The sequence below is a fragment of the Edaphobacter dinghuensis genome (assembly GCF_014640335.1).
Lineage (GTDB): Bacteria > Acidobacteriota > Terriglobia > Terriglobales > Acidobacteriaceae > Edaphobacter > Edaphobacter dinghuensis.
On sequence record NZ_BMGT01000002.1, the window covers coordinates 346030 to 461372 of the forward strand.

The following is a 115343-nucleotide window of genomic DNA, read 5'->3' on the forward strand; positions in this document are numbered from 1 at the left end:
TGTGCGCGAGGCCGAATGGTCTGCCAGTGATATTGCTTTGTACCTTGATTGACCGCTTCAACAGCATGCCCATCCGGCGAAAGCTCGAGCAGGTCCAGCCTGCCGTTTCCATCCAAATCAGCCGCACCAAAGACCAGCCCTGCTGCGGATGGCTTACTCATCATCTGAAATTTTCCATCCGATCCTTGCAGCCAGATCAACGGACTATGCGCGGATGCAATCGGCGAGAGCAAAAGATCGAAGGCGCCATTGTTATCGAGATCGGCGACGCGCAGCCGAACATCTCCCGCAAGATAATCGGCCGCGTTTGGAACAGTCGTAACCTCCGACACTGCCCAACCATGACCATCGTTCGATCTTGCAAGGCTGGCGATCATGCCATTCTGGCGGACTGCAAGCAGCCCTAACGCGCCTTCGCGATTCACATCGGCAGCGGCTATCGCGCTTACGGCTGAAAACTCTGCCGGCACAGATTCCTCGCGAAACTTGCCCAAACGCTCATTGAGGAAGACATGCAGTTGTCCCGCACCGTCGATCAGCGTGGCATCGGGATTGCCGTCGCCATTGAGGTCAGCCCATACAAACTGGCGAATGCCTGAGATGCCGATAAAGGGATGAATTGCAAGAAACGTTCCATCCCCGTTGTTGCGAAGGACGAGCGGCAATCCTGACGGCGCGCCCACAACAATATCCAGATCTCCATCGGCTTCAATATCTACGGCCCATGCGCCGGTGTAACTTCCCTCTGTTATCGCGCGAGGCAGCTTCGTCTGCGCGGTAACATCTGCAAAGGTCTGGGGATTATCCTGCCGCATGAAGCGAAGCCCGCCAGCGCCGGCCAGGACAAGATCGGTTTTGAAATCGTAGTTGAAGTCAACCGGAAGAACTCCCACCGGGCTGGGCTTCACCTCAGACTTTCCTCCGGGAAAAGCAAATGCAGCACCCGTCGACAGACGGACCTGGTGAGCGTTGGCTACCGCAACCGCAGGTGTGCCTGTGCCATTCAGAGAGACCGCTCCAATCCAACTCCAAACATCCTGCGGTATCTTCGTCAATGGTTGGGGGACGAACGTCATCCCCTCATCCGCAGCAGCAGGCTTAAACGTTGGCGAAGGCAGTCTCAGAAAATGTGCGAAAGGCTCGGCCTCTTCGCCCGGCTGCGGCTTGATTGCGGACAGGCTCTGGCGAAACTCCGGAACCTGCATCAGCACATTTCTCAAAAAAATTGAGCGTGTCGCTGCGGTCTTTGGATCAGGTCCGGACGCCGCCGCCTGCAAGGCAGCCAGTTGCTGCCTTACGTCAGCCGGCCATGAAGCGGATTGCGCAGCGATCTTATCGATCGCCGTGTGCAGCGTGGCAGAGTCGCCGCGTTTAGCGGATATGCGGCTAAGGTCTACGAGCGCAGCAAGATTGTTGGGATCGGCAACGAGTATCTGCTTGATCAGATCTTCAAAGTCACTTTCGCTTGTCGCAGCACCCTGGCGCTCCACCTCGGAAGCAAGTTGATAGGTTGCGCGCAGATTCGCCGGATTCAGCTTGATGGCCGTGTGCAGGTCTGCAATCGCCTTGGTCGAATCGCCGCGGTTGCTATCCAGCAGGCCGAGCAGATAATAGATGCGATCGTCTTTAGGAGCGAGCGTGCGTGCCCGGTCGAGCCTTGCTGCTGCGGCATCGAAGCTTCTCTGACGCAGCGCCAGTATTCCCCAGTTGGCCCATGCAGCAGGCTCACCGGGAACAAGTTTTGTAGCTTGCCCGAGACTACTGTCAGCGCGGACATCGTCTCCAACCTGTAAAGCAGCCAGCCCGACATAAAAGCTCGAAACAAAGTCGGCGTACGTCTGCGAGGACTCGCTGGGCAACCTTCCGCCGGAGTGGCACCCGGCGACAAAAAACACACCGGCGGCCAGAATGGCGGCCACAAATCTACGGCATCGATACATTGGTACATGCCGGTCATTCATCACGGCATCGTCAGGTACAAGGGTTCGCATGGGGTCTTCAATTTTGGAGGCTGTACTGAACATATAGCATTCAAGCCCAAAGTTTATCCATAACCGGACTCAAGTTTAAAACTGTACTTCTTTCACCTGACGATAGAGAACTCTTCTCTGCGTCAGCCAGCCTTAAGGTTGGCCACAATCTCAACCTTAAGGTGGATAAAGAAGAAGGCCTCCAAGGCTAATATTTAGAGGTCACTCCGACAGACTGTATAAAGTTATTGACCGTTCAGGCGGTTTTCCATCGCAGAGTGACTCCTGATGGATGCCCTGCTTGCCAGGCGGAGCTAAGGATTCAAACCACCATGGGAGGTTTCGAGATGTGCACATGCAACAGCGTCGAAGCCTGCAAAGGTTATAGCCTGTGAACCTGCGCGTTCGGCTTCGTCCGATTCTTTTTATCGCCGTTCTGCTTGCGGCATGGCAGATTGCGATCAGCCGAAGCTCCGTCCATCTGCTGCCGGGGCCCTGGGGCGTTGTCGGCGGCATTGCAGATCTGGTGCGGCATGGGGTGCTCTTCAAATACATCGTCGCATCGCTGTTTCGCGTGACCTGGGGTTTCGTGCTGGCAGTCGTCATAGCTGTTCCGCTTGGCCTCGCCATCGGCTGGTATCGCCGCGCCGAGATGGCGTTCAACCCCATCATCCAGCTTCTACGCCCCATATCGCCGCTTGCCTGGATTCCCATCGCGATTCTCTGGTTCGGCGTCGGCGATCTCGCAGCTATATTTCTTATCTTCCTTGGCTGCTTTCTTCCCCTGTTGCTGACGGCCATCAATGCCGTGCGAAGCGTTCCGACCGTTTATATCAATGCGGGGCGCAACTTTGGTCTCAGTTCCTTCGAGCTTATCCGCCGCGTCTTGTACCCCGCCGTCACGCCGCAGTTGATCGTGGGCTTGCGGATCACACTGGGCATCGCGTGGCTGGTTGTCGTGGCAGCGGAGATGATCGCCGTAAACTCCGGTCTGGGCTTTCTCATCGTCGATGCCCGCAACGCCGGTAACCGCTACGATCTCGTTGTCGCCGGAATGGTCTTGATTGGCATCATCGGCCTCCTGCTCGACATGGGAATACGTTCGCTTGAAAACATTAAGTCGTCTCGCTGGAGCTATTCGGAGGATTAGATTAATAGTGGCATCCATGGAAACAGTTGCGATCAATCCAGCCTTGCAGACCAAGACGAAGCTGCGCGCCGAGCACATCAATATGGTCTTCCATCGCGATGGCAAGACCACGCGGGTTCTTGAAGACATCAACCTCGACGTAGGCGATGGAGAATTTGTATGCCTGCTCGGTCCTTCAGGCTGCGGCAAATCCACCTTGCTGAATACCATGGCCGGCTTTCTCTCGCCGACCAGCGGAGCAGTCACCGTCGATGGCGAAGTAGTCAAAGGCCCTGATCCGCGCCGCATCTTCGTGTTTCAGGAGCGCGGCGTCTTTCCGTGGCTCACGGTAGAAGGCAATATAGGCTTTGGCTTGTTCAAGCTGTCGCGGCAGGAACGCGAGCAGCGAATCGCGCACTACATCAAGATGGTCGGATTGGAAGGCTTCGAAAAGACCTACCCTCCTGAGCTTTCGGGCGGCATGAAACAGCGCCTTGAAGTTGCTCGTGCCCTGGCGGTAAATCCCGACATGCTCTTTCTGGACGAGCCCTTTGGCGCTCTGGACTCGATCACGCGCCTGATCATGCGCGGTGAGCTGCTCCGCATATGGGAGGCGGAGCGCAAGACCATTGTCTTCGTCACTCACGATATCGACGAGGCCGTCCAGCTTGCAGATCGCGTCGTCGTCATGAGCGCTCGTCCTGCCACGATTCAGCAGATCGTCACCATCGACATTCCCCACCCCCGCGACATCAGCTCGCCTCGTTATCTCGAGCTCCGCGACGGCATCTTCAAGCAGATCGGACTGGCGCACAAGGTATGAGTACACTTGCCGAGCCGAAAAGGTGGGAGAAGTTTTTCTGGCCGCTGCTTGTAAGTGCGCTGCTACTCGCAGCGTGGCATTACTGCATCGTCTGGACAGCGACGCGCATCTTCCCATCTCCCCTCGAAGTAGAACGCGGTATGGCCGAGCTGCTGCGAGAGCATGTTCTCTGGGGCGACATCTCTGACTCTCTACGCCGCGTAGCCATCGGCTTCGGTGCGGCCACTGCACTCGGAATCCCACTCGGTCTCGTGCTTGGCTGGTATCCGGCAGCCGACTATGTGGTCAATCCCGTCATGCAGATTCTTCGCCCCATCAGTCCCATTGCATGGATTCCCGTGGCCATCATCTTCTTCGGTGTTGGCGATGACGCTGCCATCTTCCTCATCTTCCTCGGTGCCTTCTTCCCCATCGTCGTTGCCTGTATCGACGGCGTATCCAACGTGCCCTCGGTATACCGGCGCGCCGGACGCAACTTTGGCCTCTCTCCGCAGCAACTACTCAGGCAGGTGGTCTTCCCTGCCGCTCTTCCGCAGATCATCGTCGGCCTTCGTATCGCTCTCGGCATTGCGTGGCTGGTAGTGGTTGCTGCCGAGATGATCGCCGTCGACTCCGGCCTCGGCTATCTCGTCATCGACTCTCGCAACTCCGGCAAGCGCTACGACCTGGTCGTCGCGGCCATGCTTCTGATCGGTGTCATTGGACTGGCCTTGGATTTAGGCTTCCGTCGGCTCGAAAAGATAAAATCCGTTCGCTGGGGATTCCGCAATGAAGCTTAAAACCAAAATCCTCCTATGCGCCATCGGATGGCTCGTTCTCATCTCCGCACTCCACGGCTATCTCAACGTAAATTGGGCCGCCGTCCTCAACGACTACCGCCCAGCGTCACAACGGAAGATCACCGTCGCTTATCTCCCTGTCACCTGCCAGCTCACCTGCCCCGTAACCGACTACATCTCAAAGTACTCGGAGAACGGAGAGATCTTCCTGCCGCGTATGTTTCAGGGCTTCCCTGAGATTAAAGAAGCGTTGATCTCGAACAAGGTACAGGCAGCATTTATCGTCGCGCCCATGGCGATCGCGCTCGTCGCCCAGGGCGTACCCATCAAGGTGGTTTACCTCGGACACCGCTATGGCAGCGCTGTGGTCGTCAAGAAGAATGGCCCCATCCACAGCGTTGCCGATCTAAAAGGAAAGACCGTTGCGATTCCCAGCCGCTTCTCCGACGAGCGCCTTATCCTCTTCCGCGCGATGAAGGTCAACGGCATGAAGCCCGGCGATATCAAGATGGTCGAGATGGCTCCTCCCGATGTCTCTGGTGCGCTTGCCGCTGGCGCGATCGACGCATTTTCGATGGGCGAGCCCTTCCCCTCGCAAGCCGAGATGGCGGGCTATGGCCGTGTCCTCTTTCAGGCGCGCGATTATTGGCCCGACTACATGTCCTGCATTCTCGTCGTGAGGCAAGACTTGATCGACACTCGCCCGGATGCTGTTCAAACCCTCGTCGATGGCATTGCGAGATCGGGACTTTGGCTCGACAAAGGCAAGCCGGAGCGCGACGATGCCGCCGACTTTGTTGGACGCTTCTACTACAACCAGAAGCCCGCGCTGCTGCGTTGGGCGCTCACCAAGCCGATGGACCGAGTCACCTACAGTCCGCTCGCGCCGCGCAAGGCCGACTTCGATATGGTTCGCGATCTCATGATGGAGACCGGAATCCTGAAAAAGAAACTCGACTTCAATCAATACACAGACACACGCTTCTCTGACCACGCAAGCATTGAGACAGCATGGAAGTACCAGGCAGGCAGCGGAGTGGCACGCTAGACGCAAACCAGGAGAATGCAAAATGATCCGTCGAAAATTTATCCAGCTCATCACGCTCGGCACAGGCAGTCTCGCAACGATTGCAGCAATTGAAACGGGAGAGAAAGAGACCGTCACCTATCACGTCAGCGGATACACCTGCATCACCTGCGCCGTCGGTCTGGAGACGCTACTAAAGCAGGAAAAAGGAGTGGCATGGGTCAAGGCTAGCTATCCCGATGAAAATGTAGTCATCAAGTACGACCCCAAAGAAGTCTCTGAAGACTCGCTCAAGAGCTACATCGCCAGCATGGGATTCAAAGCAAAGCCGGCACCCAAAGCCTAACCACAAATGCACGTCATCTCGACCGAGCATTATCTCTCCCCCCGACGTACGTCATCTCGACCGAAGCGAAGCGGAGTGGAGAGACCCCTGTATTTGTCTTTCCTTACCCGCACCATCAAAATCCCATTCGCCCAACAAGGAAGATCATGGAAACCACCTACGCAAACCTAGCCGCAACCCTCTCCGAATCCTTAAATCTTCGCCAACCGCCGGTAGCGATCAGCTTCACAGACACCGTTCCGAACGGTCTCAGCGGCCACGCTGGACGGGTCTCCGCCGGCTGCCGCTTCTGGGAAGACGCCGCTACTGCATCGTTTGCAACCTCCGCTGCCGATCATGAGATGTGCTCCATCGGTGTGTACACGCACAATCTGCAACCGTCGCAACGGCAGCAGATCGACCTCGGAGACACACTCAAAGTTCTGGGCGAGCTTGGCTATGTACGTAAAGAAGATCTTGCATTGATCCCTGTCCTTCAGTCGCGATCAAAATTTATCGTTTACACTCCGCTCACCGAAACCCCGCTGCCACCCGATGTTGTGCTGCTCTTCGTCGACGCCAACCAGTCGCTTGTTCTGACCGAGGCAACACAGCAGGTGGAGAACCAGATCGCACCGGCCATGGGACGCCCTGCCTGCGCCGTTGTGCCGCAGGTGATCAACACAGGCCGCGCTGCACTCAGCCTCGGATGCTGCGGAGCTCGCGCCTATCTCGATGTTCTTACCAGCGATGTCGCCCTCTTCGCCATTCCCGGCGCAAAACTGGAGCAATACACCGAGCGCATCGAAGCACTCGCGAAAGCCAACACCGTGCTCTCAAAGTTTCACCAGATCCGCCGTTACGATGTTGAAGCCGGACGGACTCCCACCATTAAAGAGTCCCTCATAGCCCTGGGAGCATAAAACGAGCATTGCACTTCGCACGCGCAGAAGAGGCAGCGTTCAAGCTCTGCTTCTTCTCTAGCCATCTCCTCTCAGATGTGGCTTCCCTTTGTTTGTCATTCTCGAAGGAAACCTGCCTCTTGCTCGAACCGCCAAAACTACATCCGGAGGAGAACCGCTTCAATCCAGTTCCAACACAATCGCCGGGTACGCAAGCCGCAGCGATACATCCTCCTGCTCCAACACTTGCAGCCACGCACAAATCTCTTCGCGAAGCGCGCCAACCCCGACTCCCCCAAAAGAAGTCCCATACGGTTCCAACCGTCGCAACGCCGCACGCAATAGCGATGCTGCACCCTTCCTGTTCCCACGCTGTAGATGATGAAACGCAGCCGTCGTCTGAATCAGCGCTTGCAGAAAGGTCTTTTCGGGTTCGGTTGCCTTGAGCCACACGCCCTCCCAGTGCTCATGCGCGAGAAAGAACTCCTCCGCGCGATAGCATCGCAATCCCTCGGCCAACGCCCCGTCACTCCAATCTAATTTCGCCATCGAGCCATTATCTCTATTCCTGTGCAGACAGCGCCGTTCCCACTCATAGCCCTCGCTCTGCTAGCATCGAAGTTTAGCCCTTATCATGACTACGACCAGCACAGAAGCCCCTATCCGCGTCCGCATCGCTCCTAGCCCCACCGGCGACCCCCACGTCGGCACCGCCTACATCGGCCTGCTGAACTTCATCTACGCCCGCCAGCGCGGCGGCAAGTTCGTCCTCCGCATCGAAGACACCGACCGCACCCGCTTCGTGCCCACCTCCGAGCAGATGATCTTCGACACCCTCCGCTGGCTCGGCCTCGGCTGGGACGAAGGCCCCGACGTCGGCGGCCCCTATGGCCCCTATCGCCAGTCCGAACGCACCGAAATCTATCGCCAGCACGCCGACCTCCTGCTCGCCAACGGCACCGCCTACCGCTGCTTCTGCACCGCAGAAGAACTAGACGCTGTACGCAAGCAGCAGATCGCCGCGAAGCTCCCGCCCCGCTACCCCGGCACCTGCCGCCATCTGCCCAAAGAGCAAATCGAAGCAAACCTAGCCGCCAACAAGCCATTCGTCATTCGCATGGCCGTCCCCACCGAAGGCGCGACTACCTTCCGCGACGAACTGCGCGGCGACATTACCTTCGATCACTCCACCATCGACGACCAGGTGCTGATGAAGTCCGACGGCTTCCCCACCTACCACCTCGCCAACGTCGTCGACGATCACCTCATGCAGATCACCGACGTCATCCGCGCCGAAGAGTGGATCTCTTCCACACCCAAGCACGTCCTGCTCTACAAGGCCTTCGGCTGGCAGCTACCGCGCTTCTGGCACATGCCGCTCTTGCGCAACATCGACAAGTCGAAAATCTCCAAGCGCAAAAATCCCGTCTCGCTCATCTACTACCGTCAAGCCGGATTCCTCCCCGAAGCCATGATCAACTTCCTCGGCCTCATGGGCGGCGGCATGCCTTCTCCTTCCCCCATCGAGATCGTCAACGGAGCCAAAGAAAACGAAATCTTTTCGCTCGACGATATGATTGCGCGCTTCGAGGTCCCTAACATCCGCCTGGGCGGCCCCGTCTTCGATCTCACCAAGCTCCGGTGGCTCAACAGCGAGTATCTCCGCGCCCTCACGCCGGAGAGCTTCTTCGCTGCCCTCCGCCAAACTGTTCTCTCCGATCAATATCTCCGCGACATCTCCGCCCTCGTCCAGACCCGCATCGAGACCCTCGGGCAGTTCGGCGACCTCACCAGCTTCTTCTTCCGCGACGACATCCTGCCCACGCAAGAGGTCTTCCTGCCCAAGAAGCGCACCCTCGAAGAGACCGTTGCCTTCGCCGCCGAACAACTCACCGTCCTCGAAGCGACCGACTGGACGCACGAAGCCATGGAGCCGGCGCTCAAAAAACTAGGCGAAGAAAAAGGCTGGTCCGTCAAAGAGAACTTCATGCTGCTGCGCGCCATCATCACTGGCAGCACTATGTCTCCTCCGCTGCTCGAAAGCATGATCGTCTTCGGCAAAGCTCGCTCGCTCGACCGCGTGCGCCGCTTCCTCGAAGCCCAGAAGAAGCTTGCCAATATCAAAAAATAGTCTTTGCACCTAAAGCTGGCCGCGCTCAGATAAGTGCGGTCAGCGCACCGCCGACCAGGTGGGTCAAAACAACCCCGTGTTATGGGGCAGACATATTTTTTCTCATCTGCAACCTGACCGTGCTACGATTCCGCGAACTCCAAAGTGCCTCGGCTCATGTATTTAGACATTGGGCCGCGTCGCTCAAATTAAAGCGAGGTATCGGAACATGCCACTCTCGAAACGCGCAGCAGCAGAGTTCTTCGGTACATTCTGGCTGGTCTTCGGAGGCTGCGGCAGCGCAGTCGTCGCGGCAGCCTATCCCCAGCTCGGCATCGGCTTCGTCGGCGTCGCGCTGGCCTTCGGCCTTACCCTGCTGACCATGGCCTTCGCCATCGGCCATATCTCAGGCTGCCATCTCAACCCTGCGGTCTCCGTAGGTCTGGTGGTGGGCAAGCGCTTTGCTATTGGCGATCTGTGGGCCTACGTCGTTGCTCAGGTATTGGGCGGAATTGCGGCTTCAGGAGTGCTCTACCTCATCGCCAGCGGCAAAGAGGGCTTCAGCCTCTCCGGCGGCTTTGCCTCAAACGGATACGCTGCTCACTCGCCTGACCACTACTCACTGGCCGCCTGCTTCATTGCAGAGGTCGTGCTCACGGCGTTCTTCCTTCTGGTCATCCTCGGCTCGACCGACGAGCGCGCACCCAAGGGCTTCGCTCCCATTGCGATTGGCCTGTGTCTGACGCTGATCCACCTGATCAGCATCCCCATCACCAACACCTCGGTCAACCCTGCTCGCAGCACCGGCCCCGCGCTCTTTGTCGGCGGATGGGCGACGAGCCAGCTTTGGCTGTTCTGGGTAGCACCGATTCTTGGGGCCGCAATTGGCGGGCTCATCTCGAACTTCTTCTTCGCCGCTCCACAGGAACCGATCCGCGAGGAGATGTCGCGAGGCTAAAAGGTCAGCCGCTGAATGAGCAAACCCATTCAGCGGCTTAAACCTCATAACGATGCGCAATAACAGTGTGTAACCGCTAAAACTACACCTAAACGGTTACATCAATAAGAGCGTAACCGGTAAAATACTACTTTAGTGGTTACATGACAGTTTAAAGCGTTCCCATCATCCACTGACTTTACAAACCCACCTCGACGACCGGCGTCGTACTCAGTGCGTTGCGCCGAGCAACGAGCATGACGATTACACCCACAACCATCGATCCAATCGCGGCTACCTGAGCGTTGCTCATGCCCCAGTAAAGCTTTGGATTGATGCGGACAAACTCGACCAGAAAACGGCCCAGCCCACTCAAAATGAGATACAAACCTGTCAGCCAGCCGATCGGCCGCAGCTTCTTCCCAAGCTGCCATAGCAGCCATGCCAACGCCAGACCGAATAAAAGCTCATAGATCGGCGTCGGCTGCACCAGCGCATTCGGCGGAGTGGGAGGCACCAGCGCATTCTTCGCCATGTGAACTCCCCACGGCAGCGTCGTATTGATTCCGTAGTCGCCATCGCCCGAGGTGAGGCAGCCGATACGGCCTACGCCGTAGCCGATTGCCGCCGCAGGGGTCGCCAAATCGAGCATTCGCACTGCGGCAAACCACTTCTTTGCACCGCCCGGCTTTGCCTCCCAGCCCTGCCACATCAACATGGCGATTCCGGCGACGAGGCCGCCGAACCATGCAAATCCAGCTTGAAACCAGTGCAGAAAATCGACCAGAATCTCCATCGGGTGACCCCAGCCGGGAGCCACAACCTGCGCCATGGCTGCGCGAAGCTCGGAGACATTTTCCAGCTCATGCCAGCTTTTAGCACCGATAATACCTGCGATCACAACAAAGGCCACGACCGTCAAGGCATCGGCATCGACTCGATTTCGAACGAAGTTCTTGTGCAACACCACTGTTGCTACAACCGCAGCCAGCCACAACAGCAGTCCAAACGTTCCCAGATGCACTGGGCCAATATCGATATAGGGATACATACGCCTCGCTGTTTCAAGTATATCGACCCTTTTCCTAATGCCCTATTCGCGCTAACCTGACGAGTATGGCCAACAGCTCTCCTGCGTTTCCCCATGCTTCCAAAATGGAAGTTCTCTTCTCCAAATCCCGGATTGCCGAGCGCGTTCGCGAGATCGGCGCGCAGATCTCCGCCGACTATGCGGGCACGTCCATCGTCCTGATCGGCGTCTTGAAGGGCGCGGCCATCTTCCTGTCCGACCTGGCGCGAGCTATCGAGGTGGACAATACCTTTGATTTCGTTGCTGTCTCGAGCTACGGACGGGCTAAAGTTTCCAGCGGAGCGGTCAAACTTATCAAGGACATCGACAACTCTATTGAAGGAAAGCATGTGATTCTTGTAGAAGATATTCTTGATACAGGACTTACGCTGAGTTACCTGCGCGGCATGATGTTGCAGCACAAACCGGCCTCGCTGAAGATTGCGACCTGCCTGGACAAGCCGGAACGGCGATTAGTGCCGATTGAGGCGGACTATGTGGGGTTCCAAATTCCGAACCGCTTTGTGGTGGGGTATGGGATGGATTACGCCGAGCATTATCGCAACGTGGAAGATATTCGGCTGTTTCCGGAAGAGGCTGTCGGACATTAGTTGTTGTGGGGATGTTTAGAAGTTTTAACGACTAAGAACAACGACAAAGACGAAATACAGGGGTCTCTTCACTGCGCTCCGCTCCGGTCGAGATGACGTGAGTTTCTGGTTATAGGGAAACTGCGCTTACTTCAGACTCAAATGTTTGATTGTTTGAAGCCTTGAGGTCGAATACTTCTGCCAAGAGTTCGTAGCTTCGTAGGCGGGTGGCATGGTCCCAGATGATTGTGTTCACCACGATCTCGTTGATGCCGAGCGCGGCTGCCATCTGTTCGAGATTAGCCTTCACCTTTTCCGGAGTGCCTACAAAGTAGCGCGGCCATTCGCCGGACTCGGTTGAAGGGTTTCCCAGAAGACTTAACTCGCGCTGGGCCGCTTCGGGAGAGGCGACGGGGCTGCGGTCGCCCTGACGGATGCGCCATTGCAGCAGGCGGACGCTGGAGGCGAGGTAGTCGGCCTCTTCCTGCGTGGGGGCGCAGATGGCTCCGACGGCAACCATCGCCTCTGGTTCGGAGCGGTAGCGGCTCGGAGTGAAGCGGTGCTGATAAGTCTCGATGGCAGCGCGGGACGACTCCCCGCTAAAAAAGTGCGCGAAGGCGTAGGGCAAGCCAAAGTCGGCAGCGGCAGAGGCGCTCCAGAGGCTCGAGCCGAGCATCCAGACATCGGGACCGCCGGGCATGTTTGGCGAGACGCGGATGCGGGCGAAGGGGTGCTGCTGAGGAAAGTTGTTGTTGAGGAAGGCGAGCAGCTCGCTGACCTGATCGGGAAAGTCGTCGAGCATCTTTGTACTGCGATCGCGTTTGAGGGCGAGGGCTTCCATTGGGCCACCGCCGGGAGCGCGGCCGATGCCGAGGTCGATGCGGCCGGGATAGAGAGCATGCAAGGTGCGGAAGACTTCAGCCACCTTGAGCGGTGTGTAGTGCGGCAGCATAATGCCGCCGGAGCCGATGCGGATCTGCTTCGTCTCTGCACCGATGCGGGCGAGTAATATCTCGGGCGCTGTGCAGGCAAGGGTATCCATGGCGTGATGCTCCGACATCCAAAAGCGACGATAGCCGAGCTGATCGACTTTGCGGGCCAGTTCGATGGAGTTCTGGAGAGCCTGTGCCGTGGTGCTTCCGGCAGGGACCGGAGATTGATCCAGTACAGAAAGCTGGAGAGCATGTGCCATACAAATTGGATGATTCAGGCAAGGAAACGACCCACCGAGGACAGACCTTGACCGATAGGAACCTAAGAAAAGAGCAGCTTACTGAAGAAGGCCGTTCGTGCGGATGCACAGCCAGCCAGCCCTTAGCCCGGTATGATAGAAAGTAGCCGGCGGGGGGAGATTCCCCCCTCTGCCGAAGGAGCATGCTTGAGCACTTTGTCTATTGCTGAACCCCTCCCCACCGGGCCTGAGCAGTTTGACGCGGCAGCGTTTGCCGCCCACACCCTCTCCTCTCCGCAGAACCTTGCCGCAGTGCTCGACCATACGCTGTTGAAGCCGGACGCGACCCGCAGCCAGGTGCTGCAGCTCTGCAATGAGGCTGCCGAGTATCGCTTCGCCTGCGCCATGGTCAACCCGACCTGGGTTTCGCTGGCGTCGGCGGCTTTGAGCGGAACGGGAATCCCGGTTGGCGTTGTGGTTGGGTTTCCCCTTGGTGCCAGCCTGTCCAGCTCCAAGCGCGATGAGACGGCGCTTGTGATCAAGCAGGGAGCACATGACGTAGATATGGTGCTCAATATCGGATTGCTGAAGTCCGGGCAGTCTGCCGACTACGAGGCCGTGAAGCAGGACATCCGCGGCGTCGTTGAACTGGCCCATGCTGCTGGAGCGATTGTGAAGGTGATCCTCGAGACGTGCCTGTTGAGCTTTGAGGAGAAGCTGCGCGCTGCCGAGCTGGCGTTGAGCGCGGGAGCCGATTTCTTGAAGACCAGCACCGGATTTTCAACCGGCGGCGCGACGGTAGACGATATCAACTTACTGCGCGGGCAGGCCGGGCGACGTGCCGGCGTGAAGGCCTCAGGCGGCATCCGGTCTCTGGCCGATGCGACCGCTATGCTGAAGGCAGGAGCTTCGCGGATTGGCGCCAGCGCCAGCGTGAAGATCGTGGCTGAACTCGCCAATAGTGCCGCATAGCGGGATAACAATAAGGTCTGATGTTGATTCGTGTCACTAAGCCTATGGCAGGAAGATCGGAATCGACGACGCGCATCAAAGTTGTGACTCTACTCCCCTACACTCACCGTAGTATCATCGCCTCTTCGCATGCCTACCGCTGACAAGCCGCGCCGAACCACTCCCCCCGCTGCGCCAGCACCGGCCGAGGCCCCGCAGCACCAGTTTGAAGGGGACTACCGCCCGCCTGCCCAGGAGGGCGCTTCGGTTGCCAAGCCTACGAACATCCGGGTAGAGCCGCTGCAGGTGGACTTTCTCCACAATATTGCAGATGCGCTGAACTCTACGCTAGATCTGAACACCCTGATGCATCGGGTGGCCGACCTTGTGCGCGCTGTGATTGACTATCGCATCTTCGCCATTTTGCTGGTCAACGACCGCACGAACGAGCTTTGGATGCGCTTCCAGACCGGCCATGCTCCAGAGGTGGAGCGCATGCGCATCAAGATTGGACGCGGCATCATCGGACAGGCAGCGCTGCAACGAAAGTCGCTTCTGGTCGACGATGTATCCAAGTACGAGCACTACATCAGCGCGAACCCGAACGTAAAGTCGGAGCTGGCGGTGCCCCTTCTGGTGAAGAACAAGGTCATCGGCGTGCTCGATATCGAATCGGAGACGCTGGGCTACTTTACGCCGGAGCACCAGCGGCTGCTGGAGCTGGTAGCCTCGCGCATGTCGATTGCGATTGAAAATGCGCGGCTTTATACGCGGGTCTCGCGGCAGGCACAGACGCTGACCGTGCTGAACGAAATCTCGCGGGAGATTACGAGCATTCTCGACCTCGACGATCTGCTGGAGCGGATTGGACAGCTGCTGAAGCGCGTCATCGACTTCCAGATGTTCAGCATCCTGCTGTGGAACGAGCGCACGCAGCAGTTCGAGCATCGCTTCTCTTCGCGCTACGGGGAACGGATCACACGCGAGCGCGCCATCGTGCTAGGGCAAGGGATCATCGGGATTGCCGCGCAGCAGAGGGAGCCGGTGCTCTCGCCCGATACACGAAAGGATCCGCGCTATGTCGCCGAAAACCCCGAGACGCGTTCGGAACTGGCCGTCCCGCTGCTGAACAAGGGGCAGGTCATCGGCGTGCTCGACCTCGAACATACACGGGTCAATTACTACAACGAAGACCATCAGCGGACGCTCTCGACGCTGGCTGCACAGGTGGCGATTTCGATTGCGAACGCACGGCTCTACCAACGCATCCACGAGGAAGAACAGCGCATGGAGCGTGATCTGGAGATGGCGCGCAAGGTGCAGCTACGGCTGATGCCATCCCGTCCGCCGAAGCTCGAGCGGGCGGAAATTGGGGTGCAGTTTCTTGCGGCGCGGTCCATTGGCGGCGATGTGTATGATTTTCTCGACTACGGTTCGCCGGGGATGCCTGCGCGAATCGCGCTGGCGGTAGGCGATGTCAGCGGCAAGGCTGCACCGGCGGCGCTGTATGCCGCGCTGGTGAGCGGGATTCTGCGTTCGCTGGCTCCGCAGCACCTGTCGCCTGCGGCGATGCTGGCCGCGCTGAACGACCAGTTGCAGGAGCGCAAGCTGGCCTCGCAGTACGTCACGATGCTGATGGCGGTGTGGGACGACTCGAACCAGACGCTGCAGATTGCCAATGCAGGGTCGGTGCAGCCGGTGTTTGTCTCGCGCACGTCGGAGGGCGTGACGGTGAAGACGATCAAGGCCGAGGGCTTTCCGCTAGGCCTGTTTCCCAACGTCTCCTACGAGGAGTTCACGCTATCGACGCAGCCCGGCGATATGATCGTCTTCTTCTCCGACGGCATTCCCGACGCCGAGAACGCTGCCGGGGAGATGTTTGGCACCGACCGTCTGCGGCAGGTGCTGGAGTCGCAGGTTGAGCCTACGGCGGCTTCTACGGTTGAGGCGATTCTGAAGGCTGTCTCGGACTTTCAGTCGGGCATCGAGCACTTCGACGATGAGACCGTAGTTGTACTCCGGGTGCTTTGATTTAGTGAAGTGACTCGAGCGCCTTTTGCGCGGCCTTGGCGTTGTCGCCGCCGGGAGAGAGCTTAAGGTAAGCGGTGTATTCGGCCTTGGCCTCATCCGTCTTTTTCATTTTTTCCGCAGCCTGAGCGAGCGAGAAATGGGTCTCGGCATAATTAGGCTCGGTTTTGACCGCATCCTTGCTGCGCAGATAGGCCGCCATGTAGTTGCCGCGGTTGTAGTAGAACTTGGCGACATTAATGTCTTCGTCTACGCGCTCGTCGGGGGTCTGAAGATTCTGGACCTTGGGCAGCCTGCGACGCACCGGCGGCGTAGGCGTGTCCGGAGTATCGGCGGTGTCGCCGCTGCTTGAACTGCTGCTGGAGCTGGAACTCGAACTTGAGCTGCTATCCGGGCTGGAACTGCTAGGTGCTTCGCCGGGCATATCGGGAGCAGCCCCGGTCGGGAACGGATGTTGACTGGCGGCAGAGGGATTGGGGGTGTTCGGTGCAGCGGGAACGGCAGGGGTATTCGTTTCGCCGGGGAATGGGAACTGTTGGGTCGGTGCGGGAGCAGCCGGAGGCTGCTGGGTCGAAGGTGCCGAGGTGCAGGGCTTGGCGGCGGGCTGGTCCGCCGGGCATGGCGCAGAGGTCGTTTGAGCCAGGCAGGCTGCAGTAGAGAGTACCGTCGCGGCCAACAAAAATCGGGTTGTAGTGCTCGCAGACATCAGTGAATAGATTACTTCTCTCAACGCTTATAGATTACTTCTCCTGATGCTTTGACGATAGGACGGGAGGGTTTGTTATAGTCAGCATCGGGTGGTTGTGCCGCTTATTTTTCAATGGATGGATTCTTCTAACTCATGTCTAAAGGTCTCATTATCCGTTCTTCGTCGATCCATGCGGCGGGCTGCTACACGACGCGAAGCTTCAAAAAGGGATCAAAGGTCTGCGAGTACGAGGGGCCGCGATTTACCAAAGAGGTCGCCGACGAGCGCTATAAGGACCGTTTCATCACTTACCTGTTTAGTTGCGGAGACAATGGAACGGTGATCGACGGTTTTGGCACGGCGATGTTCATCAACCACTCGTGCGATCCGAACTGCGAGACGGAGGACTTCGATGGGCGAATCTATATCGTCGCGATTCGTGATATCGCCGCTGGAGAAGAACTGACCTACGAGTACAACCTGTGCGACAGCGACGACAGTGACGCCGACTGCTACTGCGGCTCGGCACAGTGCCGGGGAACGATGTTCAGCGACGACGAAGTGAAGCGCCGGGCGCGGCGAGCCAGGCGAGCAGCGAAGAAGAAGTAAGCTCGTTGCGGACGATACAATAAACCAGCGGCAATCGAGACGAGAAGACCTGCGGCGACGAGAGCGCACTCATCATTTATGGCATATCAGGTTCTTGCAAGAAAATACCGGCCACAGCGTTTCGCGGATGTTGCGGGACAGGACCATGTGACCGTCACGCTGATGAACGCGCTGACTCAGGGGCGAATCGCCCACGGCTACATCTTCAGCGGACATCGCGGCATCGGCAAGACGACGATTGCGCGCATTCTGGCGATGGCGCTGAACTGCCGCAACGCGATTGGCAGCGCGCAGAGGCCGACGGCGGAGCCTTGCGAGGTATGCGAGAGCTGCACCGAGATTCGTAATGGCAACGCAGTGGATGTCATCGAGATCGACGCTGCCACCAATCGCGGCATCGACGAGATTCGTGAGTTGCGCGATGCTGCACGGTATCAGCCTGCGCGGGACAAGTACAAGATCTACATCCTTGACGAAGCTCACCAGATTACGGATGCCGCCTTCAATGCACTGCTGAAGACGCTGGAGGAACCACCGGAGCACATCATCTTTATGATGGCGACGACGCAGCCTGAGGACATTCCGCAGACGGTGCGATCGCGGTGTCAGCACTTCAGCTTTCATGCAGTGAAGCTGGTTGACATTCTCGGCGAACTGCGCGGCATTGCACAGCGCGAAGGCGTGGATGCCGACGAAGCTGCGCTGTCGCTGCTGGCTGAGGCCGGCGACGGATCGATGCGCGACGCACTCAGCATCATGGACCAGGCGATCGCCAGCGCTCCGGTGCAGGACGGAAGGCCGGTGCTCGACGCCTCGCAGATTCGCGAGCTGATGGGGACGGTTCCGAATGCGGTGTTTGAAAAGATTCTTGAGGCCGTGGATGGAAACCGCAGCGCCGAGGTCATTACGGTTGCGAACCAATTGCTCGATGCGGGAAATAGTCCGGCACAACTGGCGCGGCAGTTTGTGCGCTATCTGCGGAACTGCGTGATTGCGAAGATCGCAGGAATTGGATCGGATGGCGCCGACGCCAATGGAGTCTCGGGCGAGCTATTGCAGATCTCGGCGGACGAGCAACGACGCGCGGGACGTTCGGCTGCACTGTTCGGCGAAGAGGAACTGACGCGGTTTTTGCAGGTGATGCTGCGGACGTTCGATGAGCTGGGCTATCGGCAGGAGCAGCGTTTTCACTTTGAGCTTGGCCTGCTGAAGCTGGTGCATCTGCGCCGTCTGCTGCCGGTCGAAGAAGTGTTGAGCCAGTTCCCTGTTGGCGGAAATGCTGCGCAGCCGCGAACGCCGAGTACGTCTGCGCAAGCGCGGGTTGCGGCTCCGAGTCCGGTTGCGAACCGCGTGATGAGTGCGCCTGTTGCTCCGGTGAATGTGAAGCCTGCGTTCTCTCCTTTCGAGGTGGATAAGAGTCGGAAGCGGTTTGAGGGAGGCGATGCGGAGAAGCCTGTTGTGGCAACTCCTGCTCCTGTGCCTGTTGTGGCTAAGCCAGTTGAGCCTGCGCCTGTTGCGGTCAAGCCGCTGGAGCCTGCTGTTGTTTCTGTTGCAGCTCCTCCCGCGAAAGAAGTCGTTCCTTCGGTGAAGGAAGTTGCACCTGAACCTGTCGTCGAAGCTGTGCCTGAACCGCCAAAGGTTGAAGCGGCACCTGTCGAGATTGCGGCTTCCGCAGTAACACCTGAGATGGCTTCGTCGCAGCCGTCGGAATCGTCGCAGGAGGCTGCGGAGTTGCAGCGAGTTGCGACCGAGGCGCTGGCGAATGCGAAGAGCCAGGGATCGGCGGCGGATGCGCTGGCCGATGCTGAGTGGAGCATCGAAGGCAGCGAGTTGCGGGTGCAGACTGAGCTATCGAAGACGATGCTGCCAATGGTCGTCAATCCAGAGGCGGAGAAGGTTGTTCGTGCTGCGCTGCGCGAGGCTGGCGCTGGCGCGCTGAAGCTGGTGCTTTTGCCGGGAGCTGCAAAGTCTGCCGCAGCGAAGAAACCTCGTGCAGCGAAGTCTGGCAGCGCACAGGCCAAGGCGATGGAACATCCGGTAGTACAGCAGGCGCAGAAGCTGTTCGATGCCGAGATTCGCAACGTGATCGATCTGCGTGAGGGGGATTAATGGATTTTTCCGATCTGGGCAAGATGAAAGAGATGATGGGGCAGGCCAAGCAGATGCAGGAGCAGATGGAGCGCAAGCTCTCTGAGACTGTGGTTGAAGCCTCGAGCGGCGGCGGTGTTGTCACCGTTCGGATGAACGGCAAGAAGGAAGTGCTGCGACTGAAGATCGAGCAGTCCGCTATCGGCAGCGCGGGCAGCGATCTTGAATTGCTGGAAGACCTCATCTTGGCTGCCGTAAACGAGGCTGGACGACGTGCCGACGAGGCGATCAAGGCCAGCGTTGCCGGAATGATGGGCGGTTTGAATCTACCGGGGTTGACCTAGTGGCGCAGTTTGCAGAGCCGATGACGCGGCTGATCGAAGAGCTGCGCAAGCTGCCGGGAATCGGCACAAAGAGTGCGCAGCGGCTGGCGTTTCATGTGCTGCGGTCTTCGGCAGAGGACGCGGACAAGCTGTCGGCGGCGATTCGCGAGTTGAAGCAGCATCTGCGACTCTGTTCGATCTGCAACAACATTACCGATGTCGATCCGTGCATCTATTGCACGAGCACATCGCGCGACCAGCGGCTGATCTGCGTGGTGGAAGAGCCGACCAATATCGCGACGATCGAAAAGACTCGCAGCTACAGCGGTGTTTACCACATTCTGCATGGCACGCTCTCGCCGATTGGCGGCGTCGGGCCGGAGCAGTTGCGGATTGCGAATCTGCTGCTTCGATTGGCCGAGGTCGATGAGGTGATCCTTGCGACTTCGCCTACGACTGAGGGTGAAGCTACGGCAGGTTATCTTGCCGGAGAGATCCACAGAGCGCGTCCTGAAGTGAGGGTGACTCGGATTGCAACTGGCGTTCCGGCAGGCAGCGATATCGAGTATGCGGACGAGGTAACGATGTCGCGGGCGATGGAAGGCCGGCGCGAGTTCTAATAGCGGACGATTCACAGACTTTTTGCACGACGATGATATAAGCGAATCCAGTATCTGGAGCCAATATCATGCTGAGCCGTCGTGGATTTCTTCGTCAGAGTTTTGCGTTTAGTGCACTTGCAGGTTTTACTTCCCTTCCTTCTTTAGCCAAACGGCCATCTCATAAGCCCAACGCTGCGGCGACTCAGCTTCTAATGGTTGGCGATTGGGGCTATGAGGACTTTGCGGCACAGAGCCGCGTTGCCGGAGCAATGCAGCAGTATGTTCGTGAGCATAGCTTGACGACGGATGCTCTGTTGATGCTTGGCGACAATTGGTACGGCAAGCTGCCCGGCGGCGTTGCATCGGAGCGATGGAAGACACAGTTTGAGGACATGTATCCGAAGAGCGCCTTCAATTGCCCTGCCTATGCGATTGCCGGCAACCATGACTATCAGAAGATGCCTGAGAGCAAAGTGGCAGCCGAGCTGGAGTATGCGCGCAAGGGCGGAACGCGCTGGACGATGCCGTCGCTCTGGTATCGCTTCGATTTTCCTGCGACCAATCCTTTGATGACGGTCATCGCGCTCGACAGCAATATGCCGCATCCTGCGGGACAGCAGGCGAAGGGCGCAAACTTTACCTTGACGCCCGAGCAACAGGCTGAGCAGCTAACGTGGCTTGAGGCTGAGCTGAAGAAGCCGCGCACGACGCCATTCCTTGTTGTGATGGGACATCATCCGATCTTCTCGAACGGACCGCATGGAGATCATCCGATATTGACCCGCGACTGGGAGCCGCTGCTGCGCGAGCATAAAGTTCACATGTATCTCGCAGGACATGATCACGATATGCAGCATCTGGAGTTCGATGGTCATCCGACTTCGTTCGTGCTGTCAGGCGGAGGCGGCGCTGATCTCTACACGTTGAAGATTGATGAGGCGCAGCGCGGACCTTATGCTGCGAAGGTCTACGGCTTCAGCCATCTGGAAGTGACGCGGGAGAAGATGACGCTGCGCCATATGGACGAGACGGGAAAGCTGATTCATGCCTTCGACAAGATGCAGGATGGCAGCATGAAGGTCGTTTAACGACCTTCACGCTGCTGTTTTAGCTTTTATCGCTAAGGTTCACGCCAGTCATCTCTTTCGGTTTTTCGAGACCGAGTAAGGTCAGGATCGTCGGTGAGATGTCGCGCAGGCTTCCGCCGGGGCGGAGGATGCGGTGGTGGCTGGTGTTCGCTTCATCGTTGACTAAGATGAACGGCACTGGATTCGTCGTGTGCGCCGTGTGCGGGCCGCCGGTTGCGGGGTCGATGAGCATCTCGGCGTTGCCGTGGTCGGCGGTGACGAGGAGCGATCCGCCGCGCTGCTTGACTGCCTGATAGATGCGTCCGAGTTGCGTGTCGACGGTCTCGACAGCGCGAATGGTGGGTTCGAGCTTGCCGGAGTGACCGACCATGTCGGCGTTGGCAAAGTTGACGATGACGACATCGAAGGCGGTGTCGTTGACGGCTTTGACTACAGCGTCGGCGATGCCCGAGGCTGACATCTCGGGCGCGAGGTCGTAGGTTGCAACCTTCTGCGATGGGATGAGAGCGCGGTCTTCGCCGGGGAATGGCTTTTCGATTCCGCCGTTGAAGAAGTAGGTGACGTGCGCGTATTTTTCTGTCTCGGCTACGCGCAGGTTGCGGAGGTTGGCCTGCGCCATGAGATTGGCGAGAAGGTTGTCCATCGACTCGGGCTGGATGACGATGGGCAGCTTAAAGTTTTTGTCGTACTGCGTCATGCAGACGTAGTGGATATTTTTCGGCGCGCGGGCGCGTGGAATTTCTGCGTCGAGCTCTGCGGCCTTGGGCAGATCGTTGGCGTCGCTGGCAGTGAGACCGCCGGGAACGTCCGAGTTGCGGGCGAGGACGCGGGTGATCTGACGGGCGCGATCGGCACGGTAGTTGAAGTTGACGCAGACATCGTTGTCGCGGATGAGGCCGACGGCGTTTCCGTTTGAATTCACAACCGTAAACGGCGGGATGAACTCGTCGGTGATGTCGTTGTTGTAGAGCTCGCGCACGCGTGCGACGGCGTCGTGATAGCTGCCGCCCTGCGCGGTGCCTGTGACCATGGCGTCGAAGGCTTGCAGCTCTTTTTCCCAGCGCAGGTCGCGGTCCATCGCGTAGTAGCGGCCGGAGACAGAGGCGAGTTGGCCGACGCCGATCTCGCGGAACTGCTGCTGCAACGCTTCGAGATGGCCGACGCCGCTGTTGGGCATGGTGTCGCGACCGTCCATAAAGGCGTGGACGAAGACGCGGGTGAGGCCGTGTCTCGCAGCCATGCGCAGAAGCGCGTAGAGATGGCGCTGATGCGAGTGGACGCCGCCGTCGGAGAGCAGGCCGAAGAGGTGCAGACCGGCGTGCCGTGACGCGGCGAGATTAAAAGCGTTCGTAAGAACGGGGTCGCGGAAGAGGCTCTCGTCGGCGATAGCGGTGTCGATGCGCGTCATGTCCATGCGGACGATGCGGCCTGCGCCGAGGTTGAGGTGACCGACCTCGGAGTTGCCCATCTGGCCGTCGGGCAGACCGACGAAGTGCTCGCTGGCTCGGATGAGGGTGTTGGGAAATTCAGCCAACAGCTTGTCGTAGACGGGTTTACGGGCGAGCGCGATGGCGTTGCCATTGGTTTCGGCGCGGTAGCCCCAGCCGTCGAGGATGGTAAGAACGATCGGTTTGTTTGACATGGTTTAGGTCAGGATAACAAGAGTTACCGCTTACATGCGTAAACGACGTTTTGGCTTTATGGTGCGGTATACCCCCTGGTGTACTTAAGTCCTAAAGTCTTCAAAAGAAATGGTTTGAGTTCTCGAGGTCTAAGGCAAGTCTGGTTAAATGCGAAAGCCCGGCGATATGCCGGGCTTGTTTTGCCTACTGTGTCGATTATACGAGATGGGGCATAACTCTTTTGCAATTTTATGTTATTGATTTTGGGAGGCTTATTCTATTTTCGACTTGACAGATTCTCCACTGGTTGATTTTCATGCCGATTACGAGAGAAAGCATGCCCCAGGGGCTAAAGCCCCGTTTTATTGCTCCGGTGGAGAGGGCCAAGGCTGAAGCCTTGGCGTACCTAGAGGCCAGGGCAAGAACAAAAGCAAGGGGCAACTGCAAGAGCAACTGCGGGGATTCTTCGCTGCGCTCAGCGTGACTCGCTTCTGAGATTTGGGGTTGAGAGCAGAAAAAAGCCGTGCCCCTTTTGCTGTGGGCACGGCTTTAATTTGTTGCTTTGGCTATTCGCCGAAGTTGACGGACTCGATGCCGAGGAATTCGGCGGACTGTCCGAGCTCTTCTTCGATGCGGAGGAGCTGGTTGTACTTGGCGATGCGGTCGGTTCGGCTGGCGGAGCCGGTCTTGATCTGTCCGGCGCCGGTGCCTACCGCGAGGTCGGCGATGAAGGTGTCTTCGGTCTCGCCGGAGCGGTGGCTGATGATGCTGGTGTAGCCGAAGCGGCGGGCCAGCTCGATGGCTTCGAGGGTCTCGGTGACGGTGCCGATCTGGTTGACCTTAATCAGAATGGAGTTGGCGACCTTCTGCTCGATGCCCTGCTGCAGACGGGCGGTGTTGGTGACGAAGAGATCGTCGCCGACGAGCTGAACGCGGTTGCCGATCAGGTCGGTGAGCAGCTTCCAGCCCTGCCAGTCGTCTTCGGCGAGGCCGTCTTCGATGGAGACGATGGGGTAACGCTGCGCCCAGTCCTGCCAGTAGGCGGCCATCTGCTCGGAGGTCAGCTCGCGCTTGTCGGACTTCTTGAAGACATACTTGCCGGTCTCCTTGTTGTAGAACTCGCTGGAGGCGGGGTCGAGCGCGATGGAGATGTCTTCGCCGGGGGTGTAGCCAGCGAGCTGAATGGCTTCGAGGATGAGATCGAGCGCTTCTTCGTTGGACTTGAGGTTGGGAGCGAAGCCGCCTTCGTCGCCGACGGCGGTGTTGTAGCCCTTCTTCTTGAGCACGCCCTTGAGGGTATGGAAGACTTCGGTGCCCCAGCGGAGCGCATCCGAGAAGGTCTCGGCGCCGACCGGCATGACCATGAACTCCTGGAAGTCGACGTTGGAGTCGGCGTGGGAGCCGCCGTTGAGGATGTTCATCATCGGGGTGGGCAGAAGACAGGCGTTGACGCCGCCGAGGTAGCGGTAGAGGGGCAGGTTGAGGGCTTCGGCTGAGGCGCGGGCGACGGCCATGGAGACGGCGAGGATGGCGTTGGCGCCGAGCTTGCCCTTGTTTTCGGTGCCGTCGATCGAGATCATGGTGGCGTCGATGAGGCGCTGGTTGCTGGCGTCCATGCCGGTGAGCTCGGGAGCGAGGATCGACTCCACATTTTCGACCGCGTTGAGGACGCCCTTGCCGAGATAGTGGCCCTTGTCGCCGTCGCGAAGTTCTACGGCCTCGTGCTCGCCGGTGGAGGCTCCGCTGGGAACTGCAGCGCGCCCCTTGGCTCCGCCATCGAGGATGACGTCGGCTTCGACGGTGGGGTTTCCTCGGGAGTCGAGGATTTCGCGGGCGTGGATAGAGACGATCTCGGTCATGTTGCTCCTATGGTTTGAATTTTGGCGGTGCTGGGCGACGACGCGATGCATCAGGCGCTCATTCAATTTGGGGCGGCGGTCGACGCGAACGGGAGCACCGCCAGTTGCGGCGATTGTCTGCACCAATCCTGCGTCGGGAGAGCTCACTCACTGGATTTTAGCAAAGCATTTCGGAACCCGGCTGAATGGGGCGTGAATCGCTTGAAATGAGCTGTTTACCTCGTGGAGACGGGAGTAGCAGGTTCGATTCCCTTTCGCCATATTTGTTTCTCGCAGGCGGTGATTCGCTCTAACCTTCTCTTTAATGGCCTGTCTAAAAATCAGGCCTTGAAATTGTTCAGAGGACCAGCCATGAAGCTTTCGATTGCGACCGCCGCTCTTGTTTTCGTCACCGTTCCCGTGATCGCGCAGGATGCGCGGACTGGAGTTTCGACGCCTCCCCCGGCGGTGATTACCACGACGGACGATAGCGCCCCGGCGACCCCGGTGCTGACGCCGCGTGTGCCTGAGGCAAAGCCCTCGGCGGCTGTGCCTGCGGACTCATCGAACACCAATACGATTACCTATGGACCGTATGTGCCTTATCGTGCGGCTGGAGAGGCTGCGCCAGCGGCAGCACCGGCTGATACACCGACTACGGCGGCCTTCGATCCGGATGCAAATATTGTGACGACGACTGTTCCGGATTCGGATACGAATGCGGTGGCGGATTCGCCGGCTGCCGATGCCGGGATTGTGACCAGCGTGCCGGAGCGCGAGGGCGAGATTCGCGAGGGGACGCTGCTGCGGGCGCGCATCACGCAGGGACTTTCGACGACGAGCACGCTGGAGGGTTCGCCGTTTTCGGCTTCGCTGACGCAGCCGGTCGAGAAGGATGGGCGAGTGATTCTGCCGATCGGATCGATGGTCGAGGGGCGCGTGACCGAAGTTCGCAGCGGACGGCGCATCTCGGGTCGGGCGGCGCTGCACCTTGAGGCGCATGATGTGACGCTGCCGGATGGCTCGCACTATGTGATTCATGCACAGCTTATCGATACCGACCAGACTGACCACAGCAGCGTGAACAACGAAGGTACGCTGGTTCGCAAGGACCATCCGAAGGAGACGCTGGCGGCGATGTCGGTGGCGACTGGTGGTGCGGCGGCGGCGGGCGCGATGGTAGGTGGCGGCGTGGGCGCTCTTGTGGGCGCGGGGATTGGCGCGGGAGCGAGCACGATTATCTGGCTGAAGCAGGATCGGCAGGAGGCGCTGCCCAAGGATTCAAATCTGGTGTTCAGCCTGACGACGCCGATGATTCTGAAGCCGCTGAGCAATAACGCAATGAGCAGCAACGTCACGAACAGCGATGCCACGACCAACAACAATGTGAGCAGCGTGGCTGCGCCGCGTGAAGCTGCGGCTCCTTATTCCGCGGTGGCTACGGTGCCGGTTCAGTAGCTATGAGGCTTGACGGCGGCTCATCAAATTGGTGGTAGTACATCTCCTGATCTCTTTGGTGCCTGATTTGATGAACCGCCGCCGCTTTCTTGCCGCATCGATTGCTGCCACCGCTGCGCTTCCCTCAGCGACTTCTTTTGCTTCCACGCAAACACAGATACTGATCGATTCGCACGTGCATGTGTGGAAGCACGATCCTACGTTTCCTTTTGCAGAGGGAGCGCATGTTCCTCCAGAGGATGCTTCGGCGGAGATGCTGCTGGAGCTGATGAAGGCGAATGGCGTCGCTCGAACGGTTCTCATTCAGGTGATTGACTATCGGTGGGACAACAGCTATCTTGCTTCGGTGTTGAAGCGTTATCCGCTCTATTTCAAAGGCGTGTGCCGGGTTAATCCGGAGGATCCGGTGGCACCGGACCATCTGAGCGAGCTTACGGAGCAGGGCTTTGATGGGGTCAGGATCAGTCCTTCTGCGGCCGCCGATGGGGATTGGATTCGTGGTCCACTGATGCATCCGCTGTGGAGACGATGCGCGCAGTTGAAAGTTCCGATGACGGTGCTGACGCCGGTGACGCGGCTTCCCGATCTGGTTTCGCTGATTGAACAGAATCCTGAGCTGACGGTGGTGATCGATCACATGGCGGATTCGCCGTTGGATGAGCCGAAGAAGCTTGAACTGTTGCTGGCGCTGGCTCGCTACCCGAGGGTCTTCGTCAAGATCTCGCACATGTGGTCGCTCTCGAAGCAGGCGTATCCCTACGCGGATGCTGCCGAGCAGGTGAAGCGACTCTACGACAGGTTTGGCGCTGAACGCCTGATGTGGGGCACCGACTGGCCGATCTCATTGAAGCAGCTTTCGTATGCCAGAGCTGTTGCACTGTTTCGCGATCACCTTGACTTCATGTCAGCAGCAGATCATGAGCAAGTGCTCTACAAGACAGTGCAACAGGTTTGGCCCTTCGGGCTTTAGCGGAATCTAGTCCCTGACCTGTGCGAGCAGACGCTTCCAGTTCTTCTGGTTGCGGCGATAGCTCTTCTTGAGGTCTTCGAGGATGCGCTCGAAGTCGGCGTGGCCGCTTAGCTTGCGCCATGCGGGATTGATGCTGAACCAGGGATAGTTCTCGTTGCCGAGGTAGATGGCGCGGCGCAGCCAGTGAAGCGCCTCGGACTCGTCGCCTTCGACGGCAAAGTAGGTGGCGAGGCGATAGGCCATCTCGCTGTCGGCTTCGGCGGCGGCGAGCGTCTCGTCGATGATAAAGCTGGCGGCTTTCTCGCGATCGCCCAGTTGCACATAGCAGAGGGCGATGGTGGGAAAGACGATGCGCAGCGATTTTTCGTCGCGGATGACGTTTTCGAGGGTTTCGATGGCGCGGGGAAGGTCGCCGGTGCGCATCTGCTGGTAGCCGAGAGAGATGCGGAGGAGGGGTTGTTTGGGCTCAAGTGTGAGGCCCTTTTGGATCTCGTCGGCGGCCAGTTCCATCTGGTTCTGGTACTGGTAGACGCGGGCGCGATGGTTGTAGACCATGGCGGCGTTCGATGGGTTCATGCGCAGCGAGGCGTTGAACTGGTCGAGCGCCTCTTCGTACATGCCGTCGATGCGGAGCGTCATGCCAGCGACGAGGCGGACGTTCCAGTCGTTGCCTGCGGTCTGGAGGAGGTGTTCGATGCCGTGACGGGCCGATTCTTTTTCGCCGCGGGAGAGCAGCATGTAGACGCGGTAGAGATTGGCTTCGACCGAGCCGGAATCGAGTGAGAGTGCTTTGTCGAAGGCGCGGCGGGCTTCGAGGACGTGCATCTGGCCGCCTAGTCCGTTGCGTGCATATTGCAGGTGGGTGATGCCGAGGCCTGACCAGCCGGGAGCGTACTTCTCGTTCTGGTTCACGACGGATTCGAAGAGGGTGCGGGCGCGGTCGAGGTCGTCGCGGCTGCCGGTGCGGGTCATGAAGGAGGAGAGCACGGCGCGGGCCTGCAAATACTCTTCGGAGACGTCTTCGGAGAGCGAGGTGGCGCGATGGCTTTCGGGCTGTTGCTGCAGATCGCCGAAGCCCTGCAAGGTGCTGAAGACTTCATTGCAGATCTCGGACTGCACTGACACCAGATCGAAGGAGCCTACGTTGATGGAGCCACCTGCACGAACGCTTTGGCTGGGGACGTCGAGGAGCTGCCAGTTGAGGTCGAATCCCTTGTCGGAGCGGAGGAAGTTGCCGGCCAGCACGAAGTGCACGAGCAGCTTTTTGCCGACGCTGAGCGGATCGAGCTGCTGGGTGGAGACGTTCATCAGCGAGCTGGAGGGGCGGACGACGAGCGACGGCATGCGCGCGAGGCGGGCGGCGATGGCGTCGGCGAGGGCGTAGCCGTAGAGCGGCGCGACATCGGCTGGACCGTAGTTGATGAAGGGCAGAACGACGATGGTGTTCTGGGTGCTGACCTCGGCGGGGGTGGACTCGCGGAAGCGTTCGGCGAGCATGGAGAGGAGGCCGGTGGTGCGCTTCTCTTCCTCGGGCGTCTCCTTTTGGTTGTGGTTCTTTCCGCCCTGTGAGGGCAGGAGCGAGACCGACTCTCCGTGGAGGAGGACGGAGTCGAGCTGCATGGCCATCATGATGGTCTTAAGGGCCTCGCGCACGTCGGCGGAGGAGGCAAAGCGGGCGGAGGGCTGCTTTTCGAGGCAGCGGAAGATGACGCTCTCGAGCTCGACCGGGAGATGGGGCGCGATGGTGCGGATCGATGGCGGCTCGGCGTACTGGATGGCGCGGATGCTTTGGAAGTCGGGCGCGTCGGGGCGGTGGAAGGGATGGCGTCCGGTGGCGAGCTCGTAGAGGATGAGGCCGAGGGCGAAGATGTCGGACTGGACGCTGGACTGGCCGGTGACGAACTGCTCGGGCGCCATGTAGGCGATGGTGCCGCCGCGAGCGGTATAGGTGGCTCCCATGTTGGGCGGGTTGCGCTTGCTGTCGGGACCGGCGGGGTCGAACTCGGCCTTGTCGGGAGTGAGGCGGCGAGCGAGGCCGAAGTCGAGAATTTTGATGAGGCCGCCGTCGGTGAGCATGACGTTGGCGGGCTTGAGGTCGCGATGGAAGATGCCGAGGTTGTGCGCGGCGGAGAGACCGTCGGAGATCTGGATGCCTGCCGAGAGGGTGAGCTGGAGGCTGGCCGGGCCTTCGCCGATAACCTTATCGAGCGACTTGCCGGGGATGTATTGCATGACGATGTAGGCTTCTTCTTCGCCGCCGGACTCTTCCCTCGCCTCGCCTACCTCGTAGATGGCGCAGACGTTAGGGTGGTCGATGGCCGAGGCCAGCCGGGCTTCGCGAAGCTGCGTGGTTCGCATCTGCTGCACGGTCAAGTTGCCGCGTTTCAGCAGCTTGAGGACTACAGGGCGCTGGAGGAGGGTGTCGTTTGCAAGGTACACGACGCCGCTACCGCCCGCACCGATCTTGCGAACGAATTCATACTGTTCAATAACGCGTCGCTTCATACCTCTATTATTGCAAGCCCTGACGTGGGAAAGGTTAATGCATGGCTTAGCAAATCTTCTGTGCTATTCCGTTCCGGTACTGCTCTTTCTGACTGCTGGCATGGCGATGCCCACTCCGATCAGCCAGATGAAGCTGACAAACCGGCCTATGGGAAGGAAGAAAGCGGCCTTCCAGGTGACGAGAGAAAAGATGGCCAGCTCCGACGCTATGGCGAGGAAGATGCCGAGAATGACAAGCCACCGAGGCAACAGACGATAGAAGCCGCTGGTGATCGACACTCCGGCGAGCAGGAGGCCGAACGGAACGACGAAGCCCGGGCCGCCGGCGGCGAAACCGAGGATCTGGAGCGAACGGACTGCTCCTGGCAGGTCGGTGATGCCGGGAGTGGAGAGAGACCAACTGCAGAGCGCCGACACGATCAGCATGGCGGAGGCGGTGATTCCGCCGTAAAGGGCGATGAGCTCGCCGGTCGCTCGCACACCGAGAAAGCGCAGGCGGCTTACGACCGTCACAGTAAAAATCCCGAGGGGGATCGCGGATGCAAACTCGATGAGCGACGCCCATCGCGCTGCTTTGCTGTAGAGCGAGAAGTAAGTCACCGCATTTTGTACCGGCTGGAAGGGCATTGGGAACGCAGAACGCGGCGCAAGCAGAACTCCGGTGAAGATTCCGGCGATCACCAGGAGGATATAGATGATCGCCACAAGCAGCAGCGAAGGGCCAAGATGGCGGTTCGCCCGCGAAGACGGGTTGGTCAATACGTTTTCCATAGTAATCGTTAATATCATTAACGATTACTACATGCAATAATCGAAATTATGAAAGCGGTTGCGCCCGGACATGACTCCGTAGCCTTTCTTCTTACCCAGCTCGGCACCCACGCCGCGAGACGGTTTGCGGAGCAGTTGATGCCACTGAAGCTAGCCCCGCAGCATGTGGGGATCTTGGGGATTCTGAATCGAGCGGAGAGCCAGAGCCAACGTCAACTGGCGGCGACGCTGCGGATGCATGCCAGCCGTCTGGTTGCGCTGATCGATGAGTTGGAGGCGCTGGAGCTGGTTGCTCGTCAGGCCAATGGAAACGACCGCCGCACCTATTCCCTGCGTATCACGGACAAGGGCCGCGAGACGCTCGCGGCCATCGGGAAGATAGGCCGCGAGCATAACGATGTGATCTGTGGAGCATTGAATGCAGAGGAGCGCGAACAACTCGCTCAGCTACTGCAGCGCATTGCGAATGAACAGGGCCTGGCGCGAGGCGTTCATCCGGGTTATAGCCAGTTGGGTAAGCCGGGGAATGCTACGGCAAATTCAGAGGGGTAGAGAACGAGCAACAACAAAGACAAGGACGAAATACAGGGGTCTCTCCACTGCGCTGCGCGTTGAGACCGCCCAGCTCCGGTCGAGATGACGTGTCGCTGGTGGCTGACTAGACGACGCGGGTTTGGCCGATTTTTTAGTGGTGCGGACCGGCGCCGCGCTCCCAGGGACGGGGGGTGACGGGGTCGTCCTGCCATTTTTTGCGGCGTCCGATGATGAACATGACGAGGCCGAAGAAGAACATGATGAGGCCCCAGGTCAGGTTCAGGTTGATGCCCATCGACTTTTCGTAGATGGCGGCGTTACCGCGGGTGATGAAGCCATAGACGCTCATCAGGCCGCCTGTCACCAGGAAGATGAGGCCGAGGGGGATGCGAATGTCGAGTCCCATGGAGATCTCCTTTCGTTAGCGTCTAGGCGAAGACGAGGTTGAGGACGACTAGGATGGCGAGGACGGCAATGGCCAGCGTCGCGGGCTTTTGATACCAGCTCAGGTGGCCTTCTTCGGGCTTGGGCGTGAGCGAGTAGACCAGGCCGACGAGTTCTGATTCTTCGCGAGGCTGGGTGGCAAGGCTGACTGCGATGGTCACGATCAGATTGACGGAGAAGGCGAAGATGGCGGTCCAGAAGTTCTGCGCCATGTCGCTGGGATAGTGGTGGACGATGGCGATCCAACCGCCGTGCATGCCGGGGAGAGCGTCGGTGGGAATGGTGAGGCCGTGATGCAGCAGCGCGGCGCCGGTGCCTGCAAGCAGGCCGGTGAAGGCTCCGTGACCGGTGGTCCGCTTCCAGAACATGCCGAGCAGGAAGGTGGCGAAGAGCGGCGCATTGACGATGGAGAAGACGAGCTGCAGCGCGTCCATGATGTTGTTGAAGTTGGTGACGGCGTAGGCCGCACCAATGGATAAGACGACCCCGCCTATGGTTGCCATGCGACCCATCCAGAGGTAGTGCGCGTCTGTTCCCTTCTTATTGATGTAGGCCTGATAGATGTCGTAGGTCCAAACGGTGTTGAACGCAGTGACGTTGCCGGCCATGCCGGACATGAAGCTGGCGAGGAGCGCGGTGAGGCCGAGGCCGAGGATTCCGGTTGGGAAGAAGTGGAGGAGCATGACCGGGATGGCGAGGTCGTAGTTATAGACCGGGTTGCCGTTGGTGTCGAGCACAGGCTGGCCGGTGATGGCGTTCATCTTCTCGGGGATGATGCCGTGGGGATGCTGCTCGTCGAGCGGAAGGGCGTGGCCGTTGGGTGCCGTAGTGGCAAAGACGGCAGAGTGAGGCGTCGCCATGTGCGAGGTCACCGTGATGGCGATGAGACCGGGCAGGATGACGAGGAACGGGAAGAACATCTTCGGAATGGCAGCGATGAGGGGGACGCGGCGTGCCGAGACCTCGGAGTCGGCAGCCATGGCGCGCTGGATGACGAGGAAGTCGGTGCACCAGTAGCCGAAGCTGAGGACGAAGCCGAGGCCCATGGCGAGGCCGACCCATTCGACGCCGAGGGTGTTGGTGGAGGCGTGCGCCATGCCCTGCCACGAGTGGGTCATGTTGGCTGGCAGAGTGCGCTTGATGCCCTCCCATCCGCCGACGTTGCGCAGACCGATCCAGACCAGAGGAGCGAAGCCTGCGACGATGAGGAAGAACTGCAGCACTTCGTTATAGATAGCGCTGGTGAGGCCGCCGAGGAAGATATAGCCGAGAACGATGATCGCCGACAGGATGATGGAGACGTGGAAGACGTACTGGTCGGGGATGATGCCGTGGAAGAGGCCGAGGGTCTGGATGAGCAGCGCCATGGCATACATCGAGATGCCGGAGCTGAAGATGGTCATGACGGCAAACGAGAAGGCGTTGACGGCGCGGGTCTTCTCGTCGAAGCGCATGCGCAGGTACTCGGGCACCGACCGCGCTTTCGAGCCGTAGTAGAACGGCATCATGAAGACGCCGACGAAGACCATGGCGGGAATCGCGCCGATCCAATAGAACTGGCTGGTGATGATGCCGTACTTGGCGCCCGATGCGCCCATGCCGATGACTTCCTGGGCTCCGAGGTTGGCGGAGATGAAGGCGAGGCCGCAGACCCAGGCCGGAATCGAGCGTCCGGCGAGGAAGAAGTCGTTGCTGGTACGCATGTATCGCTTGAGGGCGAAGCCGATGCCCAGAACGAAGACGAAATAGACCAGCATGATGAGCCAGTCAATGATGGATAAGGACACGATAACCCTTGTTTAAAGCAGAGTTTGAATTGGACGCTCAGGGCAACTCTAAATCGTTACGATATTCGGCGTCCAGCGTAGAGGGGCCTAAAACGATTCGGTATATACCGTATCTGCCGCAGGATGAAAGGTAATATGGAGACGCCGGATAACTTGCCGAGTTAGCAGCGCATCACAGGGTTAGTTGGACACGATTCCGTGAATGCACTGCAGCCCAGATAAAAATGGCAGTGCATCTTGGCTTTTTTCCTCTCTTGCTCCGTCAAAAAGGAGTAAGGCTGATCGACTTTGTTGGACTTTCTCCTTGGAGCAATAGAAGCAGCATGACCGCAACCATTCTTCTTATCGATGACAATGCAGTGCAGGTAGCCACCCGGCAGGCAATTTTAAGGCGTGCGGGGTATTATGCGATTGCGGTGCTCAACCCCAAACAGGCGCTAGACCAGTTTCAGGGCAGCGGATTTGCTGCACCGATCGATCTGGTCATCACCGACCACATCATGCCTGGAATGAATGGATCGGAGTTTGTCAGCCAGCTTCGACAGACCCAGCCACTGCTTCCTGTGCTGGTCATCAGTGGACTGGAAGAGGCCGAAGACGAGTACACGGGGCTGAATGTGCTCTTCCGTCTGAAGCCACTTCCTCCTGACAATCTGCTGGCTAGCGTAGACAGCCTTGTGGCCCATCCTGCCTGAGCCTACTGAAAAGCCTGTGCGATAAACGATGTCGATTGCCGTTGCAACCTTCTCCCTGAGAGAATGGGGGCATCATGCAATCGCACCCCATGCCTCAGTTTGGTAGTTTTACGTTGCTGCTGGCTCTGGCGTTGAGTGTCTACACGCTGCTGGCAGGCGCATTTGCCCTTTGGCGGTTCAAGACGACCAAGGCAGAGGATGGCTCCGGACGGCTGGGCGAAACCGCGCGGCGCGCTGGAATCGCGAGCTTCATCGCATTGAGCTGCGCTGCATTTGCGCTGGTATGGGCATCGTTTACGAACGACTACTCTGTCTCGTACATCCTGCACCACACCAATCGAACACTGAACCCGGCTTATAAGTTTGCCGCGCTGTGGTCGGGACAGGAGGGCTCGCTGCTGCTGTGGGCGTGGCTGCTCTCGGCTTATGGATTTGTGCTGCGGATGCGGCATCGGGTGGATGTGCGGCTGTCAGCATTTGCTTCGACGATTCTTGCAGGGATACAAGTCTTCTTTCTTCTGCTGTTGAACTTTGCAGCACCGCCATTTGCGATTCAGCCGGGGCCTACAGCGCTGGATGGGTTTGGGCTCAATCCCCTGCTGCAATATCCCGAGATGGTGATGCATCCGCCACTGCTTTATCTCGGGTATGTAGGATTCTCGGTGCCGTTTGCGTTTGCGCTGGGTGCGTTGATGATGCGCTATCCCGGTGAAAAGTGGATTCACATTACGCGGCGATGGACGATGGTGGGCTGGCTGTTTCTGACCTGCGGCATCTTTATGGGCGCGCACTGGGCCTATAGCGTGCTCGGCTGGGGCGGCTACTGGGGATGGGACCCGGTGGAGAATGCCTCGCTGATGCCGTGGTTGACGGGCACGGCGTTTTTGCACTCGGTGATGATGCAGGAGAAGCGCGGCATGATGAAGAGCTGGAACGTCTGGCTCATCTTCTCGACGTTCATGCTGACGATTCTGGGGACGCTGCTTACGCGATCGGGGATTGTGAGTTCGGTTCATGCCTTTGCTCAGTCTGACATTGGGAACTGGTTCTATGGGTTCCTTATTGTCATTCTGGCTGTGTGCCTGTTCACGTTCTTCAAGCAGAAGGACCATCTGAAGTCGGAGAACAAGCTGGAGTCGCTGGTGTCGCGCGAGTCCAGCTTCCTGTTCAACAATCTGGTGTTGCTGGCGGCCTGCTTTACGGTTCTTTGGGGAACGCTCTTCCCTATTTTGTCGGAGTATGTACAGGGCTCGAAGGTTACGGTGAGTGCGCCGTTCTATAACCGCGTCAATATTCCGGTTGGACTTTTTCTTCTGTTTCTTACTGGCATCGGACCGCTGCTGGCTTGGCGCTCCACTTCTCTGCGGTCGATCCGGCGTAACTTTATTCTGCCGGGTGTCGCGTTTGTGGTTGCGCTGGTTGTTCTGATGGCCGCCGGTGTGCGTCCGTGGAACGCGGGCGATGCGATGCAGGCTACGATCTTTTCATTAATTACGTTCTCGCTTGCGGCTGGTGTGATTACTGCCATTACCTCCGAGTTTTTGCGCGGGGCCTTTGTCGTGCGAACGCAGACGGGGAAGAATCTTGCTGCTTCGACGATTCTGCTGGTGCGGCGGAATACTCGCCGTTATGGCGGCTATCTGGTTCATTTCGGCATCGTGGTGTTGTTTATCGGAATTGCCGGTGGGGCCTTCAACCAGGCACATGAGCAGGAGATGAGCTTTGGCGACTCGGTGACGATGGGGCCGTACAAGCTGGTGTGCCAGAGCTTCACGCAGGAGAGTAAGCCGAACTACGACACCGAGTATGCTCTGCTGGATGTTTATGAGCACGGCAAGAAGATCACGCAGCTTGCACCGGAGAAGCGCTTCTACCTTGCCAGCCAGACCTCTTCGACGATGGTCGCGCTGCACTCGACGCTGGAGAGCGATCTTTACGTCATTTATGAGGGCAAGAATCCTGATACGGATCGCCCCATCATTAAGGTGTTCCTCAATCCGCTGATGAACTGGATCTGGATCGGTGTTGCCATCGTGGTGATGGGCACGCTGCTGGCTCTGGTGCCGAGCCTGAAGAAGAGTGCGCGGTCACAGGCTGCAGTAGAAGCGGCGGTAGCTGAAGCCGAGGTTCATCATGTCGCTTAAGCGGTGGATGCAGAGTCTGGCGGTATGTTTTCTGGCCGTGGTGATGCTGGGTGCGGCCGATGGCGGTGCGCGCTTCAATCGGCTTGGCCACGACATGATCTGCGAGTGTGGCTGTGGGCAGATACTGCTCGAGTGCAATCATGTGAACTGCCCCGTCTCCGCACCGATGATTGCAGAGCTGCACGCACAGTTGGCGGGGGGCGGCTCCGACAAATCCATCATGAGCTGGTTCGCGGCGAAGTACGGAGCGACGGTGCTGGCTGCTCCGCTGCGCGGAGGCTTTGATGATGTGGCGTGGATCATGCCTTACGCTGTCTTTATTCTCGCCATCGTGGGCACGGGAGTTTTGATTTATTTCTGGAAGCGGCGGTCGCTGCTGAACCCGCCACCGGGAAGCGCTACCGGCGGCTTCGATACGGATAAAGAGGCGATGCGTGAACGCATTCGCAGGGAGACGGAATACTGATGGGCGCTATAGCTGGTCTCGTGCTGACGGTCGCAATCTTTCTCTTCATCTTCTGGCCGGAACGGAATCCGTTCTTCCAGGCGGACAAGACTCGCGTCGACTATCTGCGCGAGCGCAAGGACGCCATCTACGACAATCTGCGCGACCTCAACTTCGAGTATCTGGCTGGAAAGTATCCTGAGCAGGACTATGCCGAGCAGCGGACGGGACTTGAGGACGAAGCGGCACGCGTGATTGCCGAAATCGACCGACTGACCGCACGCGGCGAAGTTGGCCGCCGCAGCCGGGCGTAGAACTGGATCGTTAGCTTCGGCCAGTTGTTGTCACTTTGACGTAAACTGTTCGCGTGATCCTTTCCTATCAAAACTTACGACGTGTTGCGGGAATCGCTACGCTGTTTGTGGCGTTTTCCGGTTTTGCTTTCGCTGAGTCCATCACCGGGACTGTCATTAACAAGACGACGAACAAGCCTGCCGTTGGCGACGATGTTGTGCTGATCCAGCTCGCCCAGGGAATGCAGGAGGCCGCCCGGACCAAGTCCGATGCACATGGCCGATTTACGCTGGATGTTCCTGATCAGGGAATGCATCTCGTTCGCGTGACGCATGACAAGGCAGCATACTTTCGCCCTGCGCCTCCGGGAACGCAGTCGGTCGAGGTCGAGGTCTACAACGCCGCGGCGAAGGTGGCTGGGGTGACCGGTGAGGCTGATGTGATGCGCATCCAGACCGATGCGAGCGGCAAGAAGCTGAATGTGGTCGAAAACTTCTTCATCAAGAATGGGTCGAACCCGCCGAAGACGCAGTTCAGCCCGCGGTCGTTCGAGTTCTATTTGCCTGCGGGAGCAGTGGTGGAAGGATCGGCGGCGCTGGCTCCGGGAAGTATGCCGGTCAAAGCCGCTCCGATGCCGCTGGGCGATCCGAACCATTATGCTTTTGTCTTCCCTCTGCGGCCGGGTGAGACGCGGTTTCAGGTTACGTACAGCCTGCCTTATAGCGGGAGCTTCCAGTTTGCTCCGCACCTGACGCTGCCTACTGACACGGTCGCGATCATGATGCCGAAGAGCATGACCTTCGCAGGCGGAGCGTCGACGGCGTACTCACCTGTGACCGAGGAGACGACGGCGCAGACGTATGTGGCGCGCAATGTGGCTCCGGCACAGGCGCTCGACTTTACGCTCTCGGGCAGTGGCCAGCTTCCGAGAGATACGGACACCGCGGCTACCTCCGGCGACTCGGGGCAGCCTGCTGCGGGTGCTCAATCCTCCGCAGCAGCGGACACGCGGCCCGGCGGCGGTTTGGGAAATCCCATCGACCCGACCGGAAACGACGATCCGTGGGCCAAGTACAAGTGGTGGATTCTGGGCGGGCTAGGGCTGGCGATGGCTGCGGGTGCGGGCATCATGCTGAAGGGAACGCCGGGCAAGCCTGCTTATGCGGGAGCTGCTCCAGCCGCTGCTGCAGGACCGAATGCTTCCCTTGTGGCGTTGAAGGAAGAGTTGTTTGCGATCGAGACGGAGAAGTTGCAGGGGCGCCTGACTGATGCCGAATATGCGGAGCAGAAGTCGGCGCTGGAGATTGTGCTGCGTCGCGCGCTGCAGCGAAGCGAACCTGCCGTCACAGCGTCTAACTCTAAGATTGACGGGCCTGTTCTATGAGGGACTGAGCAATGAATACGTTCAAATCGACGCTTCTACTCGTGGTGCTCACACTGTTCCTCCTTTTTGTGGGAGAGCGCATCGGCGGGCAGAATGGGCTGGTGCTGGCGTTTGTGCTGTCGGTCGCGTTCAACTTTGGAACTTACTTCTACTCCGACAAGCTGGCGCTTGCCATGTATAGAGCGCAGCCAGTGACGCGGGCGGAACTGCCTCGCGCCTACGAAGTAGTCGAACGGTTGACGGCGAAGCAGGGATTGCCAATGCCGAAGATCTATGTGCTGCCCACGGAATCGCCCAATGCGTTTGCTACTGGGCGGAATCCGCAACATGCATCGGTGGCGGTGACGCACGGCATTCTGGAGCTGCTGGACGATGAAGAGCTGGAGGGCGTGCTGGCGCATGAGCTAGGCCACGTGAAGAACCGGGACATCCTCACCAGCTCGATTGCTGCGACGCTGGCCGGAGCGATTACGATGATCGCGCGCATGGGCTATTGGGCCTCCCTGTTTGGTGGCTACGGCGGCAACCGCGATAGCCGTGAACGCAGTGGAGGTCTGAGCAGCCTGTTCATGCTGATCCTCGCTCCGATTGCAGCTACGTTGATCCAACTGGCGATCTCGCGGTCGCGTGAGTATGAAGCTGACGCTACGGGGGCACATGTGACGGGGAATCCCTATGCGCTGGCACGAGCGCTGCAAAAGCTGGATGACTATTCGAAGCGGATTCCGATGCAGGCTTCTCCTTCAACGGCGCATCTGTTTATTGTGGCGCCGTTGCTGGGTGGCGGTGGATTTGGACAACTCTTTTCAACACATCCGCCTATTCCAGACCGGATTCGCCGATTGATCGGACGGGACCACGTTTAATGATTGAGAAGATTCTAAGAGCTTTGCGAATGCTGGCGATGGTCGCCTGGGTGGGTGGTCTTGCCTTCTTCGCATTTGTGGTTGCGCCGGTTGCGTTTGGGCGACTAGCCAGCGCGCATGAGGCCGGCCTGGTGGTTGGAGGGACGCTGCGTATTCTGCATTGGATTGGATTGATTGGCGGCGGCGTATTTTGTTTGTCGACGGCAATTCTATGGCTGCGGGCTGAGGTTCCGGCACGAGCGGGATTTGCCGTCGAGATGGCTTTGACGATCGTGATGCTCGCGATTACGGCTTACTCGCAGTTCAGTATTCTACCTGCAATGGAGGTAGACCGTGTGCAGGCAGGCGGACAGATTGAAGTTGCAGCGATGACGGATCCGGCGAGACAGGACTTCGAGCGGCTGCATACTTTGTCGGAACGGCTTGAGGGTTTTGTGCTTCTTTGCGGGCTTGGCGTAGTGCTATTTCTGGCGCGGGAGTCTCAGTGGCCTGAGACGGGTAAAATCAAGCTGATATGAAAATTGAAGTTACCCCATTCGACTCGGCAAAGGACGGCGACGCTATGCGGCTTCGTCCTACTCGCTCATGATGTCGAAGTTATGGTTGAGCCTTGGACTTGGATTAGTGGCCGGGCTGGCGGACTATCTCGGCGGAATTCTTCTGGTCCAGCGGTCTCCTTCCTCTAAAGCGTTGCGCTATTTTGTCGCGCTGGGCGCGGGCTTTATGCTGGCCGCGGCGCTGCTGGAGATGGTGCCGGAAGGAATGGCCGTCAACGCGAAGTGGGCACCGGCGTTGATCCTGCTGGGATACTGCGGTGTGCATCTGCTGGAACATTCGCTTGTTCCGCATTTTCATTTTGGCGAAGAGACGCACCACCATGAGTTTCTTTCGGCGAAGACAAGCTACTCTGTGCTGCTGGGACTTGCAACGCATACGTTCTTCGATGGCGTGGCGATTGGATCGGGCTTCGTCGTATCTGACTGGTTGGGCTGGATGCTGTTCTTTGCGGTGTTTCTGCATAAGCTGCCTGAAGGATTTACTGTCGCCAGCGTGATGATGGCGGGTGGACAAGGGCGAAGGGCGGCGTTGAACTCTGCTCTATTTTTGGGAGCGACCACTGTGCTTGGAGTTTTGGTCATCAATCTAGAGCCGACGCTGGTGCGCGCAGGATTGCCGCTTTCGGCTGGCGTGACTATTTATGTGGCTGCGACCGATCTGGTGCCCGAAGTGAATCGCGAACCGGGAATCAAGATGGCGCTGGTCTTTTTTGCCGGCGTGCTGGGGTTCTTTCTGCTGCGAATGCTGGCTCCGGCTTAGGAATTCATCCGCCTATTCGGGCTTCGTCCCTGACTCTTCCCTTGCTTCCATCCAGCCGCGCAGAATAACTACGGCTGCAACCTGATCGATGACATATTTGCGGTCGCGCTGATCGTGTCCCACTTCGTTGAGAATCTCGTGCGCTGCAACGGAACTCAGGCGCTCGTCCCATAGTTGAACTGGAAGCCTCGAGCGCTTGCGTAACTCGTCAGCGAACTCATGCACCTTTGCCGCCCACGGGCTGACATCGCCGGACATGTGCAGAGGATTTCCAACCACGATCTCGGTGACCTCATGCTTGCGAATCAGACGCAGCAGACTGCGAAGATCTTCGCCGCGTGTCTTGCGCCAGAGCGTCAACAATGGCTGCGCGGTGTAGCCCAATGGGTCGGAGAGCGCTACACCTATGCGTACCTTTCCGACATCGAGCGCCATGACTCGTCTAGTGGCCATGTATCCAGTCTATCGCTGAGACACCTGTCTTATTGATCAGGCGCCTCAGTGATAGCGATTATTCTTTCAGCGCGATCAATGGTTTAAAACTCTGCATGTCGAATGGTACGGAGGCATGTTCTGCCACGACCAGCCATCTGCCGCCGCGCTTTTCAAAGCACAACGTCAATCGTGTGTGCAGATCCATCGGGGTCCCGTCTTTCTTCTTGCCGATGATATGACTGAAGCCATTCACAAACGCAACTGAATCGCCTGCTACGATCGACAGTTTTTCTGGTTCGCCTTTCAGTGGTCCAGCAAACGTACTGAACCATCCTGCCATACCGTTGATATATTCCTGCCTGCCATGGCCCCATAGAGGGGGCGCAAGACTTGCCACTGCCACGTCGTCCGCATAGGCAGCTGCTAGTCCTGCAGCGTCGCGGCGGCCAAGCGCAGCATACCAATCGTCTATTAGTCCGCGAATTGCCTTCTCTTCTGCATGATTCCCTGTCATCGCTTCCCTCCTCTACATTTGCTTTGGATGAATAATGGACCACAGCACTCCGAACTTGTCGCGGAGCTGTCCAAAACGTGTCGCGAAAAACGTCTCTGCGATTGGCATCGTGACTTCGCCGCCATCCGCAAGGATTTTCCAGATATTGTCTGCACTCTCTGTTGAGTCGAGCGTGAGATACAGATACGAGCTGCGGATAGGCTGGAAGTAGTTTGGCGGAACGTCGTTACCGATCAGTTCCACGCCCGCTATATCGATGCGGGCATGGACCACTGCATTTCCCATTCCCTGCGGCACTTTATCTTGCGAGGGCAATTGATTCTGCTTCATCATCATGGTGATCTTTGCGTCAAGATGTTTCTCGTAAAACAGAAACGCTTCTTCGCATCTTCCGCCAAAGTTCAGGTGTGTGTAGAGCTTCATACAATTTCATCCTTCCTTTATCGGTGAAGTTTCTAAAGACAGAGTTATCCCTGCTCAACACCAGGCATTCCGACCATCCACGCTACGCCGAACTTGTCGGTACACATGCCGAACAAGGACGACCAGAACGTAGGTGCCATCGCCATCTGAACGCTGCCACCTTCTTTGAGAGCCTCATAGATGCGCTTCACTTCGGCTTCGTCCTTTGACTCCACCGAGACTTGAAAGCCTCCGATGGGTGTGGAGCTATCCGGTGGGGCATCGCAGCCCATCAGTCGCCCATCGCCCAGTGGAATCGACGTGTGCATGATTTTGTCTTTCCAATTAGGCGGTATCGGCATTCCTTGAGGTGCCTCGCCGTACTTCATGGCAAAGGCATCCTTTGCGCCGAAGATCTTCTTGTAGAAATCAAATGCCTCTGCGCAATTTCCCTGAAAATTCAAGTGAACATTCATTTGCATGGATCTTCTCCTTTTCTTGATCTTTCATGCTGCTGTGAGTTGCCGGCCCGACTTACTGTCTTTTCAGCAGCTGCGCCAACTTCTCCAGGCTCTGGCTCCAGCCTTCCTTCATTCCTCTCAGATACATTGGAGCTACTTCCGTCATGCTCCTAACGTGTACATCCAGAGTCAGCTCGGTTCCCCCATTCTTCTCTTCGAGGAACACTGAGTTCCAGGTTTCAAAGATCGCGTTGCCATCTTTATCGAGCGGCGTTGCCGTAAAGTGAAAACGGTAGGGCGCGTAAAACTCTACCACTCGGCCGGACATGGGATACACGGTTCCGTCCGGAGCTTTCATCTCGAGATAAATCTTTCCGCCGCCTCTGCCTTCAAACTCACAGCGTGGGACAGTAAAGCTCTTGGGTGCCCACCACTCGGCAAGCATCTCGGGCGTGGTCCAGGCAGCGAATACAAGATCGCGCGGCGCTTCAAAAAAGCGGCGTAGATGCAGTTCTGTCGGCACATCATTTGCGTCGGGTATACGTCCCGGCTGCTCAGCCGCCAGGAACTCCGCGAACTTATCGAATGCACTGTTCCAGCCGCCGGTGTGCCCGTCGCATGCGCTAGAACTCAGGAAAGGCCCTTGTGTGAATGTCATCACGGTCTTGTTGCCTTTTTCTTCCAGCCGCACCGTAACGGTGTTTTCCTCAAAGTCCATGTTGCTCAACCCAACGTCGCTCGGGACGTCCCACGCAAAGGAGAAGACCAGGAGTTCCGGCGGCTTTACTTCGCGGACTGTTCCATGCTGCTTCAACTGCACTAAAGCGCCGGTTGCCGGCACAAAGCCCTCCATGGTTCGCCGCCAAGGCGCACCGGGGGTCTTTGGCATGTCGAGCTCGATGGTGGTGAACCCTCGTGGTCCCATCCACTTCATCTGCATTGCAGGATCGGTCCATGCCTCCCACACCAACTCACGAGGCGCATCGAAGACGCGCGTGATCTTCAGCTCATAGTCCTTGAAGGGCTCCAATCCATTCTGTGCCTGCGTCATCGCTGCTGTACTCATGCTGTTGCTCCTTTCGTTGCAAGAACTTTTGTTAGTCGCTTGAACAGGTCGCGACCACCCTGAATCGATACGATGGTTCGTTCATCCTTTTGCAACTCCGGCAATACTTCGAGCAAGTTGTGCATTACGATTTCTCCTTTTTCGCTGTAGTCTTGCGCTTGTTCTCTTTCTCGCTTGCCTTATTCGCTTGCAGTCTCTGCAGATATGCGTCGAGGCGGTCGAAGCTCTCTTCCCAAAACCTTCTGTACTCATCGATCCAAGCGGCAGCGGTCTTCAACGCCGCTGGGTTTAGCCGAGCCGGCCTGGTTTGTGCGTCGCGGCCACGGTCGATGAGACCGGCTTTCTCCAGCACTTTGAGGTGCTTGGAGATCGCAGGCATCGACATTTCAAACGGCTTGGCCAGCTCTGTCACCGAAGTCTCGCCGAGTGCAAGCCGAGCAAGGATTGCACGTCTTGTTGGATCGGCCAGTGCTGCGAATGTCGCGTCTAAATTTGATTCGTTCATCTCTTTATTCCGTGAGCTAGATTATTTCACCTTTCGGTTACATAACCAATAGGTGAAATATAGGACCAATGTATTCGTTTGTCAACCCCCTTACGCAAATATTTTTTAGAGGCTATTCAACATAGGCACAAGGCTGCTGAACCTATGAATTAATCAGCGTCCAAAGGGGAAGGACCGGAAACAGAAGTTTTATGCGATTACGATGGCGTCGTAAGCCGATTGGTCGAGATGGGATCGATCTTCCAGGCGTTAGCTGTTATTTGGGTTCCGCCGATAACACGAACTTTAATGTCAGGTATCATCGCCTGCGAATAGTAAAAGCGTTTGGTATACCCTGCGCGCTGACTCATAATTACTTCGATGACCGAGCCATCGACGTAGGCATGTAACTGCGGGACGTCCCCAAGCTCCAAAACAATTTCTTTATTGTCGACAAGAAAAGCGTGTTTTAGAGGATCATAAGTGACATGGAGCAGCTCACTCTTGTCGCTTGAATTTTGCATAACAAAGTCGAACGCTTCCGCACCTCGGAGCGCGGTGCACAATACCTCTCCCGAGGCCTTCTGAAGCGTGAATTCGATCCCCTTGCCGTGATTCTCAGGCAGCACAGGCGATGCTGATCGCAGAGTAGCGAGGGCTGGAAGAATCTGCATTCTGAGAGTGCAGTCCTGATCAAGATGCAACACGCGCGGTAGACTCATCATCCCTGCCCATCCGGCAGCCTTGTATTCTGCCTCCGGTCTTCGCTCTGGGATCCATCCCCAGAGAATACGTTGGCCATTGGCGTCGAGCTGGGACTTCGGAGCATAGAAGGCGCCAAGATCGAGCAGCCCTGTCTTCGCCGAATGGAAGAGCATGGTTTCTGAATCGAGCTTTCCCGATTGCCAGAAGACCTTTCCCTCCGTGGAATAAATCAAGACATGACCTCCATCGAGGGCGAACAGCTCGGGGCACTCCCACATCTCGCCATCGTCGCATGGATTTGATGTATGCTTTCCAGTCCATGTGCCCGTTGCCACCTGGTGCATGTACTCCCAGCGTTTCATATCTTTGGAACGATATAGCAATACACAACCGCCTACGTTAGCAACGCCGGAGCCCACTGTCATGTAGTACCAGTCGCCCTGCTTCCATGCTGAAGGATCGCGGAAGCCGGTAATCTTGATCCCTGGTGGAGGAAGAGGAACGATGGGCTCAGGCTCTTTGGTCCACTGGATTAGCCTCGGATCATCGGACCACGCCAGACATTGCGATTCCTGAATTCTGTTTTCACCATCACGAATCGTGGCCTTGTCGGGTGTGCTCTCAACCGTGCCTGTATAAACAACGTAGACACGATGACCTACAGCGATTGCAGAACCCGAAAAGCAACCATAGGCGTCTGGGCCATTCGACGTTGGGGTGAATGCAATTGGCAGATGCGTCCAGTGAATCATGTCCGGACTCATCGAGTGATACCAACTCATGTCTCCCCACACCGCAGCGTGCGGATTATATTGGCAGAACATGTGATAACGACCGTTGAAATAGATCGGCCCGTTAGGATCGTTCATCCAGTTGGCCGCAGGTAACAGATGGAACTGCGGGCGCATGGGATCTTTGGCTAGCTTTGCCTCCAAGCCACTATCGCCTTCTGTCACCTCTTGCGCATCGATTTTGCAAGGCAGAAACGACGCAGCAGTCATCAGTACCGCCGAAGACAGGAACTCTCGCCTTGTACCTGAAACAGATATCTTCTTCATCGGTCTCCGTTCATGCATTCAGCAATTCCTGGATTCACCTCAATGATTCTAACCAGAGGCTCTAACATTGCTGCGCGGCCTCCAGAGAGTATAGTCACTGCGCTATTGCGCGGCTAAAAACTGATCCGAGCTGCTAGCTGAATATTGCGCGGATCACCGACGGCAGTGGCGCGACCAAATGTAGCGTTTGGCGTTGCGGGATAAGGCTGTGATCCCCATGTGCCATTGGGAATCATGTCATTGCGATGATTTAATGCGTTGAAGGCTTCTGCCATCCCCTCTAGCTTCACCCCGTCCGTGAGAGCAAAGGTTCGGCTCAAGCGGGTATTGAGCCCAAAGAAATCGAACCCAACGCCGGCATTACGACCAATCACCGCACCTCGTAACGCTTCAGTGCAAGGATTTAGACCGCCATTCTCTCCCAGGTTAAAGGCAGCCGTGCAAGGGCGTTGAGCGGTCGCTTGCTTCGTGTTTGCTCCCGTTGTGATGTTGAACGGAAGGCGTGAATAATATTGGAGAATGCCGCTGAGCTTCCATCCGTGGGTCAGGTGATCCGTGAAGCGGTGAGCCTCGGATGTGGGTGAGTTCACAACCGCATTAAAGACCACGCGATGTCGTTGGTCATCGTCGGAGCGGCCGCGATCCACACGAAGATCGAAGTTGTTGATAGGTGAGCTGAAGAAGAACTCGCCTACGTCATCAATGGCCTTCGACCATGTATACGAGAGGCGAACCGATCCCCAGGAGACGGGCCGTTGCAGGTAAGACACAGCCAGACCATCGTAATAAGAGTCAAATGCCGAACTGTATGGCTTGACATTGCCTCGCGTCGGATCGGGACGAGTGCCGTCCAAGTTGATATTGGTATTAATGGAGCTGATGAGATGCAATCCTCGAACGTGTTGGTAGCTCATCGCCAGTGTGCTTGTTTGCGAGAGCTGCTGTTCAACTTCCAGGCTGGCTTGTTGCGAATAAGGATTTTGAATGTCGCGCTGCATCGTAGAGTAGTTCGGCTTTGTCCCGGAGGAAGGCGGCGTAGTCGCTACATCAGGAAATACAGGTGCATTCGGATCTCCGAACGAAAATGAATAGCTAAAAAAGCGAGCGTTATTAGGGTCGGTGGTATTGTCAGCCGAAAGCAGTGCATTTGCCAATGGGCGCAAAGGTACACGGTCATAGAACAAGCCATAGCTTGCTCGAACTACCGTTCCACGATTCCGGAAAGGGGTCCACGCCAGACCGATACGAGGAGACACATTGTTCATATCAGTATTGATGGTCTGAAGCCATTCAAGGTCATAACGCACCCCAGCATTGAGAGTCAATGAAGGAGTCGCCTTCCATTCGTCTTGAGCGTAAAAGCCAAGATTAGGATTGTTCTGTTGAACCGTATCGTTACCGAAGTTCTGGGCATATCCCTGTGAGTTGTATCTTCCTGAGTAGAGACTGTTGGCGCAGAAAGGTCCACTATAACCGGCAGGCGCCTCCGAGGCTTTGTCATAGATACAGGCAAAGCTATAGCTACCACGGAGCGATTGCGGATAGGTGATTGTGTCATCGTTGTAAAGAAAATCGACTCCTGTTTTGAACGTGTGCGCTCCGCGTTGCATCACTACGTTGTCTACGATCTCTCCCAAATAATTGAGCCGAGCTGTCGGTGAAGATGTGGAACGACCAAAGACGGATACACCCGATACCGTGACCGCCGGACCAATCTGGTCGTTAGGAGGTGCAGTCAGATTGTCATAGCTAAACTGCATTCGCGTTTCATTGAAGGTGCGATTAGAGAGCGTAGCAATATTACTGGCAGCTACAGTGTGGTTAGTGTCGTAAACAGAAGTGCCATTGCTGGTTTCATTCAAACCGCCTACACCGCGAGCATTTGTACTATTTAACTTGTAAAGGCTATAGCGCATGTTGAACTGATCTTTCTGACTGAAGCGATGGTCGCCGCGAAGAAAGAACGTATCGGTGTGCAAGGTTGTGGGATAGAGAGTGGTTAATCCTGTGCTTACCGGCAGCGAAGGCGCACCATACCCTACAGCAAGCAGACGTGCATTTATGGCTGCGGCATCGGTCGGCTTTACGGTAATGATTCCCTCTGTATTGAGGCGCTGCTCTTCAAAATTGCCGAATAGAAATGTTTTGTTCTTACGTAAAGGCCCTGACAGGCTTGCACCATATTGTCCCTGCGTCAAAGGAAGTTTATTTCCGGCGAGCGCATTATCAGCATTGAGCCTCTGATTCCGAAGAAATCCATAAGCTGTGCCGTGGAGCTGGTTGCTTCCGCTTTTCGTAACGAGATTGAAGTAGCCACCGAGAGCCCGCCCAAACTCCGCTTGTCCTCCAGAGGTTACAACCTGAAACTCTCTGACGACATCCATGCTGAAGACATTTCCAGCCACGCCTGCCGCGTCATCATTATCCGAAAGGCCATCTACAACAAACCCATTTGAAAAATTACGCTGACTGTTAACGGAATAGCCCTGCCCTGCTACCTCCGAAGTCTCCGCCAATGTCTGCGTGCTGGCTGTGTTTGTCGGAGAGACACCTGGAAGCAGGAGTGCAAGATCAAGATAGTTTCGTCCTTCATAGGGAAGATTGTTCACCTCTGGTTGAAGTACGGTTTGAGCAATCTGACTTCGATTCTCTTCGATGACTGGAGGCTCTTCCGTAACCTGGATATTAGTGGAAGCGGTAGCTACTGAGAGTTGAAACGTAATATCGAAGGCGGACCCAACTGTGAGTTGGAGAGTCCGTGCATTTTCCGCAAAACCACTCGCGACAACATCGATACGATATTCACCTACGGGCAGGTATGGAAGACGAAATCTTCCCTGCCCGTCGGTTTCAACGGTATATGCCTGGTTTGTTGCGGCTGCGACAGCTTTAACGCTTGCATGCGCCACAACGGAACCGCTTGGGTCCAGTACACGTCCCGTTACAGACGCATTCGTCAGCGTCTCCTGTGCACGAGTAATTTCGGAAGTGCCACAGAGCAGCACAAGGCTAAATACAGCAATCCAACATACAGATCGAAACATGATTATCTCCAGAGTTATGGCGGTTGACTACACCGCGGCCAAAAGAACTGGTGTCTTAGGCTGTCAGTCTGGAGTACGGCGGTCCACGTTTTAGATTGTCTCGACTAATAAAGCGAGGACATGTGATGGCCGTTGCTCTAAGCAAAACGGGCTTATCTTTGATGCGAATCTCTGCTGATTCGTATGGCGGAGCGTACAGCGGAGTGTTATGCGTCCATGATGTAACGCGGGCAGAATAAGGACATTTTTCTGTAATCTCAGTTGCTTGCGGCGCCGAGGACGCATCTTTCGAGAGTCCTGCATGCATCAGCATGCGCATGGCGCATCTATGTTTGCCATGCGTTCGGCAGCAGACAGGAAGCGTCGCATCGACAGCTTGCGAAGAGCTGAATATAGTCCCTGCAAATGGCAGAAGCAGGCTAGCGATCAGGAGCAATGCGCTCAGCTGACCATGCCATGTATTTCGCCTTTGACTGACAACTCCTCGCAAGTCTGTTCTCTTTCTGCGATCTATCCCGTTGGTGAAAACTCTTTGTTTAGCCTTAAACGAGTTTCGTTACGTTATACGTGCGCGTGCGAGCATCTTTGACCGATGCAAAGGACCAAAAACTCTTATCCGCAATGACACGAAGAAACACACGATACGAATGCCGACAATCGAGCTGCGTATTTCAGAAGATACGCAGGCTAGCTGACGAATAACGGCCGTTCGTTTAGGAGATAGCTAAAAGAAGGAAAGGAGGGCCGCGCTTTTGTCGCGAACGATTACGCGAGATACGGAGCTTGGACTCCGTCTGTGCCGCCATTGCCGGATGGGCCGTAAGCCCTGCAAAGATAGCCTGCGCTGTGGGTGCGACAAATATGTTGTTATGAACAGTGACGATGCTGATAGGGAAAAAAGGGCACTTCTCACCAGGAGCCTGAAACTGCGGATCATGAGCGGCATATTGAGTACGCTCTGCCATCCCCATGATGCAATGGTGCGCTCCATTTCGGCGGCAACACACAGGCAAATTCGCCTCGCTCCTGCCGGTCATGGCCAGGAGCGGTTGAACAAACGGCAGACCCAAAAGGGCCAGCAACGTGATGGCGAATAATTTCCTCAATGCTTCATATTGAAGCACTCTCTGGAATATCTATGCAAATCAGGCAATCGCAATTGCCCTAAATACAACGCTACAAACACATGGACGCTCTTTTAATTTCGACGCTATTACGTGTCAGAACTCATAATCGAGAGAGAACTGAACTCTCCGCGCTGTCGATGTCGCGATGGGCCCGCCAAACCCGGATGCGGGAGTTGCGTTTGAGCCAAATGCCGTATTCAAGAGCGACACATTACGGTGGTTTAGCAGATTAAAGGATTCTGCAACAACGTCGAGATGCCCCTGGTACAACGGGACCATCTTAAGCACGCGCAGATCGACATCGACGTTGACGGGGGTTGCCAGAGCATTTCGATTGAAGCCATCAGGTCGCACAGCAAATGGAAAGATGTGTTCCCTGTTGCTATCCAGACCAGTCACTGGATTAGAACGGAACCCACTCGCAATGCTGATGATTGGCGCAAATTCCAAGCCGGTAAGCGCCTTCATTATTGGACCGGGATTCGCGTTCTTTACAGCGTCCGCCGGATCGCCCAAGTCAGGACCAATGAGCCACAGGCCGCTTAATGTAAAACGGTGGCGTTGGTCCATAAGAGACAATGCGCGTTCGTCGCCAATGGCGTAAGGGTTCTGCGGTTGTTCGAGATCATAGCTTGCATCATCAATTGTCTTGGAATAGGTGTAACCTGCCATAATCTGCAAATCATCCTGGAACTGACGATTCAGCGTGATCGTGGTCCCGTTGTATGACGAGCCAGCTGATGTAGCGAACTGATTTACAGCGTCATAGCTTGCATCGAGACGGTCCTTGGTAAAGACCAGACGCCCCAGTTGCTGTGATGTCGGCGAAGAGACACCGAGGGATGCTGCATTCGAGGCTGTGAGAATGACTGGCGCAGCGAGGTTGACATTACTCGAGCGTCCAAGATGGACACCATGCACAAACTGATACTCTCCCGTGAGAGTCGTCTGCCACGGCAGCGATTTCTCAACACTCAGAGAGGCAACTTCACTGTAAGGATTGCGAAGACCAGGTTGAGCCTTCCATATACTCGGTGCTACACCGACGAGAGGAACGGAAGGAATGCGTCCACTCTGATAGAGATTGACGGCATCGGTATCCTCCACAATTTGCATGGAAGCGCGCGTGCCATCGAATTCGGAAATACGATTAATGGTCGAAAGTTGGAAACGATCATAAAAGATGCCGAAGCCGCTGCGAATAATGACCGTTTTTAGAGGAGTCCATGCCGCACCAAACCGCGGGCTGAAGTTGAGGGCATCCTGCGGAAACGACGAAGGCAGCCGGTTGTACTCATAGCGGAGGCCATAGTCGAGGGTAAGCGATGGAAAGGCCACCCAATGGTCCTGGGCAAACCCAGCGAACCGGATCTCGCCCAGGTTGGTGTTGAAGTTGCCAAACGATTGCGTGAAAAAATCAGGAGTGCCGTTCTGAAGAGCAGCGAGGTTGCCGAAGACGAACAATCCTTGCGAGCCGTCTGGCATCTCTGTTCGCAGCGCAACGTGGTCGGCTCGTGCGCCGAACTGCACAAAATGCTGACGCAATTGCAGCGCAACCGTATCGGCAAACTCGGTGTGCGTCTCGAAGCGTTTATCGTTTCCTGAGGATGGAGTACCAAACAGAGCCGTACCAGAAACGAGAATGCCTGGCCCGACAGATTGCCCTGTGCGCTCCACAGCTCGCCGCTGTGCCAACTCGAAATTCAGCTTATTCAAAACGCTTTCAGTTAGTGTTGACGAGAGTGTCCCGTTGAGGCTGTTGTCAGCTACGAAGGATGAACCGCGGGCCGTCCGGTCTGTAAGCTCATCCGTATTAAAGGCATCGTTGACGTTGCGGCCATTTGTGAAGGCATACCGTAGCATGATGGCCTCGCGTGCCGTCATCGTACGGTCGATGCGCCCCGACAGCTCCGTTTCCTGATCGGTTGTGGGAAAGAAGCCGGACTGCAAGCTGAGATTGCCAAGAGGTGGATACTTTCGTATGGACGAGTTGATTATCCCGATCGTAGAAGGGTTCAGATCATTGGTGTCTTCTCCTCGGGCCATCTCCTGTTCAGCAGCAACATAGTAGAAGGTCTTGTCGCGTTGGATCGGTCCACCGAGCGCGACACCGGCGCGAACACGGTTCTCATCCGGCTTGTGCGGATTCAATCCTAACGACGGCGTGCCATTCAAGGCTCCGTTCTGAACAAAGGTAAACGCATCGCCGTGGATACGATTCACACCGGTTCGTGTTTGAACGTCAATGGAGCCACCGGCACCTCCGCCTGATTGTGCGGCGAACCCGTGATTGACGATCTGGAAATCGCTGATAGCCTCAGGCGAGAGCTGTGTTCGACTACTACCGGTGAATTCGTCATTGTCGTTAACTCCATCCAAATAGATCGCATTGCTCCCCGGTCGCAGACCGCCGAAGCTGAAGTTGCCACCACTCGCCGTTCCGCCTTGCTGTTGCAGCGCAGGATTGGCTGGAGCCGCCTGCGGAGAAAGAAGAACAAAAGTCAGATAGTTGCGGCTTGGAATGGGAAGCTCCTCTACACGATCACGATCGATATTGACCACTGAGGAGGTCTGCGAGGTGTCGAAGGTTACCGGAGCGGCAGTTACATTGACACTCTGCTGTGCGCCGACGATGGCGAGATGAACCGAAAGGCGGGTCATGCGACCGACTGCAACAGATACAGACTCTACATCGGATACAAACGATGGCGATGTAGTTTTGACGGTATAGTCGCCGCTCGACAGATCGCGAAGGAGAAATGTTCCGTCGTCAGCACTTTTGACGATACGAGCTGGAGCATCGGGCGCAGATATGGTCACAGTAGCACCCGCTACCGGGCTGCCGTTAGGTGCGAGGACAACTCCGGTAACGGCTCCGGCATTGCCCCCCTGGGCAACACATACAAACGGCAACACTGCCCCAATAGCGAACAGCACAAAACAGAATATGGCTTTGACAACAGACATCCGAAATCTCCAAAGAGTGAGGCGTCCAGCGCAGGACACGCTGGTGCGCAAACATCAGCAAGAAGACACACCAAAACGGCGCGTCCATTCGAGCGCATTTTTCTGGAGATCAGATTCGTAATGGAAGAACAAACAAGGGAGGAACGGCAAAGATGAACGTGTGGCCGGTTTCGACAGGCTTCGCGCTCTGGTCGGGCACAAGTATTCGCAAGGAGACGAAGCCAAGCCTCAGAGCAGCCGAGGAGATCAGCTTACACAGCACCAGGACAAGACAGATCAAAAGCAAGAACGCGTATACCGCATACTCGGTGTCGTTCGAGAGGCCCGGAGCATCCCAGTGGTCAAATAGCTCAAGCAGAGGGACGAACGCTCCAATCAGCATCAAGACAGTACCGAATTGAAACAATCGCCTCATACTCTAATTTCGAGTATAGATCGAAGGCCATCGAAGCTATTCCGCGTATCGGCATCAGAGCTTCCTCGCGCATACTCCACCCTTGGAAGATGGGGATGCTTCCTCTTAGCATCCATCCGCCTAAATATGCAGGACTTAACTGCCAAACCCACCGGAGACGCAGAGGGTCTTCATACGGTGGGTTTAGCTTTTTCGCTAAATGGTTGCGGGGGCAGGATTTGAACCTGCGACCTTTGGGTTATGAGCCCAACGAGCTACCGGGCTGCTCCACCCCGCTCTTTGAATATACCGCTGTTAGTTAGGAAGGTCAATTGCTAGGCCGGAGGGGAAATTACTGTAATTCAAAGAAGAGTTTTGTAGTTGTAGTAACTTTTTTCCATAGATCGCGTTTTTATAAACAACGACTGTGAGGTAAATCCTCAAAGTCGGTACGGTCGCAGTGAGGGAAATATGCAGCAGTCGAAATATCTTCAAGTATCGGGACTTTTAATAGGCTTTCTGCTTGCCACCGGTGGGGCCGGAGTCGCCCAGGAGAAGGCGGCAGTAGTTCCTGATGCACAGGTTGAAGCCAACGTTTTGAAGGCGTTAGCCAATACACCTCAGCTAGCGGATCAATCTATTAGTACGACGACTGTTTATGGCCAGGTAACCTTGACCGGCACCGTGCGGGATGAAGCCTCTCGAGATATGGCCGAGACAGTGACATCGAATACTCCTGGGGTAAAGAAGGTCATCGACCAATTGGCGATCGGTGCAACCGCAGCCGACAACGCCTCAGGAGATACTGCCGGACAAGATCAAGACGCTGCCGCCGAAGGCACGGGGCCACAGCTTCAGTCCGATGGAACATATTCCAACTCCCCTAACCAGCAGCAACCGACAGAACAACAACAAGGGGACATGGGCGCCGCGGGACAACCACCGGCTGGCCCAAATGAGTCACCTCAGTATGGCCCTGCAGGTCCTCCTCCAGATGTAAATCCCCAATATGGTCCTGCTGGACCTCCCCATCAAGAAGGACAGAATCAGCCTCAGCGTCCGTATCGTCAACCTTACAATCCGGCTTATGGCCAAGCACCTCCCCCTCCCTACGCTCGGCCCTACCCTGCGCAGCGTGGCGGCGAAGCAGTGGTCGTTCCTGGCGGAACATTACTACGCGTACGCGTAAATGAGGGAATGGACAGCAAGAACACTGCGCTTGGAACAGTATTTGACGGAGTTGTGATCAACGATGTCGTCGCAGGAAATGCAGTGGCAATTCCGCGAGGAACTTCGGTGCAAGGCAAGGTTGTCGATGTACACAACGCCGGGTCACTTAAGGGCAAGGGAGAGTTGGCGCTGCAACTGACGCAGATAACTCTTGGCGGCCAAACTTATCCCGTCGTCTCCGATGCATGGAGCCATCAAGGCGCAGATAAAACCGGACAGACGGTTGGCAATGCTGTTGGACTGGGAGCGTTCGGCGCGTTGATTGGAGCAGTAGCAGGTGGCGGTCCCGGAGCCTTGATTGGCGCTGGCGTCGGTGGAGCTGCGGGCGTTGGTGCATCAGCAGCCTCGGGGCGCGGCGAAGCGGTTGTTCCGGCAGAGGCGATCTTAAACTTTAGGCTGACTCAGCAAGTGCCTCTAACAACGGTATCGCAAGAGGAGATGAACCGACTGGCTAGCGGTGTTCAACCGGCACAGCAGTTGCACCGACGTCCTCCTCCGCCCCCGCCCTACTACTATTACGGGCCGGCCTATTATCCCTACTAGAGGACGCGTTCAATCTCACTTCTCTCCCAAATGTTGACGGAGTATCCATTGGATACTTCGTCAACATTTATGAAAATAGATTCGTCTGATTCATGCACATTCCATAAGCGCACTCATTTATTGCAGAACCGACCAATGAAGCAAGCGCTTGAAGTTGTACTCTGGGTATCATCCTGTTCCTCACACATGGAGCGCCTCAATCACTATGTCCGACGCCTTTGCTCACACCAGCTCTTCCCTGCTTGAGATCATTGCCCAGGTACAGCCACCACGACCGAAACGCATTCGTCCTATTGTGATCATCGGTGCAGGAGGCATTGTGCGTTCAGCGCATTTGCCTGCTTATAAAAAAGCCGGCTTCCCTGTCGTTGGCATAATGGACGCATCTTCAGAAAAGGCAGCAGAGCTGGCTTTAGCAGAGGGTATTACGCACTCGTTCGCATCCATTGCCGAAACGCTCCGCTTTGCGCCGAAAGACTGTGTCTTCGATATCGCTGTGCCTGCTTCGCAACTTTTCTCCATCATGCAAGAGCTTCCGCAAGGTGCTGTTGTCCTGATGCAAAAGCCTATGGGTGAAACGCTCGAAGAAGCACGTGCCATCCGTGACATTTGTCGAAACAAAGGCTTCACTGCGGCAGTCAATTTTTCGTTACGCTACTCCCCCAACAATCTCGCAGTTCAAGCGCTCGCCAGCAATGGCTTGCTCGGAGAGATCCACGACATCGAGGTACAGACACGCACTTACACTCCCTGGCATCTCTGGACCTTTCTTTCTACCGCTCCGCGCCTTGAAATTCTTTATCACAGCATTCATTACTTTGATCTCATACGATCATGGTTGGGGAATCCGCACAGCGTGTATGCACGCACAGTTAAGCATCCTCTCTCCGCAAATCTTGCAGCCACTCGGACAACCGCCATACTCGACTATGGTGACTCGAAACGTGTTTTTGTCACGACCAACCATGGTCACAACTTCGGCTCGGCACATCAACACAGTTATGTGCAGTGGGAAGGACTTACAGGAGCAGCCCGCATTTCAATGGGAGTCAATCTGGACTATCCCAAAGGCAAACCCGATACGCTCGAGTACGCCGCACGCGGAAATATGGCAGCCACATGGCAGACATTACCAGTCAGCGGCAACAACTTTCCCGATGCATTCATGGGAACGATGGGAGCGTTGCAAGCCTTCGCTGAGGGGTCAATCGCGACATTGCCCTCTCACTTTGAAGATGCCTTCCAGACCATGGCCCTTGTCGAAGCGCTTTATCAATCCAGTGAGCGAAGTGGCTATCCTATCGCTTACACAGACTGATCCGCTGCTGTAAAGCATGTCGTCTCAATCATCAAAACGCAGATGCAACTCCAACTCGAATCGGTTTTGTTTCCGCGTACCACTAGCGCCCTCCCATCGAAAGCAACACGGTTGCTCCAATTAGCGCTGCCGTTCCCGCTCCTAACAATGTCACCGATGTACGTGAAGCACCTTTCCATTCGGCTGCCAGCAGGCCGGAGATTGTTGCCGTCAAGATCATGAATATCTGAAATAGCCCCCAGCCGATCGAGGTTCCAAGCGCTCCAAGATAAACAGAACTTACACCATAAAGTGCAAAGGCTCCCATCCACAATATCGCCATTAAGGTTGCCCACCATACATCCGATGAATCACTCGTAAACCCCTTCCAGCTTTTATTCCTACGCAACAGATACAAGCTATATCCAACATTTGGAACGAGTCCGCCTAACAGTGCGATAGGCCACACAGCGTAGGCCGCGGAGACAGGTGTGTTTCCAACTCTCACAGCAGCCGTAGCCAATCCCTGTCCAAATGCGAATGCGTAATTTAACATCGGCGCCAGAAGTCCGCATAGAACTGCCAGCAGGACGGCAGTTGCATATCCTTGCTGTCGCGGTAGATCGTTTTCTCCATTGCGGCTACCGTATTCACGCAATTGCCCACCCCAGGCCGTCAACACTATTCCAAGTACCATCACGACGACGCCTGCAAATATCTCTGCAAGCGCGGTACCCGAAACGAGTTTTCTCTGCCCCATCCACAACGGAACTAACGTTCCCAGTACCGCGCCAAGCCCTACAATCACCGCATAGCCAACCCCCATGCCTAACCGCAGTATGCAGATGCCAAACAGAATTTGAGCAATACCCCATCCTGCACCAAACAGAATCGGAGCATACATCGTACTCAAAGGGACTGCGAGATAGATATCAAACAGATGATCCACATGCACCAATGCCAAAGCCCAAGGCAACACCAGCAGAGACATCAGGCTGAACACCAGCCACACATTCTCCCATCGCCGCGTAAACTTCATGGGCAGCATGCAATTGCCTGACATCGCCCCCGCTACCATCGTCAGCCCAATTCCCTGCAGCACAAGCCCGCTCATCCGCACTTCCGTTGCGATAATTCCTTCAGATCACTCGATGCCCCCGGCTCTTGCGGTGTGCGGTAGAATCCTCCCTCAACCATCGCCGGATGCACCATGTGGTTTCGCAGGTGTGGAATGTATTCCAGAAACAGAGCATCGTGTCCTATTGCTACGTGATTGAAAAGCACAAGGTGTTGATGAATCTGCCCCATATCGCCAACATGGGGCACTATTGGAAGATTGAACTTCTTGGCAAGCAGACTCACTGTTATAAACTCGCTTACTCCCGCCAACCTCGTGCAATCCGCCTGCAAGAAAAACGCTGCTCCGGTTTGGATAAAGTTCTTGAACACGACACGGTTCGGGATATGCTCTCCCGTCGCTACCTTCACCGGAGCGATCTCCCGCGCCAGTGCTACGTGGGCCATCACGTCATCCGGATGTGTCGGCTCTTCAATCCAGAGAGGCCTTAGCTTAACCAACTCAGCACACATGCTGCGCGCGATTGGCAGCGTCCATTGCTGGTTCGCGTCAAACATGATCGTTCCGGAATCGCCTGCGCATTCACGCAACATTGCCGCACGTCGCAGATCTCGCGCATGATCACGAGACCCCACCTTTAGTTTGAATGCGCTGAATCCCCGGCCTATTGCTGCCGCCGTCAGCTCTCGCACCTTCGCATCGTCATATGCCATCCATCCAACCGAGGTGTCATAGCCCGGATATCCCGTACGCAGAATATCCGCACGCTGAGAGCGCGTCTCTTTCTGCTCTCGCAATATCGCTATAGCCTGTTGCTCGTCCAGCAGCTCATCCAGATAACTCAGGTCAAGTAATCGCACTACTTCTTCCGGCTGAAGATCCAGCAGAAGCTTCCACAGGGGTACACCTCTGCTCTTTGCCCAAAGATCGAAGCACGCATTGGTAATAGAGGCCAGTGCCAGATGCACTACACCCTTGTGTGGCCCCAGCCATCGCAACATCGGATTATCTGCCATCTGCCGCGACACATCTCCGAATTCTGCCATCAAGTCTTCAATCGGGCGTCCCCGCAATGGCTGTGCGAGTAGTTCAATCGCCTCGCAAACCAAGCGATTTCCTTCACCAAGAGTTAAGGCAAACCCTGTACCGCACATGCCGGTCTCTGTCGAACCGAGCAGCGTCACCGCCAAACAATACTCAGGCGACGTATGCACTGCATCGCTTCCCGCCCCAGGTGGCAATGAATACCTCGCATCGAATGTTGAAATGCGATCAATCAAACATAACGCCATCATCTACTCCTGTTTTGGAATCGAAAATCTTTTTCCGGTTCGCGCTGCACTGCCATGCAGACCTGATAATGCTCACCATCGCCTTACTGTTGGCGCTTACTACGCTTGCCCAATAGAGCCTTTTTCTCCCACTGGTCATAAGCCGTAGCTGCGAACCTTGTCATCACCTGCTGGATGTACTGCTCTACCACGCGCCCTTCGCCTTCCAGTATTAGATCGTGTATTCGTTGATGTACCTCAAGCTCATGGTTCCAAGGACCGGTTCCTTGTCCGCTTGCAACAACACGTATCCGCACGAACGCAAAAAACGGCAACAGAATCCTTCGTGCATGCTCCAGCAAAAAAGAATTTTGCGAAAGCCGGCAAAGTTCCAGATGAAATGCCAGATCGGCATCCAGTAACTCCGGCGCATTACCGCGCTTCGTTGCGCGCCGCATCCTGTCCACCGCTTCCTGCAAATCTCCTGTATCGACCTTGCGTTCTGCCGCCAGACGTCCTGCGAGTCCTTCCAGTGCGCCACGCAACTCATACAGGCGAAGCACGTCATCTTCACTCAAACTCACCACGCGAGCGCTTCTTCCTGAAGCCTTCGCAACAAAACCTTCCTGCGCCAAAATATTGATCGCTTCTCGAATCGAGCCCTGCGCAACACCAAACGTTCGCCCCCACGTCCCTTCCACGATCCGCGAGCCTGGCTTGAGCGTGCCACTAACAATCTCTTCCCGCAGGCGCTCTGCCAACGCGTGCTTCACCAATGGTTCATTACGTTGAACAACTTGTTTCGCCATTCGCTTTGTTACGGTATTGTTTGACATAAGTGCCTATATTAAAGTGCGCGAGCCTATAACTCCTCAATCTTCTAAAGTTAATGCGCTCGATGAACGCTTGGAATAGACCATCTCCAAGGAGCCCCATGCAACGCTACGCTCAAATCATCTATCTACGCCCCGAGGCAGAAGCCGCCTACAAGAAGTATCACCAGTCTGTTTGGCCCGACGTTCTCAGCAAGATCACCGAATGCAATATCCGAAATTACTCCATCTTTCTTCGCAACAACATTCTCTTTGGCTACTTCGAATACATCGGCAACGATTTCGTCGCGGACATGGCAAAGATGGCTGCCGATCCCAAGACGCAGGAGTGGTGGGCCATTATGAGTCCGATGCAAAAACCACTCGATAACCGCGCTGAGGGTGAGTGGTGGGCCTCCATGAAAGAAGTCTTCCATCTGGATTAAAAGTCGATGCATTTCTCTTCATTTAAGCGCTTATAGTAACCAGAAGCATATCACGCAATTCATGATATTTTGCTTATTTTCTAGAATTACTTGACATTTTATCGCAAGCACTTCTATTGTTTCTACCTAAATGAGCGCTCACAATCTTTCCCGTCGCCGACTTCTGCAAGCAGGCATCGCTACTGCTTCCCTTCCTCTTCTCCGTCGATTCACCTTTGGCGAAAACCTGGAAGAAGATCGCACCGCATGGTTTCGCGAAGCGAAATTTGGAATGTTCATTCATTGGGGTCCGTATTCTCTTGCCAGCGTTGAAGCCTCATGGCCGATCATGCAACCCGGTAAATGGAACATCACAGAGGCTGAGTATGTTGCTCTGTACAAGCGCTTCAATCCCACGAAATACGATCCCGATCACTTCATCGATCTCGCACGTGCTGCTGGACAGAAGTACATGGTCTTCACCACCAAGCATCATGACGGCTTCTGCATGTTCGATTCGTCGTATACCGATTACAAAATTACAAATACGCCGTACGGCAAAGATATCGTCAAGCAGCTTGCTGATGCCTGCACACGACGCGACATGCAACTTGGCTTCTACTATTCACCACCCGATATGCATCACCCTGGCTTCCGCGACACATCAAAGCCAGTTCGCGAAAACTGGCATGGACAGCCTGAGCGACCTGAATGGTCGTCATATCTCGACTACATGCAGCTACAGCTCAGCGAGCTGCTCACTCGTTATGGCGTTGTAAAAGATATCTGGTTCGATGGCTTGAACAATCAGGAGAAGTACGATGGTCAGCGCTTCCTTGATCTCATCCACAAGCTGCAACCGCCAACGTTAGTCAACGACCGCATCGGCGTCCCTGGAGACTACGTTACCCCCGAACAGTTCATCCCCAAAGCTATTCCGACCAAAGATGTTCGCATTCAGGGAATAGACACCAGCGTTCAGAAAAAACTTCATACCGGCATACCCTCTGCAGCAGACTTTCAGCTATGGGAGACCTGTATGACCATCAACAACACCTGGGCATACAACGCCAACGATCATGATTACAAATCCTCACACGATCTCATTCGCGGCCTGGTCGAGGTTGCAAGTCGGGGAGGCAACTTCCTTCTCAACGTAGGGCCTCAGCCCGATGGCATGATTCAACCTGAGTTTCAAGAGCGCCTGCGAGCCATCGGCGATTGGATCACCGTCAACGGCGACGCCATCTACGGCACAACCTACGGACCTATTCAGGGAGAACAGGCATACCGCACCACAACGAAAGAAAACAACATCTATATACACGTCCTGGATTGGCCTGCCACTGGATTACAACTGAGCGAAGTCAAACCCAAGGTGCTATCTGCACGCCTATTGGCGAACAATCAGCCGCTAACCTTCCAGCAGACTGAGAACGGCTTGCAGATTTCTCTGCCGCAACAAGCTCCCGATAAAAATGTCAGTGTCATCGCTCTAAGAACGCTTTGACTACTCTATGCCAGGCTCATAAAAGACTTATTCTCCGGGCTGAATCACAATCTTTAGTGAATCAGCCTGTGGATGAGAAGCCAGATCGATGCCAGCAACAGCATCTTCAAGAGAGAAGCGATGCGAGATAAGTTGAGTTAGATCGAAGCCATTACGATAGCCATCGAAGACCATACGCGTGACATCATCCTGAATAGCGACCGAGGCGCTATAGGACCCCATCAGCGTCTTCTCGTCCATGCAGACCGCTGCTGGATCGAAGGGTGCCTCGCCATGTTGCGTCTGCGCAAACAACTGTACTCGGCCTCCAGGACGGATCGCATCCATCGCTACTTTGATGAGGCTATTCCCTCCTACGGCCAGCAGCGCAACATCGGCTCCGCGTCCTTCGGTGGCTGCTTTTGCAGCTGCAACTACATCTCCACGAGCATCGAGTGGATGATGTAATCCGAACCTTGCGGCTACGGCATGACGCTCAGGATAGAGATCGCTAGTAAGCACCGTCGCTCCGGTTTGCCGCGCAAGCGCAGCGAGCAAAATGCCGATGGATCCCTGACCGATCACAAGCACCGTCTCATCAGGCTGCAGATTTAGCAGCCGAATAGCCTTGTAACAGGTGTTGACCGGCTCTATAAAAGCAGCCTGTTCGAAGGGAATATCATCTGGGATCTTGATCAGTCCATGCTGCACAATCCAATCCATGACGCGAATGTACTCAGCAAAACCACCGCCTGAAGGAGCGAAGCCAGCCGTGCAGCCAACTTTCTTGTATACCTCGCACTGCGCAAAGGTCTGCTTGCGGCAGTAATAGCATTCGCCGCAAGGAATATGGTGATAAGCCATCACGCGATCGCCTACCGCAAAATCAGTAACCCCTTCGCCAATGCGAACGATAGTGCCGGACATCTCGTGTCCAAAGACGCGCGGCGCATCGTGAGATCCACTATGGATCTTCTTGAGATCTGTGCCGCAGATTCCGCAAGTGTGAATCTTTACCAACACTTCGCCAGGGCCGATCTCAGGAACGGGGATGGTCTCGACGCGAACGTCGTTGATGCCGCGATAGACGGCGGCACGCATGGTTGCGGGAACGGTCACTGATTGGTTTTGCTGTGTCAATGTATTTCCTTATGCTTGCTGGCGATACCAGTTTAATTGCGATTCGAGTTCGCTGGTAAGAGACTGCACGGCGCGCTTGCTGTTACCCGCCAGTGCAAGGAGCTTTGGCCAAAGATATGGTCGAAGAATCGAGTGCGCCGCAAAGGCTGCTTCACGAAACTGTCCATCCGCGGTTGCAAATTGCGCGAGCTCCTCCATCTCAAATGAGGCTTCGTCCGAGATAGATTTAATGGCACGAAAAGGAAGACCATGAGTCTGTGCGAGACGAGCCACCGTTGCTGCCTCCATATCGACAGCGCTGGCCCTATAAGAAGCATAGAGGCGCTGTTTCTCCTTAATGTCTGCAATAACAGAAGTGGTAATCAATGTCTGATTCAAGAGCGGATCAGCAAAACGCTCTCCAGTACGAGCGTCGATAACAACTCCGGCACGAACGATATCGCCTACACTAAGCGCAGGATCACATGCACCTGCTAGACCAGTCGAAAGAATGGTGGTCACTGGCTTTAGGGAGAGCGCCGCCTGCACGGCAAGCGTAGCGCGATCCGCCCCCATCCCAGCACAGGCAACAACCGCAAAGTCATTGGTGTATGCGGTGATCTTGCCAGGGAGACGATGCTCCTGCCATCCACGAACAAGCGACTTTATCTCACGTGGCAAAGCAGCGATGATAGCTGGGCACTCTTTCATAATTGCTTTTCGAGTGCAGGCGCATAACCATACGCGATGAACCAGTCAATCGCAGAGCGCAGTGCGTGATAGACAGGAAGAACCTTGAAGCCCAGGTCCCGCTCTGCCTTGGAAGAAGAAGCAAACATCGTCTTCTTGCCCATTCGAACCGCTTCCACCGTGGCACGCGGCTCTTTGCCGCGAAGGCGACCAGTAACGTTTTCCTCGAAGAACGCAAAGGCCATCGCTACGGCATGGGGCACCTTCATCGTCGGCGAAGGCAGGCCGGTAATGGAGGACATGCGATCAAGAATCTGCTTAAGCGTCAGGTTTTCGCCGCCAAGAATATAACGCTCTCCGGGTGTTCCCCTCTCTAGTGCAGTGACATGCATTCGCGCCACTTCGCCAACGTCCACCAGGTTCAAGCCAGTATCCACATAAGCCGGAAATTTTTTGTTGAGGAAGTCCACAATAATTCTTCCAGTCGGCGTGGGCTTGGCGTCACCGGGACCTATCGGCGTAGTAGGGTTCAAAATCATGACGTGCTGGCCAGACTGTGCAGCACGAATCGCTTCTTGCTCGCCCAAAAACTTCGAGCGCTTGTAGACCCCAATCATGTCGGCTAGCGAAACAGGCGTGTCTTCATTCACGATGGAACCATCGCTTTTGAAACCCATCGTAGCGACGCTGGACGTATAGACAACACGCTGAACGCCAACCTCTCGCGCAATCCTCAGAAGCTCGCGTGTGCCATCGACATTGGCCGCGTACATCTCAGAAGGATCACGAACCCACAGGCGATAGTCTGCCGCAACATGCACCAGAGCCTCGCAACCTGCAAGCGCAGAGCGCAGCTTCTCCGGTTCGCGCAGATCTCCGACAACCGTCTCTGCATCGAGCCCTGCAAGCGAATCGAGGCGGCTCGTCTGACGCGTCAGTAGTCGAAGGCTAGCGCCCTCGGACGCATATGCCCGCGCCACATGGCCGCCGACAAAGCCTGTCGCTCCAGTAATAAATACGCGCACGTTTCGCTCTCTTCCCTATTTCTTCTTAGGAACGATGCAGTGTTTTGAGTGAAAGCAGATTAGTCCAGCTTCTCCGGCTCAATCTGAATGTTCTTTTCGCCGGCAGCCTTCTTTTCCCAATACTTTTTGACCCATGCCTCGAAGGTCTTACCCGCGGCGGTATCGCGTCCAGTAAAGGCAAGTGCAGCGATATCGGTGTAGGCAATGTTCACCTTCTCGCGCGCAGCCGAGGGAATAACACGCACAAAAGAATCGTTCAACGAAGCGCCCGAGCGGCGATCGAAGAGGTAGCCTTCGACCTTGGAACCATCCTTACGAGTGATCGTAATGTCGCCGCGATAGTCAAAGGCTTTTTCGAGCGCCTCGCGAATCTCCGCGTCAGTGGCCAACGCCGGGATCCAGCCTTCAAGGTTCTCTTTCTCGCGACCTTCGATGTGCTCCAGTTCGTCCGCGCTATGGTGGCGCAGCTGTTCAATCTTCAAATGTTCCTGCTGCTCTGTCGCCATGGTGCCTAATCTCCTGAAACCGTCTGCAACTGGTCGTCGGTCGCGTTAGAAGAAGCCTGAATCTGAACCAGCGGACCGCTATGCTCAGGCTTCCACTCGTTCAGCAGCTTCATTGCGTCTGCGTCTTCATAGGTAGAGGGAAGCACAAACTTTTTCGCTGTGATGAGAAAACCCTTCAATGAACTGAAGGCATAATCCACTGCTGAAGCCTCGTGCCCAGAGTGCACCATGCAGTTCGCACACCGCGGATTGCCACTCTTGGCGCCGTAGTTCTCCCACTCCGTCGTCTCCATCAACTCCTTGAAGGTATCCGCATAGCCATCCTGCAACAGATAGCAAGGCTTCTGCCAGCCAAAGATGGAGAACGTCGGCATGCCCCACGGGGTGCACTCGAAGTTCTGCTTGCCCATCAAAAACTCCGAGAACAGCGGATGAGTATTGAACTGCCAACTCTTCTTGCGATTGGAGAGAATGGCGCGGAACATCCTGCGCGACTTCGCCTTGCCGAGAAAGTGGTTCTGGTCCGGAGCCTTGTCGTAGGTGTAGCCCGGCGAGACCATCATGCTCTCGACACCCGCCGCCATCAGTTCGTCAAAGTGCGCACGCACACTGTTCGGATCAGCACCGTCGAAAAGTGTCGTGTTCGTCGTCACGCGGAAACCGGCTGCAACTGCGGCGCGCACGCCTTCCATGGCGATGTCGTAACCGCCTTCGCGGCAGACCGAGAAGTCATGATGCTCGCGCTGGCCATCTACGTGGACAGAGAAGGAGAGATACTTGCTCGGCTTGAAGAGATGCAGCTTTTCCTTCAGCAGAAGCGCGTTGGTGCACATATAAACATACTTCTTACGCGCTACCAGTCCGGCAACAATCTCCGGCATCTGCGGATGCAGCAACGGCTCTCCACCCGGAATCGACACCATCGGCACGCCGCACTCTTCCACGGCGCGGAAGCACTCTTCCGGCGAAAGGTCCTGCTTCAGGATGTGAGCGGGATACTGAATCTTTCCGCAGCCCGCGCACGCAAGATTGCAGCGGAACAAGGGCTCCAACATCAGCACGAGCGGATATCTCTTCCTGCCCGTTAGCTTCTGCTTCAAAACATAGGTTGCAACTGTCCAAGCCTGCGAAACTGGTACTGCCATCAGACTTACCTCCGATGAATCTCTTCGGCTACTTTGCCTCTTCACTTCCCATGGCACGGTGATAGGTTGTCAATGCCAACAACGGGAAGTACTGCTTATATAAGTGATATCCAAGATAAAAGACTCGCGGAAAGCCCGTCCCGGTGTAATAGCTCTCGCCATTGCGCCCCGGCACCAGTTCACTCCAGCTTCCATCTTCATGCTGCTTTTCAACCAGCCAGCGAATTCCCTTTGCCACCGAATCCGAACGAGTGTCTCCAGCAGCCAGTAATCCAAGCAAGGCCCATGCCGTCTGCGACGGCGTGCTCGGCCCAATGCCGCGCTGGTTAGGATCGTCGTAGGTGCCGCAGGTCTCGCCCCAGCCGCCGTCTGCGTTCTGAACCATGCGAATCCATTCGGCAGCCTGCTGAATGGCAGGCTCGTGATTCCAGAAGCCCATCGCCTCCAGCCCGCGCAGTACCAGGAACGTGCCGTAAAGATAGTTGACGCCCCAGCGTCCAAACCAGCTTCCGTCCGACTCCTGCTCTTTCAAAATGAACTGCACAGCCTTTTCGACGCGCGTGTCTTTACGAGTAAAGCCATACTGCGCCAACATCTCCAGCATGCGGCCCGTAATGTCAACCGTCGGTGGGTCGAGCATGGCGTTGTGGTCGGCAAACGGAACGTACTGAAAGATGCTCTTGGTGTTGTCTTTATCAAACGCAGCCCAGCCACCGTTCTTGCACTGCATCGCCCATATCCAGTTCAGTGCGCGCTGGCATACTTCGTGCTGATAACGCTCGCGAGGATTGTCGACAAAGTTCAACGCAAGCAGAACCTGGCCCGTGTCATCGATATCCGGATAGAACTCATTATTGAACTCGAAGTACCATCCACCCGGCTCGACGTTTTTGACCTTCTCCGCCCAGTCGCCCTTCTGGCGAACTTCCTTGGAGAGAATCCAGTCCGCCGCCTTCAACATGCGCGGATCGTCCTTGGCAATGCCAGCCTCGCCGAGTGCATACATCGCCTGAGCCGTATCCCATACGGGCGGAAAGCATGGCTGCATACGAAAGGTCGGGGGCGCATAGTCGGGCGTTCCCTCAGGGCAGTCGATGCCTAGCTTCTCAAACTCGTCCATCGCCCGAATCATCTGTGGATCATCGACAGAGTAGTCCAGGCAGCGCAACGCAACGATCGAGTTCAGCATCGCGGGATAGATCGCGCCTAACCCATCTGACTTCTCAAAGCGCTCCAGCATCCACTTCTCGGCCTTCTTGATCGCAATCTTCCGCAACGGCCGAATGTGCACCCGCTCAAACCAGTGAACCATGCGATCGGTGAAGAGAAAGAAATTGCGCCAGCTTATCGGATGCTTCTTGTCCCAGCGCAGATGCAGGTTCGAGTTTTGCCGCCCGCCCACAAACAGTTCGTCAATTCCCTGCTCCGGCGAAATCTTCTTGAACGGCTTCTTCGAATAGATGATCGACAGCGGCACCAGAATGCCGCGCGACCACGAAGAAATCTCATAGAGATTGAAGTAAAACCAGTTGGGAAAGAGAACGATCTCCGGCGGAATTGCAGGCACCGCATCGTAGTCGTACTGTCCCAGCGCGCACAGATAGATCTTGGTGAAGGTGTTGCACTCCACCACGCCGCCATGAGCAAGCACCCACTCGCGCGCCTTCACCAACACCGGATGGTCCTTCGACCACCCCATCAGCTTCAACGCCAGATAGGCCTTTACGCCATAGCTGATGTTCGAAGGCCCGCCAGGATAGAGGCTCCATCCGCCGTCTTCGTTCTGATGGCGAAGAATCTCATTGAGCGCCCGCTCCATCTTGCCCGGATCGCCCGTCCCCAGCAGAGTATGCATGAAGATGTAGTCGGACTCGAGCATACTGTCCGCTTCAAGCTCGCCGCACCAGTATCCCTCAGGGTCTTGCTGGCCCAACAGCCAATCCTTGGCACGGGCGATTCCATTCGCCACATGCTCTAATCCGAGGTCCATTCGGCCAAAGCGCGGCTGCGCCGACTGGTTTGCGGTCCTCGGATTACTTGAAGATGTACTCATGAATACCGAACTCTCTGGTTGGAACTTTCCGCTCAGCGTGAAGCCTGCGGAGCCGACGCAATAGCTTGGACGATCTCAGGAGGCAAACCGAAGCGAACATTCTCCGGCATCACTTCCACCTCATCAACCGAACCATAGCCTTTCGTTTGCAGATACTCAACAACATCCTTCACCAAAACCTCAGGAGCAGAAGCTCCAGCGGTCACGGCTACCGTATCGACGCCATCAAGCCACTCCAGCTTGATGTCCTCTGCCTTATCGATCAGGTAAGAGTTTGTTCCCAGATTCTGTGAGACTTCCACAAGCCGATTCGAGTTCGAGCTGTTGCGCGAGCCAACCACCAGTACAACATCCGCCCCATGGGCAACGTTCTTCACTGCGGTCTGGCGGTTCTCCGTCGCATAGCAGATATCCTGCGCGTGCGGCCCAACAATGTTGGGGAACTTCTTCTTCAGCGCCTCGATCATATACCGGGCCTCATCCAGCGAGAGCGTCGTCTGCGTCAGGTAGGCCACCTTGTTCGGGTCCGGAACCACCAGCGCTTCAACCTCTTCAACCGTCGAAACCACCTGGGTCACACTCGGCGCTTCGCCCTGCGTTCCTTCAACCTCTTCGTGATCGCGATGCCCTACCAACACAAGCGAATAACCCTGCTTGGCAAACTTAATCGCCTCCACGTGCACCTTGGTCACCAGCGGGCAGGTCGCATCGACAACCTTCAGGCCGCGCTCCTTGGCACGTTCCCGAACCGCAGGCGAAACGCCATGAGCGGAATAGATCACACGAGCGCCCTCAGGAACCTCGTCCAGTTCATTGACGAAGATGGCACCCTTCTTGGCCAGGTCAGTCACGACATAGCTGTTGTGCACAATCTCTTTACGGACATAGATCGGCGCGCCAAAGGTCTCCAACGCAATCTGAACGACATCGATCGCACGCACAACGCCAGCGCAGAAGCCGCGGGGCTTGAGGAGGAGAACTCGTTTGGTTTTAGGAGAGCTGCTCTGATCGATCGCAGCGTGGTCAAGAGTGGTTGTAGTCACGCCTACCAGTATACCGCGTTCAGGGTCGATTTGGGGTGAATTTGAACCATCCTTGGTGCACGAGAGCCCACAACGGCGAAATCAAAGATACGTCTCCCCTCAACTTTCAGAAAGGTTTTCTAAAACATTCCCCATCAAAGGCTTAGAGGCCAATCAAACTATAACTTTCCACCGCAGCCAGGATGTCCGCATCCGCACTTCAATGTTGTTACACCCTTGGCATTTTCACAGTAGGTTGAGCAATATTTTTTGCCCTCAGCTGCTACACAGGTACAACCCTCCATCGCACATTTCTTCGATTCTGTAGCCATTGTTATTCCTCCAGGACTTGCCTAGTCTGTGGGATGCCATCGCCTGCGGCGAAGATGCGCCCCCTAGCGGCTACTTTGCAGAAGATGTTCAGCGTGCTTCAAACTGGTCTCGGTCAGCTTCGCCCCGCTCAACATCCGGGCTATCTCCTGCGTGCGCTCGGTGTCTTCCATCAATCGAACGTCCGTCTGCGTCCGCCCCCGCTTCTCAGTCTTCTCTATCAGGAAATGCTGGTCGCCAAACGCTGCAATCTGAGGAAGATGCGTGATGCACAAGACCTGCTGCCCCTTCGACAGTGTCTTCAATTTCTTCCCCACCGCCTCGGCAGCCCGTCCGCCAATACCGATATCAATCTCGTCAAAAACCAGCGTGCGCGGCAGAGGAGCCTTTTTCTTCCTCACGCCTGCAACGCCTTCTTCTACCGTCACCTTCAGCGCCAGCATTACGCGCGACATCTCGCCGCCTGAGGCAATCTCATGCAACGGCTTCAGCGGCTCCCCCGCATTGGTAGCAATCAGGCACTCCACCTGGTCCCATCCATGCGCCGTCCAAGCGCTCGAAGCCTGCTCCATCGTCACCTGAATCTTGAACTTCGTGCTCATAGCCAGATCGTTGATCTGCGCCTCGGCCAGCTTCTCCAGCTTCTTCGCCGCCTCTGCCCTGCTTGCCGAAAGCTGTTTCGCAGCTGCCTGATAAGCCGCAGCATCCTGCAACTCTTTTGCCTTCAGCTCCAGCAGCAGAGCATCCCTGTTCTCCACCTCGCTCAGTTGCCGCGCAGCCTCCGCACCAAAGGCGATAACCTCCGCCAAGGTCTGCCCGTACTTGCGCTTCAACCGATCGAGAGCCGCCAGCCGATCTTCAATCTCCTCCAACCGTCCCGGCGCAGCATGAATATTGTCAGCAAAGTCGCGCACCTCGGCATCCACATCTTCAACCGCGGCCTTCGCTGCCGCCAGCTGTTGTGCAGGCTCTTGAAACCGCGCATCATACCGCGCCAGTTCCTCCAGATGCTTCAACGCCGATCCCAGCGCCGCCTCTGCCGAACTCTCCGACTCGTAGAGCAGTTCATGCGCGCCCATCGCCGCCGTATAAAGCTTTTCAGAGTTAGCAAGCACCCGCTTCTCAGCCTCTAACTGAACATCCTCGTCCTCTGCCGACAGCCCTGCCTGATCGATCTCCCTGCTCTGAAATCTCCACAGGTCTGCCATCCGCAAACGGTCCTGCTCTGCCGATTGCAACTCATCAAGCTTGTCGGTCGTAGCTCGCCACACCGCAAACGCTTCAGCCACAGCATCCGTCGATATCGCACCAAACCGGTCCAGCAAAATTCTCTGCTGCGTCTGGTCGAACGACCCCAGCGTCTCGCCCTGCGAATGCACCAGCGCAAGCTCCGGCGCCAACTGCCGCAACACTCCCACCGTCGCGGGCTGATTATTGACGAATACCCGCCCCTTACCATTCGCCGCTATCTCGCGTCGAAGCAATATATGGTCAGCCTCGGCATCGATCCCGTTCGCCTCAAGAATCGTCATCGCCCCGGGAGTCATCTCGAACACGCATCCCACCACGGCCTTATCGGCCCCATGCCGCACCACATCGGCAGACGCCTTGCCACCCAGCAGCAGCGCCAGCGCGTCGATCAAAATCGATTTCCCTGCGCCGGTCTCTCCCGTCAGCAGGTTCAATCCCAACCCGAAGTTAGCGACCGCACGGTCGATCACAGCATAGTTTTCCGCGCGCAATTCCAGCAGCATGTAAGCCTCAGTCGGATGACGTATCGCGAGGATAGCAAACCTCGTGCCGAAGCATCTATCGTTGTCCCTTAGGCATCACAGCAGATGCCCCCACCTGCACTTCACCGCAGCCACGATTTACACTAACGACTGGTGATCAATAACTATGCTCTGGACCTTTGCCCTTGCTCTCCTCCAGGAAGACGCGTCAAACCCCGCACCCATCGCCTCTAACGGCAGCGCTCTCGTGGAGATGGTTCACAACAGCGGTCCCGTCGCCTTTACGGTGCTCGTCATCCTGCTCATCGCCAGCGTCTTCTCCTGGGCCATCATGCTCTCTAAGTGGTCGAGTTTTCGCCGCGCTCAGATGCAGGGCCAGCGTTTCGTGCGCGCCTTCCGCAAATCCAGCCGCCTGAGCGAGATTGCCTCGGTCGCCGAGCAGTTCAAGCCCAGCCCGCTCGTCCCCGTCTTCATCGAGATCCACGACGAGTATCAGCGCCAGAACGGCGGACGCGGACTCCCTCGCAATCCCGTCGCCCTTGAGCGCGCTGCGCAGACCGCCTCCAGCGAAGCCCTCACTGCGATGGAGAGCCGCATGACCTGGCTCGCCACCATCGCCGCCATCGCTCCCTTCATCGGCCTCTTCGGCACCGTCATGGGCATCATCGACGCCTTCCACGGCCTCGGCACTGCGGGAGCAGCGACACTGCGCGCCGTCGCCCCCGGCATCTCCGAAGCACTCATCACCACCGCAGCAGGCCTCGTCGTCGCTATTCCCGCCGTCGTCGGTTACAACCAGCTCACCGCCCGCCTGCGCGAGTTCGGCGCACGCATGGACGACTTTGGCCGCGAGCTTCTCAACGCCATTGAAAACTCTGCTCTTCTGACGCCGCCCGCACAACCCCAGCAACCCGAAGAGCCACGCCGGAGGGCCTTCTAGCAATGGCCTTCTCCGCCAAAGGTCGCACACAGACGGCGCTCGCCGACATTAACATCACACCGTTGGTCGACGTTGTGCTCGTTCTGCTCCTCATCTTCATGCTGACTGCGCCCGTGCTCCAGTCCGGCGTCATCGTAGCCATCCCCAAGACGCGCTCGGTCAACCAGCTCACCGAAGAGCGCATGGTCGTCACGATCGACAAGGACCAGAACGTCTTTCTGCAGGACAAGCCGGTCAACGTCAACGACCTGCCGAACCTGCTGCGAACCGTCGGCTCTGCTCCTACCGCAAAGCGCATCATCTACCTGCGTGCCGATGAGCGTGTACCCTTCGGCGCCTTCGCCTCTGTGATGGATGCGGTCAAGCAGGCCGGCATCACCGACATCAGCATCGTCACCCAGCCGATCCAAAGTAAGTAAAGCCAAGTGAGGACCGGGTCATAGCTACACAGCTCCAATACAGCCGCGACACCCGCACCGACGACAAACTAGGCGGCAACCTCGTCGGCTCGCTCGTGCTGCATGCACTTGTCGTCGCACTCATCCTCGGCTGGGCATATATCTTTCGCTCGCACACTCCTCCATGGGGCGAGAACGCCTCGAACGCCGGAGCGATTCAGGCCACCATGGTCGCGTCCATCCCGCTTCCGCCCAAGCAGCGCGATCTCGACACCGGCGTGCTCACCTCAGAGACACCAAGCCCCGCGCCCGTCATTGCAAAAGAAAAAACCGCGCCACCGCCAGACCTGAAGGCTGTTCCCATCCCGCAAAAGGTTGTGAAGCCGCCCAAAGTCGCCCCGAAAGAGACGCCGCAGCCTCCCAAGCATATTCAACCTGTGCCGCCTCAACCTAAAAAGGCCACTACCGGCGAAACCGGCGGCATCCGCATTCCCGAAGCGACCATGCAGATGAAAAATGGCTCCGCCAGCATGAGCGTGCAGGACCGTGCCTTCGGCGCCCGCTTCGCCTACTACGTCAACATCGTCAATCGCACCGTCGCGCAGAACTGGTACACGCAGGAGGCCGATCCCATCGCCTCCAACGGCAAGAGCGTCACCATCGTCTTCGACATCAATCGCGAGGGAGTTCCCTCCAACGCGCGCATCGAGACCCGCAGCGGCTCTCCTACGCTCGACACCTCCGCCCTCCGTGCCCTGCAACGAGTCGAGGGCTTCGGCCCCTTGCCTCAGGGTGACCATATTACTGTTGAGTACACATTCAATTACCGCAGGCAATAACGTGTTTTATCGTTTTCAATCTCACCGCGTCTATTATTTGCATCTACCATAGGAGAGAATGCTTACCCCAGACCGCACATCCAATCGTCGCTTCGTGCGGCTGCCCATCTGGCTGGCAGCCATGTCGGTCCTTCTGCTCAGCGTCTCAACGCTCCACGCACAGGACTGGTTCAAGACCGAAACCTCCAGCGGTGCCTCCAGCATCCGCATCGCTGTCGCAGATTTCAAGCCGCTTTCGACCGATCCACAGACCTCCCCGTTCAAGCACACCTTCGATACGACCCTCTATAACGATCTCGCCAACGCGGGCATCTTCGACGTCGTCTCCAAGAGCTTGCAGCCGCAGTCCACGCCCGGCGCTCCGGCAGAGATCAGCCTTGCGCAGTGGGCCGCCGCTCCCTCTTCAGCGGCCATGGTCGCCTTCGGAGGCTTCAGCGTTCAGAACGGCAGAATCATCTGCAACGGCTATCTCTTCGACGCGAAGAACACGCAGTATCCTCAGGTGCTCGCCAAGCAGTACAACGAGGCAGCCTCGGACGACTCCGCCCGCCAGGTAGCCCACCGCTTCGCCGACGAGATCATCTTCCGGCTCGGTGGCGGCACTCCCGGCATCGCCGAAAGCAAGATCTACTACGTCAAAATAGCGGGCGGCACCAAAGAGATCTGGGCCATGGACTACGACGGGGCCAACCAGCACCCCATCACCCACCTCGGCACCGTCTCCATCTCACCGCGCATCTCGCCCGACAACTCCCGCCTTGCCTTCTCTTCGCTGGGCAAGCACGGCTTCCAGATTCGCATGTACTCGCTGCTGCTCAACCGCATGGTCAACTTCCCCGAGTCAGGCGGCACCAACATCTCACCCGCATGGTCTCCTGACGGAAACAACGTGGCCTACTCTTCCTCACGTACCGGCGACCCGGAGATATGGATCTCGGACGCCAACGGCAGCCTCGCTCGCCGCATCACCAGCTTCCGCGGCCCTGACGTCTCTCCCGTCTACAACCCCAAGACCAGCTCGCAGATCGCCTGGGTCAGCGGACGAACCGGCCTGCCGCAGATCTACATCATGGACGCCGACGGCTCAGCTGTGCAGCGCATGACCGACGGCGGCTACGCCTCTTCGCCGTCATGGTCGCCCAACGGCCAGTTCATCGCCTTCGCCTGGAACCGCAAGTATGGCCCCGGCGCTCCCGGCGGGCAGGACATCTATGTCATGGAAGTCGCCACCAAACGCTGGATCCAGCTTACCCACGATCAGGGCCCATGCGACTTCCCCTCCTGGTCGCCCGACGGCAGGCACATCGTCTACGCCAGCAGCGCCAACGGCAGAACAGCACAGAACAAGATCTGGACCATGCTTGCTGACGGCACGCAGAAACACGCCTTGACCGGCGCTGGTGCAGATATGCCAAATTGGAGCTGGAAATAAGTACTTTTGTCCATCTGCGAAAGTTGTTTCGCAGTCAACTTTGATTGTTTGAGATACTGCTGCTGAGCAAGGGAGATACGATGAACGTAACGCGAACCAAAATAAACCGGGCCATTGTGTTGGCCGCTACCGTAATTGCACTGGGAGCTGTCACCGGCTGCCACAAGAAACACAGCGGCGTTAACCCGAATAGCCTCGGGCCTGGGCCTGCAGAGACCGGAGCAGCACCGACGGCCACCATCACCGCCGATCCGACAGCGATCGACCTCGGCCAGTCCGTCGTCCTCAACTGGCGTACCGAGAATGCCACCAGCGTCACCATCGACGGCATCGGCCCGGTGAACGCCAACGGCACCCAGACCGTATCGCCCTCCACCTCGACCAACTTCCATCTCACCGCAAAGGGTGACGGCGGCACCACCGAGGCCAACGTTCGCGTCACCGTCCGCGTGCCCGAAGCACCCACCGTTCCCAGCAACGAGAACGGCGACATGGGCAGCGACGAGGTCTTCCACCAGAACGTCAAGGACGTCTTCTTCGACTACGATAGCTACGATCTCCGCCCCGATGCTCAGTCCTCCATCTCGCAGGCTGCCAGCTATCTGCAGGCGCATCCCGCCATCAAGGTCGTCATCGGCGGCTACTGCGACGATCGTGGATCGGCCGAGTACAACCTCGCACTCGGTGAGAACCGCGCCAACTCTGCCCGCACCGCGCTGGTCAATGCCGGAGTCGCCGCAAGCCGTCTCCGTGTCATCAGCTACGGCAAGGAGAAGCAGTTCTGCACCGAAGAGAATGAGAACTGCTGGCAGCAGAACCGCCGTGCGCAGTTCTCCCTCGATCGCTAGTCCAACGTAGTTGTTCACTCACACTCAGCCCCCGTGCACTTCACTGTACGGGGGCTGACAGCATCCAGAAAACCGAGCGTCGCCCATGGCCAACGAAAAAAACAAGCTTCCCTCCGCCAACAAATCGATCCGTCTCGCCTCGGTCGCCCTTCTCGGCACCGTGATGGTCTTCACCACGCCCGCCTTCGCCGCGAACCGCGACATGATCCAGCTCCAGACCCAGGTCCAGCAGTTGCAGGATGCCGTCGCCCGTCTCCAGCAGACCAACGACGAGCGCATGGGCGTCATGAAGGACCTCGTCCAGCAGAGCGCCGACGCCGTCAACAAGATGTCGTCGAACATGGACGATCTCAAGAAGCAGATGCTCGATCAGCAGAACGCACAAGGTAATAAGATCGATCAGGTCTCCGGGCAGATCCAGTCGATGAACGACTCCATCGACGAGTTGAAGGCGCGCCTCGGCAATCTTGAAAAGCTGCTTCAGAACATCCAGAACCAGCAGCAGTCGATGAGCGCCAGCATGCAGAACGCGCAGCCTGCCGCTGGTGGCGGTATCCCCGACAACTCTGCCGCTCCTGCCAACGCTCCTTCCGATGCCAACCAGCCTGCGCCAACCACAGGGCCTGACGGCAAGCCTCTTGCCGGAACGCCTATGCCAGCCGATGCAGGAGCAGGCGCACCGGCTGCTCCTCCTGCCGACGAGCTCTACAAGACCGCTCTCGGTGACTACATGTCGGCCAAGTATTCGCTCGCTGCGTCAGAGTTCGGCGATGTCACCAAGAACTACCCCGACAATCCTCTCTCAGGAAACGCCTACTACTATCGCGGAGAGATCGACTATCGCGCCGGACACTACGCCGAAGCCATCAAGAGCTACGACAAGGTGATCGAGCAGTACCCCGCGAGCAACAAGGTCCCGGTATCGCGCCTGCACAAGGGCAACGCGCTGATCGCCTCCAAGCAGACCGCAGCCGGCGTTCGCGAGCTGCGCGCTCTCATCCAGCGCTTCCCCAACTCGCCCGAGGCAATGCAGGCACGCAGCAAGCTCAGCGGCATGGGCGTTCCTGTCAATCCCCGCCGGTAGTTCCCTTCACAACCTAAAGCTGAAAATCAGGGCACCCCAGATCATTCTCACTGGGTTGCCCTGCTCTCGTCAGGGCGGTACATTGGCTTAACGATGTCAAATATCTCAAATGCACTCGACCTCTTCCGCCTCGACAATAAAGTAGCCCTCATCACTGGAGCCGCCAGCGGCCTCGGCGCAGCCATCGCCACCGCTCTCTCGCAGGCCGGAGCCACCGTAGCCGTCCACGGCAACCGTCGCCCCGCCGACGACACCGCCGCCGCCATCAACGCCGCCAGTGGCCGCGCCGAAGCCTTTCAGGCCGATCTCTCCAGCACCGCCGGGGCCGAGACCCTCTTCCACCAGGTCAAGCAGAAACTGGGTCGCGTCGACATCCTTGTCAACAACGCCGGAACCATCCACCGCAACGCCGCTGAAGACACCCTTCTCGAAGACTGGCAGCAGGTCCTTCAGGTCAACCTCACCAGCGTCTTCCAGCTCTCGCAGCTCGCCGCTCGCGATATGATCTCGCGCAATGCACCAGGAAAAATCGTCAACATCGCCTCTCTGCTCAGCTTCCAGGGCGGCATCCGCGTCCCTGCCTACGCAGCCAGCAAAGGCGGCGTAGCCCAGCTCACCAAGGCCCTTGCCAACGAGTGGGCACCCAAAGGCATTCAGGTCAACGCCATCGCGCCCGGCTACTTCGCCACCACCAACACCGAAGCCCTGCAAGCCGACGAGACTCGCAACCGCCAGATCCTTGAACGCATCCCCGCAGCCCGCTGGGGACAGCCCCAGGACCTCGCCGGTGCCGCTCTCTTCCTCAGCTCCAACGCCAGCAACTACGTCACCGGCACCGTCATCACGGTCGACGGTGGCTGGATGGGCCGCTAACACCGGAAAACTCTACCTCGTCCATGGCATCCAACCTCACAGGAGATTCCTGCCATGGGCGAGACGAATACCTACCAGATGCATCAGCGAGCCGCAGAGTTCCATCTTCAGGCAGCACACGCCCACAACGCGGCAGCGATGTCCCACAACAAAGAAGACCATCTCAGCGCCCACGAACTCTCGCGCCAGGCACACGAGCACTCCGCTAAAGCCTTCGAGGCTTCGCAAAAACTCTTAGCTGAGTTCAAAACCGAAAAATAATAACGCACACTCTGACCCAACTCGTCGCGTCAGAGTGCGCGTTTCATTCCTACTCCAGTTCAAGTCCCGGTAGCTCCACTCCACCGCGCCTGTTCGAAATATAAGCCGCTTCCACCGTGCGCATCGTGTCGATCGCGTCCTCCACGCTCGTAGGCAGCGTCGACGCTTCGCCCTGCACATAAGCCTGCAACGATCCCATCGACCCCATAAACGCATCCGGAAACCAGTTCCCGCTCACCGGCCCTTCGCTCCATCCGGCATCGCCGCGAACAATGTATTCGAGATTATCCGGCAGCCCCACCGGATAGTTCAGATTCACGCCCATCCGCGCCCGCATCGCGCCCTCCATTCCCTCCCACTGCACAAAGCTGCGCTGCATCTTCGGATCAAAGTCGTGGCTATGGTTCGCCGCGATGAACACGCGCTTATCATCCCCATAGTCGAACGTAATCACGCTCTTCGTCGCCGCAAGCTCGGCCGTCCGCGGACTCTTCACCGTCTTCGCATACACACCCAGCGGATTCCCAAACCAGCTCCGCACCAGATCAACATAGTGAATCGAGTGGTAAAGAATCTCCAGTCGCGGAGCCGTCTTCAAAAAACTCCAAAGCTCCCACGGCATATGGCAGCTCACAGAAACTTCCATGTCGTGCACCGCACTCAACGCACCAGCATCGTACAGCGCACGTGCCGCCAGCATATTCGGAGCCCACCGCAACTGAAAGTTCACCGCCGCCGTCAGTCCCTTGCTCCGGCAGAGCTTCAAAATTTCGGTAGCCTCACCCAGCGTCTCTCCCATCGGCTTCTGCAGCAGTACCGCCGCTCCATCTGGCAACTGCGGCAGCACCACCCTCTGCGCCGGAGCCGGAACTGTGCAATCGAACACCGCATCCTTCGGCGCATAGGCCACAGCCTCGGCAATCGTCCCGGCGACAAAAGGAATCGCAAACTTCTTCGCCAGCGTCTCCGCCTTTTCGCGGTCCCTATCAACCACCGCAACTACAGAAAACCCAGCCTTCTTATAAGCCGGAAGATGAGCGTCGTGCGCAATTCCACCCGCACCCACCAGCACAATCGGCCGCGCCACCTTTGGCCTTGGAGCAACTGCCTCCCGCATCACCTTCTCGAAATCCATTCGTTCTCCATTCACTAATGCAATAGCCATTCTATTGTTAACGAGCAGGACGCGCTCAACGCTACCCTCACATCCGCTTGCAACCCGCCGCTCCTCACCGTACCTTGGAACAAGCATGTCGTCCACGCTCGAGCTCGCACTCTTCTCCTGTCTTCTACTCGGCCTTCGTCACGGCTTCGACTACGACCACCTCGCCGCCATCTCCGACATCACCAGCGTCCAGCGCAACTGGCGCGAAGGCATGAAGCTCGGCCTGCTCTACGCCCTCGGCCACGCACTTACCGTCGCCCTCCTCGGCTCCGCCGTCATCTTCCTGCATCTCTCCCTCCCCGCGCATCTCGACACCGTCAGCGAGCGCCTCGTCGGTGCCACCCTCATCATCCTCGCCATCTATGTGCTCGTCACCTTCCTCCGCCGCAAGCCCGGCCACGAGCACCACCACATCCCTCGCAGCCGCATCGCCCTTCTCATCTCCGGAGCCCGCTACACCGGCTGGCAGATCCGTCGCCGCTTCAACCCCGCCACGCCGCAGCCCGAGCCCTTCGCCTTCCAGTACAACCAGAGCTCCGTCTTCGTCGTCGGCATCATCCACGGCCTCGGCGCCGAAACCCCATCGCAGCTCCTGCTCTTTCTCCTCGCAGCAAATCTCGGCGGCACCAGCCGCGGCTTCATCGGCCTGCTCTCCTTCATCGTTGGTCTGCTCATGATGAATACCCTGATGACCGCATCTGCCTCAGGCATCTTCGCCGGTGCAACCAACCGCCCGCGTGTCCAGACCGTCGTAACCTCGCTCACCGCGGCCTATAGCTTTATCATCGGAGCCATCTTTCTCTTCGGCATCTCCGACAAGCTTCCCCCACTCCTCCACTAGCGAGAAAATCCAATGAGCACAGCGCCGACCTACGCCACCTACCCCAGTCTTGTCGATCAGGTCGTCCTCATCACCGGCGGAGCCTCAGGCATCGGTGCCGCCACCGTCGAGCAGTTCGCCCTGCAAGGCGCTCGCGTAGCCTTTCTCGACGTAGCCGACAAACCAGCGCTCGCATTGATCGAAGACCTCACTCCACGCAGCAAGCACGCACCCCTCTACCACCACTGCGACCTCACCAACATCGAAAATCTGCAAGCCGCCATCGCCGCCGTCACCGAACAACTAGGCACACCGCGCGTCCTCATCAACAACGCCGCCAACGACGAGCGTCACCGCTTCGAAGACGTCACGCCCAACTCCTGGCACGCAGGCCTGGCCGCAAATCTTCACCACCAGTTCTTTGCCGCGCAGGCCGTCGCTCCCGGCATGAAGGCCGCAGGCGGCGGCTCCATCATTAACATGAGCTCCATCTCGTGGCGCATCCCCACCGCGCACCTCTCCGTCTACGTCACCGCCAAGGCAGCCATCACCGGTATGAGCCGCTCCATGGCCAAAGACCTCGGCCCATCCAACATCCGCGTCAACGCCGTCCTTCCCGGGGCCGTCCTCACCGAAAAGCAGCAGCGCCTCTACATGTCCCCCGACTACGAGCAAGAGCTCTTCAAGGTGCAGTTCCTGAAGCGTCACGTCATGCCCGACGAAATCTCCCGTCTTCTGCTCTTCCTCGCCGCCGACGACAGCTCCGCCATCACCGGCCAGGACTACATCATCGACGCCGGCTGGATTTAGTCACAATCCAACACAACCATCACCGCACGTCATCTCGATCGAAGCTGGCGGGTCCCCGACGAGCTTGCTCGTTGGGGTGCAAGCGCAGTGGAGAGACCCCTGTATTTGCCGTTGCCTGTTTTAAATAACCTCATTGCCACGTCTCAAGCCAGCACGCGGATAAACTATCCCCATGCTCCGAGTCCCCTACGCCGATCTCTACGCTGCCCTCCTCAAAGCCATGCAGCAGCTAGGCCTTCAAAGCGACCGCGCTGCCCTCTGCGCGCGCCTCTTCGCCGAAACCACACGCGACGGCGTCTACACTCACGGCCTCAACCGCTTCCCACGCTTCGAAGCAATGGTCCGCAACGGCAGCATCGACGTGAACGCCGAACCCGAGCGCACCGCCGCCTTCGGCAGTATCGAGCGCTGGGACGGCCACCGCGGCCCCGGCAACCTCAACGCCTACGCCGCCATGCAACGCACCATCGCTCTCGCCAAACAAAACGGCATCGGAGCCGTCGCACTCGGCAACACCAACCACTGGATGCGTGGCGGAAGCTACGGCTGGCTCGCCGCCGAACACGGCCTCTTCGCCCTCTGCTGGAGCAACACCCTCGCCAATCTTCCCGCCTGGGGCACCGCCATCCCCACCGTCGGCAACAACCCGCTCGTCATTGCCGTTCCGCGCCCGCAGGGACACGTCGTTCTCGACATGGCCATGTCACAGTTCTCCTACGGAAGCCTCGCCGCCTACAGCAAGCGCAACGCGCCGCTCCCCGTCCCCGGTGGCTACGACACTACTGGCAATCTCACCACCGACGCCGCAGCCATCGAGGAATCACAGCGCGCCCTCCCCATCGGCTACTGGAAAGGCTCCAGCCTTTCGCTTGTCCTCGACATGATGGCAGCCATGCTCTCCGGCGGACTCGCCACCCATCAGTTCCCTCTCGACCCCATGCACGAAGCCGGTCAATCGCAGATCTTTCTCGCCATCGATCCCTCTCACTTAAGCGCCGCCGAAGAGTTAAATCAGATTGCCGAAGGCATCATCGCAAATCTCCACGGCATCACACCCCTCGATGCTGCTCGCCCCTTGCGCTATCCCGGTGAACAAACACTGCATCTCCGCGAAGAGAATCTCCGTCTCGGGATCCCCGTAGACCCAGAGCTATGGCAGCAGATCAGCGCCGTGCCATAGCGCCATCGAATCGGTTAGCATGCCACCAGACAACGAGTCCGCTCGTTTTCGTGTCTAACCCAGAATGGCGAAAGTAATTAAATTCGCGGTTGTCGCGGTTTGCCTGCTTTGCATCCTCGCCGTGTGCATTGCGCCTCTTGTCGATCTCCCCGCTACCAGTCTTCGTGCGTATCAGGCAGCGGCGATATTGCTCTGGGGATTGATCGCAACTGCCTTCGCCCTGGCCGCTTCGGCCTCAAAGTTTCTCACCAGCCTTCGCATTACATCGCCAGTCCGCATCCGTCGAAAGACAGAGGAGTGGATAGGCTCTCCCGTAAGGCCCTCGTCTATCCTGCGATGCTAGAAAAGTTCTGCCCTCTTTCCAATCACTCCATAACCACGTCGGCGGGTCTCTCCATTCATTCCGCGCTGACCCCAGGGAGAAAAGGTGAAGACTTCAGAAGTGCTACACGCGTGGGCGGGAATCCTCGAAGGTCGAAGGCCGTCTCTATCCATTGAAATCACAAGAGAGTGCCCATTGCGCTGTCCCGGTTGCTATGCCTTCGACGACGCTCATCTCGGCGCCAGCGGCACCACGCTTCGCCAGTTGTCCGACTTCAAAGGAGACGCTCTTGTAAACGGCGTCCTCGAAGTCGTCGACAGATATCGCCCTCTCCATCTCTCGCTCGTCGGCGGAGACCCACTCGTTCGCTACCGCGAGTTAGAGATTCTTCTGCCTGAACTCGACCAGCGCGGCATCTACGTTCAGATCGTCACCAGCGCCTTCCGCGCCATCCCAAAACATTGGGCCGAACTTCCCCACCTCAATCTCGTCGTCTCCATCGACGGCCTGCAACCCGAGCACGACGCCCGTCGCAAACCCGCAACCTACGAGCGCATCCTCAAAAACCTCGAAGGCACGCAAGCTACCATCCACTGCACCATCACCGGCCAGATCGCCGGCAAACCTCACTACCTTGAAGACTTTCTCCGCTTCTGGTCCTCCCGGCCCGAGGCAAAAAAAGTCTGGATGAGCATCTTCACCCCGCAGATCGGGGCAGAAGGCCCCGAGATCCTCACCCCAGAAGTCCGCGCCGCCGTCATCAACGAGCTTCTGCGTCTGCGTCCTCTCTATCCCATCCTCGACATGCACCCCTCTTGCATCGAGGAGTTTCGCAACCCTCCCCAATCACCCGAAGAATGCATCTTTGCCCGCACCACTCACACCATCTCCGCCGATCTCAAAACCGCAATTACGCCATGCCAGTTCGGCGGCAACCCCAATTGCTCACAGTGCGGCTGCATGGCCTCTATGGGGCTCGCCGCCGTCGGCCATCATAAAGTTGCCGGAAACCTTACCGCTGGTCGTATATTTATGATCTCGGACCGTATTGGCACGGGCGTGAGGAAACTTTTACAACAGCCAAGGAGAGCCTCATAGCGCGATGACCCAATCCCTTGTCGAAGAGCCTATCCAAGTACACGTCACCAGCACAGGCCACGCAGTTGTACCGGGTCCTGCGATGAACTCTGTGGCAAGCCCGCTCGAAGCCGATCTCCGCAAGCAGCTCGCACGCATCGGCAAAGCCATGCATCGCGTCGGCTACACTCCCGCGACCGCAGGCAATCTCTCCGTGCGTCTCGACAGCGAGCGCATCCTCGCGACCCCAACCGGCTGCAGCAAATCCCTCCTGCAACCATCCGACATGGTCATCGTCGATCTCGACGGCCACAAGCTCTCCGGCCACCGCAAGGTCACCAGCGAGATCGGCATGCACCTCGCCGTCTATCGTGCGCGTCCCGACGTGCAGGCCATCGTCCACGCGCATCCTCCCATCGCAACTGCATTCGCCGCCTGTCGCAAGCCGCTCGATCAACCCATCTGTTCCGAGATCATGATGACCACCGGCCTCGTCCCGTTGGCAGAGTACGCAACCACCGGCACCGAAGAGGTCAGCGAAAGCCTCCAGCCCTTTCTTCTCACGCACGACGCCATCCTGCTCGCCAACCACGGCCTGCTCACCTACGGCGAAACTTTGATGGACGCCTTCATGAAGACCGAGACCGTCGAACACTTCGCCCAGGTCTGCCTCGCCGCGCATCAACTCGGCGGTGCGGTCCCGCTCGAAGACGCCGATCTCGAAAAACTTCGCCGGGCAAAGATGCGCTACAAACGAAACGCCTCCGACGAGCCCTGCAACGCCTGAGAACGAACTCAAGGCACCAACAGCTATCTCATCTTTAAAAACCAACCTCCCAATGCACGCTTCTCGATTGGGGCCGCACAGCCAACTATCTCGAAGCCCCAATGCACGTCATCTCGACCGAAGGCGGCGCTTTGCCGCCGCAGTGGAGAGATCCCTGTATTTCGTTTTGCCCCCGCCATCGTTCTAGCTTGTCGTTGCCGTTGCCCTTGCCGCTAGGTACAGCGAGGCTTTAGCCTCGCGTCTAAAAAAACCGCCGCAAAGCGGCCTCCGCTCTGCCGAAGGCCGGAGTGAAGGCGAAGCCGCAACGACTTTATATTGCCGTTGCCTGTTCCTCACCCCACTTAACGAAAACGCACGGCTTACCTTTAGCCACAGAACTCGTCTCAAAAATGAACAAATCCAAAATTCATTCGTACAGTCTTCTGAAGGGCAAATTGAAGCGCAAATCGTTTCCTAACAGACTCCTCCGAGCCTTGGCTGAAAGTTTATTCAGGAAGCGCTGCAACTTGACGCTCACTTGACGATCTAAACAGTAGTTTGCTACATAGGTACGGAGGAAATCTCTGATGCTTGAGTTGCAGAAACTGACGAAGCCGTACCTACTGGCCAAAATCTTCCTTCTCTTTGCTCTCTTCCTCTCCCTTCCTTGTCTTGCCGCCGCTCAATCCACCGGCGGACTCCGAGGCCAGGTGCTCGACCCCAGCGGTGCTCTAGTCCCCGGAGCCACCGTCACCCTCACCCAAGGCACCACTGTCCTCACCGCTCCCTCAGGCAACGACGGCAACTACGCCTTCCGCGACGTCCCCACAGGCACATACTCCCTCACCATCGACGCACAAGGATTCACCTTTCCCAAAACAGACGTAACCATCTCCTCCAGCCGCGTCCGTCAGATGAACCTCACCCTCGCCATCGCCGTCGAGCAGCAGAACATTCAGGTCACATCCCATAACACCGGCGTCAGCGTCGACCCCAGCGAAAACGCAGGCGCCATGGTCCTCAGCGGACACGACCTCGACGCTCTCTCGGACGATCCCGACCAGCTCCAAAGCGAGTTGCAAGCGCTCGCCGGACCCGCAGCCGGACCCAACGGCGGCCAGATCTACATCGACGGATTCGCCGGTGGCCAACTCCCGCCCAAATCCTCCATCCGCGAGATTCGCATCAATCAAAATCCTTTCTCCGCAGAGTTCGACCGCCTCGGCTACGGCCGCATCGAAATCCTCACCAAGCCCGGCACCGATAAATTCTCCGGCTACGTCATGACCTTCATCACCTCTTCTGCCCTGAACACAGCCAACCCGCTCGTGCAGGAGCAGCCCAGCTACCACGGCTACTCTCTCCCTGCTTACATCGCTGGCCCTCTCACCAAGCATTCGTCCTACTTCGCAAACTTCTTCCACAATCAGCTTCAGAATCAGGAGTTCGTCGTCGCCGTCAATCCAGCCGACACCACGGCCACCATCACGCAAACCGTTCAACGCCCCTCATCCTTCTGGCAGTTCAATCCCCGCTTCGACTTTCAGCTAGGCAAGAGCAACACCCTCTCTATCCGCGACTCCTTCTCCCGCTATCAACAGACCAACGCCGGTGTCGGCACTCTTGTCCTTGCCGATAACTCCTACAACCAGACCCAACTCGAAAACGCCATTCAGGTCAGCGACACCGTCGTCATCAACTCAAAGCTCATCAACGAGACGCACTTCCAATGGCGAAAGGTCCGCAACAGTCAGACCGCCAACACTTTTACTCCAACCGTCACCGTTCAGGGAGCTTTCACGACCGGCGGCAACAGCTCCGGCGTCGTTCGCGATCATCAGGACATCTTCGAGCTGCAGAACTACTCCACCGCAACCGCAGGTCTGCACACCATTCGCTTCGGCGCCCGCCTGCAGGCGTACCGTGATGCCAACTACTCCACCTCCGGCGTCAACGGAACCTACATCTTTCAATCCCTCGACCACTACCTCGCAGGCAAGCCCGATCAATATCAGGCCACAGTCATCAAGAATCCCCTGGCGCGCGTACTCCTCTTCGACGCCGCTCTCTTCTATCAGGACGACTGGCGCTGGAAGCCAAACTTCACCCTCAGCTACGGTCTCCGCTACGAAGGCCAGAACCGCATTCGCGACCACGCCGACTTCGCGCCGCGCGTTGCCCTCGCCTGGGCTCCCGGACACATGGGCAGCAAACCGCCCAAGACCGTCTTCCGCGCTGGCTACGGCTGGTTCTACAACCGCTTCACCGTGCCCAACTCCTTCAACTCGGCCACCGGAACGCCGTACATCATTCAAGCCCTTCACCAGAACGGCATCAACCAGCAGAGCTACGTCGTCAACAACCCCGGCTTCTACGATCCCACCACCCCAGCCTCACCCACCACCCTCAGCAGTGACAGCACCTCGCTACCCACCGTCTACAGCATTGATCCTCACTTTCGCGCCGCGCTCGACATGCAGGGCGGCATCGGCGTAGACCGCGCTGTCGGCAAGCTGGGCACTGTCAACGTAACCTATCTCTTCACCCGCGGCATTCATCAATACCTGACCAACAACATCTCCGCGCCCAGCTTCGATCCCACCACTTACACCATCACCGGCCCCACACCGTCCGAGTTCAACTACCAGTTCCAGTCCGGCGGCATCTACAAGCAGAACCAGATCATCGTCACCGGCAACACCAAGTACAAGAGCATCTCAGTCCACACCTCTTACACCTTCAACGATGCCCAAAGCGATACCCAGGGCGTCACCTACACGCCATCGGTCGCCGCAAAACCCAGCCTCGACTACGGCCGCGCCAGCTTCGGCATCCATCATCGCCTCGTCATCCTCGGCACCTACGCCGCTCCGCATGGCATCATCGTCGCGCCACTGCTCTTCGCGCAATCAGGAACACCCTACAACCTCACCATCGGCAACGACCTCACCGGCAACAACCAGTTCAACGCCCGTCCCACCTACGGCACCTGCGGAGCAACCGACGTCGTCTCCACTCCCTACGGCTGCCTCGACACCGACCCCATCGGCAAAGGCGAGCCGATCGTTCCCTACGGCATCGGAACCGGCCCCGCTAACTTTGTGCTGCATATGCGCATCAGCAAAGCCTTCGGAGTCGGCCCCAAGATCAAAGGCACCACGGCCAGTGGGTTCAAAGGTGGGGGCGGCGGAGGAAGCGTCGCCGGTCGCGGCCTCGGCGGCGCACAAGCTGGCCCCAAACTCGATGCCAGCGTCACCCGCAAATACAGCCTCACCATCGTAGCCACCTCGTTCAATGTCCTCAACATCGTCAACCGAGGCACACCAAACGGCGTCCTGAACTCCACACTCTTCGGCAAAACCCAATCACTCGCCGGAGACGGCTTCGGCTCCAACACCGCAGGCAACCGCAGCGTCTTCCTCCAAGCCATGTTCAACTTCTAGCCCATTCTTCCTGCTACGAAGCAGCAAAAAAGCACGTCATCTCGACCGAAGCGAAGCGGAGTGGAGAGACCCCTGTATTGGTCTTTGTATTTGCTTCTAGGTACGCCAAGGCTTCAGCCTTGGTCCTCTAATTCAGTCATGAGAACAAGGGGCTTTAGCCCCTTGTTCCATCCCCGCCGGATAGATTCAACCCCGCCCCACGCGGCTCAGGCTCAAGATTCACCATCACATCCTCGCCCTCCACCCGCACCGCAAACACATCCACACGCTCGTGCACCGGATACTCCGACAGCCCCGTCTTCAAGCTGAACGTCCAGGAGTGCCACGGACAAACCACAGCCTCTCCCTCCAGCCATCCCTGCCCCATCGGCCCCTGCCGATGCGGACAGACATTATCAATCGCCGACAACTCCCCATTCACATTCGCCAGACAAATCTCAACCCCACCCGCCTCAGACTCCATCACCTTCCCCACCGCCGGAGCCTCACCCACCCCACACAACCTCACCCACTGCGCCACGTCCAAAACCCTCCAACTTCCATCGTAGAGCAAAGTAAGCACGTCATCTCGACCGAAGTGGAAGCACCCCAAACTCACGTCATCTCGACCGGAGCGCAGCGGAGTGGAGAGACCCCTGTATTTGCCTTTCGCTTGCCAGACATCAACCGCAGAAGATCTAACGCCTCCAAATGCTAAAGTTCATACAGACCCCTTCATGCCTCGTCCCGCTGCAAAAACGCCCAAGCGCCGCCCACAGCCAACCCCTCAGCCTGAAACAGTCGACCCTCGCTGGCTCGTCAAAGCCATCGCCGCCACCATCGGCGTAGCGATCCTCTGCGGCTACCTCGCCCTCTGTCTGCTCTTCTACCAAGGCCAATGGCAGCTCGTCCTTCATCCCACCCGAACCACCAGCGTTCCCGCCTCCATCAACGGCGCACCCTACGAACTCCTCCACTTCGGCCCCGACGACTCTGCCATCCCGCAACTCACCGGCTGGTGGATTCCCGCCGCACCCCAAGCCCCCTACGCAAACCTCACCCTCCTCTTCCTTCCCCCCGGCGACGGCTCCCTCGCCGACTCCATCCCCACCCTCGCCACCCTCCACAACCTCGGCATCAACATCTTCGCCTTCGACTACCGCGGCTACGGCCAAAGCGCCAACACCCATCCCACCCAGCAAAGAATGGCCCACGACGCCGACTCCGCCTGGACCTACCTCACCACCTCAAGAGATGTCCCTACAAACCGCATCATCCCTTACGGCACCGGAGCCGGAGCATCCCTCGCAGCCTCGCTCGCAACAACGCACTCCACCATCCCAGCCCTCATCCTCGACTCGCCCCACACCGACCTGCTCGATACCGCTCGCCGCGATCCCCGCTCCAGCCTCTTGCCCGTGGCTCTGCTCTTCCACGAAACCTTCCCGCTGACCGCCCCACTCCAAATCCTGCACACCCCCAAACTTCTCCTCAGCAAATCCAGTCAGTCCCCCGCAGCCTACCGCACCGCCGCTGACCCCAAAATCACCGTCGAATTCACCACCCCCACCGAAGCTGTCTACACACAAGCACTCACTCGCTTCCTTGACAAATACGCTCCCAACTCGCAGCAGCTCGTACCTACCCCGGCACCCGCGCATTAAATAACCCGCAACCTCTCACTCCGCCAAGCTACCTTAAAAGAAGAACCCTTATGATCCGATTCCTGAACAACCTTCAGCCCTGGGGAGCCCTGCTGCTGCGCCTCGTCCTCGCTCTCTCCATGATCGTCCACGGCTACCAGAAGGTCTCGACCCACGCCGCGCTGCATCACTTCGTCCACTACGTCGTCACCCTCGGACTTCCCTATTGGCTCGGCTACATCTCGGCCTTCACCGAGTTCGTCGGCGGCATCCTCGTCCTCCTCGGCCTCTTCACCCGGCTGGCCTCGGGACTCATCGCCATCAACATGCTGGTCGCGCTCTTCACCGTAGGAATCCACCAGGGCTTCGGCATCTACAACTACATCGCCGAGCTTGCCGCCATCGCCATCATGCTCTGCGTCTACGGCGCAGGAGCCCTCTCCCTAGACCGCAGACTAGGCCTCTCATAGAAATTCCCACCAAACCAAACACACGTCATCTCTCAAGCGCAGCATTCCACGACACGTCATCTCGACCGAAGCCGCGCAGCATCATCGCGCGGCGTAGTGGAGAGATCCCTGTATTTCGTCTTCGTCTTTGCTTTTGCAATTGTCGTTGCCTTTGCACTTGCCTTTGCAGTTGCACTTGCCGTTGCCTTTGCAGTTGCACTTGCCGTTGCCTTTGCACTTGCCTTTGCACTTGCACTTGCCGTTGCCTTTGCAGTTGCACTTGCCGTTGCCTTTGCACTTGCCTTTGCACTTGCACTTGCCGTTGCCTTTGCAGTTGTCGTTGCCCTTGCCGCTAGGTACAGCGAGGCTTCAGCCTCGCGTCTAAAAAACCGCCGCGAAGCGGCCTCCGCTCTGCCGAAGGCCGGAGTGAAGGCGAAGCCGCAACGACAGATTCATTACCGAGCCCCAAAAGGAGTGAAGGCCCCCGATACTGTGGGGGCCTTACGTTTACGGTAGGTATTTGCCTTGCGGATAAGGGAAGCCGGGACCGAGGGAACTGAAAGTCCGGCGACTGCTAACTACAATCAATAAGACGCCCCTTCAGCAAAAAAGTTGTCCTCATTTTCCACCATTTCGTAGGTTCATTTTTTTGATATCCCGAAAACAGAATAGCTATCCAAACAAACCCACGTCATACCGACCGAAGCCGAAGGGCGTAGCGGAAAGACCCCTGTATTTGCCTTTGCTTCATCCGCCTAAATAAAATTCAAAAACTCTCGCGGCGCCACCTGCGACCCCGGAAACACCAGCTCCAGATTTTTTGCACCAAGCGTCTTATAAGCCGCCTCGCCCAGCACCCGGCGAAAGTCCGTCGTCACCGTCAAATCCCGTCCTTCATTCAACAGATCGTTATCCAGCCCCGGCCACTTCCCGTAGATCTTGCCACCCTTAACCTGTCCACCCAGCACGAACATTACATTTGCGTGACCATGATCGGTCCCGCCCGTCCCATTCTGCCTCGCCGTCCGGCCAAACTCCGACATCGTCACCAGCGTCACATTCTCCGCCTCATCTCCCATGTCCTTCCAGAACGCCGCAATCCCCTCCGAAAAATCCGTCAACCGGTTCGCCAACTGCCCATTCGCATCTCCCTGGTTCTGGTGCGTGTCCCATCCGCCAATGTCCGAAAACGCCGCCTCCACCCCAAGGTTCGCTTTCATCAACTGCGCCACCTGCTTCAAACTGTTGCCAAACTGCGTCTTCGGATACACCACTCCCGCCGCCGGCTGATAATGCGCCGGATCGGTCGCCTTCAGCATCTTCACCGCCTCGAACGTCTCCTGCCCCGTGCCATGCAACACAGCATCCGAACTCTGGTCATACATCGACTGAAACGCATTGCTCATCGGCGAAGTCTGCAGCCCGCGTCCGCCCACAGAGAAGTCCAGCACATTATCCAGTGCAATCGCCGGAACCTTGCCCTCCAGCGTCCGCGGAATCTCCGCACCCAGCGCCACCGCGCGAAACGCCGAAGGCTTCCCTCGCAGCAGCTCCGCCTGCAAAGCCCTATTCAGCCACCCATCAGGAGTAGACTTCACCCCCGGCGTCCCGCTCTCCATATAGTCCTGCGCATCGAAGTGCGACCGCGTGGTATCCGGCGAACCCGCCGCCGGAATAATCGCCAGATGCCCCTGGTCATACAGCGGCTTGAACGCCGCCATCGCCGGATGCAGCCCAAAGAACCCATCCAGATCGATCACCTCATTCGGCTTGATCGCAATCGTAGGCCGCATCGCATAGTAGTTCTGCTCGCGATACGGCACCACGATATTCAAACCATCTGCCGCACCACGCTGAAACAGCACCACCAGCTTCTTCTTATTCGCAGCGGCAGTCGTCATCTCCGCCATCACGCTGCGCGTCAAAAAACCAGGAATCGCCGAAGTCCCCACCAGCGCCAACGCGCCACCCTTCATAAAACCACGTCTGGTAATCTCCATCTCGCGACTCCTTCCAACTCAAACCAACGCCGCACCGATCAGCAGCCTACTATACCTAACTCCATCCCCGGCACGAAGTTTCGCAACTTCTGCCATGCCGCTCCATAAATGTGCACGTCATCTCGACCGAAGGCGGCGCTTTTGCCGCCGCAGTGGAGAGACCCCTGTATTTCACACCGCATTGGAGCGGCATCACTTATCTCCGCTGAAAATCCGGCGACCCCAACAACAACCCCGCCATCCCCTCAGCCTCCCTGTCCTCCTGCTGCACCGAAGCCTTCACAACCCTCCCCGCCGGAAAAGCCGGAAAACTCTGCGCCGCAAACTGCTGCAAAACCGTATCCCGCGTATGCTCGCTCGCAGGCTGCTCCAGCAATATCGACTCCAGCCGCTGCTCTTTCGCCGCCACACTCTCCTCCGGCAACTGCGACTCACCCAGCAACCCCCGCCAATCCGTCTGGACACCGCGCACATGATCGCCGCTCAAAGCCAGCGCGAAGTTCATCCGATCAACAAGGTCGCCCGTATTCACCCAGCCATCCGCCTTCCAGCTATATCCATTCGGAGTCTGCATCCCATACAGCGGCATCCCCAGCCGATTCAGCGCCGCCACCAGCGGCTGAGCATCCGTCACCTCCGCCCCACTCGCCCGCACCGCCGACACCACAAACTCCACCGGCGTCTTCACCTTCGCCCTGTACACCTCAGGCGACCAGAACTCCGGCGAGTCGAACATCGTCCGCAGCACCACCTTGATATCGCCATGACTCTTCACAAACGCCTTCGCCATCCGGTCCACCAGCGCCGGAGGCGGCGTATCGCTCACAAACCGCACCGCCAGTTGCGTCGAGATCAACCGCGCCGTCGCCGGACTCGTCGCCAGCATATGCAGCACCTCAAGCCCCTCAACCTCGCCATTTTCCCTGACCTTCTTCCCCAGCACCATCTTCGTGCCCGGCTCGTGCCGCCGCTCGTCGAACTTGTACACCGACCCCTCATCCGGTTTATCCACCGTCCATCCCGTCAGCGCCTTCGCCACCTCAATCACGTCCTGCTGCGTATACCCCTTGCCGCAAGCCTTATCCAGCCTCTTCGCCGAGCGGTCCGCGCTCACCTCGCACTGCACCCCAATCGTATGCAGCTCCATCAGCTCGCGCCCATAGTTCTCGTTCAGACCACGGTCCTTCAACGCCTGCTTTACCTGCGGATTCTTCGCCCGTTGCGCCGCCCGCGCCGCATTCTGGGCCGCCTGCGAATCCGGCCCAATGCTCAACCAGTTGTCCAGATACACCAGCATCGCCGGACTCTTCGCCGTCGCCACCAGCAGGTCTTCAAACTTCCCCAGCGCATGCGGTCGAATCACATCCCGCTCAAACGCAGGCAGCAGATAAGGCTCATTCTGGTTCTTCCGCAGATACACATTGAAGTGGTTCAGCCAGAAGTCCGTCATCACCGCCTGCAACTGCCGCTCGCTATAGATGTCCCGAATCATTCGCGACTGCAACAACTCCGCATCCACCATCTGCGGCCCACCCTGCAACGCCTCAAAGGTCTCCTTCTGCTCCGGACTCAACCCCTGCCGCGCCACCACAAGGTCTCCCGGCTTCAAGCTTTGGCGAAACGCCAGAAACTCCTCCGGCGATATCCCCACCATCCGCCGCATCCGCGCATCCGGCGGCAGATTCACCACCTTCAACGCATCGAGGTCCGCATACAGCTTCTCCTCCCGCGCCGCCGCCGCAGCCGCATCCATGTCCCCCGCCGACATTCCTCCAACACCCGTCTCGGAAGAAGACATCTTTGCCGCAGCCGAAGCCCCCTGCCCCAAACGCACGTCATCTCGACCGGAGCGAAGCGCAGTGGAGAGACCCCTGTATTTCGCACTTCCCTCAGCCGCACCACCCCCACCCGCCTGCATCGCATTCCCCCCCGCAGCCGCAGCCTCCTGCTTCGCCTTTTGCGCCTCGATCCGCGCCATCTCATCTCCATAGATCGCGCGTTCCACCGGATCACCGGGCAATGGCGCTCCCGTCCGCATCATCTGCCGCAGCCGCTGCGGCGTCGGATACCGCTCCATCAGCTCCGTCTGCGAGATCCGCATCGCCGGAAACATCGCCAGCCGCGCATCGAGCGCCGAGTCGTCAATGCTCGAAGGATTCAACTGCTGCTCAAACCACCTCTTCAACCCCATCGCCTCAACCTGGGCCACCTCACCCGGCCTCGGCCCAAACGTAAATCGGTTCAAGGCATGAAGCACCTTCTCCTGCCCGTCGCTCTGCTTCTTCTCCGTCCGCACCCCCGCCGCCATCGGCTGACACGACACCAAACCCGCCAGCGCAAAAGCAGCAACACGGACCACCCCGCCCACAATGCCGTCAGCAGAGACTCGCACAGCCCTCATATAACCTCCACATAGCTCTCTACAAACTCAGACCCCCATCCTCCTCTTCCAGTTGCGCTTTGTCGCGAGTTAAATTCTGTCAAGCTACCACCCCTAATCAAACACATTAGGAAATACACGCAATCAGCACATATAAAACAATTTGCAATCACACCGAAGATCTGCAAAACAGTTCCACCCAAATCACTACAATCAAACCAGCGACAGAAAAAACTTATGCCCAGCGCAGGTCGCTGGGCATAAGTCCTTTACAAAGAAGACTTTAGAAAATAAGTCCTTTAGATGCAAGACTTTGGACTAGAAGTACCCCAGGGGGGTACCCCTAGAAGATCTGGAAGTTGACCTCGACGTTCAGCTCCACAAGCACAGGCTTCCCGTTCTCCATCGCCGGTTTGAACTTGTACTGCTTCACCGCTTCAACCGCCTTCTCGTCCAGTCCCATGCCTACACCGCGAATCACATGCACATGGCTGGGAAGTCCGTTGGTATCGACCCAGAGATTCACCAGAACATTTCCGGCGACCTTCGCCTTGCGGGCCTCTTCTGAGAACTCCGGCTCAACCGAATAGATCAGCACCGGAGCCGAGACGCCACCGCCGATCCGTCGCGGGCCGCCGCCGGTATTGCCGCCCGAACCCGGCCCAAGTCCTGAGCCGTCGCCCGAACCCAGTCCGGTTCCGTGGCCGTTGCCCATCGACATGCCCACCAGCGGCGAGTTGGCAACGCCGATCTGCGGAATGCTGCTGGCCATGTGCACGTCCTTCTGCACCTCGATGGTCGGCGGAATGTTGATCTTCGGCTGCTCCAGCGGAGGAGCCTTCGGCGGAACAATCTGGGTCTCCGCAAATTTAGGCGGCGTTCCCTTCGTCACCGGAGTCGTGTCATGCTGGCCGCCGCCGCCGCCCATCGACTTAGCCTGGATCGGGGCCATGGGAGGAACATTAACCTCAGTCAACACTTGCTGCTTCACCGGAGCCGCAAACTTGATCTTCTTCGCCAGCAGAAAGGCGATCAGTAGAATCACCAGGCCGTGCAGCACCACCGCAATCGCCGTCGAGGTCGGGTCGCGCTTCACCTTCATGCGGTCGACCACGGCAATCGGCTTCGACTCAAGCTGCAACGGCGGCAGCTTCACCGGGAAGAACACGTCGCGAATGCTGCTCCACAAAGAAGCGAAGGTGCCCTCTTCTTTAATAAGGAGGTCGCTCTCGACCGGCTTCGACTCAAGCTGCAGCGGCGCTTCCTTCTTCGTGCTGAAGGTATCGCGAAGATTTTCGAACAGCGAAGTCCACATCGACCCTTCGGTCTCCTCATTCAAATGAGGGGCCTCTGCAGGGCGTAGTTCCGGGGCCTCGTGCTCTGGTTCGTTTTCGTGCGGAATCATAGGTATATCAGCCAAATTGTCTCGCCTCAGCCTGCAGGATCGTATGAGAACCGTTCCACCGGCTTTTTTCGGAATTAGCGCGCATCATTCTCTTTATCTACGTTCCCGGTCTTCCGCCGGTTTTTTCTCCGCTACAACAGCAAGGCACTTGGCTTCACAAGCATTCTACAAACATTAATCCAATTTCGCTCGTTCCATTGGACGCACTTCCTGTGCGGAATGTCTCGCCCGCACCTCATCTGTAACCCCACATCTCCGATTGCAGGCCGGATACAATAAGAGTTTGGCGCAAACCGAACATCTGTCTAACCGCGATCAAGAGGAACGAATGCCGGAAGTATCTGATTCAAAGCCCAAACTCGACCCATCCGTGAAGCCGCTCAAGTCTACCCTGAACCTTCCCGAGACCAGCTTCGCCATGAAGGCCAACCTGCCCGTCAACGAGCCCATCCGCCTCGCCGAGTGGCAGAAACAGGACCTCTACGCCCAGATTCGCGCCGCCCGCGCCGGTTCGCCCAAATACATCCTCCACGACGGTCCGCCCTACGCCAACGGAGCCATTCACCTCGGCCACGCCCTCAACAAGTGCATCAAGGACTTCGTCGTCAAAACCAAGACGATGGCGGGCTTCGACTCCCCCTACGTTCCCGGTTGGGACTGCCACGGCCTCCCCATCGAAATCAAGGTAGATGAGCAGCTTGGCCGCAAAAAGCTGGAGATGGATCCTATCGCGGTCCGTAAAGCCTGCCGCGACTACGCGCAGAAATACGTCGATCTCCAGCGCAGCCAGTTCGAGCGCATCGGCGTCTTCGGCCGCTGGAACGATCCTTACCTCACGATGTCGTTTCCCTACGAAGCCAGCATCGCCGAGACCTTCTACGACTTCTTCGAGGCAGGCTTCGTCTACAAGGGCCTCAAGCCCGTCTACTGGTGCATCCACGACCGCACCGCGCTCGCCGAAGCCGAGGTCGAGTACGAGCAGCACAACTCGCCCAGCGTCTACGTCCGCTATCAACTCACCAGCGATCCAGCGGCCATCGACGCCAAACTGGCAGGCAAAAAAGTCGCCACCATCATCTGGACAACGACTCCGTGGACGCTTCCTGCATCGCAAGCCGTCGCCTTCAACCCCGAGCTGGAATACGTCGCCCTCGAAAACTCCGACGGCAACGTATATGTAGTCCTCGAAGCTCTCGCAGCCGCAGTCAAAGCCGCCTGCAACCTCACCGAAGCCGTCGAGATCGCCCGATTCAAGGGAGCGAAGCTCGACCGCGTCACCTTCCAGCACCCCTTTCTCGATCGCCAGATCCTCGGCGTCACCGCCGACTACGTCACCGCCGAACAAGGCACCGGAGCCGTCCACACCGCGCCAGCCCACGGCGTCGACGACTTCTACACCGGCAAGCGCTACGACCTGCCCGAAGTGCAATATGTAGACAACGCAGGCAAGCAGCGCCACACCGAGCTGCACGGCGGTCATCCCGGCGAACCTTACGACGGCCTCACCGTCTTCAAGTCCAACCCGGTCATCATCGAGCTGCTGCGCGAAAAAGGGGCGCTCCTCAGCGCCACCAGCTTCGAGCACTCTTACCCGCACTGCTGGCGCTGCCACAATCCCGTCATTGTGCGCGCCACCGAGCAGTGGTTCATCGGCATGGAGACGCCGATGTTCACACCCGAAGGCAACGAGACCACCTTCCGCCAGCGTGCCCTCGACGAGATCAAAAAAGTCGTCTGGGATCCATCATGGGGCGAAGACCGCATCTCCAACATGATCGCCACCCGGCCCGACTGGTGCATCTCGCGCCAGCGTATCTGGGGCGTGCCCATCGCTGTCTTCCTCTGCGAAAAGTGCCACACGCCGCTGAACGACAAGGCCATCAACAAGAGCATCGTTCAGCTCTTCCATAAAGAAGGCGCCGATGCCTGGTACACGCACGACGTCGCCGCGCTGCTTCCCAAAGGAACGAAGTGCGCCTGCGGCAACGAAGAGTTTCGCAAGGAGATGGACATCCTCGACGTATGGTTCGAGTCCGGCGCAAGCTGGCACGCCGTCCTCGACATCGAGCCCGAGCTGCACTGGCCCGCCGACCTCTACACCGAAGGCGGCGACCAACACCGCGGCTGGTTCCACTCGTCCTTACTTACGTCCGTCGCTGTGCGCGGCAAAGCGCCGTACAAGATGGTCGCAACCTCCGGCTGGACGCTCGACGAACAAGGCCGTGCCTTTTCAAAGAGCCTCGGCAATGGCGTCGATCCCGTCGATATCGCCAAGCGCCTCGGCGGCGAGATCATCCGCCTCTGGGTCGCCTCCGTCGACTTCCGCGAAGACGTCGCCGCCAGCGAAAACCTGATGCAGCGCGTCAGCGACAACTACCGCAAGCTACGCAACACGCTGCGCTTCCTGCTCGGCAACCTGCATGACTTCGACCCAGCAACAAACACCATCGCGTTTTCTGCGATGGAGCCTTTAGATCAGTACATCCTCGCCCGCACCGCGGAACTCGACACCAAGATCCGCGCCGCCTATGACGACTTCGAGTTCCACCGCGCCTACCACGCGCTCAACGAGTACGTGAACACCGACCTCAGCGCGCTCTACCTCGACGTACTGAAAGACCGCCTCTACACCTTCGCACCCAACCATCCCGCTCGCCGCAGCGCACAGACCGCACTGTGGCGCATCGCCGAAGCCCTCACCCGCCTCATCGCACCGATCCTCAGCTTCACCGCCGACGAGGTCTGGCAGCTTCTACCCAAAGTCGAAGGCCGCGAGACCAGCGTCCACGTCGCGCTCTTCCCCAACATCGCCGACATCGTTCCCGGCAACGTCAAACTCCTTGAAGAGGACTGGGAAAAGCTGCTTGCAGTCCGCGACACCGTGCTCATCTCGCTCGAAGCCGCCCGCCGCGACAAACTCGTCGGCAAAGGACTCGATGCCAAGGTACAGATCGAGGCCAGCGAACCTCTACTCACACTTCTGAAGAAGTACGAGCCCAGCCTCAAGGAACTCTTCAACACCTCGCAGGTAGAACTCGCTCACATCGAGCACGCCGATCTGCAGCCGCGCGTCACCACTGTTGCAGCCGACGGCATTAAGTGCGAGCGCTGCTGGAACTACACCACCGACGTAGGCAACGATGCTCGCTACCCCACCGTCTGCCTCCGTTGTGCCGAGGCCCTCGAAGCCATCCACTACGCCCCCTACACAGTTCAAAAAACGGAGCAGCAAGCCTAAATGTCCCTCACCATACACAGCAAACGGGACAGCCGTATCCCTCTTCTCCTGCTCGCCGCGCTCGTCGTCGTCGCCGACCGCTGCAGCAAGCTTTGGATCGTCCACCACATCAATCCCGGTTACGCCATCCCGGTGATCCCCGGAGTCTTTCGCCTTACGCACGTGCTCAATACCGGCGCGGCGTTTTCGCTCTTCGACTCGGCCTCACCCGTCGTCGTCCGCGACAGTCTCATCGCCTTCTCCGTCCTCGCCGTCATCATCGTGCTAGGAATGCTGTGGCGCGTGGGCCGCGATCTGTCGCTGACCGGCATTGCGCTCGCTCTCATCCTCGGCGGAGCCGTCGGCAATCTCTACGACCGCGTTCGCTTCTCCCACGTCGTCGACTTCCTCGAAGTCCACATCGTCCACTACCACTGGCCCGACTTCAACGTCGCCGATAGCTGCATCGTCATCGGAGCCTGCCTGCTGCTCATCGAAATCTTCCGCCCGCAGTCTGAGCGCTGACGCATCATGGAAGTGAACGACGATGACCTCAGCCAATTCGAAGCGAATGGCGCTGCACCGTTGCCAGCAACAGGCCAGCAAAGCTACATCGAGCACAACGGTATTCGGCTCTGGTATGCCGCTTATGGCTCCGGACCATCCGTAATCCTGCTCCACGGCGGCCTTGGCCATAGCGGCAACTGGGGTTATCAGGTTCCTGCGCTGATCAACAGCGGCTATCGCGCCGTGCTGATAGATACTCGTGGCCATGGTCGCAGCACACGCGACGCGCGGCCATTCTCCTATGAACTGATGGCCTCCGATGTTCTCGCAGTGATGGATGCATTGCATCTTCAAAAAGCCGCGCTCGTCGGCTGGAGTGACGGCGCATGTACCGCTCTCATCCTCGCCGCGAAGGCTCCCGCGCGCGTTGCCGGAGTCTTCTTCTTTGCCTGCAACATGGACCCAAGCGGCGTAAAACCATTCGAGACCACTCCCACCCTCGATCGATGTTTCGCTCGGCACACACATGACTACGCCGAACTATCCGCAACGCCAGAACAGTTCAAAGAGTTCGTCGAAGATGTCTCATTGATGCAGCGCACACAGCCCAATTACACACTGGACGATCTGGCGAAGATCAGCATGCCTGTCACAATCGTACAAAGTGAACACGACGAATTTATCAAGCGCGAACATGCACTCTATCTATCCAGTTCCATCCCTAATGCCGAATTGATCGAGCTTGCCGCGGTAAGTCACTTTGCCCCTCTGCAAAGACCGGAGAAGTTTAATGCGGCGATACTCACGTTCCTTGGCAAGCTATGGAGCTAAGTAAAACCGGTGCTCTATAATTCGCTGCAATGCGCAACCCAGAAGAAGATGAATCCTCTACGCCGACGGAAGAAGTGCTTGGTTCAGCACCACTCAATGCCCTCGGGCTTTTGATCTCGCTGCTGGCCGTGCTTGTGGTGTTTCTTCCATTTGCGGTCAACACGTCGCCACTCGATGCCGTCACGTTCAGAGTTCCCGGCAATCAGGGAAACTGGTGGCATGCGCTTGTGGGCGCGCCGTTCTTTCTGGCATTCCCGCTGATCTGGCTTCGCCTGCGTGCGCTGTTTTCCAATCGCCTCTCCACCCCTACGGGACGGCGCATCCTTTGGATCGCCATCGGCCTTTCGGTCTTCGGAACGATCCTGGTCGAGCTGCCCTTCCTTCTGCATCTCGCCGGAACGAGCGCATGGCAGCGCCTCTCGGTGCTTAGCCTGGGCCTTGGCATCGTCATCGCCAGCGCGGCGGTTCTATACCTGCGCAGGCGGCATATCTTTCGGGCTCCTACTCGAGCCTGCCTCATTGGCTTAAACACCGCTTATCTCGCCAACGCAGTGCTCTGCCTCATCGTCTACAGCGATGCCAAAGGCCCGATCAGTTCAAGATCGGGATGGCTGGTAACAATGGGGATCGTCTGGCCTATGCTGCTGGAGATTCTCTGGGGCTTCGCCCAGACTTCAACCCCGCAGCCACCGCGAACGGAAGCAGTCTGATGCAGCCTATTCCGGAATCAGACTTTCGGCGCCGCACGACAAGGCAAGCTTAGACTGCCTAATGTGTATTTCCATTCCGCAGCGCGGCGAAGGAATCTGTTTTCCCTGCTTACCGCGTATAAGAGAACGTCCCGCACAAATCCGTCGAATTCGACAGCGCCTCCAGCTTCAGCACAGGCACCGTTTGTCCGGAAAAGAACGCAAGCTGCAGCGACCGTCCAACCACATAAGTAGCCATCCACTGGGTATCGTCAGAGCCACACAGGGTGTTCTTGTGCAAAAGCCGCTTCGTAGCCGGAATATTGAGCCTGTAGAGATTGCCGCTTCCGCCGGCGTTGCTGTCAGCGTCAAAGGCCGCGCTCAACTCATTCGGCTGCAATGCTCGAATCTTTGCGATCGTATAGCTTGAAAAATCGACCACCAGCTTTGCGTCTGACAACGACACGTCCCCGGTAATTGTCCGCGCCGAGTTGCCCGTCGCACGCCAGGTCCCTCTCTCCTGCGCCGCCGCGCACGCGACCAGCACCACCCCGACAAAGACACCCCATAACATCGTCTGCTTCATCCTTCGAGCATGACATCTGCCCTTCTTTTCATCAACCCGCGGGCCGCCGTCGGCCATTAATTCGCGCTACGCCGCACAATACGAGAAAATAGAAGTTTGGCCATGAGCGAGCAAACGCACGAGCAAAAAAACGATCAGATCACCATCCGCGGCGCCCGCACCCACAACCTCAAGGGCATCGACGTCGATATCCCGCACAACGCGCTCACCGTCGTCAGCGGTGTCAGTGGCAGCGGCAAGTCTTCGCTCGCCTTCGACACCGTCTACGCCGAGGGTCAGCGCCGCTACGTCGAATCGCTCTCCGCCTACGCCCGGCAGTTTCTCGAGCGCATCGAAAAGCCCGATGTCGATCACATGGACGGACTCGCTCCCGCCATCGCCATCAAGCAAAAGAACCAGACGCGCAATCCCCGCTCCACGGTGGCGACGGCGACCGAGATCTACGACTACTTACGCCTGCTCTACGCCCGCTGCGGCACCGTGACCTGCCTGCACTGCGGCGGCATCGTCAAGCACGACACCGTAGACGAGATCGTCACCGCACTCTTCGCTCTGCCGGAAGGCACGCGCACCTACGCGCTCTTCCCTATCGAGCGTGCCGAGGTCAAGCTTGAACCGATGCAGCAGCCCTCCGCCGAACCGGAGGAAGAAGCTCCCAAGCCAAAGAAGGCCGTCGCAAAAAAAGCCGTCAAAGCAGTGGCTGCGCCCAAGGTCATCGACATCACCGATGCTCTTAAAGAGCGGCTAACCGAACTCCGCCGCCGAGGCTACAACCGTCTCTATCAAGCTGGCAAAATCGTCGAGTTCTCCACGCCCGAATCGCTCCTCGAACTCGACTTCGCAAAACCCATCTTCGTCCTCGCCGACCGCCTCGCCATCAGCCCCGACTCACGAGCCCGCATCGTAGACGCCATCGAAACCGGCTACCGCGAGTCCGGCGAGATCCAATTTCATACTGTTCCACGCGAAGACGAAGGCGAGTCGCAGCACCTCCGCTTCTCGGCTGCGTTCGAGTGCACTACCTGCCATCGCGCCTACCGCGAGCCAGAGCCGCGCCTCTTCTCCTTCAACAATCCCTACGGTGCCTGCCCGCGCTGCCAGGGCTTCGGCAACACCATCGACTTCGACCCCAACCTCATCATCCCCGACAAGTCGAAGACGCTGAACCAAGGCGCCATCGCTCCGTGGACGACCACCAAGTACCGTCCTCACCACGGCGAAATGATCCGCGCCGCGAAGGCCGCAAAGATTCCCGTCGATACTCCCTGGTACGATCTGACGCCCGAGCAGCAGCGCTTCATCGAAGACGGCAACGGCAGCTTCCCCGGCATCCGGGGCTTCTTCGCTGCGCTCGAACGCAAAAAATACAAGTTGCACGTCCGCGTCTTCCTGTCGAAGTATCGCGGCTACGCGCTCTGCCCCGACTGCCGCGGCCAGCGCCTCCGCGCCGAGGCTCGCGCCGTGCTCATCAACGACCGCAACATCTGCGAGACCTCCGCGCTAACCATCACCGACGCGCAGAACTTCTTCGACAATCTGCAACTGTCACCGGCACAAACCGAGATCGCCGGAAAGATCCTCGAAGAGGTTCGCCAACGCATTCACTTCCTGCATCAGGTCGGGCTCGACTACCTCACCCTCGACCGCCTCAGCTCCACGCTCTCCGGCGGCGAATCGCAACGCATTCAACTAGCGACATCGCTCGGCTCGCGACTCGTCGGCGCACTCTACGTGCTCGACGAGCCCAGCATCGGCCTGCACACTCGCGACACCGCCAAGCTCATCCGCATCATGAAAGACCTGCGCGATCTCGGCAACACCATCCTCGTCGTCGAGCACGATCCCGACGTCATTCGCGCCGCTGATCATCTTCTCGACCTCGGCCCCGGCGCTGGCGAACTCGGCGGCAAACTCCTCGCCGAAGGAACCGTTGCCGAAGTCACCGCCAATCCCAACTCCATCACCGGCAAGTATCTCTCAGGCCGCGCCACCATTCCTGTTCCACATGGCCGCCGCGAGCCGGGCCGCGAACACCTGAAGCTCACCGGCGCACGCATTCACAATCTGCGCGGCGTCGATCTCGACGTCCCACTCAACCTGCTCTGCGTCGTTACCGGAGTCAGCGGCAGTGGCAAATCCACCATCGTCCACCAAGTGCTCTATCGCGCGCTGATGCAGGCGCTCGGCCAGACCGAAGGCGGCGATCCAGCGCACCTGTATCGCGAACTCTCCGGCACGCAATACATCAACGATGTCGTCCTCGTCGATCAGTCGCCCATTGGCCGCACGCCGCGCTCCAATCCGGTCACCTACATCAAGGCCTTCGACGACATTCGCGCCCTCTTCGCCGCGCAGCCCGACGCCAAACGCCGCGGCTTCAGCGCGGGCCACTTCTCCTTCAACGTTCCCGGCGGCCGCTGCGACGTCTGCGAAGGCGACGGCACCGTCACTGTAGAAATGCAGTTCCTCGCCGACATCGAGCTACCCTGCGAAGAATGCAACGGTACGCGTTACAAATCCGCGACGCTCGACATCAAGTACAAAAATAAAAATATCCACGACGTACTCAACATGACCGTCAAGGAGGCGCTGGTCTACTTCGCGGGCCATCCCAAGATCATCGACAAGCTTTACGTCCTCGACGAAGTTGGCCTCGGTTACGTCCGCCTCGGCCAATCCGCCACCACGCTCTCCGGTGGCGAAGCGCAGCGCGTCAAGCTTGCCTCGCACCTCGCCACAGCACGCAGCATTACAGGCCGCTCCGGCAACGAGGCCGCAGCCAAAGCCCGCTCGCGCACCCTCTACATCCTCGACGAGCCCACCACTGGTCTTCACTTCGAAGATGTCGCCAAACTGCTGGCTGCCTTCCACAAGCTCATCGAAGGCGGCGGATCGCTGCTGGTGATCGAGCACAACCTCGACATCATCAAATCAGCCGACTGGGTCATCGACATGGGCCCCGAAGGCGGCAGCGGCGGCGGCCAGATCGTCGCCACCGGCACGCCCGAAGAGATCGCGGCCAACCCCGCATCGCATACCGGCCACTGGCTGGCTCCGGCGCTTCACCTGTCCGCGTCCGAACCCGAACTTCAAACCACTTAGTTCACTGCGCTCAACTATTACACAGTCAGATCGTCGTCTTTGGTCTCTCGAATCAGCAGCAGCCCGGCCAACGTCAGCACCGCCGACGCCGTGAGGTAATAGCCGACATACTGCAGCCCGTAGTCCTTCGCCAGCTTCATGGCAATATAAGGCGCCAGCGAAGCGCCCAAAATTCCCGCCATACTGAACGCCAACGAGCTTCCGGTATACCGCACCGGCGTCGGAAATAGCTCCGAGACGACCGTACCCAGCGGGCCATAAGTCATCCCCATCAGCGCCAGCCCCAACGCCATCATCACCACCGCGCCTGTCAGCCCGGAGGTAAACAGCGGCGCCAGCACAAAGCCGAAGATACCGATCAGCACAGTCACTCCAATCATCACCGGCCGCCGCCCGCGCTCGGCCATTAACGCCGAGGCCGGAATCGTCGCCGCGAAGAAGAGGATGCCGAAGAGCTGGATCAGCAAAAAGCGGCCACGCTCATAGTGCAGAGCGGTCGTTCCCCAAGAGAGCGCAAAGACCGTCATCAGGTAGAAGAGAACGAATGTCGCCAGGCAAACCAGAATGCCCGCGACCAGCGCTCGCGTATGACGGCGCAGCACCGTAAACATGGGCACGCCCACCTGCTCGGCGCGCTGCACCGAAGCCTGGAAGACCGGCGTCTCGGTGATCGTCAACCGAACATAAAGCCCCAACAGTACCAGCACCGCACTGGCAATAAACGGCAGCCGCCAGCCAAAGGCGAAGAACTGCCGGTCGCTGAGCCAGCGCGAGAGCAGAAGAAACGTGCCGCCCGAGAGCAGAAATCCCGCCGGCGCGCCCAACTGAGGAAACATGCCATAAAACGCACGCTTGTTGGGCGGAGCGTTCTCGACCGCAAGCAGCACCGCGCCGCCCCACTCGCCGCCCAGCCCGATGCCCTGCCCAAACCGGCACAACGCCAACAGAAGCGGCGCAGTGATGCCGATAGCGGCATAAGGCGGTAAAACTCCAATGATGAACGTCGACAACCCCATGGTCGACAGCGCCAGCACCAGCGTCCGCTTGCGTCCGATGCGATCGCCGAAGTGGCCGAAGAGCGCGGAGCCGATCGGCCGCGCCAGAAAGGCGATGCCGAACGTAGCCAACGACGCCAGCGTCGAAGAGGCGGGATCGTGGGTGGGAAAGAACAGGCGCGGAAACACCAGCACCGCGGCCGTGGCGTAGATGTAGAAGTCGAAGAACTCGACGGTCGTGCCAACCATGCTCGCAAAGAGAACCTGGCGCGGCGTATTGATGCGCTTCCGCTGCGTTTCTTTTGTAATCATCAGAAGCTTGAATTTTATTCGAATCCACGCAAAAAGACCCAGCCGTCAAGGCCGGGTCCAGGGCTTAGTGATAGCCCGCGAAGCTCTGTTTTCCACAACCGGATAGGGGTCTGACTTTAGCCCATCGGTTTAAACGACACCAGCAGCGTAAGAAAGAGCAATCCGAAGGCGATTACCAGAAGAGGAAACCACCGATCCACCCACGACTCAGACTTGTGCGAAACACTCATTCTTACGATCTCCTTTTTCACGCTTCTCAAATGTTACTTTTTTCTGACGTACAAATCCTAACCGAGAACCCCCAGACACTCAATCCACTTGCAGAATCTATGTCGCATCTCGCAGGTACTCTTCAAGATCCCTTGACTCACCTGTTATCCTTAAATCAGGAAAAGAGCTGTCGAAGCCCGGCCACTCCAGGCCGGGCTTCCGCACTTAAGTCCAGACTGAAGTCCAGACCTAACGCCTTATCTTCGAAGACTTTGAGTACTTTAAGATAGGAGGGGGAGTACCACGATGCCGAAGCCGACACACCACAGAATCGCACCCGCCATATTGCGCCCCTACCGTCTCGGTGTCACGGCATCTGTCATATTTTTCGGACTCCTCAGCACCAGTTCTCTCCACGCCCAGCTTCCTGCCGGAACGACCGACGCTACGGCCCAGTCACAGACGCAGGCTCCGTCTGAACAGGACCCGCTGCGCGCTCAAGCCAACGCGGCGCTCGATCAGCATGACTTCCCTGCCGCACTCAAGCTGCTGACCAGCCTTGCCGCCAAGTACCCCAACGACGCCCATCTGCTCTACGACCTCGGCTTCACGCAGGAGTCGCTCGACCAGACCTCGAACGCCGCCGACACGTATCGCCGCGCCGCGGCCGCCGATCCCAAGTACTTCGAGCCGCATCTCTCGCTGGGCCTTCTGCTGGCACGCACCGGACAGCACGATCAGGCGCGTACTGAACTGCTTGCCGCCACCACGCTGACCCCATCCACCGATCCCGCGCTCAAGGCCAGAGCCTGGCGCGCTCTGGCACGGCTCGATCAGGCAACGCGCCCGGCTGACGCCAGCAACGAGCTGCTGGAGGCGATGAAGACCTCTCCTGAGACGCCCGACGACATCATCCTGTCGGGCGAGCTCGCCGAGGCCTCCAACGATCTTGCCGGAGCGGAAGCTGCCTACCGGCGCCTTCTGAGCGCCGACCCGCAGAATGCTACCGCGACCGCTGCTCTCGTCCATCTGCTTGAGCGGGAGAAGAAGACCGATCAGGCCGAGGCGCTGCTGACTGCGGCGCTGGGGAAAAACCTTGACGACCCGACCCTTAACGCCCAGTTAGCCAGCCTTTACGATTCTCAGGGCCAGCCCGAAAAGGCGATTCCGCTCGTCGAAAAGCTGCACGCGGCCAGCCCGAACGACTCGGGGATCACCCGCCTGCTGGCGCATCTGTACAGCAGCAACAGCCAGTTCGAGAAGGCCGCGCCGCTCTACGCTACACTCACCACCGACTATCCCAACGATCCCACTCTGGTTACGGACCGTGCCGACGCCCTGATTCACCTGCGCCAGTTTGCCGAGGCAGAATCCATGCTGAAGCGCACCACCAGCGAGCCTTCCTCCTTTCCGACCAAGGAAGACCTTGGCCTCGCCGCGAGCCATCTCGCCTTTGCGGCTTCGGCTAACGATGACCCTGTCACGAGCTTGCAAGCTTTAGCGATTCGTGATAAAGTGCTGCCACAGTCGCCTTCGTCTCTGTTCCTGGCTGCGACCGCGCACGACAAGCTACACCAGGTCAAAGAGGCTCGCGACTTGTATAAGCAGTTTCTCTCCGTGGCGAACGGTAAGTTTCCCAACGAGGAGTGGCAGGCCCGCCACCGCCTTGTCACCCTCGATCACTCGCGGTAGATCGTAGATAAGCGCTCCCTCCGAGGTGCGTTATGAAATCTATAGCAAGGTTTTCCACACTTTTCCTCGCCTCAGCATTGTTTCTCCTGCTCACTCCTCCGGTCCATGCTGCAATCGACGAAACACTTCCCGACGCACAAACCCTCAGCCAGCTTGAACTGCGTGCGCAGCAAGCCAATCCTCGCGATCAGTGCTACCTTTACACTCAACTCGTCCATACCATGACGGAGTTGGCGGTAAAAGAGATGGCTGATGGCGACGACGATCAGGCCAGCGCAACGCTCAAGCAGGTCAACCATTACGCTCATCTCATCCAGGTCAATCTGGAACAGAACACCAAGCGGCTAAAGAACGCCGAGATGCTGATGCATCACACCACGCTGCGACTGGCGCAGGCTTTGCATCTGGCCTCGGAAGACGATCGCACAACAGTTCAGGCAACGCTCAAGCAACTGGATCTGGTTCAGGACCAGATTCTCGACCAGGTCTTTAACCATTGATACAGGATGAGCCTTTCGAACCTCTCATACAGAATGCTGCGACGACTATGCTTCGCCCTCATCCTCTTCGTTCTCCACCCGCCGCTGCATGCGCAGGCCAACGAAAACGCGCTCTCTGAAGCGGAGGTCGAGCAGTTGCGCGAGTCCGCGTACTTCCCCCGTGATCGCGTTCTGGTCTTCGTCAAGTTCCTCGATCAGCGCTCCGCAGCGATTCAGGAGTTGTTTGCCCATCCTCGACATCCGGGTCGCGAGCAGGACGCACACGATCTTTTAGAGCAGTTCACTTCCATCGCCAATGAGTTGGAGGACAATCTCGACGACTACAGCACGCGCCATAGCGACGTACGCAAATCGCTGCCGAAGCTGCTTCAGGCCACTGATCGTTGGGCCTCGGAGTTGAAGTCTCCGCCTGACGACGAAGCCTACAACGTCTCGCGCAAGCTGGCTCTCGAAGCGATCCAGGATCTTCGGGAAGATACGACCGAGATGATCGCAAGCCAGAAGAGTTGGTTTGCGGCTCACCCGCCGCCTAAAGAAGAGAAGAACGGTCCCATCGACATTCCACGCTAAAAGAGTTCTCAATCGGTGTCATCGGTGCAAATCGCACTAAAGCTGCGCTTGGCAGCCGTGTTAACCTTTTAGTAAGCGTATGTCGTCCGCACTCATCCCCATCTTTGAAGAACAGTATCGAGATCTGCGCCCGCGGGCTCCGATTCCGCCGCTTGATATCCGCTTTCGCCGCTTCACCTCGCTGAACACAACGATTCGTCTGCGCGAAGGCAGACTGCATGTTCGGCTTTCCGACCTGCTGGAGTCAGCTCCCGAATCGGTTCATCGCGCCATCGCACATATTCTGCTGGCCAAGCTCTATAAGAAGCCGATCGCTCCTATTCATGCCGATCGCTATCGCCGTCACGTCTCGTCGGAGGCGGTGTCGCGTCAGGCTGAGCATATTCGCCAGACACGCGGACGCAAGCGAATCCTTACCTCGGTCGGCCATCACTACGATCTCGATGAGGTCTTCGAATCACTGAATACGCGGTTCTTTCATGGACTTCTCGGACGCCCCACGCTGACGTGGAGCGCTCACCATGCACGCCGCATGCTGGGCCACTACGACGCCGCGCACAATACGATTGTGGTCAGCCGCGTCTTCGACCGGCCTGACACACCGCGCTGCGCCGTCGAGTATCTGCTGTACCACGAGATGCTTCACCTGAAGCATCCGGTGCGCGTGAAGGCTGGACGGCGCTGCGTCCACTCGCGGGAGTTTCAGGCAGAAGAACGCCTCTTCCCTGAACTGGAAGAGGCGAAGGCTTATCTGAAACGTATCTAGAAATGGAGTGCTTAGCCGGCTTTGAACATCTGCTTGATGCCGCGCAGCGCCTGACGTGTGCGCTCTTCGTTTTCGATCAGAGAGAAGCGCACGTGACCGTCGCCGTGTTCGCCGAAGCCGATGCCGGGACTGACAGCAGTTTTGGCATCGAGCAGCAACTTCTTTGAGAACTCCACGGAGCCGAGAGCGCGGTATTGCTCTGGAATCTTTGCCCAGACGAACATGGTGGCCTTGGGCAGATCGACGGCCCAGCCCAGCTTATTCAAGCCCGGCACCAGAACATCGCGGCGAGCCTTGTAGTTGTCGCGAATCTTGGCCACGCAGTCCTGCGGCCCTTCGAGCGCGGCGATGGAAGCTACCTGGATCGGCGTGAATGTGCCGTAGTCGAAGTAGCTCTTGATGCGGCCGAGTGCCGCAACCAGCTTCGGGTTGCCAACCATGAAGCCTACGCGCCAGCCGGGCATGTTGTAGCTCTTCGAAAGGGTGAAGAACTCGACCGCGATGTCCTTTGCGCCGGGAACTTCGAGCACGCTGGGCGCGCGATAGCCGTCGAAGACGATGTCCGCATAGGCGAGATCGTGAACGATGTAGATGCCAAGTTCCTTGCAGAGTGCGACGATCCGCTCAAAGAATGAAAGCTCGACGCACTGTGCCGTCGGGTTCGACGGGAAGTTCAGGATCAGCATCTTGGGACGCGGCTGCATCCGCGGCAGCTCATACTCGAGCCGCTCCAGCAGCGTGTCGGCATCGGCGTCGGCTGCAGGAATGCTCTGTACCTTCGATCCGGCGATGACTGGTCCGAAGATGTGAATGGGATAGCTCGGATTGGGGACAGCTACGGTGTCTTCGTCGTCGAGCACAGCGAGGCAAAGGTGGGCGATGCCTTCTTTCGAACCGATGGTGACAATCGCCTCGGTCTCGGGATTGAGATCGACGTCGTAGCGCGTCTTGTACCAGTTGCAGATGGCCTTGCGCAGACGCGGAATGCCGCGCGAGAGCGAGTAGCGATGGGTTGCGGTCTTTTGTGCTGCTTCGATCAGCTTGTCGACGATTGCCTTGGGCGTCGCTCCGTCGGGATTGCCCATCCCGAAGTCGATGATGTCTTCGCCGCGCTTGCGTGCCGCGGCCTTCAACTCGCCCGTTATGTTGAACACATACGCCGGCAACCGTGTCAGCCTTCTAAACTCGTCCATTGCGCCCTGCTCGCTCCAAATTTTCTTTCTTAATCGATGATGCCACGACGGGAGTGACAAAGCGGAACCTGCTTTGCGCTTCCATCGGGCCTGAACCCGTCATGCCACTACTTTGCGGTGAAAACTACTTGAATGGGAAGGCTTCGCGGTGGATAGCATGCTGCGTGGTCGCATGCCTGATAGCGCAGCGTGCCGTCAATCTCGTGCTGCCCTGCTTTGGCGACGACCGGTAGCTTCACCGTGAAGTCGCCTGCGTAGACGTCCAGCTTATCGTTCGGGCTAAAGCTGAAGCTGTATGCCGTACCCGCCGGATATACCGCGGTCTCAGCCTTCACACCTGCGGCGGGTTGCAGGTCAACCTTGGTCGGAATCAACAGCTCCGACTTCGGAGTGTGCGAGTTGACATGAAATCCGTCGACGACCCGGAAGCGCATCTCGACGATGCTTCGCTTTCCAGCCGGAACAATCTGCGGCTCGGCGTCATAGATCACATAGGACTTTGCCTTTTCGGCATTGCCGTTCATGTTCCCCATCTGCGCCGTCAGGGTCCCCACACCGAGCATCAGTCCTGCCGCCAGCACACCCAGACGCATCTACTCTCCACCCTTCACGTCGGCGGTTGTTGATCCTGAAGCAACGATCTTCTTGATGTTCGCTTCGATCTCATTCTTCGAGCTCAATCCTGTGGTCGCCTCGACTACTTTGCCGTCGCGGTCCACGTAGAACGACATGGGCAGATATTCGACTCCGCCGTAGGCGTCCTGCACTTTGTCGGTGCTCAACAGGATGGGATAGGTTACGCCGATCTTCTGCGCAGACTTGGCGATGACGTCCTTGCCTGCGTCGACGTCGGCAGTAATTCCGAGAATCTCGAAGCCCTGTCCTGCATACTGCTTGCGCAGCTCCTCGAACCACGGCATCTCGATCTTGCAGGGAGCACACCACGTAGCCCAGAAGTTCACCAGCACCGGACGGCCCTTATAGTCTGCCAGCGAAACCTGCTTGCCATCGACCGTCGACAGCGTGAATGCCGGAGCGGTCTTTCCCCGCAGCTTCGCGCCGGGATCTACGTCTTCGGAGTCATCGCCTTGTGCCGACTGGGAGGGCTGGGCAGGGGTCAGCACCACATGGTTGGCCTCAGCCTTCTGCATTGCGATGTGCCGCTCCCGCAGGTTATGCCATCCGGCCCATAACATCAGCGAGATTCCAACGATCATGACACCAAGGACCAATGCGTTCCGCTTCACTTATTTGGGCATCCTTCCGGCGAGCGCTCCGCGCTGGCTCTCTCTAGTTTAGACGCAATGCGGACCTCGGCGCCGCTCTGCTAGCATCGACATGGTCGAACCCATGGCGAATGAAGCTCACAAACCGTCCGACACCGCTCAGCCCTCGAGTTTTGTGCGCATCGAGGCCGCAGCCCTCCGCGACCTGGCCGACCGGCTCGACGGTGCAATGCAGGCGCCGTTTACCGAAGCGGTTGATCTATTGATTGCTGCGGCAGACAAGCGTCAGAGCGTCATCGTCACAGGTGTCGGCAAGAGCGGCATCATCGCCCGCAAGATCGCAGCCACGCTGAGATCGACCGGAACGCCCGCTCATTTTCTTCAGCCCTCGGAGGCTCTGCACGGAGACCTTGGGATGATCGGGCAAGGGGATACTGTTTTGGCTCTCTCTTCAAGCGGAGAGACCGAGGAGTTGCTGCGGCTGCTGCCCACGCTGAAGCGACTGGCGGCCCATCTGATCGTCTTCTGTAGCTGCCCAACGTCAACTCTGGCCGAGGCCAGCAATATCTTTCTCGATGCCGGGGTCTCCGCAGAGGCGTGCCCGCTGAACCTTGCCCCTACCGCCTCCACCACGGTAATGCTGGCGCTGGGAGATGCGCTGGCGCTTGAGGTGAGCCGCCGCAGGGGCTGGAAGGCAGAGGATTTTGCCGACCTGCATCCTGGCGGGCGACTAGGCAAGCGCTTGTCGCGCGTTCGCGACCTGATGCATGCGGGGGAAGCGCTTCCTCGCGTCTCCTCCGATACACCCATGCCGCAGGTTATCCACGAGATGTCGCACAAAAAGCTGGGGATGACTACTGTTCTTGACGGCAGCTCCCTGCTGGGCATGATCTCAGACGGCGATCTGCGCCGGTTGCTGGAGCGGGATGGCTCGCATGCGCTGGAGCGGTCGGCGGGCGAGATCATGAACCGCCATCCTTTGACGATTGCGGGGGATGCCTTTGCTTCCACGGCTCTTGCGCTGATGGAGGAGAGGAAGATTACGTCGCTGATTGTTACCGGCGAGCAGGGGCAGATTGAAGGGGTGCTTCACCTGCATGATCTTTGGGCCATCAACACGGTCTGAAGCACCTCTGACCAAGGCTCCTGCAAAATATTCATTCCATGATTGTTACGCTTCGGTCGAGATGACCTGAGTTGAGGAGCGCAAGAGCAGGCGAACTTAGGGTCGGAGATGCAGTTATAAAAGTCGACAATGCCTATCTGATCCGACTCGACCTGTGCTCGTTTAGCCGAAGGCACCGCAGCATTTAGAATGAACATTCATCTCTAAAAGTCCGTGCATCTCGATGCAACGGACAGGAAAGTGCTCTTTTGCCGATGCATCGCTGGTCTCAACTTTTTATTCCCACCCTTCGTGAGGCACCGGCGGACGCTGAAGTCGCCAGCCATAAGCTTCTCCTTCGTGCCGGTTATATCCGCCAGCTTGGCGCCGGCATCTATAGCTATCTCTTTCTGGGTAATCGCTCCATCAATAAGATCGTAGCGATCATCCGCGAGGAGATGGACCGGATTGGACAGGAGTTTTTGCTGCCCGCTCTGAATCCTCGCGAGATATGGGAGGCCAGCGGCCGTTGGGACGTGATGGGCGACAACATGTTCCGGTTGGAGGACCGTAAAGGCGCGGAGCTATGCCTGGCCATGACCCACGAAGAGGTGATGACCGACATCGCGCGCAAGGAGTTGCGCAGCTATAAGCAGCTTCCCCAGATCTGGTATCAGATACAGACGAAGTTTCGCGATGAGCCACGGCCCAAGTCGGGCCTGCTGCGGGTGCGCCAGTTCACGATGAAGGACTCCTACTCGTTCGACATCGACGAGGCGGGACTGGATGTGAGCTACAACAAGCACGATGCTGCTTATCGGCGCATCTTTACGCGGTGCGGTCTACAGTTTGTCTCGGTCGATGCCGATTCGGGATCGATGGGCGGCTCCGCCTCGCAGGAGTTTATGGTCTATACCGACGCCGGCGAAGACCTGATCGCCAGCAGCGCCTCCGGCTATGCCGCTAACCTTGAGAAGGCCACCAGCCGCCTTACCCCGGTTAAAGACCTTGCGCCGACCGGCGACGGTACACCCGAGCTTGTTCATACGCCGGGCAAGGCATCCATCGCGGATGTTACCGCCTTCTTCGGGATCGAAGCCTCGCAGGATATCAAGTGCGTCGCCTTCATGGGCACGCCTAGCCTATCGAAGTCTCAAACAGGAGCAGCGGATGTGCCGCCTCTTCGTCCTGTCGTCGCCTTCCTTCGCGGCGATCATCAGGTTAATGAAACTAAGCTGAACGCTGTTGCAGGCACGATTGAGTTGCGTCCGATGACCCCGGAAGAGCTTGAGCTACACATCGGCGGCCCTGCCGGATACCTTGGGCCTGTTGGCATTGCCGAAGTGATGACGAATGGCTCGCTGAACGGATTGAACTCCGGCAAAGAGCTGAGCAAGATCAAAGGCATCTTCCGTAATGTTCCAAGCGAAGGGCTGAAGACTATCGTCATCATGGACCTTGGACTCGAAGGCCGCGCCAATCTTGTCGCCGGAGCTAATAAGGTCGACTACCATCTCCGCAATGTCACTCCCGGTCGCGACTTTACCCCGACGCTTACCGCAGATATCCGCACGGTCAATGAAGGGGAACTCGATCCTATCGGCGGCGAGCCGCTGCGGCTGGGCAAGGCAGTGGAGATTGGCCATATCTTTAAGCTGGGCTATAAGTACACCAAGTCGATGGGAGCCAGTGTGCTGAATCGTGACGGCAAGGAGGTAACGCCGATCATGGGCTGCTATGGGATTGGAGTGGAACGCATTTTGACCGCAGCCTTCGAGCTTTCTGCCGCGGCGAACGACGGTGAGGTTTATGCTCTGCATCCGTCGATTGCACCATTCCAGGTGGTTGTGACGATCACCAATGTCGGCGATGCGGCCCTTCTGGCCGCGGGAGAGAAGGTTGCTGCGGAGCTTGACGCTGCCGGGTTGGATGTTTTGCTCGACGACCGCGACGAGCGCGCCGGGGTGAAGTTCAAAGATGCCGATCTGGTTGGTATCCCCTATCGCATCAACATCGGACGAGGCGTAGCCGAGGGTAAAGTCGAGTTCGTTGACCGTCTGCAAAAGAAGAATGAGGATATCCCGCTGCATGAGATAGCCAGCAGGGTAACCACAGAGATAACCTCTACGCTGCACGCGGTGCTTCCCGCAGCCATCTAACTACCGTCCAACGAAAGAGTACCTTTGCCTCTCAAACTCAAATACGGCACGAATCGGCCCAAGACAGGGCGCGGCATTTTAGAATCCCGTCTTGTGCGCGGGCTTCTGATCGCTGTACTCGCGTGTCTCGCCATCGGCACGGTTATCTTCTCTATTGCTTACTTCCACTATCAGCATGTCGTCGACGATCGTCTTGCCGCCGGGCCGATCTTCGCCAGCGAATCGCAGATCTATGCCGCGCCGCGCGAGGTGCGGCCGGGCCAGAAGCTGACGGCTGCGTCGATCGCAGCCGATCTGCGCCGCGTCAACTACAACGGCAACCCTCAGCTTGGCACGTTCAAGCTGACCGGTGACACCATCTTTATCAAGCCCGGGCCGGAGAGCTATCACAGCACGGATGGAGCCACCATCAATACGGCCGACGGCGTCGTGCAAAGCATTACGGCAGAGAACGGCGCCGCGCTTGCAGCGTATGATCTCGAACCGCAATTGATTACGGCACTCTCCGCAGATGCCAACCGCACCAAGCGCCGCCTTGTCAGCTATCAAGATATTCCACCGCGCATGGTGCAAGCGGTGACGGCGATTGAGGACCGACGGTTCTTCGAACACTCCGGCATAGACTTTGTGCGCATCGGCAAGTGCGCGGTGCAGGATATCCTCTCGCAGCGAATGAGCTGCGGCGGATCGACGCTGACGCAGCAGCTTGCACGCGGATTTTTTCTTTCGCCGCAAAAGCACATCGTTCGCAAGCTCAAGGAGATTCTGATCACCTTTCAGCTTGAGGCCCGCTTCAACAAGCAGCAGATCTTTGAGATGTATGCCAATGAGATCAATCTGGGCCAGCGCGGCAGCTATGCC

At 57.7% G+C, this 115343-nt stretch carries 105 protein-coding genes and 1 tRNA gene (2 of these 106 only partly in view); 61 read left to right on the plus strand and 45 right to left on the minus strand.

Annotated elements, in window-relative coordinates:
* A protein-coding gene (locus IEW09_RS07035) for a CRTAC1 family protein (protein WP_188553486.1) crosses the window boundary here: on the minus strand, positions 1–1991 show its 5' portion. It extends 1537 nt beyond the left edge of the window; the window shows 1991 of its 3528 coding nt (coding positions 1–1991); it begins with the start codon at positions 1989–1991; its stop codon lies off the left edge, out of view.
* A gap of 370 nt (positions 1992–2361) precedes the next feature.
* On the opposite strand from IEW09_RS07035, the gene IEW09_RS07040 reads away from it, so the two are divergent.
* The 6 genes from IEW09_RS07040 (at position 2362) to IEW09_RS07065 (ending at position 6976) form a co-directional block, all read left to right on the plus strand.
* On the plus strand, positions 2362–3120 hold the full coding sequence (locus tag IEW09_RS07040; RefSeq protein WP_188553487.1) for an ABC transporter permease: 759 nt from the start codon (positions 2362–2364) through the stop codon (positions 3118–3120).
* Between the two features lie 16 nt (positions 3121–3136).
* Positions 3137–3922 (plus strand): ABC transporter ATP-binding protein, encoded by a 786-nt coding sequence (locus IEW09_RS07045; protein ID WP_188553488.1) that lies wholly within the window; start codon positions 3137–3139, stop codon positions 3920–3922.
* A complete protein-coding gene (locus tag IEW09_RS07050; RefSeq protein WP_188553489.1) occupies positions 3919–4701 on the plus strand; it encodes an ABC transporter permease in 783 nt (260 codons plus the stop codon). The genes IEW09_RS07045 and IEW09_RS07050 overlap by 4 nt, the downstream gene beginning before the upstream one ends.
* Positions 4691–5749, plus strand: coding sequence for an ABC transporter substrate-binding protein (locus IEW09_RS07055; RefSeq protein ID WP_188553490.1), 1059 nt, complete (start codon positions 4691–4693; stop codon positions 5747–5749). The genes IEW09_RS07050 and IEW09_RS07055 overlap by 11 nt, the downstream gene beginning before the upstream one ends.
* Positions 5750–5771: 22 nt before the next feature.
* Entirely contained in the window at positions 5772–6074 is a 303-nt protein-coding gene (locus IEW09_RS07060; protein WP_188553491.1) for a heavy-metal-associated domain-containing protein, read from the plus strand.
* Between the two features lie 146 nt (positions 6075–6220).
* Positions 6221–6976, plus strand: a complete 756-nt coding sequence (locus IEW09_RS07065; protein WP_188553492.1) for a DUF169 domain-containing protein — start codon at positions 6221–6223, stop codon at positions 6974–6976.
* A 159-nt stretch (positions 6977–7135) separates the two neighbouring features.
* Here the strand turns inward: IEW09_RS07065 and IEW09_RS07070 are convergent, their stop codons facing one another.
* The gene (locus tag IEW09_RS07070; protein WP_188553493.1) at positions 7136–7504 is read right to left on the minus strand and encodes a DUF309 domain-containing protein; all 369 of its coding nucleotides are present in this window, start codon (positions 7502–7504) and stop codon (positions 7136–7138) included.
* 85 nt (positions 7505–7589) lie between these two features.
* On the opposite strand from IEW09_RS07070, the gene gltX reads away from it, so the two are divergent.
* On the plus strand, positions 7590–9086 hold the full coding sequence (gene gltX, locus IEW09_RS07075; protein WP_188553494.1) for a glutamate--tRNA ligase: 1497 nt from the start codon (positions 7590–7592) through the stop codon (positions 9084–9086).
* 208 nt (positions 9087–9294) lie between these two features.
* Positions 9295–10023, plus strand: coding sequence for an aquaporin Z (aqpZ, locus tag IEW09_RS07080; RefSeq protein WP_188553495.1), 729 nt, complete (start codon positions 9295–9297; stop codon positions 10021–10023).
* A 178-nt stretch (positions 10024–10201) separates the two neighbouring features.
* On the opposite strand, the gene IEW09_RS07085 is transcribed toward aqpZ, so the two are convergent.
* Positions 10202–11053: a prolipoprotein diacylglyceryl transferase gene (locus IEW09_RS07085; RefSeq protein WP_188553496.1), complete on the minus strand. Its 852-nt coding sequence runs from the start codon at positions 11051–11053 to the stop codon at positions 10202–10204.
* A gap of 65 nt (positions 11054–11118) precedes the next feature.
* Between IEW09_RS07085 and hpt the strand changes: the two genes are divergently transcribed.
* Positions 11119–11682: a hypoxanthine phosphoribosyltransferase gene (hpt, locus tag IEW09_RS07090; protein ID WP_188553497.1), complete on the plus strand. Its 564-nt coding sequence runs from the start codon at positions 11119–11121 to the stop codon at positions 11680–11682.
* A 109-nt stretch (positions 11683–11791) separates the two neighbouring features.
* On the opposite strand, the gene IEW09_RS07095 is transcribed toward hpt, so the two are convergent.
* Positions 11792–12853, minus strand: a complete 1062-nt coding sequence (locus IEW09_RS07095; RefSeq protein ID WP_188553498.1) for an LLM class flavin-dependent oxidoreductase — start codon at positions 12851–12853, stop codon at positions 11792–11794.
* Between the two features lie 186 nt (positions 12854–13039).
* Here IEW09_RS07095 and deoC point away from each other — a divergent pair, with 186 nt between their 5' ends.
* A complete protein-coding gene (gene deoC / locus IEW09_RS07100; RefSeq protein ID WP_308420534.1) occupies positions 13040–13804 on the plus strand; it encodes a deoxyribose-phosphate aldolase in 765 nt (254 codons plus the stop codon).
* A gap of 129 nt (positions 13805–13933) precedes the next feature.
* Positions 13934–15814 carry a SpoIIE family protein phosphatase gene (locus IEW09_RS07105; protein WP_188553500.1) on the plus strand — a complete coding sequence of 627 codons (1881 nt, stop codon included), beginning with the start codon at positions 13934–13936 and terminating at the stop codon, positions 15812–15814.
* Position 15815: 1 nt separating this feature from the next.
* Here the strand turns inward: IEW09_RS07105 and IEW09_RS07110 are convergent, their stop codons facing one another.
* A complete protein-coding gene (locus tag IEW09_RS07110; RefSeq protein WP_188553501.1) occupies positions 15816–16517 on the minus strand; it encodes an outer membrane protein assembly factor BamD in 702 nt (233 codons plus the stop codon).
* Positions 16518–16652: 135 nt separating this feature from the next.
* Here IEW09_RS07110 and IEW09_RS07115 point away from each other — a divergent pair, with 135 nt between their 5' ends.
* The 5 genes from IEW09_RS07115 to IEW09_RS07135 all read left to right on the plus strand — a co-directional run bounded on the left by IEW09_RS07115 (position 16653) and on the right by IEW09_RS07135 (position 21209).
* Positions 16653–17108 carry an SET domain-containing protein gene (locus IEW09_RS07115; protein WP_188553502.1) on the plus strand — a complete coding sequence of 152 codons (456 nt, stop codon included), beginning with the start codon at positions 16653–16655 and terminating at the stop codon, positions 17106–17108.
* Positions 17109–17186: 78 nt separating this feature from the next.
* Positions 17187–19217 (plus strand): DNA polymerase III subunit gamma/tau, encoded by a 2031-nt coding sequence (dnaX, locus tag IEW09_RS07120; protein WP_188553503.1) that lies wholly within the window; start codon positions 17187–17189, stop codon positions 19215–19217.
* Entirely contained in the window at positions 19217–19540 is a 324-nt protein-coding gene (locus tag IEW09_RS07125) for a YbaB/EbfC family nucleoid-associated protein (RefSeq protein WP_188553504.1), read from the plus strand. Before dnaX ends, IEW09_RS07125 begins: the two co-directional genes overlap by 1 nt.
* Positions 19540–20139 (plus strand): recombination mediator RecR, encoded by a 600-nt coding sequence (gene recR, locus IEW09_RS07130; protein ID WP_263369089.1) that lies wholly within the window; start codon positions 19540–19542, stop codon positions 20137–20139. Before IEW09_RS07125 ends, recR begins: the two co-directional genes overlap by 1 nt.
* A gap of 68 nt (positions 20140–20207) precedes the next feature.
* Positions 20208–21209 carry a metallophosphoesterase gene (locus IEW09_RS07135; RefSeq protein ID WP_188553505.1) on the plus strand — a complete coding sequence of 334 codons (1002 nt, stop codon included), beginning with the start codon at positions 20208–20210 and terminating at the stop codon, positions 21207–21209.
* Between the two features lie 19 nt (positions 21210–21228).
* Here the strand turns inward: IEW09_RS07135 and gpmI are convergent, their stop codons facing one another.
* Together gpmI and eno are read right to left on the minus strand one after the other, a co-directional pair.
* Positions 21229–22851 carry a 2,3-bisphosphoglycerate-independent phosphoglycerate mutase gene (gene gpmI / locus IEW09_RS07140; protein ID WP_188553506.1) on the minus strand — a complete coding sequence of 541 codons (1623 nt, stop codon included), beginning with the start codon at positions 22849–22851 and terminating at the stop codon, positions 21229–21231.
* A 546-nt stretch (positions 22852–23397) separates the two neighbouring features.
* Positions 23398–24837 (minus strand): phosphopyruvate hydratase, encoded by a 1440-nt coding sequence (eno, locus tag IEW09_RS07145; RefSeq protein WP_505661217.1) that lies wholly within the window; start codon positions 24835–24837, stop codon positions 23398–23400.
* Positions 24838–25041: 204 nt separating this feature from the next.
* Here eno and IEW09_RS07150 point away from each other — a divergent pair, with 204 nt between their 5' ends.
* Positions 25042–26127 (plus strand): hypothetical protein, encoded by a 1086-nt coding sequence (locus IEW09_RS07150; RefSeq protein ID WP_188553507.1) that lies wholly within the window; start codon positions 25042–25044, stop codon positions 26125–26127.
* Positions 26128–26185: 58 nt separating this feature from the next.
* Complete coding sequence (locus IEW09_RS07155; protein ID WP_229739160.1) at positions 26186–27097, plus strand: amidohydrolase family protein; 912 nt, start codon at positions 26186–26188, stop codon at positions 27095–27097.
* Between the two features lie 6 nt (positions 27098–27103).
* Here the strand turns inward: IEW09_RS07155 and IEW09_RS07160 are convergent, their stop codons facing one another.
* Positions 27104–29602 (minus strand): serine/threonine-protein kinase, encoded by a 2499-nt coding sequence (locus tag IEW09_RS07160; protein ID WP_188553508.1) that lies wholly within the window; start codon positions 29600–29602, stop codon positions 27104–27106.
* 63 nt (positions 29603–29665) lie between these two features.
* Entirely contained in the window at positions 29666–30373 is a 708-nt protein-coding gene (locus tag IEW09_RS07165; RefSeq protein ID WP_188553509.1) for a hypothetical protein, read from the minus strand.
* Positions 30374–30421: 48 nt separating this feature from the next.
* Between IEW09_RS07165 and IEW09_RS07170 the strand changes: the two genes are divergently transcribed.
* Positions 30422–30925 (plus strand): MarR family winged helix-turn-helix transcriptional regulator, encoded by a 504-nt coding sequence (locus IEW09_RS07170; RefSeq protein WP_188553510.1) that lies wholly within the window; start codon positions 30422–30424, stop codon positions 30923–30925.
* 133 nt (positions 30926–31058) lie between these two features.
* Here the strand turns inward: IEW09_RS07170 and IEW09_RS07175 are convergent, their stop codons facing one another.
* On the minus strand, positions 31059–31313 hold the full coding sequence (locus IEW09_RS07175; protein WP_188553511.1) for a hypothetical protein: 255 nt from the start codon (positions 31311–31313) through the stop codon (positions 31059–31061).
* A 22-nt stretch (positions 31314–31335) separates the two neighbouring features.
* Positions 31336–33138 (minus strand): sodium:solute symporter family protein, encoded by a 1803-nt coding sequence (locus IEW09_RS07180; protein ID WP_188553512.1) that lies wholly within the window; start codon positions 33136–33138, stop codon positions 31336–31338.
* Positions 33139–33461: 323 nt separating this feature from the next.
* Between IEW09_RS07180 and IEW09_RS07185 the strand changes: the two genes are divergently transcribed.
* The 8 genes from IEW09_RS07185 to IEW09_RS07220 all read left to right on the plus strand — a co-directional run bounded on the left by IEW09_RS07185 (position 33462) and on the right by IEW09_RS07220 (position 40283).
* Positions 33462–33833, plus strand: coding sequence for a response regulator (locus IEW09_RS07185; protein WP_188553513.1), 372 nt, complete (start codon positions 33462–33464; stop codon positions 33831–33833).
* 74 nt (positions 33834–33907) lie between these two features.
* Entirely contained in the window at positions 33908–35977 is a 2070-nt protein-coding gene (locus IEW09_RS07190) for a heme lyase CcmF/NrfE family subunit (RefSeq protein ID WP_229739161.1), read from the plus strand.
* Complete coding sequence (locus tag IEW09_RS07195; RefSeq protein ID WP_188553514.1) at positions 35967–36443, plus strand: cytochrome c-type biogenesis protein; 477 nt, start codon at positions 35967–35969, stop codon at positions 36441–36443. Before IEW09_RS07190 ends, IEW09_RS07195 begins: the two co-directional genes overlap by 11 nt.
* Positions 36443–36736 (plus strand): hypothetical protein, encoded by a 294-nt coding sequence (locus IEW09_RS07200; protein WP_188553515.1) that lies wholly within the window; start codon positions 36443–36445, stop codon positions 36734–36736. Before IEW09_RS07195 ends, IEW09_RS07200 begins: the two co-directional genes overlap by 1 nt.
* Positions 36737–36789: 53 nt before the next feature.
* A complete protein-coding gene (locus tag IEW09_RS07205; protein ID WP_229739162.1) occupies positions 36790–38100 on the plus strand; it encodes a peptidase associated/transthyretin-like domain-containing protein in 1311 nt (436 codons plus the stop codon).
* Between the two features lie 11 nt (positions 38101–38111).
* The gene (locus IEW09_RS07210; RefSeq protein WP_188553516.1) at positions 38112–38966 is read left to right on the plus strand and encodes a zinc metalloprotease HtpX; all 855 of its coding nucleotides are present in this window, start codon (positions 38112–38114) and stop codon (positions 38964–38966) included.
* Positions 38966–39484, plus strand: coding sequence for a DUF4149 domain-containing protein (locus IEW09_RS07215; RefSeq protein WP_188553517.1), 519 nt, complete (start codon positions 38966–38968; stop codon positions 39482–39484). Before IEW09_RS07210 ends, IEW09_RS07215 begins: the two co-directional genes overlap by 1 nt.
* A 70-nt stretch (positions 39485–39554) precedes the next feature.
* Positions 39555–40283, plus strand: coding sequence for a ZIP family metal transporter (locus tag IEW09_RS07220; RefSeq protein ID WP_188553518.1), 729 nt, complete (start codon positions 39555–39557; stop codon positions 40281–40283).
* Between the two features lie 12 nt (positions 40284–40295).
* Here IEW09_RS07220 and ruvX read toward each other — a convergent pair whose 3' ends face one another.
* The 13 genes from ruvX to IEW09_RS07280 all read right to left on the minus strand — a co-directional run bounded on the left by ruvX (position 40296) and on the right by IEW09_RS07280 (position 53238).
* The gene (ruvX, locus tag IEW09_RS07225; RefSeq protein ID WP_188553519.1) at positions 40296–40736 is read right to left on the minus strand and encodes a Holliday junction resolvase RuvX; all 441 of its coding nucleotides are present in this window, start codon (positions 40734–40736) and stop codon (positions 40296–40298) included.
* 58 nt (positions 40737–40794) lie between these two features.
* Entirely contained in the window at positions 40795–41232 is a 438-nt protein-coding gene (locus IEW09_RS07230) for a YybH family protein (protein WP_188553520.1), read from the minus strand.
* Between the two features lie 12 nt (positions 41233–41244).
* Complete coding sequence (locus IEW09_RS07235) at positions 41245–41655, minus strand: VOC family protein (RefSeq protein ID WP_188553521.1); 411 nt, start codon at positions 41653–41655, stop codon at positions 41245–41247.
* A 44-nt stretch (positions 41656–41699) separates the two neighbouring features.
* Positions 41700–42116, minus strand: coding sequence for a VOC family protein (locus IEW09_RS07240; protein ID WP_188553522.1), 417 nt, complete (start codon positions 42114–42116; stop codon positions 41700–41702).
* 52 nt (positions 42117–42168) lie between these two features.
* On the minus strand, positions 42169–43161 hold the full coding sequence (locus IEW09_RS07245; RefSeq protein WP_188553523.1) for an SRPBCC family protein: 993 nt from the start codon (positions 43159–43161) through the stop codon (positions 42169–42171).
* Entirely contained in the window at positions 43158–43286 is a 129-nt protein-coding gene (locus tag IEW09_RS18770; RefSeq protein WP_263369091.1) for a hypothetical protein, read from the minus strand. The genes IEW09_RS07245 and IEW09_RS18770 overlap by 4 nt, the downstream gene beginning before the upstream one ends.
* A complete protein-coding gene (locus tag IEW09_RS07250) occupies positions 43286–43666 on the minus strand; it encodes an ArsR/SmtB family transcription factor (RefSeq protein ID WP_188553524.1) in 381 nt (126 codons plus the stop codon). The genes IEW09_RS18770 and IEW09_RS07250 overlap by 1 nt, the downstream gene beginning before the upstream one ends.
* Positions 43667–43863: 197 nt before the next feature.
* A complete protein-coding gene (locus tag IEW09_RS07255; RefSeq protein ID WP_188553525.1) occupies positions 43864–45408 on the minus strand; it encodes a glycoside hydrolase family 32 protein in 1545 nt (514 codons plus the stop codon).
* Positions 45409–45521: 113 nt separating this feature from the next.
* Positions 45522–48452, minus strand: coding sequence for a TonB-dependent receptor (locus tag IEW09_RS07260; RefSeq protein WP_188553526.1), 2931 nt, complete (start codon positions 48450–48452; stop codon positions 45522–45524).
* 713 nt (positions 48453–49165) lie between these two features.
* Positions 49166–49417 (minus strand): hypothetical protein, encoded by a 252-nt coding sequence (locus IEW09_RS07265; protein WP_188553527.1) that lies wholly within the window; start codon positions 49415–49417, stop codon positions 49166–49168.
* Positions 49418–49672: 255 nt separating this feature from the next.
* Complete coding sequence (locus tag IEW09_RS07270) at positions 49673–52546, minus strand: TonB-dependent receptor (RefSeq protein WP_188553528.1); 2874 nt, start codon at positions 52544–52546, stop codon at positions 49673–49675.
* 109 nt (positions 52547–52655) lie between these two features.
* On the minus strand, positions 52656–52961 hold the full coding sequence (locus IEW09_RS07275; RefSeq protein WP_188553529.1) for a hypothetical protein: 306 nt from the start codon (positions 52959–52961) through the stop codon (positions 52656–52658).
* 200 nt (positions 52962–53161) lie between these two features.
* Positions 53162–53238, minus strand: a tRNA-Met gene (locus IEW09_RS07280).
* A gap of 173 nt (positions 53239–53411) precedes the next feature.
* On the opposite strand from IEW09_RS07280, the gene IEW09_RS07285 reads away from it, so the two are divergent.
* Entirely contained in the window at positions 53412–54713 is a 1302-nt protein-coding gene (locus IEW09_RS07285; RefSeq protein ID WP_188553530.1) for a BON domain-containing protein, read from the plus strand.
* Positions 54714–54918: 205 nt separating this feature from the next.
* A complete protein-coding gene (locus IEW09_RS07290) occupies positions 54919–56031 on the plus strand; it encodes a Gfo/Idh/MocA family protein (protein ID WP_188553531.1) in 1113 nt (370 codons plus the stop codon).
* 82 nt (positions 56032–56113) lie between these two features.
* Here the strand turns inward: IEW09_RS07290 and IEW09_RS07295 are convergent, their stop codons facing one another.
* From IEW09_RS07295 to IEW09_RS07305, 3 genes are all read right to left on the minus strand, one after another.
* Positions 56114–57124, minus strand: a complete 1011-nt coding sequence (locus IEW09_RS07295; RefSeq protein WP_188553532.1) for an L-rhamnose/proton symporter RhaT — start codon at positions 57122–57124, stop codon at positions 56114–56116.
* Entirely contained in the window at positions 57121–58302 is a 1182-nt protein-coding gene (locus tag IEW09_RS07300) for an enolase C-terminal domain-like protein (RefSeq protein WP_229739163.1), read from the minus strand. Before IEW09_RS07300 ends, IEW09_RS07295 begins: the two co-directional genes overlap by 4 nt.
* A gap of 161 nt (positions 58303–58463) precedes the next feature.
* Positions 58464–59195: a GntR family transcriptional regulator gene (locus IEW09_RS07305; RefSeq protein ID WP_188553533.1), complete on the minus strand. Its 732-nt coding sequence runs from the start codon at positions 59193–59195 to the stop codon at positions 58464–58466.
* A gap of 98 nt (positions 59196–59293) precedes the next feature.
* Here IEW09_RS07305 and IEW09_RS07310 point away from each other — a divergent pair, with 98 nt between their 5' ends.
* Together IEW09_RS07310 and IEW09_RS07315 are read left to right on the plus strand one after the other, a co-directional pair.
* Positions 59294–59617 carry an L-rhamnose mutarotase gene (locus tag IEW09_RS07310; protein ID WP_188553534.1) on the plus strand — a complete coding sequence of 108 codons (324 nt, stop codon included), beginning with the start codon at positions 59294–59296 and terminating at the stop codon, positions 59615–59617.
* Positions 59618–59747: 130 nt separating this feature from the next.
* A complete protein-coding gene (locus tag IEW09_RS07315) occupies positions 59748–61106 on the plus strand; it encodes an alpha-L-fucosidase (protein ID WP_188553535.1) in 1359 nt (452 codons plus the stop codon).
* Between the two features lie 27 nt (positions 61107–61133).
* Here the strand turns inward: IEW09_RS07315 and IEW09_RS07320 are convergent, their stop codons facing one another.
* The 8 genes from IEW09_RS07320 to recN form a co-directional block, all read right to left on the minus strand.
* Positions 61134–62186, minus strand: coding sequence for a zinc-dependent dehydrogenase (locus IEW09_RS07320; protein ID WP_188554345.1), 1053 nt, complete (start codon positions 62184–62186; stop codon positions 61134–61136).
* Between the two features lie 48 nt (positions 62187–62234).
* Positions 62235–62915 carry a phosphorylase family protein gene (locus IEW09_RS07325; protein ID WP_188553536.1) on the minus strand — a complete coding sequence of 227 codons (681 nt, stop codon included), beginning with the start codon at positions 62913–62915 and terminating at the stop codon, positions 62235–62237.
* A complete protein-coding gene (hpnA, locus tag IEW09_RS07330) occupies positions 62912–63919 on the minus strand; it encodes a hopanoid-associated sugar epimerase (RefSeq protein ID WP_188553537.1) in 1008 nt (335 codons plus the stop codon). The genes IEW09_RS07325 and hpnA overlap by 4 nt, the downstream gene beginning before the upstream one ends.
* A gap of 59 nt (positions 63920–63978) precedes the next feature.
* Positions 63979–64425, minus strand: a complete 447-nt coding sequence (locus tag IEW09_RS07335) for a hypothetical protein (RefSeq protein ID WP_188553538.1) — start codon at positions 64423–64425, stop codon at positions 63979–63981.
* A 5-nt stretch (positions 64426–64430) separates the two neighbouring features.
* Entirely contained in the window at positions 64431–65570 is a 1140-nt protein-coding gene (hpnH, locus tag IEW09_RS07340) for an adenosyl-hopene transferase HpnH (protein ID WP_188553539.1), read from the minus strand.
* Positions 65571–65598: 28 nt separating this feature from the next.
* Positions 65599–67623, minus strand: a complete 2025-nt coding sequence (gene shc / locus IEW09_RS07345) for a squalene--hopene cyclase (protein WP_188553540.1) — start codon at positions 67621–67623, stop codon at positions 65599–65601.
* 32 nt (positions 67624–67655) lie between these two features.
* Entirely contained in the window at positions 67656–68666 is a 1011-nt protein-coding gene (locus IEW09_RS07350) for a 4-hydroxy-3-methylbut-2-enyl diphosphate reductase (RefSeq protein WP_188553541.1), read from the minus strand.
* 374 nt (positions 68667–69040) lie between these two features.
* Positions 69041–70729 carry a DNA repair protein RecN gene (gene recN, locus IEW09_RS07355; RefSeq protein WP_188553542.1) on the minus strand — a complete coding sequence of 563 codons (1689 nt, stop codon included), beginning with the start codon at positions 70727–70729 and terminating at the stop codon, positions 69041–69043.
* A 145-nt stretch (positions 70730–70874) separates the two neighbouring features.
* On the opposite strand from recN, the gene IEW09_RS07360 reads away from it, so the two are divergent.
* From IEW09_RS07360 to IEW09_RS07395, 8 genes are all read left to right on the plus strand, one after another.
* Complete coding sequence (locus IEW09_RS07360) at positions 70875–71648, plus strand: MotA/TolQ/ExbB proton channel family protein (RefSeq protein WP_188553543.1); 774 nt, start codon at positions 70875–70877, stop codon at positions 71646–71648.
* A 2-nt stretch (positions 71649–71650) separates the two neighbouring features.
* Positions 71651–72067: an ExbD/TolR family protein gene (locus tag IEW09_RS07365; RefSeq protein WP_188553544.1), complete on the plus strand. Its 417-nt coding sequence runs from the start codon at positions 71651–71653 to the stop codon at positions 72065–72067.
* Positions 72068–72162: 95 nt separating this feature from the next.
* The gene (locus tag IEW09_RS07370) at positions 72163–72885 is read left to right on the plus strand and encodes an energy transducer TonB family protein (RefSeq protein WP_188553545.1); all 723 of its coding nucleotides are present in this window, start codon (positions 72163–72165) and stop codon (positions 72883–72885) included.
* Between the two features lie 58 nt (positions 72886–72943).
* Entirely contained in the window at positions 72944–74317 is a 1374-nt protein-coding gene (gene tolB, locus IEW09_RS07375; RefSeq protein WP_188553546.1) for a Tol-Pal system beta propeller repeat protein TolB, read from the plus strand.
* A gap of 80 nt (positions 74318–74397) precedes the next feature.
* Positions 74398–75165 (plus strand): peptidoglycan-associated lipoprotein Pal, encoded by a 768-nt coding sequence (pal, locus tag IEW09_RS07380; RefSeq protein WP_188553547.1) that lies wholly within the window; start codon positions 74398–74400, stop codon positions 75163–75165.
* Between the two features lie 85 nt (positions 75166–75250).
* Positions 75251–76249 carry a tetratricopeptide repeat protein gene (locus IEW09_RS07385; RefSeq protein ID WP_188553548.1) on the plus strand — a complete coding sequence of 333 codons (999 nt, stop codon included), beginning with the start codon at positions 75251–75253 and terminating at the stop codon, positions 76247–76249.
* A gap of 93 nt (positions 76250–76342) precedes the next feature.
* Complete coding sequence (locus IEW09_RS07390; RefSeq protein ID WP_188553549.1) at positions 76343–77122, plus strand: glucose 1-dehydrogenase; 780 nt, start codon at positions 76343–76345, stop codon at positions 77120–77122.
* 54 nt (positions 77123–77176) lie between these two features.
* On the plus strand, positions 77177–77383 hold the full coding sequence (locus IEW09_RS07395; protein WP_229739165.1) for a hypothetical protein: 207 nt from the start codon (positions 77177–77179) through the stop codon (positions 77381–77383).
* 49 nt (positions 77384–77432) lie between these two features.
* Here IEW09_RS07395 and IEW09_RS07400 read toward each other — a convergent pair whose 3' ends face one another.
* Entirely contained in the window at positions 77433–78518 is a 1086-nt protein-coding gene (locus tag IEW09_RS07400) for a Gfo/Idh/MocA family protein (RefSeq protein ID WP_229739166.1), read from the minus strand.
* Positions 78519–78633: 115 nt separating this feature from the next.
* On the opposite strand from IEW09_RS07400, the gene IEW09_RS07405 reads away from it, so the two are divergent.
* The 7 genes from IEW09_RS07405 (at position 78634) to IEW09_RS07435 (ending at position 86966) form a co-directional block, all read left to right on the plus strand.
* The gene (locus IEW09_RS07405) at positions 78634–79389 is read left to right on the plus strand and encodes a HoxN/HupN/NixA family nickel/cobalt transporter (protein ID WP_188553550.1); all 756 of its coding nucleotides are present in this window, start codon (positions 78634–78636) and stop codon (positions 79387–79389) included.
* A 12-nt stretch (positions 79390–79401) separates the two neighbouring features.
* The gene (locus tag IEW09_RS07410) at positions 79402–80178 is read left to right on the plus strand and encodes an SDR family NAD(P)-dependent oxidoreductase (RefSeq protein WP_188553551.1); all 777 of its coding nucleotides are present in this window, start codon (positions 79402–79404) and stop codon (positions 80176–80178) included.
* Between the two features lie 172 nt (positions 80179–80350).
* On the plus strand, positions 80351–81358 hold the full coding sequence (yiaK, locus tag IEW09_RS07415) for a 3-dehydro-L-gulonate 2-dehydrogenase (RefSeq protein ID WP_188553552.1): 1008 nt from the start codon (positions 80351–80353) through the stop codon (positions 81356–81358).
* 64 nt (positions 81359–81422) lie between these two features.
* Positions 81423–81701, plus strand: a complete 279-nt coding sequence (locus IEW09_RS07420; protein ID WP_188553553.1) for a hypothetical protein — start codon at positions 81423–81425, stop codon at positions 81699–81701.
* An 84-nt stretch (positions 81702–81785) separates the two neighbouring features.
* Entirely contained in the window at positions 81786–82778 is a 993-nt protein-coding gene (locus tag IEW09_RS07425) for a radical SAM protein (protein WP_188553554.1), read from the plus strand.
* Between the two features lie 4 nt (positions 82779–82782).
* Positions 82783–83544: a class II aldolase/adducin family protein gene (locus IEW09_RS07430; RefSeq protein WP_229739167.1), complete on the plus strand. Its 762-nt coding sequence runs from the start codon at positions 82783–82785 to the stop codon at positions 83542–83544.
* 566 nt (positions 83545–84110) lie between these two features.
* Positions 84111–86966 (plus strand): TonB-dependent receptor, encoded by a 2856-nt coding sequence (locus IEW09_RS07435; RefSeq protein ID WP_188553555.1) that lies wholly within the window; start codon positions 84111–84113, stop codon positions 86964–86966.
* A 154-nt stretch (positions 86967–87120) separates the two neighbouring features.
* Here IEW09_RS07435 and IEW09_RS07440 read toward each other — a convergent pair whose 3' ends face one another.
* Entirely contained in the window at positions 87121–87528 is a 408-nt protein-coding gene (locus IEW09_RS07440; protein ID WP_229739168.1) for a Rieske (2Fe-2S) protein, read from the minus strand.
* 154 nt (positions 87529–87682) lie between these two features.
* Here IEW09_RS07440 and IEW09_RS18775 point away from each other — a divergent pair, with 154 nt between their 5' ends.
* The 3 genes from IEW09_RS18775 to IEW09_RS07455 all read left to right on the plus strand — a co-directional run bounded on the left by IEW09_RS18775 (position 87683) and on the right by IEW09_RS07455 (position 89553).
* Complete coding sequence (locus IEW09_RS18775; protein WP_188553556.1) at positions 87683–88609, plus strand: alpha/beta hydrolase; 927 nt, start codon at positions 87683–87685, stop codon at positions 88607–88609.
* Positions 88610–88659: 50 nt separating this feature from the next.
* Complete coding sequence (locus tag IEW09_RS07450) at positions 88660–89058, plus strand: DoxX family protein (protein ID WP_188553557.1); 399 nt, start codon at positions 88660–88662, stop codon at positions 89056–89058.
* Positions 89059–89154: 96 nt separating this feature from the next.
* Complete coding sequence (locus IEW09_RS07455) at positions 89155–89553, plus strand: hypothetical protein (RefSeq protein ID WP_188553558.1); 399 nt, start codon at positions 89155–89157, stop codon at positions 89551–89553.
* Between the two features lie 239 nt (positions 89554–89792).
* Here IEW09_RS07455 and IEW09_RS07460 read toward each other — a convergent pair whose 3' ends face one another.
* From IEW09_RS07460 to IEW09_RS07470, 3 genes are all read right to left on the minus strand, one after another.
* Entirely contained in the window at positions 89793–91037 is a 1245-nt protein-coding gene (locus tag IEW09_RS07460; protein ID WP_188553559.1) for a DUF1501 domain-containing protein, read from the minus strand.
* A 196-nt stretch (positions 91038–91233) separates the two neighbouring features.
* Positions 91234–93438, minus strand: coding sequence for a DUF1800 domain-containing protein (locus IEW09_RS07465; protein WP_229739169.1), 2205 nt, complete (start codon positions 93436–93438; stop codon positions 91234–91236).
* Positions 93439–93760: 322 nt separating this feature from the next.
* The gene (locus IEW09_RS07470; protein WP_229739170.1) at positions 93761–94837 is read right to left on the minus strand and encodes an energy transducer TonB; all 1077 of its coding nucleotides are present in this window, start codon (positions 94835–94837) and stop codon (positions 93761–93763) included.
* A 313-nt stretch (positions 94838–95150) separates the two neighbouring features.
* Here IEW09_RS07470 and ileS point away from each other — a divergent pair, with 313 nt between their 5' ends.
* From ileS to IEW09_RS07490, 4 genes are read left to right on the plus strand one after another with little or no spacing between them, the layout of a single operon-like run.
* Positions 95151–98060: an isoleucine--tRNA ligase gene (ileS, locus tag IEW09_RS07475; RefSeq protein WP_188553560.1), complete on the plus strand. Its 2910-nt coding sequence runs from the start codon at positions 95151–95153 to the stop codon at positions 98058–98060.
* Positions 98061–98564, plus strand: a complete 504-nt coding sequence (gene lspA / locus IEW09_RS07480) for a signal peptidase II (RefSeq protein ID WP_188553561.1) — start codon at positions 98061–98063, stop codon at positions 98562–98564.
* A gap of 6 nt (positions 98565–98570) precedes the next feature.
* A complete protein-coding gene (locus IEW09_RS07485; RefSeq protein WP_188553562.1) occupies positions 98571–99377 on the plus strand; it encodes an alpha/beta fold hydrolase in 807 nt (268 codons plus the stop codon).
* 29 nt (positions 99378–99406) lie between these two features.
* Positions 99407–100087 (plus strand): hypothetical protein, encoded by a 681-nt coding sequence (locus IEW09_RS07490; RefSeq protein ID WP_188553563.1) that lies wholly within the window; start codon positions 99407–99409, stop codon positions 100085–100087.
* A gap of 109 nt (positions 100088–100196) precedes the next feature.
* Here the strand turns inward: IEW09_RS07490 and IEW09_RS07495 are convergent, their stop codons facing one another.
* Complete coding sequence (locus IEW09_RS07495; protein ID WP_188553564.1) at positions 100197–100652, minus strand: hypothetical protein; 456 nt, start codon at positions 100650–100652, stop codon at positions 100197–100199.
* A gap of 102 nt (positions 100653–100754) precedes the next feature.
* Between IEW09_RS07495 and uvrA the strand changes: the two genes are divergently transcribed.
* Positions 100755–103754, plus strand: coding sequence for an excinuclease ABC subunit UvrA (uvrA, locus tag IEW09_RS07500; RefSeq protein ID WP_188553565.1), 3000 nt, complete (start codon positions 100755–100757; stop codon positions 103752–103754).
* 17 nt (positions 103755–103771) lie between these two features.
* Here the strand turns inward: uvrA and IEW09_RS07505 are convergent, their stop codons facing one another.
* Positions 103772–105061, minus strand: coding sequence for an MFS transporter (locus IEW09_RS07505; RefSeq protein WP_188553566.1), 1290 nt, complete (start codon positions 105059–105061; stop codon positions 103772–103774).
* A 516-nt stretch (positions 105062–105577) separates the two neighbouring features.
* Here IEW09_RS07505 and IEW09_RS07510 point away from each other — a divergent pair.
* The 4 genes from IEW09_RS07510 to IEW09_RS07525 all read left to right on the plus strand — a co-directional run bounded on the left by IEW09_RS07510 (position 105578) and on the right by IEW09_RS07525 (position 108799).
* Positions 105578–106963 carry a tetratricopeptide repeat protein gene (locus IEW09_RS07510; RefSeq protein WP_188553567.1) on the plus strand — a complete coding sequence of 462 codons (1386 nt, stop codon included), beginning with the start codon at positions 105578–105580 and terminating at the stop codon, positions 106961–106963.
* 32 nt (positions 106964–106995) lie between these two features.
* Entirely contained in the window at positions 106996–107463 is a 468-nt protein-coding gene (locus IEW09_RS07515; protein WP_188553568.1) for a hypothetical protein, read from the plus strand.
* A 33-nt stretch (positions 107464–107496) separates the two neighbouring features.
* On the plus strand, positions 107497–108033 hold the full coding sequence (locus IEW09_RS07520; protein WP_188553569.1) for a hypothetical protein: 537 nt from the start codon (positions 107497–107499) through the stop codon (positions 108031–108033).
* A gap of 79 nt (positions 108034–108112) precedes the next feature.
* Positions 108113–108799, plus strand: coding sequence for a M48 family metalloprotease (locus IEW09_RS07525; protein ID WP_188553570.1), 687 nt, complete (start codon positions 108113–108115; stop codon positions 108797–108799).
* 11 nt (positions 108800–108810) lie between these two features.
* Here the strand turns inward: IEW09_RS07525 and alaC are convergent, their stop codons facing one another.
* The 3 genes from alaC to IEW09_RS07540 form a co-directional block, all read right to left on the minus strand.
* The gene (gene alaC, locus IEW09_RS07530; protein ID WP_188553571.1) at positions 108811–109992 is read right to left on the minus strand and encodes an alanine transaminase; all 1182 of its coding nucleotides are present in this window, start codon (positions 109990–109992) and stop codon (positions 108811–108813) included.
* A 107-nt stretch (positions 109993–110099) separates the two neighbouring features.
* The gene (locus IEW09_RS07535) at positions 110100–110585 is read right to left on the minus strand and encodes a protein-disulfide reductase DsbD domain-containing protein (protein WP_188553572.1); all 486 of its coding nucleotides are present in this window, start codon (positions 110583–110585) and stop codon (positions 110100–110102) included.
* Positions 110586–111239 (minus strand): TlpA family protein disulfide reductase, encoded by a 654-nt coding sequence (locus IEW09_RS07540; RefSeq protein ID WP_229739171.1) that lies wholly within the window; start codon positions 111237–111239, stop codon positions 110586–110588.
* A 91-nt stretch (positions 111240–111330) separates the two neighbouring features.
* Between IEW09_RS07540 and IEW09_RS07545 the strand changes: the two genes are divergently transcribed.
* The 3 genes from IEW09_RS07545 to IEW09_RS07555 form a co-directional block, all read left to right on the plus strand.
* Positions 111331–112344 (plus strand): KpsF/GutQ family sugar-phosphate isomerase, encoded by a 1014-nt coding sequence (locus tag IEW09_RS07545; protein ID WP_229739172.1) that lies wholly within the window; start codon positions 111331–111333, stop codon positions 112342–112344.
* A 254-nt stretch (positions 112345–112598) separates the two neighbouring features.
* Positions 112599–114482: a proline--tRNA ligase gene (locus IEW09_RS07550; RefSeq protein WP_188554354.1), complete on the plus strand. Its 1884-nt coding sequence runs from the start codon at positions 112599–112601 to the stop codon at positions 114480–114482.
* Positions 114483–114575: 93 nt separating this feature from the next.
* On the plus strand, positions 114576–115343 hold the start of the coding sequence (locus IEW09_RS07555) for a transglycosylase domain-containing protein (RefSeq protein ID WP_308420535.1). 1755 nt of this gene lie beyond the right edge of the window; only the first 768 of its 2523 coding nucleotides appear in the window; the start codon lies at positions 114576–114578; its stop codon lies beyond the right edge, outside the window.

Bases quoted from the DNA above. Each gene is read 5' to 3' on its own strand.
- gpmI (WP_188553506.1), bottom strand. From the start codon at position 22,851: ATGTCAAACAAACCGATCGTTCTTACCATCCTCGACGGCTGGGGCTAC.
- IEW09_RS07420 (WP_188553553.1), top strand. From the start codon at position 81,423: ATGGCGAAAGTAATTAAATTCGCGGTTGTCGCGGTTTGCCTGCTTTGC.
- shc (WP_188553540.1), bottom strand. From the start codon at position 67,623: ATGAGTACATCTTCAAGTAATCCGAGGACCGCAAACCAGTCGGCGCAG.
- yiaK (WP_188553552.1), top strand. From the start codon at position 80,351: ATGCTCCGAGTCCCCTACGCCGATCTCTACGCTGCCCTCCTCAAAGCC.
- IEW09_RS18775 (WP_188553556.1), top strand. From the start codon at position 87,683: ATGCCTCGTCCCGCTGCAAAAACGCCCAAGCGCCGCCCACAGCCAACC.
- IEW09_RS07165 (WP_188553509.1), bottom strand. From the start codon at position 30,373: ATGGAAAACGTATTGACCAACCCGTCTTCGCGGGCGAACCGCCATCTT.
- IEW09_RS07385 (WP_188553548.1), top strand. From the start codon at position 75,251: ATGGCCAACGAAAAAAACAAGCTTCCCTCCGCCAACAAATCGATCCGT.
- hpt (WP_188553497.1), top strand. From the start codon at position 11,119: ATGGCCAACAGCTCTCCTGCGTTTCCCCATGCTTCCAAAATGGAAGTT.
- IEW09_RS07105 (WP_188553500.1), top strand. From the start codon at position 13,934: ATGCCTACCGCTGACAAGCCGCGCCGAACCACTCCCCCCGCTGCGCCA.
- recN (WP_188553542.1), bottom strand. From the start codon at position 70,729: ATGCTGCTGGAATTGCGCGCGGAAAACTATGCTGTGATCGACCGTGCG.
- aqpZ (WP_188553495.1), top strand. From the start codon at position 9,295: ATGCCACTCTCGAAACGCGCAGCAGCAGAGTTCTTCGGTACATTCTGG.
- lspA (WP_188553561.1), top strand. From the start codon at position 98,061: ATGTCCCTCACCATACACAGCAAACGGGACAGCCGTATCCCTCTTCTC.
- IEW09_RS07235 (WP_188553521.1), bottom strand. From the start codon at position 41,655: ATGAAGCTCTACACACACCTGAACTTTGGCGGAAGATGCGAAGAAGCG.
- IEW09_RS07360 (WP_188553543.1), top strand. From the start codon at position 70,875: ATGCTCTGGACCTTTGCCCTTGCTCTCCTCCAGGAAGACGCGTCAAAC.
- tolB (WP_188553546.1), top strand. From the start codon at position 72,944: ATGCTTACCCCAGACCGCACATCCAATCGTCGCTTCGTGCGGCTGCCC.
- IEW09_RS07160 (WP_188553508.1), bottom strand. From the start codon at position 29,602: ATGAAGCGACGCGTTATTGAACAGTATGAATTCGTTCGCAAGATCGGT.
- alaC (WP_188553571.1), bottom strand. From the start codon at position 109,992: ATGGACGAGTTTAGAAGGCTGACACGGTTGCCGGCGTATGTGTTCAAC.
- IEW09_RS07490 (WP_188553563.1), top strand. From the start codon at position 99,407: ATGCGCAACCCAGAAGAAGATGAATCCTCTACGCCGACGGAAGAAGTG.
- ileS (WP_188553560.1), top strand. From the start codon at position 95,151: ATGCCGGAAGTATCTGATTCAAAGCCCAAACTCGACCCATCCGTGAAG.
- IEW09_RS07505 (WP_188553566.1), bottom strand. From the start codon at position 105,061: ATGATTACAAAAGAAACGCAGCGGAAGCGCATCAATACGCCGCGCCAG.
- IEW09_RS07510 (WP_188553567.1), top strand. From the start codon at position 105,578: ATGCCGAAGCCGACACACCACAGAATCGCACCCGCCATATTGCGCCCC.
- ruvX (WP_188553519.1), bottom strand. From the start codon at position 40,736: ATGGCCACTAGACGAGTCATGGCGCTCGATGTCGGAAAGGTACGCATA.
- IEW09_RS07250 (WP_188553524.1), bottom strand. From the start codon at position 43,666: ATGAACGAATCAAATTTAGACGCGACATTCGCAGCACTGGCCGATCCA.
- IEW09_RS07550 (WP_188554354.1), top strand. From the start codon at position 112,599: ATGCATCGCTGGTCTCAACTTTTTATTCCCACCCTTCGTGAGGCACCG.
- IEW09_RS07465 (WP_229739169.1), bottom strand. From the start codon at position 93,438: ATGAGGGCTGTGCGAGTCTCTGCTGACGGCATTGTGGGCGGGGTGGTC.
- IEW09_RS07430 (WP_229739167.1), top strand. From the start codon at position 82,783: ATGACCCAATCCCTTGTCGAAGAGCCTATCCAAGTACACGTCACCAGC.
- IEW09_RS07335 (WP_188553538.1), bottom strand. From the start codon at position 64,425: ATGGCGACAGAGCAGCAGGAACATTTGAAGATTGAACAGCTGCGCCAC.
- IEW09_RS07325 (WP_188553536.1), bottom strand. From the start codon at position 62,915: ATGAAAGAGTGCCCAGCTATCATCGCTGCTTTGCCACGTGAGATAAAG.
- IEW09_RS07535 (WP_188553572.1), bottom strand. From the start codon at position 110,585: ATGCGTCTGGGTGTGCTGGCGGCAGGACTGATGCTCGGTGTGGGGACC.
- IEW09_RS07115 (WP_188553502.1), top strand. From the start codon at position 16,653: ATGTCTAAAGGTCTCATTATCCGTTCTTCGTCGATCCATGCGGCGGGC.
- IEW09_RS07435 (WP_188553555.1), top strand. From the start codon at position 84,111: ATGCTTGAGTTGCAGAAACTGACGAAGCCGTACCTACTGGCCAAAATC.
- IEW09_RS07240 (WP_188553522.1), bottom strand. From the start codon at position 42,116: ATGCAAATGAATGTTCACTTGAATTTTCAGGGAAATTGCGCAGAGGCA.
- gltX (WP_188553494.1), top strand. From the start codon at position 7,590: ATGACTACGACCAGCACAGAAGCCCCTATCCGCGTCCGCATCGCTCCT.
- IEW09_RS07085 (WP_188553496.1), bottom strand. From the start codon at position 11,053: ATGTATCCCTATATCGATATTGGCCCAGTGCATCTGGGAACGTTTGGA.
- IEW09_RS07185 (WP_188553513.1), top strand. From the start codon at position 33,462: ATGACCGCAACCATTCTTCTTATCGATGACAATGCAGTGCAGGTAGCC.
- dnaX (WP_188553503.1), top strand. From the start codon at position 17,187: ATGGCATATCAGGTTCTTGCAAGAAAATACCGGCCACAGCGTTTCGCG.
- IEW09_RS07270 (WP_188553528.1), bottom strand. From the start codon at position 52,546: ATGTCTGTTGTCAAAGCCATATTCTGTTTTGTGCTGTTCGCTATTGGG.
- IEW09_RS07195 (WP_188553514.1), top strand. From the start codon at position 35,967: ATGTCGCTTAAGCGGTGGATGCAGAGTCTGGCGGTATGTTTTCTGGCC.
- IEW09_RS07135 (WP_188553505.1), top strand. From the start codon at position 20,208: ATGCTGAGCCGTCGTGGATTTCTTCGTCAGAGTTTTGCGTTTAGTGCA.
- IEW09_RS07175 (WP_188553511.1), bottom strand. From the start codon at position 31,313: ATGGGACTCGACATTCGCATCCCCCTCGGCCTCATCTTCCTGGTGACA.
- IEW09_RS07210 (WP_188553516.1), top strand. From the start codon at position 38,112: ATGAATACGTTCAAATCGACGCTTCTACTCGTGGTGCTCACACTGTTC.
- IEW09_RS07065 (WP_188553492.1), top strand. From the start codon at position 6,221: ATGGAAACCACCTACGCAAACCTAGCCGCAACCCTCTCCGAATCCTTA.
- IEW09_RS07390 (WP_188553549.1), top strand. From the start codon at position 76,343: ATGTCAAATATCTCAAATGCACTCGACCTCTTCCGCCTCGACAATAAA.
- IEW09_RS07310 (WP_188553534.1), top strand. From the start codon at position 59,294: ATGCAACGCTACGCTCAAATCATCTATCTACGCCCCGAGGCAGAAGCC.
- IEW09_RS18770 (WP_263369091.1), bottom strand. From the start codon at position 43,286: ATGCACAACTTGCTCGAAGTATTGCCGGAGTTGCAAAAGGATGAACGA.
- IEW09_RS07215 (WP_188553517.1), top strand. From the start codon at position 38,966: ATGATTGAGAAGATTCTAAGAGCTTTGCGAATGCTGGCGATGGTCGCC.
- IEW09_RS07070 (WP_188553493.1), bottom strand. From the start codon at position 7,504: ATGGCGAAATTAGATTGGAGTGACGGGGCGTTGGCCGAGGGATTGCGA.
- IEW09_RS07290 (WP_188553531.1), top strand. From the start codon at position 54,919: ATGTCCGACGCCTTTGCTCACACCAGCTCTTCCCTGCTTGAGATCATT.
- IEW09_RS07515 (WP_188553568.1), top strand. From the start codon at position 106,996: ATGAAATCTATAGCAAGGTTTTCCACACTTTTCCTCGCCTCAGCATTG.
- IEW09_RS07395 (WP_229739165.1), top strand. From the start codon at position 77,177: ATGGGCGAGACGAATACCTACCAGATGCATCAGCGAGCCGCAGAGTTC.
- IEW09_RS07320 (WP_188554345.1), bottom strand. From the start codon at position 62,186: ATGCGTGCCGCCGTCTATCGCGGCATCAACGACGTTCGCGTCGAGACC.
- IEW09_RS07220 (WP_188553518.1), top strand. From the start codon at position 39,555: ATGTCGAAGTTATGGTTGAGCCTTGGACTTGGATTAGTGGCCGGGCTG.
- IEW09_RS07190 (WP_229739161.1), top strand. From the start codon at position 33,908: ATGCAATCGCACCCCATGCCTCAGTTTGGTAGTTTTACGTTGCTGCTG.
- IEW09_RS07295 (WP_188553532.1), bottom strand. From the start codon at position 57,124: ATGAGCGGGCTTGTGCTGCAGGGAATTGGGCTGACGATGGTAGCGGGG.
- IEW09_RS07545 (WP_229739172.1), top strand. From the start codon at position 111,331: ATGGTCGAACCCATGGCGAATGAAGCTCACAAACCGTCCGACACCGCT.
- IEW09_RS07460 (WP_188553559.1), bottom strand. From the start codon at position 91,037: ATGGAGATTACCAGACGTGGTTTTATGAAGGGTGGCGCGTTGGCGCTG.
- IEW09_RS07045 (WP_188553488.1), top strand. From the start codon at position 3,137: ATGGAAACAGTTGCGATCAATCCAGCCTTGCAGACCAAGACGAAGCTG.
- IEW09_RS07050 (WP_188553489.1), top strand. From the start codon at position 3,919: ATGAGTACACTTGCCGAGCCGAAAAGGTGGGAGAAGTTTTTCTGGCCG.
- IEW09_RS07275 (WP_188553529.1), bottom strand. From the start codon at position 52,961: ATGAGGCGATTGTTTCAATTCGGTACTGTCTTGATGCTGATTGGAGCG.
- hpnH (WP_188553539.1), bottom strand. From the start codon at position 65,570: ATGGCAGTACCAGTTTCGCAGGCTTGGACAGTTGCAACCTATGTTTTG.
- IEW09_RS07405 (WP_188553550.1), top strand. From the start codon at position 78,634: ATGTCGTCCACGCTCGAGCTCGCACTCTTCTCCTGTCTTCTACTCGGC.
- IEW09_RS07365 (WP_188553544.1), top strand. From the start codon at position 71,651: ATGGCCTTCTCCGCCAAAGGTCGCACACAGACGGCGCTCGCCGACATT.
- IEW09_RS07495 (WP_188553564.1), bottom strand. From the start codon at position 100,652: ATGAAGCAGACGATGTTATGGGGTGTCTTTGTCGGGGTGGTGCTGGTC.
- IEW09_RS07200 (WP_188553515.1), top strand. From the start codon at position 36,443: ATGGGCGCTATAGCTGGTCTCGTGCTGACGGTCGCAATCTTTCTCTTC.
- IEW09_RS07305 (WP_188553533.1), bottom strand. From the start codon at position 59,195: ATGTCAAACAATACCGTAACAAAGCGAATGGCGAAACAAGTTGTTCAA.
- pal (WP_188553547.1), top strand. From the start codon at position 74,398: ATGAACGTAACGCGAACCAAAATAAACCGGGCCATTGTGTTGGCCGCT.
- IEW09_RS07110 (WP_188553501.1), bottom strand. From the start codon at position 16,517: ATGTCTGCGAGCACTACAACCCGATTTTTGTTGGCCGCGACGGTACTC.
- IEW09_RS07245 (WP_188553523.1), bottom strand. From the start codon at position 43,161: ATGAGTACAGCAGCGATGACGCAGGCACAGAATGGATTGGAGCCCTTC.
- IEW09_RS07485 (WP_188553562.1), top strand. From the start codon at position 98,571: ATGGAAGTGAACGACGATGACCTCAGCCAATTCGAAGCGAATGGCGCT.
- IEW09_RS07285 (WP_188553530.1), top strand. From the start codon at position 53,412: ATGCAGCAGTCGAAATATCTTCAAGTATCGGGACTTTTAATAGGCTTT.
- IEW09_RS07125 (WP_188553504.1), top strand. From the start codon at position 19,217: ATGGATTTTTCCGATCTGGGCAAGATGAAAGAGATGATGGGGCAGGCC.
- IEW09_RS07400 (WP_229739166.1), bottom strand. From the start codon at position 78,518: ATGGATTTCGAGAAGGTGATGCGGGAGGCAGTTGCTCCAAGGCCAAAG.
- IEW09_RS07055 (WP_188553490.1), top strand. From the start codon at position 4,691: ATGAAGCTTAAAACCAAAATCCTCCTATGCGCCATCGGATGGCTCGTT.
- IEW09_RS07265 (WP_188553527.1), bottom strand. From the start codon at position 49,417: ATGGCAGAGCGTACTCAATATGCCGCTCATGATCCGCAGTTTCAGGCT.
- IEW09_RS07170 (WP_188553510.1), top strand. From the start codon at position 30,422: ATGAAAGCGGTTGCGCCCGGACATGACTCCGTAGCCTTTCTTCTTACC.
- IEW09_RS07230 (WP_188553520.1), bottom strand. From the start codon at position 41,232: ATGACAGGGAATCATGCAGAAGAGAAGGCAATTCGCGGACTAATAGAC.
- IEW09_RS07450 (WP_188553557.1), top strand. From the start codon at position 88,660: ATGATCCGATTCCTGAACAACCTTCAGCCCTGGGGAGCCCTGCTGCTG.
- uvrA (WP_188553565.1), top strand. From the start codon at position 100,755: ATGAGCGAGCAAACGCACGAGCAAAAAAACGATCAGATCACCATCCGC.
- IEW09_RS07520 (WP_188553569.1), top strand. From the start codon at position 107,497: ATGCTGCGACGACTATGCTTCGCCCTCATCCTCTTCGTTCTCCACCCG.
- IEW09_RS07255 (WP_188553525.1), bottom strand. From the start codon at position 45,408: ATGAAGAAGATATCTGTTTCAGGTACAAGGCGAGAGTTCCTGTCTTCG.
- IEW09_RS07150 (WP_188553507.1), top strand. From the start codon at position 25,042: ATGAAGCTTTCGATTGCGACCGCCGCTCTTGTTTTCGTCACCGTTCCC.
- IEW09_RS07525 (WP_188553570.1), top strand. From the start codon at position 108,113: ATGTCGTCCGCACTCATCCCCATCTTTGAAGAACAGTATCGAGATCTG.
- IEW09_RS07260 (WP_188553526.1), bottom strand. From the start codon at position 48,452: ATGTTTCGATCTGTATGTTGGATTGCTGTATTTAGCCTTGTGCTGCTC.
- IEW09_RS07095 (WP_188553498.1), bottom strand. From the start codon at position 12,853: ATGGCACATGCTCTCCAGCTTTCTGTACTGGATCAATCTCCGGTCCCT.
- IEW09_RS07060 (WP_188553491.1), top strand. From the start codon at position 5,772: ATGATCCGTCGAAAATTTATCCAGCTCATCACGCTCGGCACAGGCAGT.
- IEW09_RS07410 (WP_188553551.1), top strand. From the start codon at position 79,402: ATGAGCACAGCGCCGACCTACGCCACCTACCCCAGTCTTGTCGATCAG.
- IEW09_RS07315 (WP_188553535.1), top strand. From the start codon at position 59,748: ATGAGCGCTCACAATCTTTCCCGTCGCCGACTTCTGCAAGCAGGCATC.